The 109,827-nt window shown below is 69.7% G+C and carries 87 protein-coding genes and 9 pseudogenes; 52 read left to right on the forward strand and 44 right to left on the reverse strand.

All coding sequences use genetic code 11. The annotated features are described in order from the left end of the window. The coding region (locus tag ABT114_RS50765; RefSeq protein ID WP_502988491.1) for an EF-hand domain-containing protein at positions 1-144 on the forward strand (144 nt) is incomplete at its 5' end. Here ABT114_RS50765 and ABT114_RS41370 read toward each other — a convergent pair. After that, positions 110-958, reverse strand: a pseudogene (locus ABT114_RS41370) (helix-turn-helix transcriptional regulator); the annotation flags it as partial. The gene ABT114_RS50765 and the pseudogene ABT114_RS41370 overlap by 35 nt on opposite strands. A gap of 201 nt (positions 959-1,159) precedes the next feature. Between ABT114_RS41370 and ABT114_RS41375 the strand changes: the two are divergent. Next, positions 1,160-1,942, forward strand: coding sequence for an SDR family oxidoreductase (locus ABT114_RS41375; protein ID WP_351149757.1), 783 nt, complete (start codon positions 1,160-1,162; stop codon positions 1,940-1,942). A gap of 77 nt (positions 1,943-2,019) precedes the next feature. Here ABT114_RS41375 and ABT114_RS41380 read toward each other — a convergent pair whose 3' ends face one another. From ABT114_RS41380 to ABT114_RS41390, 3 genes are all read right to left on the reverse strand, one after another. Continuing rightward, complete coding sequence (locus tag ABT114_RS41380; protein ID WP_351149760.1) at positions 2,020-2,391, reverse strand: YybH family protein; 372 nt, start codon at positions 2,389-2,391, stop codon at positions 2,020-2,022. Between the two features lie 52 nt (positions 2,392-2,443). Next, positions 2,444-3,157, reverse strand: a complete 714-nt coding sequence (locus tag ABT114_RS41385; RefSeq protein ID WP_351149763.1) for an SDR family NAD(P)-dependent oxidoreductase — start codon at positions 3,155-3,157, stop codon at positions 2,444-2,446. A gap of 224 nt (positions 3,158-3,381) precedes the next feature. After that, positions 3,382-4,305: a LysR family transcriptional regulator gene (locus tag ABT114_RS41390; protein ID WP_351149765.1), complete on the reverse strand. Its 924-nt coding sequence runs from the start codon at positions 4,303-4,305 to the stop codon at positions 3,382-3,384. Between the two features lie 217 nt (positions 4,306-4,522). On the opposite strand from ABT114_RS41390, the gene ABT114_RS41395 reads away from it, so the two are divergent. Next, the gene (locus tag ABT114_RS41395) at positions 4,523-4,825 is read left to right on the forward strand and encodes a muconolactone Delta-isomerase family protein (RefSeq protein ID WP_351149768.1); all 303 of its coding nucleotides are present in this window, start codon (positions 4,523-4,525) and stop codon (positions 4,823-4,825) included. A gap of 141 nt (positions 4,826-4,966) precedes the next feature. Here the strand turns inward: ABT114_RS41395 and ABT114_RS41400 are convergent. Next, a pseudogene (locus ABT114_RS41400) lies at positions 4,967-5,596 on the reverse strand (transposase family protein); the annotation flags it as partial. On the opposite strand from ABT114_RS41400, the pseudogene ABT114_RS41405 reads away from it, so the two are divergent. Beyond that, positions 5,581-6,075 (forward strand): annotated as a pseudogene (locus tag ABT114_RS41405) (YbfB/YjiJ family MFS transporter); the annotation flags it as partial. The pseudogenes ABT114_RS41400 and ABT114_RS41405 sit on opposite strands and share 16 nt — an antisense overlap. Positions 6,076-6,238: 163 nt before the next feature. Further along, the gene (locus ABT114_RS41410) at positions 6,239-6,844 is read left to right on the forward strand and encodes a GOLPH3/VPS74 family protein (RefSeq protein ID WP_351149771.1); all 606 of its coding nucleotides are present in this window, start codon (positions 6,239-6,241) and stop codon (positions 6,842-6,844) included. 161 nt (positions 6,845-7,005) lie between these two features. On the opposite strand, the gene ABT114_RS41420 is transcribed toward ABT114_RS41410, so the two are convergent. Then, positions 7,006-7,308, reverse strand: a complete 303-nt coding sequence (locus tag ABT114_RS41420; RefSeq protein WP_502988486.1) for a DUF6980 family protein — start codon at positions 7,306-7,308, stop codon at positions 7,006-7,008. Positions 7,309-7,416: 108 nt separating this feature from the next. Here ABT114_RS41420 and ABT114_RS41425 point away from each other — a divergent pair, with 108 nt between their 5' ends. From ABT114_RS41425 to ABT114_RS41435, 3 genes are all read left to right on the forward strand, one after another. Then, on the forward strand, positions 7,417-8,160 hold the full coding sequence (locus ABT114_RS41425) for a TetR/AcrR family transcriptional regulator (protein WP_351149776.1): 744 nt from the start codon (positions 7,417-7,419) through the stop codon (positions 8,158-8,160). 93 nt (positions 8,161-8,253) lie between these two features. Next, a complete protein-coding gene (locus ABT114_RS41430) occupies positions 8,254-8,571 on the forward strand; it encodes a hypothetical protein (RefSeq protein ID WP_351149777.1) in 318 nt (105 codons plus the stop codon). A 10-nt stretch (positions 8,572-8,581) separates the two neighbouring features. Beyond that, a complete protein-coding gene (locus tag ABT114_RS41435; protein ID WP_351149779.1) occupies positions 8,582-9,652 on the forward strand; it encodes a M14 family metallopeptidase in 1,071 nt (356 codons plus the stop codon). Between the two features lie 51 nt (positions 9,653-9,703). On the opposite strand, the gene ABT114_RS41440 is transcribed toward ABT114_RS41435, so the two are convergent. Then, positions 9,704-12,619, reverse strand: a complete 2,916-nt coding sequence (locus tag ABT114_RS41440) for a glycosyl hydrolase 115 family protein (protein ID WP_351149781.1) — start codon at positions 12,617-12,619, stop codon at positions 9,704-9,706. 327 nt (positions 12,620-12,946) lie between these two features. Here ABT114_RS41440 and ABT114_RS41445 point away from each other — a divergent pair, with 327 nt between their 5' ends. The 6 genes from ABT114_RS41445 to ABT114_RS41470 all read left to right on the forward strand — a co-directional run bounded on the left by ABT114_RS41445 (position 12,947) and on the right by ABT114_RS41470 (position 22,823). After that, on the forward strand, positions 12,947-14,608 hold the full coding sequence (locus tag ABT114_RS41445) for a cellulase family glycosylhydrolase (protein ID WP_351149783.1): 1,662 nt from the start codon (positions 12,947-12,949) through the stop codon (positions 14,606-14,608). A 161-nt stretch (positions 14,609-14,769) separates the two neighbouring features. Then, positions 14,770-15,495 carry a response regulator transcription factor gene (locus ABT114_RS41450; RefSeq protein ID WP_351149786.1) on the forward strand — a complete coding sequence of 242 codons (726 nt, stop codon included), beginning with the start codon at positions 14,770-14,772 and terminating at the stop codon, positions 15,493-15,495. Then, entirely contained in the window at positions 15,492-17,027 is a 1,536-nt protein-coding gene (locus ABT114_RS41455; protein WP_351149789.1) for a sensor histidine kinase, read from the forward strand. The genes ABT114_RS41450 and ABT114_RS41455 overlap by 4 nt, the downstream gene beginning before the upstream one ends. 167 nt (positions 17,028-17,194) lie before the next feature. Further along, entirely contained in the window at positions 17,195-18,532 is a 1,338-nt protein-coding gene (locus ABT114_RS41460) for a DUF3500 domain-containing protein (protein WP_351149792.1), read from the forward strand. A 598-nt stretch (positions 18,533-19,130) separates the two neighbouring features. Continuing rightward, positions 19,131-22,505: a pyruvate carboxylase gene (locus ABT114_RS41465; RefSeq protein ID WP_351149976.1), complete on the forward strand. Its 3,375-nt coding sequence runs from the start codon at positions 19,131-19,133 to the stop codon at positions 22,503-22,505. A 102-nt stretch (positions 22,506-22,607) separates the two neighbouring features. After that, positions 22,608-22,823 carry a hypothetical protein gene (locus ABT114_RS41470; RefSeq protein WP_351149794.1) on the forward strand — a complete coding sequence of 72 codons (216 nt, stop codon included), beginning with the start codon at positions 22,608-22,610 and terminating at the stop codon, positions 22,821-22,823. A 21-nt stretch (positions 22,824-22,844) separates the two neighbouring features. Here the strand turns inward: ABT114_RS41470 and ABT114_RS41475 are convergent. Next, a pseudogene (locus ABT114_RS41475) lies at positions 22,845-23,102 on the reverse strand (transcriptional regulator); the annotation flags it as partial. 241 nt (positions 23,103-23,343) lie between these two features. Here ABT114_RS41475 and ABT114_RS41480 point away from each other — a divergent pair. From ABT114_RS41480 to ABT114_RS41490, 3 genes are all read left to right on the forward strand, one after another. Further along, the gene (locus ABT114_RS41480; RefSeq protein WP_351149797.1) at positions 23,344-25,203 is read left to right on the forward strand and encodes a M1 family aminopeptidase; all 1,860 of its coding nucleotides are present in this window, start codon (positions 23,344-23,346) and stop codon (positions 25,201-25,203) included. A 286-nt stretch (positions 25,204-25,489) separates the two neighbouring features. Further along, on the forward strand, positions 25,490-26,875 hold the full coding sequence (locus tag ABT114_RS41485; protein ID WP_351149800.1) for a condensation domain-containing protein: 1,386 nt from the start codon (positions 25,490-25,492) through the stop codon (positions 26,873-26,875). An 803-nt stretch (positions 26,876-27,678) separates the two neighbouring features. Further along, complete coding sequence (locus ABT114_RS41490) at positions 27,679-27,972, forward strand: DUF1905 domain-containing protein (protein ID WP_351149803.1); 294 nt, start codon at positions 27,679-27,681, stop codon at positions 27,970-27,972. A 703-nt stretch (positions 27,973-28,675) separates the two neighbouring features. Here ABT114_RS41490 and ABT114_RS41495 read toward each other — a convergent pair. Then, complete coding sequence (locus tag ABT114_RS41495; protein ID WP_351149806.1) at positions 28,676-29,326, reverse strand: hypothetical protein; 651 nt, start codon at positions 29,324-29,326, stop codon at positions 28,676-28,678. Positions 29,327-29,626: 300 nt separating this feature from the next. Between ABT114_RS41495 and ABT114_RS41500 the strand changes: the two genes are divergently transcribed. After that, on the forward strand, positions 29,627-30,955 hold the full coding sequence (locus ABT114_RS41500; protein WP_351149809.1) for a vanadium-dependent haloperoxidase: 1,329 nt from the start codon (positions 29,627-29,629) through the stop codon (positions 30,953-30,955). On the opposite strand, the gene ABT114_RS41505 is transcribed toward ABT114_RS41500, so the two are convergent. Next, positions 30,887-31,792: a transposase family protein gene (locus ABT114_RS41505; RefSeq protein ID WP_351149812.1), complete on the reverse strand. Its 906-nt coding sequence runs from the start codon at positions 31,790-31,792 to the stop codon at positions 30,887-30,889. The two genes, ABT114_RS41500 and ABT114_RS41505, sit on opposite strands and share 69 nt — an antisense overlap. Positions 31,793-31,794: 2 nt before the next feature. On the opposite strand from ABT114_RS41505, the pseudogene ABT114_RS41510 reads away from it, so the two are divergent. Continuing rightward, positions 31,795-31,991, forward strand: a pseudogene (locus tag ABT114_RS41510) (helix-turn-helix domain-containing protein); the annotation flags it as partial. A 40-nt stretch (positions 31,992-32,031) separates the two neighbouring features. Here the strand turns inward: ABT114_RS41510 and ABT114_RS41515 are convergent. Together ABT114_RS41515 and ABT114_RS41520 are read right to left on the reverse strand one after the other, a co-directional pair. Next, the gene (locus ABT114_RS41515; RefSeq protein WP_351149815.1) at positions 32,032-33,300 is read right to left on the reverse strand and encodes an MFS transporter; all 1,269 of its coding nucleotides are present in this window, start codon (positions 33,298-33,300) and stop codon (positions 32,032-32,034) included. Then, on the reverse strand, positions 33,297-33,545 hold the full coding sequence (locus tag ABT114_RS41520) for a hypothetical protein (RefSeq protein WP_351149818.1): 249 nt from the start codon (positions 33,543-33,545) through the stop codon (positions 33,297-33,299). Before ABT114_RS41520 ends, ABT114_RS41515 begins: the two co-directional genes overlap by 4 nt. A gap of 392 nt (positions 33,546-33,937) precedes the next feature. On the opposite strand from ABT114_RS41520, the gene ABT114_RS41525 reads away from it, so the two are divergent. From ABT114_RS41525 to ABT114_RS41535, 3 genes are all read left to right on the forward strand, one after another. Then, on the forward strand, positions 33,938-35,353 hold the full coding sequence (locus ABT114_RS41525) for a hypothetical protein (protein ID WP_351149821.1): 1,416 nt from the start codon (positions 33,938-33,940) through the stop codon (positions 35,351-35,353). 89 nt (positions 35,354-35,442) lie between these two features. Continuing rightward, positions 35,443-36,705, forward strand: a complete 1,263-nt coding sequence (locus ABT114_RS41530) for an AAA family ATPase (protein ID WP_351149824.1) — start codon at positions 35,443-35,445, stop codon at positions 36,703-36,705. Then, positions 36,702-37,943, forward strand: coding sequence for a vWA domain-containing protein (locus ABT114_RS41535; protein WP_351149827.1), 1,242 nt, complete (start codon positions 36,702-36,704; stop codon positions 37,941-37,943). Before ABT114_RS41530 ends, ABT114_RS41535 begins: the two co-directional genes overlap by 4 nt. Positions 37,944-38,125: 182 nt before the next feature. Here the strand turns inward: ABT114_RS41535 and ABT114_RS41540 are convergent. The 5 genes and pseudogenes from ABT114_RS41540 to ABT114_RS41560 form a co-directional block, all read right to left on the reverse strand. Then, positions 38,126-38,737: pseudogene (locus tag ABT114_RS41540) on the reverse strand (FAD-dependent oxidoreductase); the annotation flags it as partial. Continuing rightward, positions 38,710-40,389: an IS200/IS605 family accessory protein TnpB-related protein gene (locus ABT114_RS41545; protein WP_351149830.1), complete on the reverse strand. Its 1,680-nt coding sequence runs from the start codon at positions 40,387-40,389 to the stop codon at positions 38,710-38,712. The gene ABT114_RS41545 and the pseudogene ABT114_RS41540, both read right to left, overlap by 28 nt. 174 nt (positions 40,390-40,563) lie before the next feature. Then, positions 40,564-40,692, reverse strand: a complete 129-nt coding sequence (locus ABT114_RS41550; protein WP_351149986.1) for a hypothetical protein — start codon at positions 40,690-40,692, stop codon at positions 40,564-40,566. Beyond that, the gene (locus ABT114_RS41555; protein ID WP_351149833.1) at positions 40,682-40,933 is read right to left on the reverse strand and encodes a ferredoxin; all 252 of its coding nucleotides are present in this window, start codon (positions 40,931-40,933) and stop codon (positions 40,682-40,684) included. The genes ABT114_RS41550 and ABT114_RS41555 overlap by 11 nt, the downstream gene beginning before the upstream one ends. A gap of 104 nt (positions 40,934-41,037) precedes the next feature. Then, complete coding sequence (locus ABT114_RS41560) at positions 41,038-41,667, reverse strand: hypothetical protein (RefSeq protein ID WP_351149836.1); 630 nt, start codon at positions 41,665-41,667, stop codon at positions 41,038-41,040. 358 nt (positions 41,668-42,025) lie between these two features. Here ABT114_RS41560 and ABT114_RS41565 point away from each other — a divergent pair, with 358 nt between their 5' ends. After that, positions 42,026-42,229 (forward strand): cold-shock protein, encoded by a 204-nt coding sequence (locus ABT114_RS41565; RefSeq protein WP_059190954.1) that lies wholly within the window; start codon positions 42,026-42,028, stop codon positions 42,227-42,229. On the opposite strand, the gene ligA is transcribed toward ABT114_RS41565, so the two are convergent. The 3 genes and pseudogenes from ligA to ABT114_RS41580 form a co-directional block, all read right to left on the reverse strand. Next, positions 42,216-44,405 carry an NAD-dependent DNA ligase LigA gene (gene ligA / locus ABT114_RS41570; RefSeq protein WP_351149840.1) on the reverse strand — a complete coding sequence of 730 codons (2,190 nt, stop codon included), beginning with the start codon at positions 44,403-44,405 and terminating at the stop codon, positions 42,216-42,218. The two genes, ABT114_RS41565 and ligA, sit on opposite strands and share 14 nt — an antisense overlap. Positions 44,406-44,534: 129 nt before the next feature. Beyond that, a pseudogene (locus ABT114_RS41575) lies at positions 44,535-44,833 on the reverse strand (hypothetical protein). Between the two features lie 238 nt (positions 44,834-45,071). Then, complete coding sequence (locus ABT114_RS41580) at positions 45,072-46,673, reverse strand: multicopper oxidase family protein (protein WP_351149843.1); 1,602 nt, start codon at positions 46,671-46,673, stop codon at positions 45,072-45,074. 190 nt (positions 46,674-46,863) lie between these two features. Here ABT114_RS41580 and ABT114_RS41585 point away from each other — a divergent pair, with 190 nt between their 5' ends. Continuing rightward, on the forward strand, positions 46,864-47,091 hold the full coding sequence (locus ABT114_RS41585) for a hypothetical protein (protein ID WP_351149846.1): 228 nt from the start codon (positions 46,864-46,866) through the stop codon (positions 47,089-47,091). Positions 47,092-47,160: 69 nt separating this feature from the next. On the opposite strand, the gene ABT114_RS41590 is transcribed toward ABT114_RS41585, so the two are convergent. The 3 genes from ABT114_RS41590 to ABT114_RS41600 all read right to left on the reverse strand — a co-directional run bounded on the left by ABT114_RS41590 (position 47,161) and on the right by ABT114_RS41600 (position 52,559). After that, positions 47,161-48,255, reverse strand: coding sequence for an NAD(P)/FAD-dependent oxidoreductase (locus ABT114_RS41590; protein ID WP_351149849.1), 1,095 nt, complete (start codon positions 48,253-48,255; stop codon positions 47,161-47,163). A 32-nt stretch (positions 48,256-48,287) separates the two neighbouring features. Next, the gene (locus ABT114_RS41595; protein WP_351149852.1) at positions 48,288-51,701 is read right to left on the reverse strand and encodes a LodA/GoxA family CTQ-dependent oxidase; all 3,414 of its coding nucleotides are present in this window, start codon (positions 51,699-51,701) and stop codon (positions 48,288-48,290) included. A 75-nt stretch (positions 51,702-51,776) separates the two neighbouring features. Continuing rightward, on the reverse strand, positions 51,777-52,559 hold the full coding sequence (locus ABT114_RS41600; protein ID WP_502988487.1) for an AraC family transcriptional regulator: 783 nt from the start codon (positions 52,557-52,559) through the stop codon (positions 51,777-51,779). Positions 52,560-52,811: 252 nt separating this feature from the next. Between ABT114_RS41600 and ABT114_RS41605 the strand changes: the two genes are divergently transcribed. The 3 genes from ABT114_RS41605 (at position 52,812) to ABT114_RS41615 (ending at position 58,712) form a co-directional block, all read left to right on the forward strand. Then, positions 52,812-53,522, forward strand: a complete 711-nt coding sequence (locus ABT114_RS41605; RefSeq protein WP_351149858.1) for an alpha/beta fold hydrolase — start codon at positions 52,812-52,814, stop codon at positions 53,520-53,522. 229 nt (positions 53,523-53,751) lie between these two features. Beyond that, complete coding sequence (locus ABT114_RS41610) at positions 53,752-57,471, forward strand: WD40 repeat domain-containing serine/threonine protein kinase (protein WP_351149860.1); 3,720 nt, start codon at positions 53,752-53,754, stop codon at positions 57,469-57,471. Then, entirely contained in the window at positions 57,468-58,712 is a 1,245-nt protein-coding gene (locus ABT114_RS41615; RefSeq protein WP_351149863.1) for a protein kinase domain-containing protein, read from the forward strand. The genes ABT114_RS41610 and ABT114_RS41615 overlap by 4 nt, the downstream gene beginning before the upstream one ends. 151 nt (positions 58,713-58,863) lie before the next feature. Here ABT114_RS41615 and ABT114_RS41620 read toward each other — a convergent pair whose 3' ends face one another. From ABT114_RS41620 to ABT114_RS41635, 4 genes are all read right to left on the reverse strand, one after another. Next, positions 58,864-59,574 carry a hypothetical protein gene (locus ABT114_RS41620; protein ID WP_351149866.1) on the reverse strand — a complete coding sequence of 237 codons (711 nt, stop codon included), beginning with the start codon at positions 59,572-59,574 and terminating at the stop codon, positions 58,864-58,866. Between the two features lie 5 nt (positions 59,575-59,579). Then, complete coding sequence (locus ABT114_RS41625) at positions 59,580-60,224, reverse strand: DUF7019 family protein (RefSeq protein WP_351149869.1); 645 nt, start codon at positions 60,222-60,224, stop codon at positions 59,580-59,582. Positions 60,225-60,401: 177 nt separating this feature from the next. After that, complete coding sequence (locus ABT114_RS41630) at positions 60,402-60,707, reverse strand: hypothetical protein (protein WP_351149871.1); 306 nt, start codon at positions 60,705-60,707, stop codon at positions 60,402-60,404. Between the two features lie 9 nt (positions 60,708-60,716). Next, positions 60,717-62,345, reverse strand: coding sequence for a M6 family metalloprotease domain-containing protein (locus tag ABT114_RS41635; protein ID WP_351149873.1), 1,629 nt, complete (start codon positions 62,343-62,345; stop codon positions 60,717-60,719). Between the two features lie 407 nt (positions 62,346-62,752). Here ABT114_RS41635 and ABT114_RS41640 point away from each other — a divergent pair, with 407 nt between their 5' ends. The 7 genes from ABT114_RS41640 (at position 62,753) to sbnA (ending at position 73,283) form a co-directional block, all read left to right on the forward strand. Further along, the gene (locus ABT114_RS41640; RefSeq protein ID WP_502988488.1) at positions 62,753-63,073 is read left to right on the forward strand and encodes a hypothetical protein; all 321 of its coding nucleotides are present in this window, start codon (positions 62,753-62,755) and stop codon (positions 63,071-63,073) included. 221 nt (positions 63,074-63,294) lie between these two features. Further along, the gene (locus ABT114_RS41645; RefSeq protein ID WP_351149875.1) at positions 63,295-63,624 is read left to right on the forward strand and encodes an antibiotic biosynthesis monooxygenase family protein; all 330 of its coding nucleotides are present in this window, start codon (positions 63,295-63,297) and stop codon (positions 63,622-63,624) included. A 604-nt stretch (positions 63,625-64,228) separates the two neighbouring features. Then, a complete protein-coding gene (locus ABT114_RS41650; RefSeq protein WP_351149878.1) occupies positions 64,229-66,832 on the forward strand; it encodes a Pls/PosA family non-ribosomal peptide synthetase in 2,604 nt (867 codons plus the stop codon). Positions 66,833-66,846: 14 nt separating this feature from the next. Continuing rightward, on the forward strand, positions 66,847-70,110 hold the full coding sequence (locus tag ABT114_RS41655; protein WP_351149981.1) for an amino acid adenylation domain-containing protein: 3,264 nt from the start codon (positions 66,847-66,849) through the stop codon (positions 70,108-70,110). A gap of 29 nt (positions 70,111-70,139) precedes the next feature. Continuing rightward, complete coding sequence (locus tag ABT114_RS41660) at positions 70,140-71,144, forward strand: TauD/TfdA family dioxygenase (protein ID WP_351149880.1); 1,005 nt, start codon at positions 70,140-70,142, stop codon at positions 71,142-71,144. Continuing rightward, positions 71,141-72,220, forward strand: a complete 1,080-nt coding sequence (gene sbnB / locus ABT114_RS41665) for a 2,3-diaminopropionate biosynthesis protein SbnB (protein ID WP_351149883.1) — start codon at positions 71,141-71,143, stop codon at positions 72,218-72,220. The genes ABT114_RS41660 and sbnB overlap by 4 nt, the downstream gene beginning before the upstream one ends. Positions 72,221-72,257: 37 nt before the next feature. After that, on the forward strand, positions 72,258-73,283 hold the full coding sequence (gene sbnA, locus ABT114_RS41670; protein WP_351149886.1) for a 2,3-diaminopropionate biosynthesis protein SbnA: 1,026 nt from the start codon (positions 72,258-72,260) through the stop codon (positions 73,281-73,283). A gap of 33 nt (positions 73,284-73,316) precedes the next feature. On the opposite strand, the gene ABT114_RS41675 is transcribed toward sbnA, so the two are convergent. Next, positions 73,317-74,450 carry a glutathione-independent formaldehyde dehydrogenase gene (locus tag ABT114_RS41675; protein WP_351149889.1) on the reverse strand — a complete coding sequence of 378 codons (1,134 nt, stop codon included), beginning with the start codon at positions 74,448-74,450 and terminating at the stop codon, positions 73,317-73,319. Between the two features lie 160 nt (positions 74,451-74,610). On the opposite strand from ABT114_RS41675, the gene ABT114_RS41680 reads away from it, so the two are divergent. From ABT114_RS41680 to ABT114_RS41695, 4 genes are all read left to right on the forward strand, one after another. Further along, on the forward strand, positions 74,611-74,802 hold the full coding sequence (locus tag ABT114_RS41680; protein ID WP_351149892.1) for a hypothetical protein: 192 nt from the start codon (positions 74,611-74,613) through the stop codon (positions 74,800-74,802). A gap of 292 nt (positions 74,803-75,094) precedes the next feature. Beyond that, a complete protein-coding gene (argG, locus tag ABT114_RS41685; protein WP_351149895.1) occupies positions 75,095-76,543 on the forward strand; it encodes an argininosuccinate synthase in 1,449 nt (482 codons plus the stop codon). A 353-nt stretch (positions 76,544-76,896) separates the two neighbouring features. Further along, a complete protein-coding gene (locus ABT114_RS41690; RefSeq protein ID WP_351149898.1) occupies positions 76,897-78,291 on the forward strand; it encodes a phosphoribosyltransferase family protein in 1,395 nt (464 codons plus the stop codon). A gap of 105 nt (positions 78,292-78,396) precedes the next feature. Continuing rightward, the gene (locus tag ABT114_RS41695) at positions 78,397-79,518 is read left to right on the forward strand and encodes a CapA family protein (protein ID WP_351149900.1); all 1,122 of its coding nucleotides are present in this window, start codon (positions 78,397-78,399) and stop codon (positions 79,516-79,518) included. 97 nt (positions 79,519-79,615) lie between these two features. Here ABT114_RS41695 and polX read toward each other — a convergent pair whose 3' ends face one another. From polX to ABT114_RS41740, 9 genes are all read right to left on the reverse strand, one after another. After that, the gene (gene polX / locus ABT114_RS41700) at positions 79,616-81,358 is read right to left on the reverse strand and encodes a DNA polymerase/3'-5' exonuclease PolX (RefSeq protein ID WP_351149903.1); all 1,743 of its coding nucleotides are present in this window, start codon (positions 81,356-81,358) and stop codon (positions 79,616-79,618) included. A 105-nt stretch (positions 81,359-81,463) separates the two neighbouring features. After that, entirely contained in the window at positions 81,464-82,486 is a 1,023-nt protein-coding gene (locus ABT114_RS41705; RefSeq protein ID WP_351149906.1) for an alcohol dehydrogenase, read from the reverse strand. Positions 82,487-82,574: 88 nt separating this feature from the next. Further along, a complete protein-coding gene (locus tag ABT114_RS41710) occupies positions 82,575-83,294 on the reverse strand; it encodes a potassium channel family protein (RefSeq protein ID WP_351149909.1) in 720 nt (239 codons plus the stop codon). Further along, a complete protein-coding gene (locus tag ABT114_RS41715) occupies positions 83,287-84,651 on the reverse strand; it encodes a TrkH family potassium uptake protein (RefSeq protein WP_351149912.1) in 1,365 nt (454 codons plus the stop codon). Before ABT114_RS41715 ends, ABT114_RS41710 begins: the two co-directional genes overlap by 8 nt. Positions 84,652-84,896: 245 nt before the next feature. Then, positions 84,897-85,430 (reverse strand): GNAT family N-acetyltransferase, encoded by a 534-nt coding sequence (locus ABT114_RS41720; RefSeq protein ID WP_351149915.1) that lies wholly within the window; start codon positions 85,428-85,430, stop codon positions 84,897-84,899. After that, a complete protein-coding gene (locus tag ABT114_RS41725; protein WP_351149917.1) occupies positions 85,427-85,972 on the reverse strand; it encodes an HpcH/HpaI aldolase/citrate lyase family protein in 546 nt (181 codons plus the stop codon). Before ABT114_RS41725 ends, ABT114_RS41720 begins: the two co-directional genes overlap by 4 nt. Beyond that, positions 85,969-86,832: an HTD2 family dehydratase gene (locus tag ABT114_RS41730; RefSeq protein WP_351149920.1), complete on the reverse strand. Its 864-nt coding sequence runs from the start codon at positions 86,830-86,832 to the stop codon at positions 85,969-85,971. The genes ABT114_RS41725 and ABT114_RS41730 overlap by 4 nt, the downstream gene beginning before the upstream one ends. 217 nt (positions 86,833-87,049) lie before the next feature. Further along, positions 87,050-87,868, reverse strand: coding sequence for an alpha/beta fold hydrolase (locus ABT114_RS41735; RefSeq protein ID WP_351149923.1), 819 nt, complete (start codon positions 87,866-87,868; stop codon positions 87,050-87,052). Positions 87,869-87,909: 41 nt separating this feature from the next. Continuing rightward, positions 87,910-88,872, reverse strand: a complete 963-nt coding sequence (locus tag ABT114_RS41740; RefSeq protein WP_351149925.1) for a LysR family transcriptional regulator — start codon at positions 88,870-88,872, stop codon at positions 87,910-87,912. A 121-nt stretch (positions 88,873-88,993) separates the two neighbouring features. Between ABT114_RS41740 and ABT114_RS41745 the strand changes: the two genes are divergently transcribed. The 5 genes from ABT114_RS41745 (at position 88,994) to ABT114_RS41765 (ending at position 94,765) form a co-directional block, all read left to right on the forward strand. Continuing rightward, entirely contained in the window at positions 88,994-90,193 is a 1,200-nt protein-coding gene (locus ABT114_RS41745; protein WP_351149927.1) for a CaiB/BaiF CoA transferase family protein, read from the forward strand. Positions 90,194-90,255: 62 nt separating this feature from the next. Further along, the gene (locus tag ABT114_RS41750; RefSeq protein WP_351149930.1) at positions 90,256-91,422 is read left to right on the forward strand and encodes an acyl-CoA dehydrogenase family protein; all 1,167 of its coding nucleotides are present in this window, start codon (positions 90,256-90,258) and stop codon (positions 91,420-91,422) included. Between the two features lie 226 nt (positions 91,423-91,648). After that, positions 91,649-93,295 (forward strand): MFS transporter, encoded by a 1,647-nt coding sequence (locus ABT114_RS41755; RefSeq protein WP_502988489.1) that lies wholly within the window; start codon positions 91,649-91,651, stop codon positions 93,293-93,295. 220 nt (positions 93,296-93,515) lie between these two features. After that, the gene (locus tag ABT114_RS41760) at positions 93,516-94,490 is read left to right on the forward strand and encodes an Lrp/AsnC family transcriptional regulator (protein WP_351149933.1); all 975 of its coding nucleotides are present in this window, start codon (positions 93,516-93,518) and stop codon (positions 94,488-94,490) included. Positions 94,491-94,585: 95 nt separating this feature from the next. After that, a complete protein-coding gene (locus ABT114_RS41765; protein ID WP_502988490.1) occupies positions 94,586-94,765 on the forward strand; it encodes a hypothetical protein in 180 nt (59 codons plus the stop codon). A gap of 192 nt (positions 94,766-94,957) precedes the next feature. Here ABT114_RS41765 and ABT114_RS41770 read toward each other — a convergent pair whose 3' ends face one another. From ABT114_RS41770 to ABT114_RS41780, 3 genes and pseudogenes are all read right to left on the reverse strand, one after another. Beyond that, on the reverse strand, positions 94,958-96,571 hold the full coding sequence (locus ABT114_RS41770) for a CocE/NonD family hydrolase (RefSeq protein WP_351149936.1): 1,614 nt from the start codon (positions 96,569-96,571) through the stop codon (positions 94,958-94,960). Continuing rightward, complete coding sequence (locus ABT114_RS41775) at positions 96,568-96,975, reverse strand: TetR-like C-terminal domain-containing protein (protein WP_351149988.1); 408 nt, start codon at positions 96,973-96,975, stop codon at positions 96,568-96,570. The genes ABT114_RS41770 and ABT114_RS41775 overlap by 4 nt, the downstream gene beginning before the upstream one ends. Continuing rightward, positions 96,975-97,286 (reverse strand): annotated as a pseudogene (locus ABT114_RS41780) (SOS response-associated peptidase family protein); the annotation flags it as partial. The pseudogene ABT114_RS41780 and the gene ABT114_RS41775, both read right to left, overlap by 1 nt. Before the next feature lie 196 nt (positions 97,287-97,482). On the opposite strand from ABT114_RS41780, the gene dnaK reads away from it, so the two are divergent. Further along, on the forward strand, positions 97,483-99,366 hold the full coding sequence (gene dnaK / locus ABT114_RS41785) for a molecular chaperone DnaK (protein ID WP_351149939.1): 1,884 nt from the start codon (positions 97,483-97,485) through the stop codon (positions 99,364-99,366). Beyond that, on the forward strand, positions 99,366-99,944 hold the full coding sequence (grpE, locus tag ABT114_RS41790) for a nucleotide exchange factor GrpE (RefSeq protein WP_351149942.1): 579 nt from the start codon (positions 99,366-99,368) through the stop codon (positions 99,942-99,944). Before dnaK ends, grpE begins: the two co-directional genes overlap by 1 nt. Positions 99,945-100,413: 469 nt before the next feature. Here grpE and ABT114_RS41795 read toward each other — a convergent pair whose 3' ends face one another. Continuing rightward, entirely contained in the window at positions 100,414-100,737 is a 324-nt protein-coding gene (locus tag ABT114_RS41795) for a hypothetical protein (RefSeq protein ID WP_351149945.1), read from the reverse strand. A 472-nt stretch (positions 100,738-101,209) separates the two neighbouring features. On the opposite strand from ABT114_RS41795, the gene ABT114_RS41800 reads away from it, so the two are divergent. From ABT114_RS41800 to ABT114_RS41810, 3 genes are all read left to right on the forward strand, one after another. Continuing rightward, on the forward strand, positions 101,210-101,587 hold the full coding sequence (locus tag ABT114_RS41800; RefSeq protein ID WP_351149948.1) for a hypothetical protein: 378 nt from the start codon (positions 101,210-101,212) through the stop codon (positions 101,585-101,587). A gap of 360 nt (positions 101,588-101,947) precedes the next feature. Beyond that, a complete protein-coding gene (locus ABT114_RS41805) occupies positions 101,948-102,385 on the forward strand; it encodes a BlaI/MecI/CopY family transcriptional regulator (RefSeq protein WP_351149951.1) in 438 nt (145 codons plus the stop codon). Positions 102,386-102,388: 3 nt separating this feature from the next. After that, positions 102,389-103,327, forward strand: a complete 939-nt coding sequence (locus ABT114_RS41810) for a M56 family metallopeptidase (protein ID WP_351149954.1) — start codon at positions 102,389-102,391, stop codon at positions 103,325-103,327. A 43-nt stretch (positions 103,328-103,370) separates the two neighbouring features. Here the strand turns inward: ABT114_RS41810 and ABT114_RS41815 are convergent, their stop codons facing one another. Beyond that, the gene (locus ABT114_RS41815; protein WP_351149957.1) at positions 103,371-103,826 is read right to left on the reverse strand and encodes a tellurite resistance TerB family protein; all 456 of its coding nucleotides are present in this window, start codon (positions 103,824-103,826) and stop codon (positions 103,371-103,373) included. A 576-nt stretch (positions 103,827-104,402) separates the two neighbouring features. Here ABT114_RS41815 and ABT114_RS41820 point away from each other — a divergent pair. Then, positions 104,403-104,558, forward strand: coding sequence for a DUF6131 family protein (locus ABT114_RS41820; RefSeq protein ID WP_351149960.1), 156 nt, complete (start codon positions 104,403-104,405; stop codon positions 104,556-104,558). 513 nt (positions 104,559-105,071) lie between these two features. On the opposite strand, the gene ABT114_RS41825 is transcribed toward ABT114_RS41820, so the two are convergent. After that, positions 105,072-105,545, reverse strand: coding sequence for a carboxymuconolactone decarboxylase family protein (locus ABT114_RS41825; protein ID WP_351149962.1), 474 nt, complete (start codon positions 105,543-105,545; stop codon positions 105,072-105,074). Positions 105,546-106,211: 666 nt separating this feature from the next. Here ABT114_RS41825 and ABT114_RS41835 point away from each other — a divergent pair. The 3 genes from ABT114_RS41835 to ABT114_RS41845 all read left to right on the forward strand — a co-directional run bounded on the left by ABT114_RS41835 (position 106,212) and on the right by ABT114_RS41845 (position 108,059). Next, positions 106,212-107,111 carry an expansin EXLX1 family cellulose-binding protein gene (locus ABT114_RS41835; protein ID WP_351149965.1) on the forward strand — a complete coding sequence of 300 codons (900 nt, stop codon included), beginning with the start codon at positions 106,212-106,214 and terminating at the stop codon, positions 107,109-107,111. 223 nt (positions 107,112-107,334) lie between these two features. Then, entirely contained in the window at positions 107,335-107,649 is a 315-nt protein-coding gene (locus tag ABT114_RS41840) for an ArsR/SmtB family transcription factor (RefSeq protein WP_351149968.1), read from the forward strand. Next, a complete protein-coding gene (locus tag ABT114_RS41845; RefSeq protein WP_351149971.1) occupies positions 107,646-108,059 on the forward strand; it encodes an SRPBCC family protein in 414 nt (137 codons plus the stop codon). The genes ABT114_RS41840 and ABT114_RS41845 overlap by 4 nt, the downstream gene beginning before the upstream one ends. 487 nt (positions 108,060-108,546) lie before the next feature. Here ABT114_RS41845 and ABT114_RS41850 read toward each other — a convergent pair. Next, positions 108,547-109,272: pseudogene (locus tag ABT114_RS41850) on the reverse strand (DUF899 domain-containing protein). Positions 109,273-109,827 lie beyond the last annotated feature (555 nt).

Here is a 109,827-nt window from a genome sequence, read left to right on the forward strand (position 1 = left end):
GCTCAGGAGGGCGACTGGAACGTCACGGAGTCGGTCGCGGAGGCCATCATCAAGACCCGTGACCTCAACGGCGACAAGGTCCTGTCGTTCGACGAATTCCGTCGACCGCGCTCGTGCCGCTCGTCATGTCCTGTGTCCCGATGACGGACAGCAGTTCCAGCTGGGCGGCGCCTTCGGTGCCGGGCGGAGCGGTGAACCACAGCAGGCGCTGGCGCCCGTCCTCGCTGAACAGGCTGTGGCAGTCCAGTTCGATGGTGCCCAGCGCCGGGTGGACGATGCGCTTGTGATCGGTGCGCCGCAGGGCGACGTCGTGGGTGTCCCAGAGGGCGGCGAACTCCTTGTTGCGCCTGCGCAACCCGGCCACCATCTCCGCCACCTCGGTGTCGCCGCCGCGCCGGGCGGCGACCGCCTGGAGATCGGCCACGAAGACCCGGGAGTGATGAGGATGGTCCTCGGCCGGGTAGAGCGCACGGGCGGCGGGGTCGGTGAACCAGCGGTAGACGAAGCTCGCCTCACGGCCGCGCACTGCCCGGGGCCGGCCGACGAGCGCGGCGGCCAGATCGTTCTGGACGAGGATTTCGTGCAGGTCGGTGATGACCTGGGCCGGGGTGGTGGCCAGCCGGTCCAGCAGACCGAGCAGGGCCGGCTGGACATGCGCAGTGGGACCGCGGTGCGCCGGGGGGACCGGGCGGTCGGCGAGATGGAACAGGTGGTCACGTTCGTCGCCGTTCAACCGCAGGGCCCTGGCGAGAGCGGCCAGCACCTGAGCCGAAGGCTGGGCGCCACGGCCACGTTCCAGCTCGGTGTAGTAGTCCGCGGACAGCCCCGCCAGTTGGGCGACCTCCTCGCGCCGCAGACCGGCGACCCGGCGCCTGGGCCCGGTCGGCAGCCCGACGTCGGACGGGCGGATCCGGTCGCGCCGGGACTTCAGGAATGCGGCGAGCTCCGAGTGATTCACCCCTCCATCCTCACGCGCGCCGGCGGGCTGAGCCAGGGGACGGCGACCCCAGGGTAGAGACAGCCGTGGCTGTCATCACGACATCGGCGCACGCTGGAGGAGCAAGCGGGGCGCCGTCGGCCACAGCGCCGAGGGTCTGCCCCGACGCCGCGAACCACTTGTCGTGGCGTTCCCGAACCGCACCTTTGTACAGGAGTCTCCATGGCTGCCCAGGAACCCGCGAACAGTCACGCCGCCCCCGACCACGGCACTGATCACCCCCGCGTAGCCATCGTCACGGGCGGCTCCCGCGGCATCGGCCGCGAGACCGTCAGCCGGCTCGCCGCCGACGGACTCGCCGTGGTGGTCGGGTACGCGGGCAACCGCGAGCTGGCCGAAGCCGCCGTGAAGGACGTCACCGCCGTCGGCGGCCGGGCCATCGCCGTCCAGGCCGACATTGCCGACGAACAGCAGGTGGCCGCCTTGTTCGACGCCGCCGAGGCGGAGTTCGGCGGCGTCGATGTCGTCGCCCACGCGGCAGGGCGCATGTACCTGGCACCGGTCGCCGAAATGGACCTGGCGGAGCTGGACAAGCTGCACCGCACCAACATCCGCGGCACCTTCGTGGTGGCTCAGCAGGCCGCGCGCAGGATCCGCGCCGGCGGCGCGTTCGTCACGTTCTCCACCTCCGTGGTCGGCCTGGCCTTCCCCGGCTACGGCGCCTACAGCGCCAGCAAGGGCGCCGTCGAGGCGCTCACCCTGATCCTCGCCCGTGAGCTGCGCGGCCGGGACGTTACCGTCAACACCGTCGCCCCCGGCCCGACCGCCACCGATCTCTTCCTCGAGGGCAAGGACGAACAGACTGTCGCCCGACTGGCCGCGCAGCCTCCGCTGGAGCGCCTCGGTACCCCCGCCGACATCGCCGAAGTCGTCGCCTTCCTGGCCTCACCGGCCGGCCACTGGGTCAACGGCCAGGTCGTGCGCGCCAACGGCGGCATCGTCTGAGCGGGGCCCCATCGCCCCCGCTCTCCAGACTGCCAAGGCACCGTCGCTTTCCTGCGACTTGATCGGCCGGGCAAGCCCTAGTCGAGGCGCGAGACCTGGTAGTGGCTGATGTACCAGCCGTCCTCCACGTGCTGTACCAGGACGCTGAGATTGAGGCCCAGTGTGGGCCGGTCGGTGAACGAGAAGTCGACCCTCAGATACCCGAGCACGAGGTGGTCGGCGGGCCGCCTCGTCTCGAGAATCCGATAGGCGGCCGTCATCCCGAGGGGTTGGGAATCGTAGTAGTCGGCGACGCCCTTCCGTCCGACGCTGTAGGGGTGCAGTCCCTGAAAGATCGCGTCCTCGGTGAAGGCGGCGGCGACCCGCTGCGGCTCGTGCCTGTCAACGCCTTCCTTCCACTGGTCGAGGACGTCGCGCAGGATCGCTTCAGGATCTGTCGTGCTGTTCATCAGGTTCTCTCCTGCCGAGCGGAATCGGTGCCTGCCTGCGGTTCTCGGGAGGTCAGTGGCCGGCGCTCATGCCGCCGTCCACGTGGAGGATCTCGCCGGTGACGAACGGGGCGTTCTCCAGGTAGATCACCGCGTCGACGATGTCGCTCTGCTCGCCCATGCGGCCGACCGGGTGCAGGCCGGCGAGGGTCTCATGGGTCTCTTCGGGGTGCATGGGGGTCTTGATGGTGCCCGGCGAGACGGCGTTGGCGCGGATGCCGCGGGTGGCGTACTCGATGGCGAGGGATTTGGTGGCGGACTGCAGGCCGCCCTTGGTCAGGGAGGCGAGCACGGAGGGGACGCGCGAGTCGGCGTTGTCGACGAGGCTGGTGGTGATGTTGATGATGTGGCCGCCGCCCTGGGTGAGCATGTGCTCGATGGCCAGCTGGGTGATGCGGAAGAAGCCGGTGAGGTTCACGCCGGTCACGGTGGCGTAGTCGTCCTGGGTGTAGTCGGTGAAGGGCTTGGCGACGAAGAGGCCCGCGTTGTTGACCAGAGTGTCGATCCGGCCGAACCGTTCGATGCCGGCGGTGATGACGCGTTCGGCGGTGGTGGGGTCGGCGATGTCGCCCTGGACGGTCAGGGTGCCCGCATCGCTGGAGGGGGCGATGGTGCGCGAGGTGGCGACGACGGCGTAGCCGAGCTTGCGGTAGGCGTCGCCGATGCCGGCGCCGATGCCCTGCGAGGCGCCGGTGATGACTGCGACCTTCTGGTTCTGAGAGCTCATGGTGGCCTTCTCGAGTGGGGTTGAGGTGCTGCGACCGGTCCCTTCTAGTCGACCGGTCGACTATTCAGACCGTAGGTAGCGGATCGAGAAGAAGTCAAAGGTCAGCGGGGCGTTTTTGGGACCGGCTGCCTCCTGGTTGGTAGGACCAGCCTCCCAGGACAGGTCAGCGCGACAGCGTCGGATCGCAGATCTCGCGCTCGCCATCGCTCGAGCGGCGGAGCTGCCTACTGCCGGTACGGGTCATCGTCGGGTACCCAGGCGCCCGGCGCGTTGATGCCCAGGTCGCCGACGCCGTCGCAGAGGGCATCGACGACGGCAAGGACTGCGGCGCGGTCCTCGCTGTGGCGCCGGACCAGGGACCAGGTCCAGTGGATTTCCGGCGCGACCACGGGGCGTCGGACCAGGTCGGGCGGCAGCGGAGTGGTCTGGCCCTTGGGTGAGTTGATGACCGGGCGGCTGCTGCGGCGGACGTGGTCGAAGAAGGCGGGTCCGGTGATACCGCCGTCGGAGATGTGTACCGCGTGGGCCCCCGTGTCCCGGGCGAGTTCTTCGGCGTAGGCGTTCCAGGACGCCCAGGAGGTGGTGTCGTCGTCGAGGAGGACGACGGTGTCCCGGGCGGGTATGTCGCTGGTGTCGGTACCGGTGGTGATGGCGTAGAGGCGGTCGGCGCCCAGGAGTCGGGCGTGCAGGCCGTGCCGCTCCAGGTCTTCGCTCCGTACCCAGCACACCGCGAGGTCGAGGCTGCCGTCGGCGACCCGGGCGGCCTGGGTGTGGGAGGGCGCGATCCACGCGTCGACATGGAGCTGGGCCACCGCGGAGGTGATGGCGGTCAGATCCGTGGGAAGCCAGTTGACGTAGCCGAGCCGGACAGGCTCCGATCCGGCCAGCCGGCCGGCGCGGCGCTGGAGGTCGGCGGCCCGCTCCAGCAGGGCACGGGTGTGCGGGAGCAGCGCGGCACCGGCCGGGGTGAGGGACACCGAGCGCCGATCGCGATCGAACAGGCGTACGCCCAGGTCGCGTTCCAGTGCCTTGATCTGCTGGGACAAGGAGGGCCCGGCGATCAGGAGCCGCTCGGCGGCCCGTCCGAAGTTCAGTTCCTCGGCGACGGCGACGAAGTACCGCAGTTGGCGCAGCTCCACGCCCACCATGCTACGTCGGTGGGAGGTTGCGCCTACCAGTAGCGAGGACGCCGGTCGTGGCGTCCTCCGGGCCGCCGGCACACGATAGGGGGATGGACCCTGCCGACGTCAGGGGGGGGCGGCCACCGTCCGACCACAACGGCCGCTCGGCATCCGAGAACAACACCACCTTCCCCCCCATGGTGTGGCGGCCCGAGCCGGACGCCCCACCGAACGGAGCAGGACCATGCGTGAATTCCTGGTCGAGATCACCACGACCATCCCTGCGGGCACCAGCCAGGACGAGGTCGACCGGCGGCGCGCCGCGGAAGCCGTCCGCGCCAAGGAACTGGCTGCCACCGGCAACCTGGCGCGCCTGTGGCGCCCGGTCGGCGAACTCCGCAGCATCGGCATCTGGTGCGCCGCCGACGAGGAGGAACTCCAGGAGAAGGTGCTCGGCACACTGCCGTTGCGCCCATGGATGACTCTCACCGTCACCGCGCTCGAATCCCACCCCAACGACCCGGGACGATCCGCCCCCTCCGCGTGACGACCCACGCACCCGTTCAGTCGGCTCTCCGCCGCCCGGCCGCGGTTCGACGCTGAGCCGCGCGCCTCGACCGTGAGCCGCGCCTCACCTTGCCTTCGTATCCCCGTTGCTGAGGAACAGGTCATGAGCGCAGTACCGTTCCTAGGGACTCCAGGACTCGTGCTCAGTCGCGTGCTCCGAACGGTGTTGGGCACGCTGGTCGCCCGCTTTCGCTCCGCTGCCGGGCGGCACGCATCTGGTGCGTGGTCCGGGGATGCGGGGGCGGGGTTCCTCACGCCTGCGGGTTCCCGGTTGGGCCTGGGCGGTCCGATGCCCCTGTTCATCGCTCTGGTGAGCAGGGGGCGGTGTCGTCCGTCGCCGGATCGGGTGTCCGAGGGCGCGTCGCCCGATCGCGATGCTGGCGGCATCGTGCCGGGAAACCTGTCGGTTGCTGGTGGTGAGGGGTTGCTGCCAGTGCTGGGCGCCCCACCGGGAGGTGTAGGCGGGGTCGACCGCGACGATGGCGATGTCCTGTTCGGCGGCCATCGCCACCAGCCGCGATTTCAGTTTCGCGGTGGGGAAGCGGGAGATCAGTCGCCGGAAGCGTTTGTTGCGGCCGTGCTTCTCCCGGCACCGGCCGTCGGTGAAGTCCAGGTCCTCGATCGCGATCGCTGCCGCGCCGGTGGTACGGGTGTGGTGCAGCAGCCTCGTGAGGGCGTGGCGGATCTGCGCATCGCGGTGCGCGGTGGAGCCGGTCAGGTCGTAGAAGTAGCGGCGGGGCTCGCCCAGCGGGGGGCGTGGCGGCCGTGCCGTCCTCGGCGCTGTGGGCCCGGCTCGGGCGTCGCTGGTCCCGCCCGGATCTCCTGCTGGCGGCGCTCGTCCTCCAGGCGATCGGCATCGCCCTGCCCGCCCTCGTCGCCGGCGTGGCGGCCGCCCTGATCTCCGCGGTCCTGTTCGGCGCGACGTTCATCGGCGTGAGCACCATCGCCCTGGCCACGGGTGCCCACCTGCGGTTCCCCCGCTCCGTCGCCCTGCTGACCGCCGGATACTCCGTCGGCCAGATCCTCGGCCCCCTGCTTGTCGCCCCACTGCTTCATGACGGCTACCGGCAGGCCCTGATCCTGGCCGCCCTGGTGGTCCTCGCCGCCGCTGCCGCTGCCGCCGTCCTGCGCATCGGCTTCCCCCACCACATGGCCGCCGTACGGCGCGCCGTTCCCGTACCGCGGTCGGCACCGGCGGACACTGTCGCGATGCGTGCCGACCGCCCCTGACGAAGCAGGGCTGCAGCCGAGCGGCGGGAAGCCCCCATTCCGGACGCCCACCGCGGCGTGCGACCGGACCGAAACCCGCCGCGTTCGGCCGCGCGCCCGGCACCGTCTGGGCGGCTCAGCGACCTACAGTAACGTCGCCAATGCCTCTGATCTGGAGTCATTCATGACCACACCCACGGATCTGATGATCGTCGCCATGGACGTGAGGCCCGCCCGTCCGGTGGAGCCGGGCGACCTGTCGCTGGCGCTCGCGGGAGCCGAGGTGATCGACCTCATCGGCGCGGAGGCCCTCACCCTGCAGGGCGACCACATCGTGCCCAGCCTGCACCCGGCAATGGGTGACGACCTGTTGGACGAGGCAGCGTCCTCGCTCGTCCGACAGGAACCCTACGAGCCGGTCGAGGACTGGCTGTGGCGCCGGGGCCGCGGCCTGTCCCGGGCCTACCTCGCCGCCCTGGAGAGAGACGGAGACATCACCTGGCAGCGGCGCCGCTGGAATCCGCTTCGGACCACCCGGACGGCACCGGCCGACTCACCGGCCCGCCGCCACGCGGCCGACCGCTGGGCATCGGGCGAGCCGGTCCTCGCCGCCCTCGCCGCTGCCGTCGGGATCGTCGACCAACCGACCGAAGACTCCACGGACGCAGTGAACGAGGCGGTCGTGACCGTGCTGGCCGCCGTCAACGACGCGGTGATGGAACTGGAAGCCGTACGGCAACGGCGGGCCATCGAAGACGCGGCCTTCGACAACGTCTGGCGCGGCGAATGACCGGGACACCGCGAATGTCCAGCCGCGTGGGCTGAACGAGGTGGTCGCCACAAGGACCCCGACCGCGAGCCCAGACACAGGATGCGCGCCACCTGCGATCGCAACGACGGCGTCCGGCACCTGTTCGCCACCGCGCCATGGCATCAGCTGATGCGTTCCGGCTACTTCAAGAGCCGGAAGCCGGGCTGTTCCGACCATGCTCTGAGGAACTCCGCGGAGCCGTACGCGGAGGGCCATGGCCCGGTCGTCGTGGCGACGATGCCCGGGAGCCCGGAGACGATTGCCCACTGGTCTTCGCGCAGTTCGGCATGGGCGACGCCACCGCCGTCATGAATGATCAGCCCGTACTCCTGGAACTTGGCGGTGAATGCGATCAATGCGTCCGGGCAGGCGAAAGGGTCGGCATGCTGGTCGCAGCGGCGCCTGTGATGATCAACGGGTGCACGTGGGTGTGCGCTCTCCATCCCTCCGGTGAGCCCATTTCCGGACGGATATTCAGTACAATTATGAATGATATGTACCTTGTATCCCTGTCGACCGAGGGCCCCGGCCCCCGCGATGGGAGTGCGGACATGGTTGAGCGGGACGGTCCGGAGAAGCGGCGGCGCCTGAGTCGCCCGCTGGTCCTCGCCGCGGCCGTCGCCCTGGTCGACCGGGAGGGGCTCGCGGCGCTGACCATGCGGCGCCTGGCGACTGATCTGGGCGTCGAGCCGATGGCCATCTACCGCTACACGGCCGGCAAGGAAGCACTGGTCGACGGCCTGGTCGAGGCCCTCTTCGCCGAGGTCAACGACCGGCTGCGAACCTCGGCAGAGGAGATCCACTCCGAGCGGGGCACGGAATCCGCCGACGTGCCCTGGCGCATCGAACTGCGCCGCATCGCACGTGCCTTCGCCTCCGTGGCGCACGCCCACCCCGAGATCCTGCCCGTGGTGGCCACGCGCCCGCTCGGCGTGCCGGTGGCCCGGCGCCCGGCGCCGCTGCTCCAGCTCACCGAGCACATCCTCGCGGTACTCGGCCGGGCCGGTTTCGACGACGCCACCGCGCTGACGATCTACCGCACCTTTGTGGCCTGGAACCTCGGCTGTCTCCTGGTGGACAAGCGACAGGTGGTCGACAACCCCGACGAGCCGGACCTGATGCTGCGTCTGGGCCTGCACCGGCTGCCCGCCGCCGAGTACCCGCGCCTGCGTGCGCTCGTCCCTCAACTCGCCGAGTACGACGACGAGCAAGAGCTGATTTCGGGCCTCGACTGCCTGCTGAGCGTGATGCCCGAGCCACCCCTTGACTCGTTCTACGGCGGAAGCGCACCCTGAGGATACGAGGTACACATCGGACATATGTATACGTCAGCACCCGCGTCGTCGGCATCGCTGATGTGAAGCCGTCGGCGCCCGAAAGAGGCCGCCATGTCCACCGCTCCGTACCAGACTCTCCGGGTCCGCGTCACCGCCAAAGACGCCGAAACCCTGCGCGCGCTCCTGCGTGAGGCACACCCTGACGTCGGCGGGCGCCCACGCCAGGGAGACGACGGAAGCTTCAGCATCGAGGCCTACGTCTCCCCCGAGCAGGCCGAGGCCCTCGAACGCGAGGGCGTGACGGTGAGGGCGCTCGAGGACGTCACAGCCACAGGCCGTGCCCGCCAGGCCGAGGTCGGTGAGGGAGACCGGTTCGCCCCCGAGGACGCCATTCCGCACGGGCTGGCCCTCAAGGTGAAGGACACCTAGGAGGGACACCATGTCGTACCTGAACACCACCGAGGTCGAGTCCGCGGTGACCAGCCTGGCCACCGCGTTCCCGTCCGCATGCGACATCATCGAACTGCCCGAGTCCTCGGTCGAAGGCCGTGTCTGCCACGCCTTGCGGATCGGCGCGGCCCCCGCCGGCACGAACGACTGCGCCGTACTGATCGGCGGTGTGCACGCCCGCGAATGGGGCAGCTGCGAGGTCCTCATCCACCTCGCCGCCGACCTGCTGGAGGCACACAGCGGCGGTACGGGTCTCATCTACGGCGGTACGAGCTTCACCTCCGACCAGGTGCGCAGGATCCTGGAGGGCCTGGATGTCGTGATCTTCCCGCTCGTCAACCCGGACGGCCGGCACTACAGCCAGAGCGTCGAACCGATGTGGCGAAAGAACCGCAACCCGGCGAACTCCGGCGGCGACCCCGCCCGCATCGGCGTCGACATCAATCGCAACTTCGAATTCCTCTTCGACTTCGCCACCGCCTTCGACCCGACCGCCGGGCCCCGGGTCTCCGCCGACCCGGGTGATCTCCAGGTGTACCAGGGCCCCAGCCCCTTCTCGGAGCCCGAGACCCGCAACGTGCGCCGGCTGCTCGACGAGTTCCCGCGGACCCGCTGGTTCATCGACGTGCACAGCTACTCCGAGGACATGCTCTTCGTCTGGGGAGACGACGAGAACCAGTCCGTCGACCAGGCCATGAACTTCCTCAACCCCGCCTTCGACGGCACGCGAGGAGTGGCCGACGACCCGGCCTACGCGGAGTTCATCCCGAACGGCGACGCTGCCGACGCCGTCGTGCTCGCCGAGCAGTTCTGCCAGGGACTGAAGGGCGTGCGCGGCAGTGCCTACACCCCGATGTCCGCCTTCCACCTGTACCCGACCTGCGGAACCAGCGACGACTACGCCTACTCCCGTCACATCGTCGACCCCGACAAGGGCAAGATCCTCTCTTTCACGATCGAGTGGGGCACGAGCTTCCAACCGCCGTGGCCGGAGATGGAGCGGATCATCCTGGATACCGACGCCGGTCTGGTGCAGTTCTGCGTGGCAGCTCTCCGCTGAGACCTGCCGGCGCAGCTCCCCTCCTGATCGAGTGCAGCCGCTTCCGACGCACTACTCGTTGGTCGTGTCCAGGCCCGCTCCGAAAGCGGGGTCGGGATTGAAGGAGGGGTGGTAACTCTCCGGCGGCGCGAGGTAGCTGGCGGGCAACCCGCCGGTGTCGATGACGATCTGGTCGACGGCGATCGCGGGGTCGACCATGAACAGCCTCAGGACATGTTCGCCGGGATCGGCCACGGTCACCGTCGCGGTCAGTTTCTCGATGCCCTCTTCCACGTTGCGGGCCCAGGCGTCGCCCCGGTTCCCGGTGGCGATGGTCTGCCCCACCAGGACCGTGACCGGCTGGTCGTCGAGGGCGACGGCCACCCGGCGCTGTCCGCGCTCGTCGAGGGAGGGCAGGCGGAAGACGGTCACCGGGAAGGTGCCGGTGCCGGTGAAACGCACCCGGTAGCGCAGCTCCGGAGCCCGGGCGGTGAAGTCGTCGGTGATCGGTGGTGCGGTCGACGGTACGGCCTCGACGGCCCCAGTGCGGCGCCCGAGTCCGCGTACGACCCGCCAGCGGGCTCCGCCGCGTGCCACCTGACCGTCGAAATGTGCGGCGTCGATCGAGACGTACCCATGGGACTCGACGAACCCACGGGCCCGTTGGCGTTCACGTGCGCTGTCGTTGAGCACGTGCAGGGGTACGTCGATGCTCTGCCCGCCGCCGGTGACGGTGACGGTTGCGTCGTGTGTGCCCTCGGGGACTCGGTCCCAGTCGATCTCCACCCAGGTGCGTGTCTGGTCGGTCATGATGCCGCCCGACGCGCTCAGCCGGACCCAGGGGTGGCTCGCTTCGGCACTCCACTCCAGTTCGAGGAAGCCGGTGTTGAACACGTCGACGAAGCGCCGGTCGCGGGTGTAGGAGGAGAAGGACAGGGGCCGGTCCGTGCCGGTCTCGTTGCCCTCGATCGCCACTCCCAGTCCCGACGTCTCCTGCCGGGCAACCCTGGTGACGCTCGGGCGGCCCGGCGCCTTCGGTATCTGGGAGGGGTAGGGGTTGATGAACCCGTCCCATTTCCCGCCCGCGATCTCGGTGTTGTAGCGCTTGGTGATCGCCAGCTCGTCGGCGTGGGCGGCCTCGGCCAGGTCCGCGAAGCGGTTCACTCCGGCCCCGCGTCCCTGGCGGACGGCGAGCGTGTTGCGATCCGCCCAGTAGTACTTGAGATTCATCAAGTACGCGCCGTGGATCGGATACTCGACGAGTTCGTAGAAGGCGTCCCGGTAGGCGTCGGGGAGCTTGGCGCCGAGCGTCTGGGCGCGGGCCAGTACCTTCCGGTAGGCGGCCAGCCGGAGGTCCGCCTCGTCACCGTGATGCACGGTCGAGAAGATGCCGCGGTCGATGAACTCCGGACGCCGCTGCGCCGCGAGGCGGTAGTACTCCGTGCGGATGGCGGCGATCTCCGGGCCGTGGCGCCGCCCGAACTGGCGTCCGGCCCACTCCACCAGGAACTCCTCGACGTTCTCCGGACCCCAGCGGTCCACCTCCCAGGCCATGTCCATACAGAACGACAGCCCGTTCTCGATCGACTTGAGGTCTCCGACGTTGAAGATCCACATTCGGTCGACCTGGTGGTCGTAGATCCGGCGCAGTTCCTGCCAGATCTTGCTCAGCTGGGTGGTGTCCAGCCACAGGTAGCTCCTGGGGCGGCCCCAGTAGGAGAGGTGGTAGTAGATCCCGTTGCCGCCCGCTCGTTGTCGTTCCGTCTCGTTCGGCAGCTGGCGTATGTTTCCGTGATTGTCGTCCGGCCAGATCAGCGTGACGTCGTCGGGGACCTGGACGCCGGCGTTGTACAGGTCCAGGACCTCCTTGTACGGGATGAAGATCTGCGGCTCGGCGGCCGCGCCGACCTCCTCGGCCAGGGTTCTGCGCTGGTCGGCGATGATGTCGTTCATCACCGCGACCTTCTCCGGGATCGTGGTGGCGTTCCGCGTCTCGAGCGCGGTGTCGTGCAGGCCGCGCATGCCGAGCGTCCAGCTGCTCTCGTAGGCGGCGTTCTGCCGTGCCCGAGCTCGCCAGTAGTCGGAGATGACCTCGGGGTTCACCGTGTAGTCGTACACCGGCAGGCTTCCGTCCGCACCCAGGTGCTCCTGTGCCCACGGGTCCCATTCATGGACGCCGTTGCGCAGTATGGCCTCCGGGTGGCTGGAGCCGACCACGATGCCGTACTGGTCGGCCAATGCCGGGTTCTCCCGATACTTGTTGAAGAAGTCGGAGTACGGGTGCATGGCGGGCCACAGGTAGTTGGCCTTGAGGCGGAGGAGCAGCTCGAAGATCAGCTCGTAGGTCCTGGGCCCGATGTTCTTGTCGGGCTCCTGGTTCCGGTTCGACCAAGTGGTCAGGTTCTGCTCGTCGTTGATGAAGACGCCCCGGTAACGGACGGACGGCTCGTACCGTTTGAAGGGGCCGGCCGGGACCGTCACGCTGTCACGGTGCTCGACCGGTACGTCGGCCCACCAGTACCAGGGCGAGACGCCGATGCGTTCCGAGGTGTCGTAGATGCCGTAGACGGTGCCGCGCCGGTCGCTCCCGGCGATCACCAGGGCGCGTTCCACCCCGGGCAACGGACGGTCGACGACCTGGGTCACGGACGCCTCCCAGCGGCCCGTCACCCGGGAGGTGTCCAGGCTCCGCTGCGCTATGAGCCGGTCGATGACCGGGCTCGCGCCGATGGTGCCCACCAGGATCACGTGCTCGGCCTTTTCCGGCACGTCGTGCAGGAGCCGTGGCCGTATCCCGGAGACCCGCTCCACGTCCGCCTGGAGATCGGCGCAGGCGCGGACCACGGCGGGGTCGTCCGCCAGGTCCACGAATAGGTCGACGGCGGCGCCGCCCTGTACCAGGGGGAAGTCCGGTCGATCCGACGCCGCGGCCCGGGCGGCGGCCGGAAGCACGGCGGGGAGGAAGGGGGCCGCGCCTGCGGCCGCCATTCCCCGCAGGAACGATTTGCGGGTCCATGAACGCGACGGATGGTGCGGCTCGTTGTGCGGCACGAGGCACTGCCTTTCCGCGCCGGCCCGGCGTCGGGCTCGTCGTCCGGGCCGTGGCAGGGCTGGGCGCGCGCATTGGCATGGGCAGGACAGTAAGCGCTTACCGATCACCCTAGGGGAGTGCCGAAGGATGCGTCCAGATCCCGGCAGCGCCTTCCTTCGGTGCGTGCGCGATGCCTTGACGTGTACTTGGCATAGTGGCTTTATGGGAGCGCTCCCACACTATTCCGATGCCTGATTTCTTGGCGCTCACTCCCTGGAGTCGCAGTGAGAAAAACGAGAAGCACCGCACGAAAGAGGCCCTTAGCCGACCTGCTGACCGGATGGGCCGCCGTCTTCGGCCTCGTCGTCCTCGGTGTCCTCTGCCCGGCCACCGCGCAGGCCCAGTCGTCCAGCGTCCTCGCCACCGGTCTCCACGTCAGCGACGGCCGCGTGCTGGAGGGCAACGGCAACGACTTCGTCATGCGTGGCGTCAACCACGCCCACACCTGGTATCCGGGCGAGACGCAGTCGCTGGCCGACATCAAGGCGCTGGGTGCCAACACCGTCCGTGTCGTCCTCGCCGACGGCCACCGCTGGAGCGCGAACAGCGCCGCGGACGTGGCCGACGTCATCGCCCAGTGCAAGGCCAACCGGCTCATCTGCGTGCTGGAGGTGCACGACACCACCGGCTACGGCGAGGACAGCGCGGCCGGCACGCTCGACGAGGCGGCCGACTACTGGATCGGCCTGAAGGACGTGCTGGCCGGGCAAGAGAACTACATCATGATCAACATCGGCAACGAGCCCTGGGGCAACACCAACCCCGACGGCTGGACCGCGCCCACGATCGCCGCCATCCAGAAGCTGCGCGACGCCGGGTTCCAGCACACGATCATGGTGGACGCGCCGAACTGGGGCCAGGACTGGCAAGGGGTCATGCGTGCCAACGCGCAGTCCGTCTACGACGCCGACACCACCGGTAACCTGCTCTTCTCGATCCACATGTACAGCGTCTTCGACACGGCCCAGGAGATCACCGACTACCTGAACGCCTTCGTGGACGCCGGACTGCCCATCGTCATCGGCGAGTTCGGAGGCCCGGCAGACCAGTACGGCGACCCGGACGAGGACACCATGATGGCCACCGCCGAGCAGCTCAAGCTCGGCTATCTGGCCTGGTCCTGGAGCGGCAACACCGACCCCATCCTCGACCTGGCGATCAACTTCGATCCCACCCAGCTCAGTTCCTGGGGCCAGCGCATCTTCAACGGCGCCAACGGCATCGCCCAGACGTCCAAGGAAGCCACCATCTACGCCGGCGGCGACCCCGACGACACCCAGGCCCCCACCACGCCCGGCACCCCGACCGCCTCCTCCGTGACGGCCACCTCCGCCGCCCTCACCTGGACCGCCGCCACCGACAACGTCGGCGTCACCGGCTACGAGATCGTCCGCGTCAGCGGCGGCTCCGAGACGACGATCGCCGCCTCCACCACCAACACCGTCACCGTGACCGGCCTCACCGCCGAAACGGCGTACACCTTCGCCGTCTACGCCCACGACGCCGCAGGCAACCGCTCGGCCCGCTCGGCGACGGTGAACGTCACCACCGGCAGCACCCCCGCCGGGACCTGCTCGGTCGGCTACCGCGTGGTGGGCGAGTGGCCGGGCGGCTTCCAGGGCGAGATCAGCATCGGCAACACCGGCACCACCGCCGTCAGCGGCTGGAAGCTCGCCTTCACCTTCGCCGACGGCCAGACCGTCAGCAACATGTGGGGAGGGACTCCCAGCCAGAGCGGCGGCACGGTGAGCGTCACCCCCGCCTCCTACACCTCCACCATCCCGGCCGGCGGCTCGGTCACCGTCGGCTTCATCGGCAGCAAGGGCGCCACCAACACCGCCCCGACCGCGTTCACCCTCAACGGCAGTACCTGCGCCACCACCTGACCCAGCCGTCCCCGCCGGCCGGCGGGGGTCAGATTGTCCCCGCCGGTCGGCACGCCGTACACGAAGAGGAAGCAACTCACCGGACCGACCGACTCAAGTCCATTGCCCAGACTCAGGCCGCGCACAGCGTTCGCCCAGTGCGCGGAGGCAGAGTGCGAGGCATGTATGGCGCTGCTGGTACCCACAAGGGCGTGGTCCGTGTGCTGATCGTCGACGATGAGCCCGAACTCACCGAGTTGTTGTCCGTGGCCGTCACCGAGGCGGGGTGGCAGCCGTTCTTGGCCGAGGACGGCCACAGCGCGCTGCGCATCGCGCGTGGCTGTGCGCCGCACGCCGTCGTCCTGGACTGGATGCTGCCCGACGTGGACGGCCTTCAGGTGCTGCGTCGGCTGAGGCGCGAGAACACGAAACTGCCTGTGCTCATGCTCACCGCCCGCGACACCGTGGACCACCGGATCGACGGGCTGTCGGCGGGCGCCGACGACTACGTGACCAAGCCGTTCTCGCTGCAGGAGGTCATGCTGCGGCTGCGCGGGCTGCTGCGCCGCGCCGGCACCGAGGAAGCGTCCGAGGACGAATCCGTGCGGGTGCTGGGTGACCTCGTACTGGCCGAGAAGACCCGCCAGGTGCAGCGGGGTGGGACGCCGATCCCGCTCACCGCCAAGGAGTTCGACCTGCTCAGCTTTCTCATGAGCCACCCGCGCCAGGTGCTCAGCAAGACACAGATCCTCGACCACGTCTGGAACAGCTCGTTCGACGGCGAGGGCAACCTCGTCGAGGTGTACATCTACAGCCTGCGATCGAAGGTCGACAAAGGACGAGCGCCGATGATCCACACCGTGCGCGGCGCCGGATACGTGATCAGGGCCGCGGAAGACAGAACATGACGACGCGCCAGGACCGTCATCGGGCAGCGGCGGCCGTCCGGTGGCGGGGGCGTTCGCTGCGCGCCCGCCTGTTGCTCTTCACCTCCGCGACGTTGATCGTCGTCTGCGCGGCGATGGCGCTCACCACGGTGTTCGTTCAGCGGGCCTATCTGCTCGGGAACCTGGACCAGCGCGTCACCGACGCCGCCGAACGCAGCCAGGGCGGGCTCCAGCGCCGGACGGGTGACGCGACGGACCTCGGCTTCCTCACCGAGCGCGGGCAACCGGCCGGCACCGTGGCAGCCCGACTCGCCGACGGGAAGGTCATCGCTGCCGAAATGGTGACCGAGGACAGCCACCTTCAGGTCCTCACCGCCGCCCAGCGCACCGCACTGGGCGGCATCCCCACGGACGGATCACGGCACACCCGCACCATCCCCGGCCTCGGCACGTACCGCGTGACCGCCATCAGCGGCGACGGCGTCCCCGTGCTGGCCGGGCTCCCCATGGACGACGTACAGGACATGATCAACGGACTGGTCCTGGGCGAGGCCGTGATCGCCGCCGTCGGCCTCGCCGCCGCGGGCTGTGTCACCGCGGTGGTCATACGACGCCAGCTGCGCCCGCTGGACAGAGTCGCGGCCACCGCCGTCGAGGTCTCCCACGCGCCGCTGGACCGCGGCGAGGTCACCGCGCTCACCCGTGTCTCCGCCCGCGACACCGACCCCGCCACCGAGGCGGGCCAGGTGGGCGCCGCGCTCAACCGCATGATCGACCATGTCGAGACCTCGCTCACCGAACGTCAGCGCACCGAGGAACGCATGCGTCGCTTCCTCGCCGACGCCAGCCACGAACTCCGCACCCCGCTCGCCTCCATCGCCGGCTACGCCGAACTCATGAACCACGGCACCGAGAAGATCGAGCCGCAGCTGGCCTGGCGCCGCGTGTCCGCCCAGTCCGAGCGCATGACCGGGCTCGTCGAGGACCTGCTGCTGCTCGCCCGGCTCGACGAGGGACGCCCGCTGGAGGCGGCCGAGCTGAACCTGGCGACCCTGGTCGCCGAGGCGGTCTGGGACGCGCAAGCCGCGGGCGGCGACCATGCCTGGCAGCTCGCCCTGCGCCTGGACGCTCCCGCGCAGGTCGTCGGCGACCAGGCGAGGCTCCACCAGGTGGTGGCCAACCTGCTGGCCAACGCCCGCGTGCACACACCATCCGGTACGCGGATCACCGTCGTCGTGGAGGCCACTGACACGCACTGTGTGATCCGCGTACGCGACAACGGCCCCGGCATTCCGCCCGGCCTCCTCCCGTCCGTCTTCGAGCGCTTCACCCGCGCCGACGCCTCCCGCTCCCGCCTCCCCGGCAAGGAGAGCGGTTCGGGTCTGGGACTGGCCATCGCCGCAGCGATCACGGAGGCGCACGGCGGTCGTATCGACGTGGAGAGCGAGCCGGGGCAAACGGAGTTCGCGATCGAGCTCCCGCTGGCCGCCGGTCGCCGTACAGAGCCCTGGGCGGCTTCCACGCCGACTTCCCTCATGGGCCACAAACCCTGAGCGTTTCCACAGACACACAGGTCAAGCGTGCTCGTGCGGCCGTCGGCGCGGCGGTTCCGGCTGCCTTCCCGCCCCCGTTTCAGCCCTGCCTCAGGTTGCTGCCCCAGAGTTGGCATCCCCGAGGCCGACCACAGTGGTTGCGCCCGCAACGAAGGGAGCCACAGCTCATGACCGAGCCCGTGGAGTCCGTGGAGTCCGTGGTGACGAAGCCGGAGCAGGAGACCGGACGTCGCGCGCACGCGAGCCGCCGCAACTTCATGCGGAAGGTCTTCTTCGCCAGCGGCGCCACGGCGGTCGCGACCATGGGCGGCGCCGGTGCCTGGGCCGCCCTCGCGGATGACACCACCGGCACGGCCGACGCCTCGGCCAGCCCCAGCGGTGCTCCCAGTGGTGGTCCGGGCGGCGGCGCCGGAGGTCCCGGCAACCAGTCGATCACCGAGGAGTTCTTCGGCCTGACCACCGACGGCAAGCGGATCGACGACCTGTTCACGATCCACTCCACGGCCGTCGCCACCGCTCCCGTCATCACCGCGGCGAACGCCTTCCTCGACGGGCTCACCGACGATCAGAAGACCTCGACGCAGTTCACCGTCCACTCCACCGAGTGGCGGCTGTGGAGCAACGTCGACTCCTACGAGCGCCAGGGCGTCTCCCTCGCTGACCTGACCGACGATCAGAAGGCCCTCGGCACCGCCCTGTTGAAGGCCGCGCTCAGCGTCGAAGGCCTGGAGACCACCGAGAAGATCCGCAAGATCAACCAGGCCGCCGGCGAGGCGATCAACAACACCAACTCCTTCAACGAGGACGCCTACTACTGGACCGTGATGGGCACCCCCTCGGACACCGAGCCCTGGGGCTTCCAGTTCGACGGCCACCACCTGGTCATCAACTACTTCGTCCTCGGCAACCAGGTCGTCATGAGCCCCTGCTTCTGGGGATCCGAACCCACCTCCATGGAGATCGACGGCGAGACCGTCACGGTCTGCCACGAGGAGGTCGTCGCCGGCCTCGCCTTCATCAACTCCCTCACCGAGGCACAGCAGAAGGTGGCGATCGCCTCCGCCACCAAGTCGAACGAGTCGATGAAGGCGGGCGCCTTCTCCGACAACACCGTCCAGGCGTACGAGGGCATCCGCGGCAACGCGCTCACCGGCGCACAGAAGAAGAAGCTCCTGGGCATCGTCGAAGCCTTCGTCGGCCGCGCCAAGGCCGACGCCGCCAAGGTCAAGCTGGCCGAGGTCCGGGCGCACCTCGACGACACCTACGTCACCTGGGCCGGCGGCACCGGCGACGACGACGCTTTCTACGTCCGGGTGCACAGCCCCGTCGTGTGGGTCGAGGTCGACTGCCAGGCACCCGGCCCCCTCGCCGGCGCGTACGGCGCGACGCAGGGCAGCGGCGCGACCCAGAAGCACGTCCACTCCATCATCCGCACCCCCAACGGCAACGACTACGGAAAGGAGCTCCTCAGGCAGCACTACCTGACGTCGCCGCATCACCAGTGACTCGGCGAGCGTGATCACGGACCGATCGTTTTCCTGTCATCACCGGTGCCGCACCTTCCCAGGTGCGGCACCGGCGCGTTCCCAGGCGTGGCACCGGCGCGTAACGATGCGGGTTCCGGGCGCTCGCTGCGTCTGCTGCGAAGCTGGGTGGCGCGGCCGTCCGCACACGCCTCGCGGTACTGCTCGGCGAGGCCGCCGCCGACGCCGTGCCGCAACCTCCGGCCGGAGCCGAACTGTCAGGCTCGGCAGATTCGATGGCGGCGAGGCCGGCTCACGACGCCGTTGGACGCCGAACGCGGGAGTTCGCCGGTTCGGCCACCCAGGTGGTAGGCATGCTCCGACACCGCTGATGTCAGCGCGCGGACTGCCGCGCTTCTACGGTGGGAGGGCGGCAGCTCCTGCACACGCAGCGACGCTGGCCGTTCCCGGCCGGGCCGACTTCACCCACCACCCGGTCCGGCCGGGAGCCACCCGGCTCCCCACGGGCCGCACGGTACCCGCTGGACTCACACAGCGGTGGGTGGCCCGGCTCACATGGCACAACAGCCCTGTGGTCGACACCATGGTCCTCGTCACCGGCAGGCTGAAGGGATCCAGGATGTTCCGCAAGGTACTGGTCGCCAACCGTGGTGAGATCGCGATTCGCGCGTTCCGCGCGGGCTACGAGCTGGGCGCGCGAACCGTCGCCGTCTTCCCGCACGAGGACCGCAACTCGCTGCACCGGCTGAAGGCGGACGAGGCCTATGAGATCGGAGAGCCTGGGCATCCTGTTCGGGCCTATCTCTCTGTTGACGAGATCGTCCGGGCAGCGCGCCGCGCGGGAGCGGACGCGGTCTACCCCGGCTACGGATTCCTCTCCGAGAACCCCGACCTGGCGCGCGCCTGCGAGGAGGCGGGCATCACGTTCGTCGGGCCGAGTGCCCGGACCCTGGAGCTGACGGGCAACAAGGCCCGAGCGGTGGCCGCCGCCCGCGAGGCCGGTGTGCCGGTGCTCGGCTCCAGCGCGCCCTCGACCGACGTCGACGAACTCGTGCGTGCCGCTGGGGACATCGGCTTTCCTGTCTTCGTCAAGGCGGTCGCCGGCGGCGGCGGACGTGGTATGCGCCGGGTCGAGGAGCCCGCCCTGCTGCGTGAGGCCATCGAGGCGGCGTCCCGCGAAGCGGCCTCGGCGTTCGGTGACTCCACCGTCTTCCTGGAGAAGGCCGTCGTCGACCCCCGCCACATCGAGGTGCAGATCCTCGCCGACGGGGACGGCAACGTCATCCACCTGTTCGAGCGCGACTGTTCGTTGCAGCGCCGCCACCAGAAGGTGATCGAGCTGGCGCCCGCGCCGAACCTCGACCCGGCGTTGCGCGACCGCATCTGCGCCGACGCCGTGCGGTTCGCCCGGCAGATCGGCTACCGCAACGCGGGCACCGTGGAGTTCCTGCTCGACCCCGACGGCAACCACGTCTTCATCGAGATGAACCCGCGCATCCAGGTCGAGCACACGGTGACCGAGGAGGTCACCGACGTCGACCTGGTCCAGGCCCAGTTGCGCATCGCGGCCGGTGAGAGCCTGGCCGACCTCGGGCTGGCGCAGGAGACCGTCACCCTGCGCGGTGCCGCCCTGCAGTGCCGTATCACCACCGAGGACCCGGCCAACGGCTTCCGTCCGGACACCGGCAGGATCACCGCCTACCGCTCGCCGGGAGGCTCGGGTATCCGCCTCGACGGCGGGACCACGCACGCGGGTACGGAGATCAGCGCGCACTTCGACTCGATGCTCGTCAAACTCACCTGCCGCGGCCGGGACTTCAAGTCCGCGATCGGCCGGGCCCGGCGTGCCGTGGCCGAGTTCCGCATCCGCGGCGTCGCCACGAACATCCCCTTCCTGCAGGCTGTGCTGGACGACCCGGACTTCCAGGCCGGGCGGGTCACGACGTCGTTCATCGAACAGCGGCCGCACCTGCTCACCGCACGGCACTCCGCCGACCGCGGCACCAAGCTGCTCACCTACCTCGCCGACGTCACGGTGAACAAGCCGCACGGAGAGCGGCCCTCGCTGATCGATCCGGTCACCAAGCTGCGGCCGCTGTCCGCCACCGAGCCGCCTGCGGGGTCCCGGCAGCGACTCGTCGACCTCGGCCCGCAGGGCTTCGCCCGGTGGCTGCGCGAGTCGCCGACCATCGGCGTCACCGACACCACCTTCCGCGACGCGCACCAGTCGCTGCTCGCCACCCGGGTGCGCACCAAGGACCTGCTGGCCGTCGCCCCCACCGTCGCGCGGACCCTGCCGCAGCTGCTGTCCCTGGAGTGCTGGGGCGGCGCCACCTACGACGTCGCCCTGCGCTTCCTCGCCGAGGACCCCTGGGAGCGCCTGGCGGCACTGCGCGAGGCGGTGCCCAACATCTGCCTGCAGATGCTGCTGCGCGGCCGCAACACCGTGGGCTACACCCCCTACCCGACCGAGGTGACCGACGCCTTCGTACAGGAGGCCGCGGCCACCGGCATCGACATCTTCCGCATCTTCGACGCCCTCAACGACGTCTCCCAGATGCGGCCCGCGATCGACGCCGTACGGGAGACGGGGACGGCCGTCGCCGAGGTGGCCCTGTGCTACACCTCCGACCTGTCCGACCCGGCGGAGCAGTTGTACACGCTGGACTACTACCTCCGCCTGGCCGAGCAGATCGTGGCCGCCGGCGCCCACGTCCTGGCCGTCAAGGACATGGCAGGACTGCTGCGCGCCCCCGCCGCTGCGAAGCTCGTCTCGGCGCTGCGCCGCGAGTTCGACCTGCCGGTGCACCTCCACACCCACGACACCGCGGGCGGCCAGCTCGCCACCTACCTCGCCGCGATCCAGGCCGGTGCCGACGCCGTGGACGGAGCGGTGGCATCGATGGCGGGCACCACCTCGCAGCCGTCGCTGTCGGCGATCGTGGCCGCGACCGACCACTCCGAGCGGCCCACCGGCCTCGATCTGCAGGCCGTCGGCGACCTGGAGCCGTACTGGGAGAGCGTCCGCCGGATCTACGCGCCGTTCGAGGCCGGTCTGGCCTCGCCGACCGGACGCGTGTACCACCACGAGATCCCCGGCGGGCAGTTGTCCAACCTGCGCACCCAGGCGGTCGCGCTGGGGCTCGGCGACCGTTTCGAGGAGATCGAGGCGATGTACGCGGCTGCCGACCGGATCCTGGGCCGCTTGGTGAAGGTCACCCCGTCGTCCAAGGTGGTCGGGGACCTCGCACTGCACCTGGTGGGTGCCGGGGTGGCACCGGAGGAGTTCGAGGAGGCACCGGACAGGTTCGACATCCCCGACTCCGTCATCGGCTTCCTGCGCGGTGAACTGGGCACCCCGCCCGGCGGATGGCCGGAGCCCTTCCGCAGCAAGGCGCTGCGTGGCCGCGCCGAGGCCAAGCCCGTACAGGAACTGACCGAGGAGGACCGTACAGGACTGGAGAAAGTCCGACGCGCGACCCTCAACCGCCTGCTGTTCCCCGGACCGACGCGCGACTTCGAGACACACCGTCAGACCTACGGCGACACGAGCGTGCTGGACAGCAAGGACTACTTCTACGGGCTGCGTCCCGGCACGGAGTACGCCGTCGACCTCGAACCCGGCGTACGCCTCCTCATCGAGCTGGAGGCCGTCGGCGAGGCCGACGAGCGCGGCATGCGCACCGTGATGTCCACGCTCAACGGCCAACTGCGGCCGATCCAGGTACGCGACACCGCGGCGGCCTCCGACGTACCGGCGACCGAGAAGGCCGACCGGACCGACCCCGGCCATGTGGCGGCGCCGTTCGCGGGTGTGGTGACGCTCGTCGTCGCCGAGGGCGACGAGGTGGCGGCCGGCGCCACGGTGGCCACCATCGAGGCGATGAAGATGGAGGCCACGATCACCGCCTCGAAGGGCGGGACGGTGACGAGGCTGGCGATCAACCGTATCCAGCAGGTGGAGGGCGGCGATCTGCTCGTCCAGATCGCGTAGGGCGCTTCCCCGAACCGGCGGACGGCGTTTCGGGGGAGCATCACGCCACCGGACCGCGTCCTCCTCCGCCCGGGTGCCGAGGCGGAGGAGGACCACGTCGTCATGGGCGCCGGTCTGGATCTGGACATCCGTCTGAAGATCATTCGGGAGATCTACGAGTCGTGCGACTCCACGACCGTGCGCATGAAGGACAGGGCCTCCGGGCCGGAGGGCTGCCTGCCCTTCATCCAGGCGGTGCTCGGCGGACTCGCGGACCAGCAGTGGGAGCTGGGCGCAGCAGGGCGACCCGCGGTCGCGTCGCCATGCCTGGACGCATGACGGGGCAGGATGGGGTGTTCGTCGCCGGGAGACCGCCGCGGGCCCTGGCGGAGGGCCTGGCGGTGCGCCGACGAGGTGGTGGAGGTGGTCGCGCTCGGCGTCCGACAGGCGCAGGACCCGGGCCGGTCCGCCCAGGACCTCGTGCGAGGGGCGTGGGGCGCGGGCCTGCTCCAGCCGTGTGGAGTACTCGGTCGAGCTGAACTCCCGCTGCACCGCCTTCACGTGGCCCAGCTCAGGGGTACGGCGGTGCGGCGCGGCGGGCAGACACACGTCGGCAGGTCACGGGCGGAGCCGGCACATGTCCGGAGCACGAACACTTTTACCCGCCCCTGATGGCATGCTCCGGTCAAATCTGTCAGGCTTCCGGCAGCCGTCGCCCTGACCCAGGGGACACGGCAGGAATCTCACCTCAGCCATCGCGCGAGCGATGCGCGCAGCCCCGGCAGCCCTCCGGCGCACCCAAGCCGGCCGGGCGGCCACCGAGCAGGCCGGAATCCCGGCCGCCTCAAAGGAGTTTCGTGTGAGACCGACCCCCCACAAGGCCCTCGCCGCGAGCGTACTGGCCGTCGCCGCGCTGGCCGCCGCGCTGCTCCCCACCACCCCGGCGGCAGCCGCGCCGCCCACGGCCCCTCTGGCAGCCGCCTGCACACCGGCGCAGGTGGTCACCAACGGCGGCTTCGAGAGCGGCACTTCGCCCTGGAGCCAGTCGTCGACCTCCGTGATCACCAACCGCACCGGTCAGACCGCTCACGGCGGCACCAGCCTCGCCTGGCTGAACGGTGTCGGCAGTACCCACACCGACACGCTCTCCCAGAGCGTCACGATTCCGGCCGGATGCGGCACCGCCACCCTCACCTTCTGGCTGCACATCGATACCGCCGAGACGACTTCGTCCACCGCGTACGACAAGCTGACGGCGAAGATCGGCACCACGACACTGGCGACGTACTCCAACCTCAACAAGAACACCGGCTACGTGCAGAAGGCCTTCGACGTCTCGGCGTTCGCGGGCCAGACCGTGAGCGTCGCCTTCACCGGCACCGAGGACTCCAGCCTCCAGACAAGCTTCGTCATCGATGACGTCGCCCTGGACACCTCCGGCGACACAACCCCGCCCGCGGACTCCACGCGCACCCCGGCCGCACCCTCGTACACCGTCAGTCTGAGCAGCAACACGAGCGGCACCGTCTGGACCGGCCACGAGAGCGCGACCTTCACCAACGCCTCCTCCACCGCGCTCAGCGAGGTGTACCTGAGGCTGTGGGACAACTACCACGGCACCTGCTCCGCCACGCCGATCACGGTCACCAACGTCACCGGTGGCACCGCGGGGGCCCTCTCGGTCGGCTGCACAGCCCTCCAGGTCGCCCTTCCGACGCCGCTGACGCAGGGCCAGACCGCCACGATCGGCTTCGACCTGGGCATCACCGTCCCCAGTGGCGCCGACCGCTTCGGCTACGACGGGGCCTTCAGCTTCATCGGCAACGCCCTGCCCGTACTGGCGGTCAAGGACGCGGCGGGCTGGCACCTGGACCCGTACACGAACAACGGCGAGTCGTTCTACTCCCTGGCCGCCGACTTCCAGGTGACCCTGGACCACCCGAGCACCCTCCTGGTACCGGCCACCGGTGCTTCCGTCGACACCCCCGGCTCCAGCGGCCGCACGGTCACCACCGCCACCGCCGCCAAGGTCCGCGACTTCGCCTGGGCCGCCGGCCCCTTCACCAAGATCTCCGGAACCTCCACCGCCGGCACCCCGATCAACATCTACTCCGTCTCGGGCATCAGCTCGGCCAACGCCCAGTCGATGCTCACCACCGCCAAGACCGCCGTCGACGCCCACGCGTCGCGGTTCGGCGCCTACCCGTACGGCGAGCTGGACGCCGTGATCGACAACAACTTCTGGTTCGGCGGCATGGAATACCCCGGGTTCGTCCTCGACCTGGTCAGCACCACGGCGCTCACCCACGAGATCGGCCACCAGTGGTGGTACGGCATCGTCGGCGACGACGAGTACAACAACCCTTGGCTCGATGAGGCGTTCACCGACTACGCCACCGACCTGGCACTGAACAAGACCGGCACCAACTGCTGGAACAGCGTCTCCTGGTCCTCGACGGCGGAGAAGATCACCAACTCGATGGCCTACTGGGACGCCCACTCGTCCCGGTACTCCACCGTCGTCTACGGCTATGGCAAGTGCGCCCTGCACGACCTGCGGCGCGTCCTCGGCGACACCGTCATGGCCAAGCTCCTGAAGGACTACGCCACTTCGCACTGGTACGGCGTCTCGACCACGTCCGAGTTCAAGGCAGCCGCCCAGGCCGCCACGACCACGGACCTGACCTCCTTCTGGACCCAGCACCGCATCGACGGCTGACAGGGCATCGGTTCGCCGCGGTGGGCGCTTGCCGGTGTCCCCCGGCGAACCGATGGTGGGTTCCGAGCCGCGAGGTGTGTGAGGGGGCGGCGAACTGATCGAAGCGCACGAGGACTTCTCTCCGGGGCGAAATGGATCAGCTCTGACGAGGGGCCGGCCCACCAGGGATGGCACCGCTGTTCGAGATGCCACCCGATCCATTGAAAAACGCAACTTCGCTGCGTGGCTCTCGCAGTCGGGGCATTGCCTTGATCGAATATGTCCCATCTGCGAACGGAGACGCCCGGTGCGAATCACCGACATCCAGCGTTGCGAGGTCCGGCCCGGCCGGCTCGTCGAGTGGACACTCAGTCCGACGACCGTCGAGGCGGCGGCGGACCTGCCAGAGGACTCCCGGCCGCCGGCGTACATCCAGGAGTCGCACATCAGGACGGCCCGGTCCGTGCGGGAGGACGGTCTGTTCGTGCCGACCTGGCTGGGCACGGCGTTCGAAGTCCCGGGGCGGGTCGACCTCGACGTGCTGCAGGAGGCGCTGCGGAACTGGACAGTGCGGCACGAGACGCTGCGCAGCGGGTTTCGCTGCGACGGCGACGAGATGCGCCGGTTCACGCTCGACGCCGACGCCGTGTCACTTCGGCGCGAGGCGATCGGTGACTTCCCCGACGCGGCGGAACTCGTCCAGCACCTGCAGAGCCGTTTCGACGTCGCGGCGGACGCACTTTGCTGGCCGAACTTCCTTTACGCGGCGGTCGTTCGGGACGACGGCGTCATGGTGTACATGATTTTCGACCACAGCAACGTCGATGCCTACTCCCTCCACCGCATCCCAGCCGAGATCCACGAGCTGTACGCGGCGGGGCTGGAAGGCCGTGCCGCGGAGGAGACGCCGGTCAGCAGCTATGTCGACTTCTGCGAGATCGAGCGGGCGGACGCGGACCGGATCGACAATACCCACGCGACCGTCCTGCGCTGGCGGGAGTTCATCCAACGGTGTGACGGGAAGCTGCCGGACTTCCCCATCGACCTCGGCCTCGAACCCGGCGGCAGGCTGCCCGCCCAGAAGCTGATGCGCGAGATGCTCGTGGACGCGGATGACGCCGCCGCGTTCGAGGCGCACTGCCGTCCTTACGGCGGGAGTCTGGTCGGCATCCTGGCCGCGACGAGCCTCCTCGTCCACGAGATCGGCGGACAGCCCGTCTACCGCACAGTCGTGCCGTTCCACACCCGGGTGAAGTCCCAGTGGTCCGACTCCGTCGGCTGGTACGTCGGCGGCGCGCCGATCGAGGTCCCCGTGACGCAGGCCCCCGATTTCTCCGCCGCTCTGAAGACCGTGCGCGCCGAGCTGCAGGCCAACAGGTCACTGGCACGCATTCCCCTCGCCCGCGTACTTCGCCTGCTCGGCGCGGACTTCCGCCCGACATCGCCCGACCTGTACTCGATCGTCTCGTACCTCGACGCCCGGGGCATTGCCGGATCCGAGCGGTGGGCAGAGCAGCAGGCGTACGCGTTGCTCAGGGTGTCGTACGGCGACCAGGTGTGCGTCTGGGTCAACAGGCTGCACGAAGGCCTGTGGTTGGCGAGCCGCTACCCGGACACCGACATCGCGTCCAAGAACATGCGGCTGTACGTCGAGCGGCTGCGGGACGTCATCGTCTCGGTCGCCCGAGGCTGACCACTGTCGGAGCAGGAGAACCATCTCGACCGGGGACCGGCTCCCCGACTCATGGGCACAGGTCGGCCAGGAATCCTTCGTCCACGGTGTAGGGGCGTTCTGGGGGAAGGAGCTGCCGGGCGGCGTCCAGGTCTGCGGCCTGTACGTGGGCGCGGATCGTATGGGAGCGTGGAAGAAGACCACCCGCCGCCTGCGCCGCCAACGCCGGGCCGAGCAGGCCCCGCCCCGCCCCAACGGCCCGAAAACCACCCCGGGCAAGGGGCGTCCCACCCCCAGCAGACCCACCCGCCCTCGGCACCAAGACGCCCCGGGGCAGTTCCCGGGCCACAAGACTTCCCGCCGTATGCCCGATGTGCGTACGGTCCCCGCCACCACCCCCACCGGGGGGGCCAGCGTCCGGCGGGGCATGACACCCAGGCGCCAGCCCCCACCGGGCCGGTGTCAGGTCATGGAGTACCCGCACCCCACCGGCCAAAGGATCATCTTCCGGGCAGCCGGGTGCGGCTCTGACGCAGAACCTGTCGACGGCGCACCCGCGCCGCCGAGCGGACCGGCTTCCACCACCTGCACGCCACCCCGGCCCACCCCCTCACCCCGAGGATCGGACCACCGGACGGCAACCGCACACGGCCACGCCGCGCCCGAAAAGCCCGTAAACCATGGGCACACACAGAGTTCTAGAGACGCCTCCAGAGCTGCGTCGTGACGTCCAGCGGCATCCAGTTCGGCTGGCTGCCGTGACCGGAAACCTTCGCCGGGGCGATTGCGCAACCTGGCCGTCCTCGAGGGAGGAGACTGGCCTCATGGAGTTTGTCTTTTCCGGTCGAGTGATCGAATGGCGCGGACCGTCGCCGTACTACTTTGTTCCTGTGCCGGACGAGGAGTCCGCCGACATCCGCGAGGTGGCCGCAATGGCCACCTACGGCTGGGGCGTGATCCCGGTCAAGGCTCTGATCGGCGAGGTCGCCTTCCAGACGTCGCTCTTCCCCAAGGACAGCGGCTACCTGCTGCCGCTCAAGGTCGCGGTGCGCAAGCCGAGTGGCCTCTCGGCAGGGGACGACGTGACGGTGAAGATGACCGTCCGTCTCCAGCTCTAAAGGGCTGCAGAAGACCAAACCAGCGTGTTGATCTTCCTGATCCACGACCACCAACCCCGCGAGGGTTAATAGCAGTGACCGGCGTGGGGTCTGTGAACGCGGCCTGATGATCCACGTCAAGCCTTGCTCACAGACCTTTTGGCGGTGGTCCTCCGGCTGAAGTGCGCCGGAAGTTGCTCGTCTGACTGCGACTGCCGGACGGCCGGTCTCATGCGTCACGGCGCATAGCGGGCGGCGTACTGAGCGGAGTGTGTTTCGGCAGAGTAGTTCTCGAAGTCGCTGGCGGCTTCGCACTGGAGCAGTCGTTGCAGTGCCGCATCCGCTTCGGGTAGACGTTTGCACGACAGGTACGCCTTGGTCCTGGCTGGTCCGCTGCCGCACCAAATGGATGTCGATCGAGCAGTCGGAGTCCATGCCGACGGACTTGGCCTGCCAGATAAGCAGTGCGTTGTCGAGAGAGCCGGCGGCGTTGAACAGTTGCACGCAGCACAGCTTCATCAGCCCCGTGTCGCCGTTCCCCTGAGCTTCCTGCTCCAGCCGGACTTTGGCGGTGAGCAGGCCTCGTACTTCGTCGAGGGTCGGGCTGACGGGGCGAGGCCGTAGCGGTGCAGACTCTCGTCTTCGTCCATCTCCATGCCTTCTCCGTGACAGCAGACACAGATCGTTCTCCATCACGCCATGTCGGTGGGGCGGAACCCTTCGGTCAGGCCCCTGCGCTTTCGGCGCGGCTGTGGTCGGTTCCGCGTGACCACAGGGATACATCACTGCTGGTCGCGACGGCGATGGTCCGCCCAGAGGGCGAGAAGCCGGCTGCTCGGAGTTCGGAATAGTTGGAGTGGAAGATGTGCCACCACCGCTCTCCGTGCGGGCCGCGGTGCGGCAGTCCGCCGCCGCGGGAAAGCAGGACGCGCTCGTGGGGCCAGGCAGGGAGGACGACCTCCAGTCTCCATCCGTCCCGGGTGGTGGTGTGCAGTCCTCCCCCGAAGAGCCCGGCGATGTGCACCCTGCTTGCCGCGATCGGTCCCAGCCCAGGGCACGACAGATCGACAACCGCGTCGGGAGTGCTGTCCTCGGGATCGCGATCGCGGGCGATCTTCTCTCCCGTGACGGCGTCGAAGAGGCCGTGACCGTCGTGTGAGACGACCATCACCAGGTCGTGGCCGTTCTCGGGATGCGAAGAGAAGCCGATCCCGAGGAGCCCGCCGACCGGGACGAAGGCAACGGGCTGCCAGGGTTCGGGCGCAGGCACCACGGGAGCCGCGAGGAGCTGTTTGCGCATGGCCTGTTGATACGCGGACAGCTCCGGCTCGAGATCCGGCTCCTCGACCGGAGCTGCATTCTTCGTCCACTTCATCACGGCTCCATGATCCACACTCCGGCAGGCTTGCCCAACGGAGTTGATGCAGCCCCTTGCAGTGCGGTTCGCCGGGGCCCGGGTCGGGTGCAGGGTTCGTCCGGCGGTGATCTTCTTGTAGCGGGCGGTGAGGCGTTCGAGGGCGCCCTAGGCCTGCCCGGTTCGCGGCGAGTTGTCTTGCTCAGGCAGTGGGCCATTGCTATGCCTTGGGCACTCAACTCTATGGAGGACGCTGTGTATCAAGAGCCCCCTCTTCCCGTTCCTCCGCGTTCACATGTCCGGGGAATCATCTGCGCCGTCGTGGCCATCGCCCTCGTGACGCTCACCGCCGCGACAAATCCGCCCGACGCGGACACCCGGACCGCGGCGGACCCGGCAGCTCTGGTCCGCGAGTGGAACGCCGTCGCGACCGACACGATCAAGACGAGTCTCGGCCCACGCCCCTCCGGGCAGGCAGCGATCTGGGAGGGGTTCGTCTCCGTCGCCGTGTACAACGCCGTGGTGGGGATCGAAGGTGGCTACGCCCTGTACAAATGGCGCGAGCGCGGTCCGGCCAAGGCATCCTCCGCGGCGGCCGCCGCCACTGCGGCCCACGACGTGCTGCGCACCTACTTCCCCGCCTTCAAGGAGCGGCTCGACACCGCCTACGCGGACTCGCTCGCCGCTCTTCCGGCCGGTCAGGCCAGAGACCGGGGCGTTGACTACGGAAAGCGCGCCGCCGCCCGCATCATCGAACTCCGGGAAGGGGACGGAAGGTTCGCGGACGTTCCTTTCACCGCTTCCCCGGCACCGGGGGTCTGGCGGCCCACCCCGCCCGCGTTCCAGCCCTTCACCGACACCTGGCTCGCGAGGCTCCGCCCCCTCCTGCTCGCCTCCCCGCAGCAGTTCCGCCCGGGCGGACCACCCGCCATCTCCTCGGCCGCCTACGCCGAGGATGTCCAGGAGTTGAAGGCCATGGGCGCGAAGACCGGCTCGGGCAGGAGCGCGCAGCAGACCGAGACCGCCCTCTTCTTCAGCGGCAACCTGGTCGAACAGGTCCAGACAGCCGTACGAGACCACGCCACCCGGCACCGGCTCGGCATCGCCGAGACGGCCCGGCTGTTCGCCGCGGTGAACGCGTCGGCGACCGACGCCGTCGTCACGGCATGGGACGCCAAGCTCCACTACGGCACCTGGCGGCCGATCACCGCCATCCGCCTCGCCGACACCGACGGCAACCCCGCGACGACGGCAGACCCGGCCTGGGAGCCGCTGCTCCTCACCCCACCACACCCGGACTACATCGCCGGCCATACGACCGTCGCCGCTGCCGTAGCACGCGCCCTGACCGGCGTCCTCGGCACCTCGCGCATCGACCTCTACGTCCCCTCCGAGGTCACCGGCACCACGCGGTTCTACGGGTCCGCCGACGACCTCAACCGGGACGTCGTCGACGCCCGTGTGTGGGGCGGCGTCCACTCCCGCACGGCGGACGTAGCCGGCTGCCGGTCCGGCACCCACGTGGCCGCCTGGGCCCTGGACCACTACTTCCAGCCGGTCGCCAAGGACGGCACCCAGCCGTCACCGCTGACACGACCGGCTCGGCAGGACAGGCTTGCCGAGCCGAAGTGCGGCGACGACACCGACTGAACCACAGAGCCGAAGGGGGCCCGGCGTCGAGCCGGGCTTCCGATCCCGCCTTGAGCACTGGATCAGCGGGTAGACCTTTCCCTTGCAGGGGTCGGCCACTTCTGACAGAGACCGAGCGGGAACTGGGTGTGCGTTCTCCGCGGCAAGTGCGACTCGGGCGGCCCGGAGTGGCTGCTTGGGGACTACGACTCGAACTGGAGCAGCGCGCCCGGCAGCCCAGCGGGGGACGTGCAGCCGGGCGGCGGTGATGTCCGGGGTGGAGCCTGGATCGGCATCGGAGACCCACAACGGGGTTCCGTCAGGGGCCGCGAGGAACTGGACGTTACCGCCGAAGCTCTTATGTTTCTGGCTGAACCACAGGTCGTTGCCGTTGTCCCGGGTTCCGGTGAGACGGTCGCTCTCGATGAGCATGCCGTCGAGGATCACGTGACTCATCCCCTCTTCGCGGCAGCGGTTCAACACCTCGTGCAGGTCTGGGGGCTTGAGCGGCGAGGACGTCGATGGCCTCGTGCAGGTAGCGGTAGCCGGTGGCCTGCGAGACTCCGGCGTCCCTGGCCAGGCAGTGCACGCAGCCGCGGTCACGGAACCAGCGCAGCACCATGACCGCCTGCCGGAATGTGCCCAGGACCCGCGACCCACGGGGCGTGTTGAGGCGCCGGCGATGCGCGGCGAGCAACCGGGAGAGGTGCACCACGATGTGACGCGGGACATCGAGCGTGGCAGCATAGGTGACCAACGTGAAGCCTCTGGTTCAGCGGACGATCTTGTGGTGAGAACCGTCCTACCAGGGGCTTCACGCGCATCCACCACCGGGCTCGTCGCGACCGATCCGACCATGGATGTGCGAATCAACCCGCTTTCGTGAAGATCATCGCGGAGCGGTACTGGAAGCCGCCCTGCTCGAAGCCGCCTGGCAGGAACTGGTGGAGCACGGCTTCGCCACGTTCACCATGGACGCTGTCGTACGGCGGCCGGAACCAGCCGCCCAGTGCTCTACCGGCGCTGGTCCGACCGCCATGACCTTATCCGCGCCGCGCCTCTGCCATCGGGCAGGGCGTTGCTCGAGATGGTCTGTTTCAGGATGCCTTTTGGTCGGCGGGCTTCTCGATCTCGGTGGTCACCCGTGCCCCTCGGAAGAGCACCGGGAGCCACAGGAGACATGCCAGCAGGGGGACCGCGGCGTAGGTGGCCATGCCCACACTGGAGCCCAGCCCGTCCATGAGCGCGCCGAGGACGAGATAGCCGATGCCGATGAGCGCCGACTCCACGAATGCGATCATCGACAGCAGGCTCGCCCGGTGGCGCGACGGCACGGCCTCGTTGAACACGTTGTCCACGATCACGGCGGTGATCTCGGGAATCCCGACCAGGGCCAGGAACGCGGCGATGGTGACCCAGACAAGGCCGAGGCCGCTCAGGCCGAGTGCCGCGGCGAGCGTCAGGAGGGACACCGGGACTATGACCCGATACCCGATGCGCCGGTCCGTGCGGTCCGACAGCAGCGGAGTGAGCCCGCCAGCGAAGAATCCCGCCGATATGACCACGCTGACCAATGCGGTGCCCGCTCCCTGATCGGAGAGGGTCTTTTGCGTAAAGATGATGTACGGCGTCAAAGTCGCATGCATCAATCCGGACACCACGACAAGCGTCACGAGCGCCGGCGTGGCGACCCGAAGCATCGCCCGCCATGCTGTGGCGTCGCCGTGCTCCTCGGCTCCGTCCTGCTCGTCCACCGCGTCCGCGCCGCGGATCTCGGGCACCCGTGACATCAGCACCACCACGGCTAGGGCGAGGCACGCCGCCGAACCGACGTAGACGACTCCCCAGGAGATCTGCTGCAGTTGGCCGCCGAGGACGATGGCGGCTCCCGAGGTGACCGTCCCGAGCATGGAAAACCGGGACTTGATCCTGACGTAGTTGGCCGTTGCACCACGACGCACGAGCAGGTCGTACAGCAGGGCGGTGTCCGAGCCGGACACACATGCCATGCCCACGCCCTGCCCGATGAACAGCGTCAGGAACACCCAGTAGTTGGAGAACGTCCCCTGGCCGAGCAGACATCCAGCTATCAGCATCTGGCCGATCACGATGCTGGCACGCCTGCCGATTCGGTCGGCGATGACTCCCGTCGGCAACTCCGCAAGTCCGCTGACCAGGTAGAGCAGTGTCTGCAGTAGGGCCACTTGCGCGGCGGAGAAGCCTCGCTGCTGAAGGAAGAGGACGAATACGCCGCGCTGGAACAGCGTGTTGGCGAGCACGGCGTATACGTAGAACGGGCGCGTGACACTTCGTGCTGCATTGTCGACTGCAGCCGACCCGCTAAGGGCCTCCGTGGTGCCGGTCACGCTGCGGGCTCCCTGGTGACTCCGGTGATCATTAGTGTTGGGCCTCCGCCGCCGCCCGGAACCTCCAGTCCATACTTCGCGCAGGATATTGGGCCGGCCATCCGCTCGTCGAGGACGAACCGGGCATCGCCGAGGCGCGCTTCGGCCGCCTTGCCCAGCTGGTCCTTGGGGATCTCAACGGGATTCTCGACCCGTCCGCCCGGAAACTCCACGGCGGTCTCAAAGCCCTCGCTCTCAACTGCCACTGGAAGTGATCTTCAGTGAGAGAACCTCAGTCACTCCGGGGAAAAGGCCGTGAACGCGCCTTGATGACCCATGTCATCCGGTCCCGCTGCCAGGCTCCTGGAAAGCTGCCGTCCTGGGTCGCCGGCAGACCGATCTGCGGTGCGTACGCCTGCTAGGCGGTGAGGGTGGAGGCCGTTTGAAGGGCACGGATCTGGTGTCTGGGTTCTGCCACGGGGACCAGCGTGGACGCGGCGCCATCGAATTACGGGGGGGGAGGCGGCGGCAGCCGGACCGCAGCGGAGCCGACGGCCGGAATTGCCTGGCAGATCGGGGCGCGGGGCGATAGCATCCCCGCGATGACGACTCATTCTGTTGGCAGATTGGGGGTCCCGTCCGCGCAAGGTGAGTGCTGATGCTCACTCAGACCGCGTATGGGGATTCCCGCCTTTCCCTCTGGCTGCGCGTGCGCGAGTTCGCCGTGCCGCCCTCCATGATCGAGACTGCGACCACTCGCCGTTGTGCCGGCGACTGGTCAGGGGCGTGCGCCGCCGCGGGCATCGACGTCGACCTCAACCTGCGTTCCGTGGCGCGCACTCACGGGCAGGAACTCGCGGCCCAGGTCCGGGCCGATCTCCGACATCTGGCTCCCGACCTGTTGCGCTGGCACATGCCGAGGATCGCTCCTGACGGGCTGCTGCGCCCAGGCCTGACCGTCGCTCTGGCTCGGTACGACGCGGCGGGGCGTGACGGCGTATGTCCAGTGCACCTTGTGGCCCGCACTCCACCGGCATGGGCGGACGCCGGTCAGCGAATCAGCCTCGCGCTGTGGGACGGATCCCACTCCGAGCCCGGCGCCCACCGCCATCCACATCCCCATCCCAGCCGGCGGTTCCGCCTCGACCTGCACCGCCACCTGTGGGACGCGCGTAGGACCGATGAGCTGCGGATCCGGTCCGGGAACGGTCAACTTCCCCTCGACGGACCTCCTTTGACGGACCCCGATCCGCTGGGGACCGTGCCGCAGTGGCACCGCTGTGCCGTTGACCGGTGGGCGGCAGAGGCGGCGATCCTGCTCCACGCCGAGGGGCGGCCGCCCACCGGCACCGTCACCGTGCGGCTCGGGGCCCGACATCGGCTGGTGTTGAACCTTCTCGCGAACAGGGACGGCGTCGGGCCGCCCGCATTGCGGATCGCGACGGCCTCGACGGAGGACGGCGCCGCCGCGCTGCCGGTCCTGCCCGACGCGGCGACCTGGGTGCTGCCCGACCTGGAACTGATCCGCACCGGTTCGATCGAGGTCGATCGGCTGCACCCGCTGGTCGCCTCGGCACTGGTACCCGGTCATTCGCCGGTCCGTTCGTCCCGGATTCCGGACCGGGCAGGACAACCACGTCTCGTGGAGTGCCGGGGAGCGCAGCACCGGATCGGCCTGGTCGACGGGGTATTGGCCCCGCTGGACCACGACCCGGCCGAGATCCGGCGGGAGGAGCTGCTGGTCGCGCTGACCGGTACTCCGCTTCCCTGCCTGCAGGCGATCGACGAGGCGCACCGTCGACCGGACTGCCTCACGGGTGTCCGCGAACGACTGGACCACGGCGACATCGTCGGCGCACTGGCCGTCGTCGAGGGTCTGCTGGGCCCCGACGCACTGCTGCGCGACGGGCCGTTGCGGGACGAGCTGGAGGCGGCCGCGCAGCGGCGGATCACCTACGGGCTGTTCAGGGCGGGCCTGACCGGACCCGGCTGCGGACCTGCCCGCATCCGCCCCGGGGACCGTCCCCGCCCCCGAGACCGCCACGCACACCCGCGCCACGCGACCTTCCGCTGACCTGGAGACCTTCTCCTCCCCCTGACCCGGGGACCTTCTTTCCTCACACCCACTCACTCGGCTCACCACGAACCCAAAGGTGATCAAACATGCCTGCACACGCCCCGTTCGCTGCCCCCGACACCCCCTCCGCTGCGGCCACTGCCTCCCAACTCGACGTCGCCGGCGAGTTGCTGGCCCTGCTGCGCGACGCAACCACCGAACCCCGCCCCGACACCCAACTCGAGGCCCTGACGCTGGCCGTGGCCGCAGACCTGCCCGTGCTCCTGTGGGGTGAACCGGGGATCGGCAAGACCGCGGCCCTGACCCAGCTCGCCGCGGCCCTGGACCTCCCTCTGACCACAGTGATCGCCAGCGTGCACGAGCCGTCCGACTTCTCTGGGCTGCCCATCGTCGGAGACGATCCCGCGGAGCAGGGTGTCCCGATGGCCCCGCCGGACTGGGCGGTTCGCCTGGTGCGGGCCGGCCGGGGCCTGCTGTTCCTGGACGAGCTGTCCACCGCACCGCCGGCCGTTCAAGCCGCTCTGCTCCGGCTCGTGCTCGAGCGGCGGATCGGCGCCCTGCAACTGCCGCCCGGGGTGCGGATCGTGGCCGCCGCCAATCCGCGGTCCTCGGCGGCCGACGGCTGGGAGCTGAGCCCGCCGCTGGCCAACCGGTTCGTTCACCTTCAGTGGACCCACGACCACGAGGTCGTCGTACGCGGCCTCGGTGGGACCTGGCCCCGGGCCACCCTGCCGCGGCTCTCCCCTCAGAAGCTGTCGGAGGCGGTGGACTTCGCCCGCCGCACGGTGTGCGGGCTCCTCACCGCGCGTCCCAAACTCGTGCACCAACTGCCCAGCAACGAAACGCGCCGGGGCGGCCCCTGGCCGTCACCCCGAAGCTGGGAGATGACCCTGTGCCTGATCGCCTTCGCGACCGCGGCCGGCTCGTCCCGGGATGTGCTCTCCCTGCTGGTCCGGGGGACCGTGGGAGACGGTCCGGGGCTGGAACTGCTGGCCAGTCTGGACCGGATGGACCTCCCGGACCCCGAGGTACTGCTCGCCGACCCGGCGGGTGCCGACCTGCCCGAGCGGGGGGATCTGCGCCAGGCCGTGCTCGACGGCGTGGTGGCGGCGGTCCGCAACCGTCCGGAGAAGTCCCGCTGGGACGCGGCGTGGGCGCTCCTGGTGCGTGCGTTGGAGACGGGAGCGCCGGACCTGGTGGTCGTCCCCGCGACCACCCTCGCCACACTGCGCCGCGAGGACTGGGACGTACCGGCGTCGATCGAGAAGCTCGCCGGAGCGGTGTCCCTGTCCCGGCGGGCGGACCAGGCGGCGGCCCGGGCCGCGGTCGCTGTGAAGGCCGGCCGATGAGCCCGGACGCACCAGGGGCACTGGACCTCGACAAGCTCTTCGCCGCCCGACTGCACGCCGTCCGGGCCCGGCCCTACCTGGCGACCGCGCTGTTCGCCCTGCACACCGTCGAGTCGCGGCAGGTACCGACGATGGGCGTCGACCGGTACTGGCGGTGTTACGTCTCGCCCACGTTCGTGGACCGGATGACCGTGGAGGACCTGGCGGGCGTATGGGTGCACGAGGTGTCGCATCTGCTGCGCGACCACCACGGACGGAGCGACCGGGTTGCCCGGGAGCGCGGGCTGACCGGTCCCGGGGAGCGGCTGCGGATGAACATCGCCGCGGACTGCGAGATCAACGACGACGTCTACGGCGATGGGTTGGTCCGGCCCGAAGGCGCTGTGCGGCCGACGACCTTGGGGCTGCCCGAAGGGGAGCTCATGGAGGACTACCTGCGCCAGTTCCGGCTTGGGCTGCGCACACAGAACCTGGTCTGGCTGGACTGCGGCAGTGGCGCCGACGGACTGGAACGGGAATGGGAACTGGGACCGGACGGCGCGCACGGCCTCAGCGATCAGGAACGGGACGCGGTGCGGTTCCGGGTGGCGCAGGGCATCACCGCCCGTCCGGGGAACACCTCGAAAGGGTGGCAGCGGTGGGCGGACGAGGCGTTCCATCCGCCGCAGCCGTGGCGGGAGTTGCTGGGAGCGGCCGTCCGCTCGGCGACCTCCGGGCCGGGCGCGGGCGAGGACTACAGCTACGGCCGCCCGTCGCGGCGCTCGGCCGGGGTGCCCGGCATTGTTCTGCCGAGCCTCCGGCGCAGGCCGCCCCGGGTCTCCGTGATCATCGACACATCCGGGTCGGTCAGTGACGCCGAACTGGGCAGCGCGCTCCTCGAGGTTGCCGCGATCTCCCGAGCCGTGGGCGGACGTCGCGACCTGGTCACCGTGGTGCCGTGCGACGCGGCGGCCCGGATCGCTCACCCGCTGTGCCGTGCCGAGGGGATACCGCTGCTGGGCGGCGGCGGTACGGATCTGCGTACCGGCTTCGCCAAGGCGCTCCGAACACGGCCGCGCCCCGATGCCATCGTGGTTCTGACCGACGGGCAGACGCCCTGGCCGGCCACGCGACCACCGTGCCGGACGGTGGTGGGCCTGTTCCCTCGGCAGCAGGCAGCCGGGTCGTGGGACGAGGACGATCCCGACTACGTGCCGGACGCTCCGCCCGCTTGGGCACGTGTGGTCGACATCGGATGAGCTCTCGCTGTTCGGTGAGCCCCCGCAGGTGGCGTGACGTCTGCCGATCATCGGCTGGGGACGCCGCGACGACATCCGCCACCGACAGTTCCGTCGGCTACGGGCGGATGGTGTCGCAAGCGATCGGCAGATGGCGCGGGCCGCGAAGGACCGCGTTCTGCCGGTAGGGGGCGGGTCCTGTTCCCGTCGGAGAGACGGGCGACGCGTACGTGTCCCGCGGAGTCGCCCTCCAGAGCGGTCACCATGACGCCGCAGCGCAGATCGACGCCGTGTGCGCGGTGCAGCTCGGCCGCGACCTCGCCGACGACTCCGCCGAGCGCTCCCACCAGCGGCGCGGCGGCCCGTTCGGCCACGGTGACCGCGATGCCGCGTTCACGGCAGGCGGAGGCGATCTCCGAGCCGGTGAACCCGGCGCCGATGACGAGCACGCGGCGCGGGCCCTGCGCGAGCGAGCGCTCCAACGCGGCGGCGTCGTCACGGGTACGCAGGACGAACACCCCGTCGAGCCCCGCCTCGCTCTCCTGAGGCCACGGCCTGGCCCGTACACCGGTGGCGATGAGCAGCCGGTCGTACTCCACCTCGTCGCCGTCCGCCAGCCGAACCCGCCTGGCCGCCATGTCCAGGCCTGCGGCCGGGACCCCGAGGCGCCACTGCGCGTCGATCGCCCGGCGCCGGGGGAGGGCGGTGTGGTCGGCCGTCGCCTTGCCCAGCAAGACCTGCTTGGACAGCGGGGGCCGGTCGTAGGGCTCGTACGGCTCGTCGCCGATCATCGTGAGCGAGCCGGTGAACCGTTCCTAGGGACTGAGTGGGAGTGAGTCCTGTTGCCAGGACTCGTGCTCAGTCGCGTGCTCCGAACGGTGTTGGGCACGCTGGTCGCCCGCGTTCGCTCCGCTGCCGGGCGGCACGCATCTGGTGCGTGGTGCGTGGTGCGTGGTCCGGGGATGCGGGGGCGGGGTTCCTCACGCCTGCGGGTTCCCGGTTCGGCCTGGGCGGTCCGATGCCCCTGTTCATCGCTCTGGTGAGCAGGGGGCGGTGTCGTCCGTCGCCGGATCGGGTGTCCGAGGGCGCGTCGCCCGATCGCGATGCTGGCCGCATCGTGCCGGGAAACCTGTCGGTTGCTGGTGGTGAGGGGTTGCTGCCAGTGCTGGGCGCCCCACCGGGAGGTGTAGGCGGGGTCGACCGCGACGATGGTGATGTTCTGTTCGGCGGCCATCGCCACCAGCCGCGCCCTCAGCCGGGCGGTGGGGAAGCGGGAGATCAGACGCCGGAAGCGTTTGTTGCGGCCGTGCTTCTCCCGACACCGTCCGTCGGTGAAGTCCAGGTCCTCGATCGCGATCGCGGCCGCGCCGGTGGCGCGGGTGTGGTGCAGCAGCCGGGTCAGCGCGTGCCGGATCTGCGCATCCCGGTGCGTGGTGGAGCCGGTCAGGTCGTAGAAGTAGCGGCGGGGCTCGCCAACGGGGTTGCCGTGCGGGTCGAGCCGCCAGGCGGCGAGGTGGTCGTCGTTCATGTCGACGGCGACCACGCCCCGGGCCAGCGCCGCCTCCAAAGGCAGGACCGGGGCGGCGGGGGTGCGTTGCCAGGAGGCGGTCACGTACCAGCGGCCGCGCACCGGGTCGTGGTGGATGCGGTAGGCCACCGCCCGGTTGTTCGTGATCCGGTCCAGCCACTCCTCGCTCCGGTGCGTGAACTGCACGGTCGCGTCGAGCACGTACCGGCCGTGCGGGGCGTTGGCCAGATGCGCCAGGGCGGCGGGGAGTCTGATCGAGAGCTGTCCGGTGTCGGTGATACGGATCGTCTCGTTACCGAAGCGTTTGCCGGACTCCCCGTCCGCGGCCAGGAACATCCGCGCCGCCCGCCACCGCTCCCGCCAGCCCTGCTCGTCCAGCCCGGCCTGGTCGAGGTGGTGGCGCAGACGGGCGAGCTTCTTCCCGCCACGCACCACATGGACCCGGCCCGCCGCCCAGTCCGCCTCCACGCCCGCCAGCCGGGACTGGAGCGCGTGCAGGCGGCGGGACTTGGCATGCCACTCCGCCCGCGACCCGTACCCCCGCACCAGCCCCGCCCGCTTGTCCGCCTTCGCGCCCAGCGGACGCGCCAGCCGCGCCTCGATCGACGCGATCTGCCCCCGCAGCCACGCCAACTCCGCCGCCTGCCCCCGCCGGGCCAGCGCCCACTGGTCATGCGTGGCCTTGGTGATACTGCCCGCCCACCTGGCCGAACAGACCCCGGTCAGCTCCCGCTTCCGTACCGCCCACGCGGCGGCATCGTGCTCCAGGCCCTGCTGGGACCGCACCGCGAGATCACCCGCGGCCAGCGAGCCGAGGAACACTCCCACCTCGGCCAGCACCGCCGCATCCGACCCCGACACCCGCAGCCGGGCCCGGACCGCCACCCCCGCCGGGCCGGGCACCACGAACGACGCCGCCACCTCCCGCAGTCCACCCATCCCGTCACCCCCACCCAGCGCCGCACCATCCCGTCACCCCGCCCAACGAGCCCCGCCCGTAAAGGTCACGCATTCGACGGACACACTCCCGTTCCCACCGACCGGAAACCCGCCCGCATGCTCCGCCGCGGTACCAGTGCTCACCCATGCTCGCGAAAGCGCACTCCTGCATGGTCAAGCGGCAACAGTTCCGCACCCCTCCTCGCGCAGGGTCTCCGCGACCCGCAGCCCTGCCGGCGAGGCGCCGACCACGACGATGCGTCCTTCGCGTTTGAGCCACTCCAGCGATCCGTCACCGCTCACCGGTCGCCTCCTGGTCAGATCCGGGGGTGCCGTCCACGCCGTCCACGCCGTCCGCGCCTTCGAGGAGGATGGCCTGGACGGGGCAGGCGGCGACGGCTCGCGCCACTTCGTCGCGTCGCGCCTCCTCGGCCCGCGGGTTGTAGAGCAGGGACTCCTCGCCACGCATGGTGAAAACGTCCGGAGCGAGGAATGCGCACTGCGCGTATCCCTGGCAGCGGTTGAGATCGACGACACGCCTCACCGAGGATCAGCCTTTCCGCGGCCCCTGCTCGCCCCCGTCCCTTCAGCATGTGAGAGAGGGCGCGGAGCCGCCCGTCGAGGCGCCCGAGGGAATGACCGGCGAACTCACTCCGCGCCCCCGGCACGGGGCGGCTCCCGAAGACCGAGGCGGAGCAGGTGGACGCTGACGACCAGGGCCCAGACCGGGAAGACCAGTTCGGACCAGGGCACGCCGGAACCCAGGACGAGCAGGACCAGCCCCACCAGGTATCCGAAGAGGGCGAGCCCGCGTGGAAAGATACGGAGGCGGTGCCCGATGGTCGAGGCGGTGAAGGCGAACACGGCCGCCATCCGGAGCGCGTACGTCGTCATCATCGAGTACGCGAAGTAACGGCCGAACGTCGAGGGCCCCTCGTTCAGTACGGTGCCGGCCGCAGCCGCGGCTCCGAACAGGGTGGCGACGAACACCAGCCCGCTGCCCAGGAACACGGTGGCGACGAATCTGTCCTCGGCCTCCCCGATCTGGGCACGCACGGCACCCATGAACCACAAAAAGAAGATTCCCGCGAACGGGACGATCTCCAGGGCCACACGCACGGCCCACCCCTGGCCCGGGTTCACGGCAGCGCCGGCGGGGTTCCCCGAGGGGATGGCGATCCGGATCAGCACGATCGCCGTCGCGAGGAGTACCGCGAACACGGTCCCTGCCAGACCGGCGGCCCGCGGCGTCTGCAGCCGTTCGTTCTCCGGCTCCATGGACGCTCGCCTTCTTTCCGGTTCCCCTCTCGGTCCAGCAAGCAGGTCCTGGTACGCCCGCGCCACCGGGGACACCCGCGAGGGTGACAGGGTGGGCGGGCCGAGGCGTCCACGAGGGCACCCGCGCACCGGCCATCCGTGACAAATCGACGAGCCCGTACGCAACACCGTTGCACCTGACGGGCCTTACCCACTGGTGAGGGGCGCATTCGCCGTGTAGCGTCGTCGGCAGATGTCGTGGTTCGCCGTACGCGCCCGCACTGTCGTGCGGGCGTTTTGCTGTGCAGTGCCCGAGGACCAGGACGACCACCTCCGGGTCCGCGCGGTGCGGATCCGTCATCGAATGAGAGGCACCGGCATGGCCAGCGGAACCGTCAAGTGGTTCAACTCCGAAAAGGGCTTCGGCTTCATCGCTCAGGACGGGGGCGGTCCCGACGTCTTCGCGCACTACTCCAACATCAACGCCAGCGGCTTCCGCGAGCTCCAGGAAGGCCAGGCGGTGACCTTCGACATCACCCAGGGTCAGAAGGGCCCGCAGGCGGAGAACATCACCCCCGCCTGATCTGGCGACATGGCCGGCACGGTGTCCGCGCAGCGCTCGCTGCGCAGACACCGTGCCGGTTCGTCTCCGCCGCACGAGCGGAGTGTACGGAGTCGAACCAGCCGATGAAGTCGGCGACGAGGCCGGCGAACTCGTCCGGTGTGGACAGGCGGATGCCGAGATCTTCGGCCTTGGCGCGCTTGGATCCGGCGCCGTCTCCGGCGACGACCAGCGTGGTCTTCTTCGAGACGCCGGAAGAGGAGCGGCCGCCGGCGCGTTCGATGAGCTCGTTCATCTGGTTGCGGCTGAGCTTTTCCAACGGCCCTGTCATGGCGCCGGTGACCACCACGGTCATCCCTGTAAGCGGCCCGTCGTGCGGCGCTCCACCCATGCCGCTGTCGATGCCGGGGGCCGGAGGAGGCGTCGCGCCGGGCTCGGTCATGTTCACCCCGGCCGCCACGAGCTTGTCGATGAGCGCGGCCAGTTCGGCGAGCTCGGCGACGATGGCCGGGGCCTTCTCGGTACCGATGCCCTCGACCTGCTGCATCGCCGCGGCGTCGGCGGCCCGGATGCCGTCCATGGTGGCGAAGTGCCTGGCGATCCGCCGCGACATGGAGCGGCCCGTCCCGCGTACCCCGAGCGCGCACAGCACCCTGGACAGCGGTCGGCCCTTGGCGGCGCTGATCGCGGCGAGCAGGTTGTCGGTGCTGGTGGCACCCATCCGGTCCAGCCCGAGGAGCTGCTCGCGGGTGAGGGTGAACAGGTCGGCAAGATCGGTGACCAGACCCGCGTCGACGAGCTGGACGACGCGGGTGGAGCCGAGGCCTTCGATGTCGAGCTGGTCGCGGCCGGCGGCGTACGACAGGGAGGCGACCAGGTGGCAGTTGCGGCCCTGCTCACAGCGCCAGCGTTCCTGGCCGGCGTCGATGCCGGAACCGCAGCGCGGGCACACCTCGGGGAACACGATCGGTTGCTCGTCGCCGGTGCGCAGGTGGGCCACCGGGGCCTCGATGCGGGGTATGACGTCGCCGGCCCGGTGGACCATGACGTGGTCGCCCAGGCGCAGGTCGCGGCGGGTGATGTCGGCCGGGTTGTGCAGGGTGGCGTAGGTGATGGTGGACCCCTCGATCTCCACCGGCTCGAGCACGCCGCGCGGGGCGATGATGCCGGTCCGGCCGACGTTCCACTCCACCTCCAGCAGCCGGGTCATCTTCTCCACGGCGGGCAGCTTGTAGGCGATCGCCCACCGTGGCGCCCGCGAACCGGATCCGGCGGCCTGCTGATCGGCGGCCAGGTCCGCCTTGATGACGATTCCGTCGATCCCGAACGGCAACTGAGCTCGCAGCGCCGCGATCTCCTTCACCCGGGCCAGCACCTGCTCAGCAGCGTCGACGACCACACCGGGCACCAGGGTCGCAGCGGTGGTGTGCACCCCGAGTTCGGCCGTCCGGGCCATCAGATCGCTGTGCGAGAGCTCGCCCAGCGGTCCGGCGAGAGCGGGGGCGGTGTCGGGCCGGGCCAGCAGTCCGTAGCCGAAGAACGTCATCGGCACCGTGTAGGCGCGCTCCTTCGCCCGTAGCGTGCCCGCCGCCGCGTTGCGGGGGTTGGCGAACGGTTGCCCGCCGTGCGCGGTACGCACCTCGTTGGCGTGCTCGAACTGGGTGCCCGTCATGAGGACTTCGCCGCGCACCTCGACCGTGACCGGCTCGGCCAGCACTGCCGGCAGGCCCTCGATGGTGCCGATCGCGTGCGAGACGTCCTCCCCGGCCGTCCCGTCCCCACGGGTGATCAGTCGTGTGAGGCGCCCGGCGGTGTAGCGGGCGGCGATGGCGAGACCGTCCAGTTTCGGCTCCACGCTGAACCGGGTGACCTCGTGGCCGAGGCGTCGGCCCAGGGACGCCGCCCAGGCCGTGAACTCCTCGGCGGAGAACACGTTGTCCAGGCTGAGCATCGCGACCGTGTGCGGGACATCGCCCTCGACCGCGCCGCCGGCGACCTTCCCCGTCGGCGAGTCGGGCAGCACCTGATCCGGGTGCCCGGCCTCCCACTCGGCGATCCCGCGCACCAGCCGGTCGTAGGCGTCGTCGTCCAACGACGAGGTGCCGCCCGCGTAGTACGCGGCCGCAGCCTCTACGGCGTCCTCGACCGCCTGCTCATAGGCGCCGGCATCCATGATCACTGCAGCAGGTGTTGTCATGACCGGCATCTTGCCGCCACCCACTGACAACGGGCCTTCGCGCGCGCCCGCTGGTTCGCGGTGTGCCGGGGCCCAGCGAAGTGCGCGGCGACATCCGCGGACTGTGCTTCCCGGAGGCCGGCCCCCGGTTCACGTACCGGCGGATGCCGCGTCATGGCGCTGGTCGGCGCGGCGGATCTCGCCCATGTGTTCCTCCACCCACGCGGCGGACCGCGGCGAGGGGGCCGTCGAGCGGGAGCCCCGGCGGGGTGAGCCGGCCGTGCACCCGCGGCGGCACGGCGGGTTCCACCCGGCCTGGCCGCCTCCGCCAGCACCTTGATCGCCGTCGAAGTCCACTTGGTCCCGATGCGGTCGAGCCGGCTACGACACCAGGGTTCTCGCCGTCGACGCCGTCGGCTCGCGGTCCCCGCCCGGCGATCGGCGCCCACCCGGTCGGCCGGGCGCTGCAGAACCAACGCATGCCCCTGACTGACGGCTTGGAGGGCCACGTAGTCGAAGACTGCGGCCACATCATCCCCCCTGCACCGCCTACGAGCTCTGCTCGCGCTGCCGAGTCCCTACCTGGACCGGGACGGCGCCTGAGTCCGGTGGGGCGGGGCCGGGGCACACCGCCCCGGCCCCGCCCTATGCGGTAGTCCACTGCTCCGCAGAGCGCCGGCGCTGCCGTCATGTGCGGTAGCCGAGGACGGTCATCATCCCGGACTCGGAGTGGTACTGATTGTGGCAGTGGAGCATCCACAGGCCCGGATTGTCGGCGTAGAAGTCCACCACCAGTTTGTGGTGCGGCAGCACGTACGCGGTGTCCTTACGGGCCCCGGCCGCGTCGAGGCCGGTCATGGCGAAGGTGTGGCCGTGCAGGTGCATCGGGTGCCACATATCGGTGGAGTTGATGAGGGTCAGCCGGACCCGTTCGCCCTGGCGGATCGGATGGCGCTGCTCCAGGGAATAGGACCGGTGGTCGAAGCCCCAGTCGAAGTTCTTCATGCCGCCGGTCATTCTGATGCGGATCTCGCGGTCCGGATCGAGGTCGGCCAGGGCCACCGAATCATGCGGCTGGAGCCGTCTGGCCGGCACGAGCCGCCCGTCGAGCTCCTTGGGGTGGACGGAGGGCTTGGGCAGGGTCTTGCCCTTGTCGGTGCGCAGCACTGCCAGCGCCCTGGCCTTCTTGCCCTCGGCCAGCGCGACCAGCGGGAACACGCCGTCCTTGGCGGTGACAAGCACGTCGTACCGTTCGGCCATGCCCAGCAGCAGCGCGTCCGTCTGCTCGTGCTGCACGGGATAGCCGTCGGTGTGCGTCACCGTCATTTCGTGGCCGCCCAGCGCCACCCGGAAGGCCGTGTCGCCGCCGGCGTTGATGATCCGCAGCCGGATACGGTCCCCGGGGCGGGCCCGGAAAACCGATGGGGCCTGCGGAAGACGGCCGTTGACCAGGAAGTACGGGTAGGCGACGTTGCCGCCCTCGCTGCGCAGCAGGCTGCTGTGGGAGCCGTGCAGCACGCGGGAGGGCCCGGCGGGCTTGGCGTGGTCGGCCTGGCTGTGCGCAGTGCCCTCGCCCATGTCCATGTCCATCGCCGCGCTCTTGCCCTTGTGCAGCTGTGCGAGCACATCGTCCGGGGTGGAGCCGTCCACCCCGTCCACCCAGTCGTCCAGGATGACGACCCACTCCTTGTCGTAGGACAACGGCTCCTTGGGGTCCTCCACGATGAATGGGGCGTACAGACCGCGGTCGAGCTGCATGCCCGAGTGTGAGTGCAGCCAGTACGTGCCCGGGTGCGTCACGGCGAAGCGGTAGTTGAAGTCCGCGCCGGGGGCGATGGAGTTCTGGGTCAGGCTGGGCACGCCGTCCATGTCGCAGCGCATGCGCACACCGTGCGAGTGCAGCGTCGTCGTCACGGCCAGGTGGTTGGCGAGGGTGAGGTCGAGGATGTCGCCCGCGGTGATGCGGACCTCCTTACCGGGCAGCGAGTCGCCGTACGCCCATGACCTGACGGTACGCCCGCCCAGGTCCAGGGACGTCTCGGTGGCGGTGAGCTTGAACCGGCGGACGGGCCCGGACCCGCGTCTCTTCTCGACGGCGACGACCTCGGGCCCGGACGGGTCCACATAACCCTTCGGTCCCTTGGGGACGAAACCTCTGCCTCCGTGGCCGGCTCCCGAGTGGGGACCGGATGCCGAGGGTGAGTCGGACCCGGAACAGGCGGCCAGGATTCCCGAGCCTGCCGCTACGGCCGAGACACCGAGCAGGGCGCGCCGCGTATAAGTCTGCATGAACGTATAACACACGTTTTGTAGTGATTTACGCGAGAACTGGGAGCGGCGCGTCCGATGAATCGCGCGTCCGGCGCCTCGTGTACGTCGGACGGGTAAGGTGACGAACCGTTGCCGAACCCGTTGGGACGCCGCTTGCGCGCATGCTGACGGAGCCGTTTCGATCGTGCAGGCAAGAAGGGGGCGCCGGATGCCGCAGCCAGAGGACAAGCTCCTGGAGGAAGCCCTCGGTCGCATCGCTGGGCAAGGCCGTCTCGGTGCGAAGTTCGCCTCCAGGTTCCTCAAGGACGACATCTGCGAGTTCGACCATGAACTGCCGCTGGCTCTCGACCATGCCCTTGAACGCGTCCGGGCGGTGCTCGCCGAGCTGACCCACGGCGCGAACCCGGAGCTGCTCGGAGCCGGCCCGAGCCGGTAACCAGCACGATGCCGATGCCCGGTCTCGGCGATGGGGCCGGGGGCGGGGTCGGCATGGGGCTGGGCCAACTCATGCCCCGGCGTCGCGGGAAGGTGATCCGGGTTCCGGGTGGCGCCGTGTCCAGAAGGGAGTGTCCCAGCGTTGTTCGATTCCGTAGCAGACGGTTCGCGCCTGAAGGTACTCGCTGTGGACTGCTGCGACCCGTTCGGCGTATCGCTGGAGTGACAGGGCAGCGCCGTCCGCGTCCGCGCGGACGGCGTCGGCCGCTGAGATGCCGGTGGCCAGGGCCGTGGTGATGCCCCGCGCTGCGATGGGGTCGGTGGCCAGGGCCGCGTCGCCGACCGCGGCCCATCCCGGCCCGGCCGCGGGGCAGGCACGGGAGGTCGAGGCCCGCGCGATCCGCAGGTCGAAGGAACGGGGCGCCGCACGAAGGCGCAGGCGGGCTTTGACATGCGTGGTCGCCATGAGCTCCCGCCACCAGGTCTCCGGTCGGTGCAGTGCGTACCCCGCGGCTACGTCGGCATCGGTCACCGCCATGACCAGGGTCGTTCCGCCGGGCAGCGGTGCGGTGTACCACCAGCCCAGTGGCACGGACTCGACGAGCGATGTCCGCGGTACGTCCCCGTGTGCGGCGCCCGGCGGCAGGCGCGCCGCGAGTGCGACCAGCCGGTCGTCGCGCCGGACCTGCGCGCCGACGCGCCTGGCGACGCCCGCACTCGCGCCGGTGGCGTCGATGACGTAGCGGGCGAGGACGGTCTCGCCGCCGAGCGTGATTCGCCAGTGTCCGGTACGACGCTCCACCGAGCGGATCCGGCCACGTCGTTGCCGGGCCCCCGCTTCGCGGGCCGCATCGAGCAGCTCGCTGTCGAAGCGGAGACGGTCGAGATGCCATCCGGGGCCGAGAGGGTCGAGGAGGACGTCGGTGCCGGTGAGCACGCTTCCGCCCCAGGCCGACTCGTTCCCGAAACACGGAGTGTGCGGCCCGGCGGTCACCCGGTTCAGCACGCCGAGGCCTTCGAGCAGGGACCCGGCCTGCGCCGAGAGGCTCTCGCCGGGCTTCCACTTCTGGCTGCGACCGGGGTCGGCGACAACGACCGTGGCGCCCTGGCGCCGAAGGGCGAGGGCGGCCGACGCTCCCGCCGGTCCGCCTCCCGCGATCAGCACGTCGCAGGTCTGCGACCGGGCGCAAGGGAGCATCAGTGGACTGCGCCCATTCCGTGGACCGTCGGCAGGCTGACGCCTCCGGCTCCCGCCATGGCGCCGTCGGGCGGCACCAGCGCGGAGAGCAGGACCCGGCTCTGTGGCGGCGTGAGGTCCGGTAGTGGGCAGCCGGCGCCGATCCACTCGACGGTGATCTCACGGCCGGTTCGGGTCGTACCGGGCACCACCGCGTCGAAGGCCCTGCCCATGGCGTTCGTGGGAGCGATCAGGTCGGTGACGAAGGGGCTTTCCTCGGGGCGGCCGGGCTGCACGAGCCGGTTGTCCGGGTGCGCGATCGCCGCGAGCAGCGAGCCGGTCGGCTGGGTGAACCACCAGGCCACCGCCCCCGTCCGGGTACGGCTGGGATCGGCGGGCTCGGGGCCGGTGATGACGGCGTTGGTGTGAGCGGGATTGCCCGCCTGGCGCGCACGGAGGAAGTCGACCAACCGGGTCATCGCCTCCAGTGGGGTCAACTCCGGTTGCGCGGGAGGCGCGGTGAGTGACCGTGTCCACTGCCGCCACAGCTCCAGTTCGGGGTCGGTGAAGACCTTGTACATGGGGCCGGTGAAGGTGGTCAACTCGAAGAAGGGGCTGTTTTCCGGATCGCCGGGCTTGATGAGTCCGGAGTCCTGGAGTTCCTGGAGCAGACCGGAGGGGTCGAGGAACCAGTCGTTCACTCTGGTCCCGCCGAGCATCTTCGCTCCGTGGTTGCGCGAGGCGAACGGCGCCTTGCGGGCGATCAGGTCGGTCAGCCGCGCCTCTGGGGTGGGCGGGTTGAAGAGGAGCTCTGCCAGGTCGTTGCCGAGCGTTCCGGTGTTGGCGAAGGCCACGTAGCCGTTCCAGATCCGTTGCCACTGCTGCTGTACGGCTGTGTCGCCGCCCTCGTTGTAGATCTCCTCCAGGTACTGGACGATCGCGTCGCGTGCCTTGGCTCCGTGCCCTTCCGCCGCGTTGTCGATGCCGATGTGCATCGTGAAGAACTGCGGATCGATGCCGTGGTACTCCATCAGCTTCACCGTCGGCTTCAGCGCCAGCACTTCCCATTCCAGGTTCAGCGTCATACCGAGCAGCTCGGGGAGGAACTCCTGGGAGTGCTGGGAGATGGCCAGTTCGAACGCGGCGACGGTGTAGGCCGAGTCGAGCATCTCGGGCAGCATGGCGAACGCGTAGGAGTCGACCGGCGGCAGGTACACGCCCACGCTGTGCAACAGGTCCGAGTAGAGGTTGGCGTGGTTCAACGCCGGGTTTCCGTTGCCCATCTCGTCGATCCAGATGGCGAACAGCAACGCGTGGACCTCGTTGGTCGGCCCGGCCTGGGTGACGTTCCGCAGCCAGGCACCGTCGAGCAGATTGAACGGCGCGAGCTGACGGAGCCGCTCGATGACGCTCTTCCGGCTGAACCGGGCCAGGCCGTCGTCGGGTTGTTCCGCGTCCATCGCGAGACCGGCGTAGATGAGTTCCAGACGTGACTCGAGCGCCTCACGCGAATACCGGAACGGGCGCAGCGTCAGGGGGAACATCGCATTGTTGAGCTGCTCGGACCGAGCACGGTCCAGCACGGCCTGTGCATAGGTCTTGGCGGCTTTGGCCTGTTCGGGGAAACGCTCCGGGTGCTGGAGCACGTAGAACCACTCGCGGTCGCTGAGCCCTACCTGTTCGGCCCGCTCCGTTTCGACCAGCACCGTCTCGCCCGCCGTGCCGGCGCGCGCGACCACGAAGCCCAGGGTGCTCCACTTGTCGACCAGGTCGTTGTCGCCGGAGTGGTCGCGGGCCCTCTGCCAGAGGCGGTGGACCCGCGCGTCGTACTCGTCGTCGCTTTCGCCCGGCAGTCGGTCCAGCTCCGGCTTGTACACCACCTGGAGGCCGACGCCGCGTGCCCAGGGCTGCCGCTGCACATCATGCTCCGGCAGTTCCCCGGCGGCCGTTGCCGCCGACTGGATCAGACGCTGGTACTCCTTCTCGGGCAGGACGTCGTCGGGGCGCTGGGCCGGCCACCAGTGCGTGTTGCACTCGTAGAAGTCGGCCTGCCACGGCAGGGCCATGTACTTGGTGACGTCTCCGGGCGCCAGCCCCTCGCGCAGCCGGAAGGGGCCCGACCACGTCGTGGGCTCGTCGGCGATGAACGTCATCTCGATTCCGGGGAAGAACGGTCCCCCGACACACGCCTCCAGCGCGGCCCGGACCAGCGCGTGCGGCTGCTCGGCCAAGGGCAGATCGGCCAGCTGTACGGGTGCGGGACCGCTCGTTCCGTCGGCGGCGAAGTCCCCCGCGGCCCAGCGGCGCATCCGGTCGTACTGCCTTGGAAGAAGCGTCATCCACCTGCGCGGATTGCCCTCGATCGGGTCGCCGCCATCGCCCGCGAGCTGGGGCATGAACGTGTAGTTGGCCTGGGTCACGTCCTGGGCCTCAGGGGTGCGCAGCCGGGTGAACACGTCGTTGCGCAACGACGCGTCCTCGGGGGCGTTCGAGGCGAGGCGCGCCAGGCGGTCCTCGTCGAGGAAGTCGCCCCGAGCGCCTTTGCCATGTCCCCGCAGGGCGTTGCCGTTCACCCACCGGTAGCCGCAGATGCGTTCGAGCAGCGGTTGGATGTCGCGGCTGAAGGACACCTCTTCCGCCGCCGGGAGCCAGTTGGCCCCTTCGGCGACCTCACGGGCGACGTCATAGAGCGTCACCAGGTTGGTGACGTCAGGGGCGAAGTCCGGCGGCGCGACGATCACCCACGCGGGCGTGACGGGGATGGCGCGTCCACCACCGACGGTCACGGTCGCCGTGACCGGCCCGTCCGAGGTGTCGTCGAACCAGTAGTCGTTGTTCGCGTAGTGCACGAGGGGGTTGTGCCGCTTCACGGACTCCGAGCGGCCGAATCCGCCCAGTACGAGGAGCCGTCCCGCCTCGTCCGTCCGCAGCTCGCCCAGTGTGACGGGCGTCCCGAGGAACGTCCCGGTGTCGAACCGGGGGCCGGAGCCGTCCGTGCTCGGCCCGCCGACACTGCGGGGCCCGGGACTGATGACCAGACCGGCGCGTGCCTGCGGGTCGGCCGGGTCGATCTTCACGTTGCGCCGGTTGGCGGGCAGGTCGGACTGGTTGAAACGGCCGTTGAACTTGAACCAGTCCGCCTTCGCGTTCGCGAGCTCGACCGTCCACCGGACCTCCGCCTCCGCCGCGGTCACCTCGCCGAGCACGTTGTGGTCCTTGTCGTACGCGTAGAGGCGAAAGCGCGCCGCCTGGCGCTTGACGCGTCCTTCGGAGTCCTTGAATCCGCTTGCCGGGTGAACGGCGACGCCCGGAGCCTCGGGTCCCACGAAGAATTTGTCAGGGCTGTTCCCGACACGCGCGACACCGAGCGTCGGATGGATTTCGCAGTACGCGATGTCATCGATGTTCACGTTCAGAGCAGGTACCACGCACACCGGAATCCGACACCCGCATGGGACAGCGGCAGCGGGCTTTCACGCCGATGGAAGGGCAATCGGGTTAGTTGCGCGTCATGGAGAGGCACATTCCTCGACGTCGTCGTGGGGCAACGCTTTGAGCCTGATCGTGCGGTCCTGGCTTGTCGCGTGGGCGGTGGTCTGGCGACTGGTTCGGTAGCGGCCCGGGGTCGTTCCGATGATGTCGGTGAAGGCTGCGATGAAGCTGCTGGGGTTGGCCCATCCGCAGGCGTAGGCGGTTTGGGTGGTGTCGTGGCCGTCGGCGAGGAGCACGAGCGCGTGGTGGATGCGTAGCTGCGTGCGCCACTCATAGAAGGTCATGCCGAGTTCGTTGCGGAACAGTCGGCTGAGGGTGCGGGTGCTGGCTCCGATCGTCTTCCCGAGTTCGGCCAGCGTGGCGTTGTCTGCCGGCTTCTCGTACAGCATCCGGGCAATGGCTTGCAGTCGGTCGTCCCGTGGCTCCGGCAGGTGCAGTGGCTGTTCGTGTGCTTCGCGGAGTTCATCGACGAGGACTCGAAGGAGGCGAGAGCGCGCGGAGCGGCTGTAGTCGGGCGCGGCGTCGTCGTAGTTGCGGGGGCCGGTCAGGGCGAGCAGGACCTCGCGGGCGAGGTCGGAGGCCAGGAACACGGCGGGATGGTCTGGTATGAGCCGGGCGAGGGATGGCGCGAGAAAGACGATCCGCATATCGGTGTCGCCGTGGGCGCGGTGGTAGTGCGTGAACCCGGCGGGGGTCCAGGCGACCCGGTTGGCGGGAACGATCGACGTGCCGCGCTCGGTGTGAACTGCCAAGACGCCGCTGGCTGCGTATACCAGGTGTCCCCGTGCGTGCGACTGCACTGCGCTTGTTTCGCCGGATGGCCAGAGGTGGCGCCCGCCAGAGGGCCACACATGTGACGTCACACCGGCGATTCGGCGAGGTTGGCGGTGAACAGGCATCAGTTGGCATCGTAGCGGTAGCAAGCCACACCTTGATTTGGTGACACTTCCTCCATGCGGAGTGGTCTTCAGTCGCGCAGAGCGCCCGACCGAACCACATGTCATCGAGGCAGCGTGCTTCGACGCCGCGGCTTGAGGGAGAAGGGGAAACGCATGGCGACGTTCGTTCTTGTGCCCGGCGGCTGGAAGGGCTCCTGGTCGTTCGAGGCGGTGGTTCCGCTGTTGGAGCGTGCTGGTCATACCGTTCACGCCCTGACCCTGACCGGTCTGCGGGCGGACGACGACAATGCGACCGTCGCGACCGCCAACCTCGACACGCACGCCGACGACGTATTGCGGCTCCTCGACCGCGCCCACATCACCGGCGCGACACTGGTCGGCCACAGCTACGGCGGAATGGTGATCGCCGCCGCTGCCGATCGCGCTGACGGCCGGATCTCACGACTGGTGCATCTCGACGCCTGTGTACCGCGCGATGGCGAGTCGTGGTGGTCGTCAATGAACGAGCACTTCCGGGAAGTGTGCGCCGCCGGCGCCGCGACCACCGGCTACGCCGTCCGACCGCCGGACGGCGGCGATCCCCGCCGCCGCCCCCATCCCCTCGCCTCGTTCCTGCAAACGATCCGGCTCGCAGGCACGCTCGCCCAGGTCCCCCGTCGGGAGTTCGTCTACTGCTCGGGATGGGAAGACCGGACGCCGTTCGCTGAACTCCGCACCCGACTCCAAGCCGATCCCGAGTGGCAGGTCCACGACCTCCCAACCGGCCACGACGCAATGCATGAGGCCCCGGAGGCGGTCGCTGCACTACTGCTCGGCGAATGCATCGCGGATGCGTCGGCGCACAGACGACAGGCTTGCCATTGAGGGCCGCACAAGCCCAGTTCATCCGGCCTCCGATCATTCATGCCGTCGTCTGGGGCCACGGCGTCCCCGGGGGCCACTTACTCCGCGCGCATGGCTGAGATCGGGAGGCCGCGTAGGGGTGTAGAGGACCCATCGGGAAGACCTCGACGTGCTTGACGCTACCTACGACCGTCCCGAGCGCGGCGCGGCGTGGTTGCCAACTTGCTTTGCGGTACGCAAGGTTGGCGACATGGCGATGGGGCAGTGGCGGCGCGGGGACGTCGTCCTCGGGCTGTACGAAGTGCTCGACGTCCTGGAGGGCGGCGGAATGGGGCTGGTGTACCGGGTCCGCCACCGTTCCTGGAGTACGGACCTCGCGGTGAAGGTGCCGCGCCCTGAACTGGTGGCCACGTCTGCGGGTGGCAGCGGGTTCGAGCGTGAGGCGGGCACGTGGGTCGGCCTGGGCCCGCATCCGAACGTCGTCGCGTGCCTGTACGTACGCCGGGTCGAGGACGTGCCCTGCGTGTTCGCCGAGTGGGTGGGCGGGGGCTCGCTGGCGGAGCTGGTCCGGGACAAGCGGCTGTACGTCCGCAACGACGGGGACCGCAACGACGGGGACCGCAACGACGGGGACCGCAACAACGGGCACCGCGATGACGGGCACCGCGACGGCGAAGACCGCGACGGTCGCACTGCCCGGGTACTGGACCTCGCGGTGCAGATCGCCTGGGGTATCGACCACGCGCACCGGCAGGGACTGATTCACCAGGACGTCAAACCGGCGAACATCATGGTGGACGTCGACGCGGACTGGACGGCGAAGGTCACCGACTTCGGGCTGGCCGGTGCGCGCGCGGCTGCGGGGGAGAGTTCGGTCGCGCCGCCGGAGGGGAGTCTGCTGGCCAGCTACGGCGGCATGACCCCGGCGTACTGCTCGCCGGAGCAGGCGGACGCGGTGTCCGGCGCGCGCGTCGCGCTCACACGCGCCACCGATGTCTGGTCGTGGGCGCTGTGCGTGCTGGAGATGTTCGTCGGCGGGCCGCCGTGCCGGTTCGGGCAGTCGGCACCCGAGGTCTTCGACGTCTTCCTGAAGTGGGGGCAGCCGGCGCCGGGCGCCCCCGAGGTGCCGCCGGCGCTGGCCGACCTGCTGTGGCGGTGCTTCGAGGTCGACCCGGTCCGGCGCCCGCAGCGACTGGACGAGGTGGCCGCGGCCGTGGCGCAGATCTACACCGACGTCGTCGGGACGCCGTATCCGCGTGTGGCTCCGCAGGCCGCGGGCCTGCTCGCCGACGGCCTGTCCAACCAGGCGCTGTCGCTGCTCGACCTGGACCGAGTGGAGGAGGCGGAGGCCCTGTGGCGCGATGCCAGGGACATCGACCCGCATCACCTGCCCACCGTCTACAACCAGGCCCTGCACCGCTGGCGGCAGGCCTCGCTCTCGGACGAGGACATCGTCTCGGAGCTGCGGACGGCGAAGGCTCTGCAGGGCGGGCCCACCCTGGATGCGGATCGTCTGCTCGGTCTGGTGCAGGTCGAGCGGGGGTACGACGATGCGGCCCGCGCCCTGCTCGCGGACGCGACGGACGGCCCGGAAGTGCGGTCCGCACGGGAGGAGTTGGCCCGCCGCGGCCCCTTCCGTGAACCGCAGCGGCTTGAGGGCCACGGGGGTGCGGTCCGGGCCGTCGCCGTCAGCGCCGACGGCGAGGTGGCGCTGACCGGCGGTGCGGACGGTCGCGTCCGGGTGTGGGAACCGGCTGCGCACCGCTGCCGGTACGAGCTGCCGCGCGAGGCGCCCGAAGCGCCCGAGGCACGTGGAGCCTTGGACGCCGAAGCGCCGGGTACCGACCATGCCCCCGTCCCGGTGGTCGCCGTCGCGATCTCCCCCGACGGGCGTACGGGGCTTGCGGGGCACAGGTACGGACCCGTCGAACTGTGGGACCTGACGAGCGGCACGCTGCTGGGCAGGCTCGGCGATCACGGGCCGGAAGTGACCTCGGTCGCGTTGAACGGTTCCGGCGGCGCCGCCGTGGCGTACGCGACCGGCCGGGTGGATGTATGGGACGCGCGGGGCGGCCGGTTGCTGCGGACGCTGGAGCACCCGCCGTCGTCGTACCAGAAGCTGGACCCCGCGACCAGGCGGGTGCTGCCCGAGATCCACCACCGGCCCGCCAAGGTGCCCGTCCTCGCCCTCAGCGAGGACGGGGGAGTGGCGGTCTCGGCGGCACCGGACGACGGCAGCGTGGTCGCCTGGGACGTGGCCGGCGCCCGGCCGCTGCACCGGCTGGTCAAGTCCGCGGACATGCACAACACGGGCATCGACCGGGTGGCGCTGAGCCCCGACGGCCGGTACGCCCTGCTGACCGGCTTCCAGACGGACGCGGCGCGCATCTGGGAGTGCGCGACCGACCGGATCCGTGCCACCGTGCCCGACCAGATCGGCAACTACGTCCGGGTGGCGCTGAATGGCGACGCCACGGTCGCCGCCTCGATCCCCAAGGACGGCAGCGAGCAGCCGCTGCGCATCTGGGAGCTGCGTTCCGGCCGCTGCCTGCGCACGATCGGCACCCGGCTCCTGCCCGACCCCATGCCGGGCTTCACCGCGCCGCTGCCCCTGACCTGTGTGGCCCTCAGCGGCGACGCGCGGGTCGCCGTCCTCGGTGACCAGTACGGCGGCATCCAGATCCATCACCTGCCTCCAGGCGGGTTTCGTGCCGCATGGCACTACGCACAGCCCCGCACCGCGGCCGCCCTCGCCCAGCGCGAGACGGAGGTCGAGCGCATCGTCGAGCGGGCCGAGGCGCTGGCGGACCAGGGCAACGCCGTGGCGGCCGCCGAGCAACTACGGGCGGCACGCGCCGTCCCCGGCTTCGAGCGCCATCCCGGACTGCGCCGACTGTGGGAGGAGGTGGGCCGAGCGGCCGGCAGACGCACCGATCTGCTGAGCATCTGGCAGCGCTACGACCTCAGCGGCCGCCAGGCCCTCGGCCAGCAGGCCACTCTCGCCCTCACCCCCGACGGTGAACTGGCCGTGATCCCAGGTGCCTTCGGCCGCGTCCGGGTGTGGGAACTGCAGACGGGGCAGCACCTGCACACCTTTCCGGAACGGGTGGCCAACACCCACACCGTGCTGGTCGCCGAGGACGGTCGCCTCGCCGTCACCGCGGACTGGGAGGGGACCGCACACCTGTGGGACCTCGAAAGCGGCACCAGACGCTGCCAGTTGTACGGCGACAACGGCTCGGTGAAGGCGATCGCCATGGACCGGGCCGGCCGGCACGCGCTGGTGGGGGACGAGGACGGGGCCCTGTGCCTGTGGCGCCTGCGCCCGGCCGACCGCGGCCGCACGATGGTGGCGCACGAGGGCCCGGTAGCCCTCGTACGGCTGACTCACGACGCACGGTACGCCGTGTCAGCCGGTCTGCAGGACCGCACCGGCCGGCTGTGGGACACACGCAACGGGCGCCCGCTGCTCACGATCCCCCTCGAACTCGGCAATCCGGAGCTGCGGTTCGCCCCGGACGGCGGACGGCTGTTCGTCAGCACCGGCCTGCGGCTGTCCGCGTGGGACGTACGCTCCCGCCGACTGCTGTACGAGCGCGAGGTGTACCCCGAAGGGTTCGCCCTGAGTGCCGATGGGCGTGTCGCCGCGACGTGCGGCATCGGCACGGTGGAGGTGTGGGAGACGCAGACCGGCCGGACCGTGTGCGAACTGCCCGCGAGGGCCTCCGTGTTCGACGTGAGCGCGGACGGGCGCCACGTCGTCACGGCCGCCGACCGCGCGCTGCATGTGTGGGACGTGCGGACGGGGCAGCGCGCGCATACCCTGGAGGGCCATCCCGCCTCCGTCTGTCTGCTGATGTTCGGCACCGACGGCCGCAACCTGGTGTCGGCCGACTACCGGCCGGGCATCCGGCTGTGGGAACTCGACTACGACTACGACTTCACGCCCGAGGGGGCCGACGACCGGTGACAACGCGGGTGACCGTCTCGGTGCACACCGGCACAGGAGTTCAGGACTACGTCTTCGCCGAGCCGACGACCTGCGAGGTGGGCCGGTCCGACGCCTGCGCCATCCGCGTCCCCGACCGGCACCGCAGCGTGTCCCGGCGGCACTGCCGACTGGACGTCGACCCGCCGCGGCTGCTGGTGCGGGACCTGGGCAGCAGCTACGGCACGCACGTCAACGACGACCGGCTGGGCCGGCTCACCGAGCGGCCCCTGGCAGACGGCGACGAGATCCGCATCGGTGACGTACGGCTGCGGATCACCGTGACGCAGGCGCCGCGGCCCGAACCTCACGCGGACCCTGACGCACAGGCCTCCTCCGTGCCGTCGGACATCCCCGGCTACGAACTCGTTCGCGAACTGGGCCGCGGCTCTCAGGGAGTCGTCCACCTGGCACGCCGGCTGGAGACGGGCGAGCTGGTCGCGGTCAAAGAGGTGCCGGCCACCCGGCGGGCCGATGACAACGCCCGCTTCGCCTTCCGGCGCGAGCTCGAGAACGTCCGGGCACTGCGCCACCCGAACATCGTCGAGTTCCGTGGCAGCGGCGACGACCACGGCACCTTCTACTTCGCCGCCGAGTACTGTCCCGGCGGCAACCTCGAACGGCTGGCCGAGCAGCACGGCGGGAGGGTGCCCGTGGCCGGGGCACTGTCCGTCGTCCGGCAGGTCCTGGCGGGTCTCGCGCACGCCCACCGGGCCGTGCTGCCCGCCCCGCGACAGCCCGACGACGCGATGACCCCGGCGCGTGGGCTGGTGCACCGCGACGTGAAGCCGGCCAACATCCTGCTGGCGGGGACGGGGTCCGACGGCCACCCCGTGGTCAAGCTCGCCGACTTCGGGCTGGCCAAGGCGTTCGAGCGCGCGGGTCTGTCCGGCCACACCCGGACCGGAGCGCTGGGCGGGACGATCCCGTTCACGGCGCGGACGCAGCTGGTCGGCTACAAGTACGCCGGGCCCGAGGTGGACGTGTGGGCGACCGCGGCCTGCTTGTACTGGATGCTCACCGGAGCCACACCGCGCGACTTCCCGCCGAACAAGGACCCGATCGCGGTCACGCTCCGCGAACCCGTGACACGGATCAGGGACCGCGAGCCGTCGATCCCGTCGCGGCTGGCGAACGTGATCGACGAGGCGCTGGTCGACACCCCCGACATCACGATCCGCACGGCGGACGAACTGGCCCTGGCGCTGCGGGACGTCACCTGAGCTGGCGGTAGCGGCCGACGGCGGGGCAACCGGGGCGCCCGCACTGGCCGGTCGGCCCTGTCTGTACGCCGGGGCGACCGTATCTGCAGGGTGGGTCGGCCGCTGCGGCTGCGGGTCCCGTGTGTGCAGTCCGCCTCGACGCTGGCTCGGCTCAGGTCCCGCCGTCGCGCAGGCAGGCGAAGCCGAGGCGGGTGGTGAATCCTGTATCGCCCAGCCGCTCCACCCGCTGGTCCGAGTACGTCACCTCGCGCAGGGCTTCGTCGTGCGCGGCCCGCTGCTCGCGGGAGCACCTGCTGCGGTCCACGTCGACGGTGGCGATGACCGGCGGGAAGGCGTCCCGGAAGTCCTCGTGGGCAGACGCCACGTGCCTCTCGTGGTCCGGATCGTCGGGATAGCTCAGTGACAGCGTGACGGGCGGCTCCCCGCCGAGGTGCCGGCCGGCGGCACGCAGCGAGTCCGCCAGTTGCTTGAGTGCCATGCGGAGGTCGCCGCTGAGCGTCACGTTGCCGGGGTCGGGCACGTAAAGCTCCGGTGGCACGGCCTCCGGCACCACGTATCGTACGAACACCTGCGCGGAGGGGAACCGCACCGCCAGAGTCGGCCACGTCCCGCCGCCCTCGATGGTGAACTCGGGCCGCTGCGGCTGCGGCTTCAAGGACCAGCGGAGCATCACCCAGTCAGCCGTGTCCAGCGCCTCGGGCGGCAGGTTGTCCGGACTGTACGGTCCCCGGCTGCGCGTGAGCAGCGCGTACTCATCCATCATGGCCAGGAGCCGGGTACCGTCGGCGTCGACGTCGAGGGTGAGCGGGTGCATCGCCAACTCCAGCATGACGCCCGTCGCCGCGTCGATCAGTGACGACATCGGCTTCATTCGGCCAGCGCCACGAAGAGGGGACTGCCGAGCAGTACCGCCATGTCCTGCCCCGGGTACAACTCGGGGTAGGGGCAGGGCCCGTAGAGCATCCGCTTCGCCACGAACTCGACCCTCTGTGCGGGGCCGCGGAGCGCGGAGTTGGCCCTTATGGCCGTGGTCAGCGCGTCGTCGACATCGGTCGTGACGGTGTCCCCGGCGGCCAGGGCGGCCAGTTGGTCCAGCATCATCGGCATGACGGAGCCGCTCAGCCGGTGCTGTGACAGGCCCTCGGCCGGCTGAGTGCTCACTACGTGCGCCGTCGAGCCGCCCAGCCCGACGATCGTCCGCTCGCCGCGCCCGCCGAAGTACACGGTGCCGCCATCGCCGATGGCGCCCCACTGCATCGGCAGCACGCCGTGCACGTACTGCCCGGGCTCGTCCACGTCGCCCAGGTCGCCGTGGTCCTCCAGATGCCGCATCACCCGTTCCAGTCGGGCGAAGCGGTCCGCTCCCGCGGCCTCGACGGTGCGTTTGGCACCCACCATCTTCAGGTCGAAGTTGACCTCGGTGACACGCTTGCGCGCCCATCCCGGGGCGATCTGCGACAGCAGCATGTCGACCTTCGCGTCGCTGACGTACAGGTAATAGCGAAACGACACCCCGACCCCCTCCCCGCCACACCGGCCACCGATGTTACTCCCTGTCGCGCTGCGTGTACGCAGCATGTGATTCGCCAGGGGTATTGCCCAACGCCAAAGTGCATGCAAAAGTGTGTTCATTTTCGGGGGTAGGAAGGAGGGGCCGAACAGGGTTCGGCCCCTCCTTCACGCGCGTCCTCACGGCGGCGGTTCGACGGCGAAGGTGCCCGGGGTCGGCCTGCTCTCGGCCATCGCCTCACCCGTCGCCAGTCTGGCCCGCACACGGATGACGGACCCCGGCACCGCGTCCGCCAGGAGCCTGCTGGGCACGGCGAGCAGCAGGCGCTGCCCGACGTTCCTCGACAGCAGGTCGGCGTAGCCGGGCACCGGCTCCGCGTCGAGCACTTCCACTTCCGCCTGGTCCCAGCCCGTCAACCGCGGATGCGGCTCCGTCCCGACCAGCCGTGCGGTCAGATCAGTGCGGTTGTCGATTGCCTGCACCATGGTCGACGGTCACCGGTGAGGCGGGCCTTCGTGCCGGTACCCGCCCTTCATATTGCCCGACTTGGCAAGGGGCTTCGGGCCGTTCGTCGTACCCCTGAACTCGGATGTCAGGCTCTCCTGGAGGAAGGCCTCGGCACCCTCCCAGGGGTAGTTCGCCACCGCGCGCTCGAGTGAGGCGAGCCGCTTGTGGAGCTCGTGGATGGTCTCGACCAGCCCCGGTACCGGCTCTGCCTCGGGCCGGCCCGCGGCACGGAGTGGAGCGCGCACGGCGCCCGCTGCCGAGACCGACACCGTCGCGGTCATCGTGGCGGCCGGCGCCGAGATGTCCGTGATGGAGACACCGGTCGGGGCCCCGGCGTACGAATGGGAACTGGGCTTGCTGGACGGGCTGAACGTGGTGTTGCCGGTGCTCCCGGGGTAGGGATCGCCGTCGTCACCACGGTTCGCCGCCCACTCCATGTCGCGCCGGTCGTCGGCCTGGACCAGGCCCACCATGTAGTGGGTCTCGTCCGTGTTGTCCTGTTGGCTTTCGTCGATGTGCCAGAGCATCAGGCCGGCGGCGGGCAACGAGGCGTCGTACCCGGTGCGTTGGCGGTTCTCCATCAGGAAGTATTCGTTCCCCGGCAGGCCGTCCGTCCACAGTCGGTGGACCTCGAAGCTGTTCTTGACGTCGGGAATGGACAGTGTCCCGTCGCTCGTGACGTTGACGGGCTTGGCCCAGTCCTGCTGGATCTTGCACCACGCCGACGGGTGCGTCGGAATGTCACCGCCCCCTCCCCACGAACCGGCTCCCATCAGGCACCAGTTGCCGACCCCCTCCGACGAGCCGTCGACGTCGTACAGGTCGGGGAAGCCGAACAGCAGGTGCCCCAACTCGTGTGCGCAGACCCCGATTTTGGCGTCCTCGGGGATGGTGAGGTAGCCGTAGATCCGGGCGCCGTCGGCGTTGTACGCGCTCGGCAGGACCCACTTGTGCGACCAGATGTCCCCCGGGTTGCCGGTGGCTTCGCCACCCGCGCCGGCGTGCACGACCATGAAGGCGTCGACGAATCCGTTGCCGTCGTTGTCGTACGGCGCGTAGTTGACGAGGGGGTCGGCGGTGACGGCGGCATCCCGGGCCATGATCTGCGCACGCGCCTGCCCCGTCGGGCGGCCGATGCCGAAGTTGTTGTTGGCGTACCAGGAGAGCTTCTGAGGCATCCGGACGGGACCGATGACCTCGCCGACGATGTCCACCAGACCGTGCGTCACTTCGCGGTAGTAGTCCCGGACACTGCCGTGCGGGAGCTCGCCGAGGGAGAAGAAGAGCTTCTCGAAGTGTTCCTTGTCCGCGGTCATCGGCTTGTCCTGGAAGTCCGCCAGGACGACGACGACCCGTACCGCGCCGGTCAGCGGCGAGCGGGCGGCGGCCGTGGAGCGGATGGCCTCGTACGGTGTGCCAGGAGGGAACTCGTTGGGCGGGATGATGGTGCCGTCGTTGAAGCCGAGAGCGCGGGGAGCGCCACCGAGGCGGAACGTACTCGCCAGGTCCGACTCGCTTCGGACCCGCTCCAGTTCCTGCCGCATCCTCTCGCGCAGTTCCGGGCTGGGGGCGATGGCGCAGAACTCCGACCACACGGCCACCGCGGAATTCCGCATTGTACGAGGATCAACCATGCTTGTTCCTCCCAAAAAGGGTTTTCTGGTTGTTTCTCCGGCCAGTGACGCATGTCTGTACGACACCCGCAACGCGGATCAAGCGGCCGAGCAGATGCGGACGGGCTCCCCCCGGGGTTTCATGGAAGACGGGGCCGACCCATGCCCTCCCCGCCCTCCCCGCCCGCTCCGCAGTCACCGTAAATACGGTGTTGCGCATGAGCAGTTGGCCGGCAACTCGACCGGCGCTCACGCGGACCGGCCGCTGACATTCGGCTGGAGGTTTGTCTGACTGGCGGATGAGCTGGCGATGGCTCCATTGGCGTGGTGCGCGGCTCATACTGCAACCAGCCCTGGCGCGACGTCTCTCCTGTCCTGCAGAACCGCAACCCCCGGATGAGGAGGCCACGTTGAGAGCTGCTGACTTCGAGCGTGGAATCGCCCAGACCTTCGTCGACCCCTACGCCTGCGACGAGATGGGATCCTGCGCGTGGGAGACGACCGGCTCACAGGAGAGCGAGGGGGACTATCTGCTGCCTCCGCCCCATCCTGCCCAGCGTCTCAACCTCTTGATCGGTCCGCGTGACCAGCGGCGGCTGGACCTGCACGCGGTCCTGACCGCGGCCGGCATCCCGCCGCATCCCGAAGACCGCGAAGCCATCGAGCAGCTCAGCGCCCTGCCCGACAGCGTCAATGCCTCCCTCCAGCGCTGGCTCCACCACGCGATGTGACTCCCAGGGGCCAACCCGGGCACCGCCCGTGGCTCACCGGGCCCTGGTGGGCCGCGTGCGGCGGAGTGGGCGTCGACCTCTGCCTCGGCCTGACGCAACTGGCCGCGTTTGTCGGCGAGGCGTTCGCGTAGCCGCGGGCGCGGAGCGCACTGAGAGCGGCCGGGACGGTGACGGTGCGAGCCGCTCCCCGTCTGCCGGCTGCCGTGCGGCAGGATGGGGCCATGAGTGTAGTGAAGATCAACGTACTGACCGTTCCCGCCGAGCAGCGGGAGACGCTGGAGAAGCGCTTCGCCTCTCGCGCCCATGCCGTGGAGAACTCTGACGGGTTCGAGTGGTTCGAACTCCTCCGGCCGGTGGAAGGCACCGACGACTACCTCGTCTACACGCGCTGGCGTGACGAGGAGTCTTTCCAGGCCTGGATGGAGGGCCCGATGAAGGCGGCCCACCAGGGCGGTGGTGTGGAGGGCGGGGAGCGCCCCAAGCCGGCAGCGAGCGGCTCCACGCTGTGGTCCTTCGAGGTCGTGCAGCAGGCCGCGCCGAAGAGCGCGTAGACAGGTCGTCGCGGACGACAGAGCGCAGGCGGGCGAGTGTCTTCGGCGCTGACGTCGTGGAGGCTGCCGTCGACGTTGCCGATGCGGCCGTAGCGCTCTGGCCCCCGCGGATGACAGCCGCCCGGGTGCGCCGGCCGATCACCCGGGCGGGAAGCCGCGCTTGCAGTGATCGCCCCGGACTGGAACCCGGTCGGAACCTGGTCCGGCCCGCGGACTGCTATGGAAGAGGCCGAAATGGGGGCCGCCGTCGGGGTTGCGCCGACGGCCGGCCCCCGCGCCACGATGGGCCCTGCTTCCCGCGCCCTGCTTCCCGCGCCCTGCCTTGCCGGATGGACCGCCATCCGGGTGATCTGTGGCTTACGCCGGCGGTGCGGGGAACCAAGGAATACCGGCCCCTCGAGCACTATTGTCGTTTCGTTGCTGTCGATTCGGAGTGGCAGCCTGACGGTGATCGGCCGAAACTGAAGCTCACGGTTTCGTGATCAGTAAGAGCGCACGGCCTCGCGGCATTCGAGAAGGCCCGGAGGGTCAATCTCCGGAGCGCGAGGACACCGGACCGGCCACCCATGGCCAGTGGTCATCGAAATGTCCTCCAGGAGGACAAATGGTAGAGCAGTCCTCCGACGTATTTATGTCCGGGACGGACAAAGCAGCTGCCGTCAGGCGTAGCGGCGCCGGCCCGACGACGACAGACACCGAGAAGAAACTCGCGGAAGTACTGGCTGACGTCGTGTCCGTCGAATACGTTCCGGCCGACAGCCACTTCTTCGACGACCTCGGTGCCAACTCCTTGGTCATGGCTCAATTCTGTGCACGGGTCAGGAAACGGTCGGATCTGCCGTCTGCGTCCATGAAGGACATCTATCGGCATCCCACGATCAGAAGTCTGGCGGCAGCTCTCGCGGACGTCCCTCCCGCTCCTGCCGACTCGTCGCTCCCGACGTCGCCGTCAGCGGCGAATCCGGCGCAGGATCCGGTGATCCCGGCGAGCACGCAGCACTATGTTCTCTGCGGAACAATCCAGTTGCTGATCTTCCTGGGATACTCCTTTGTCACCGGACTTGTCACCGCCCGCGGCTACGAGTGGATCGCCACCGGCTCAGGTCTGGCGGACATCTATCTGCGATCGCTCCTCTTCGGCGGCATCGGCTTCGTCGTCCTGTGCATGTTCCCGGTCATGGCCAAATGGATTCTCATCGGCCGCTGGAGACCCCGCGAGTTCCCCGTCTGGGGTCTGACCTATCTGCGTTTCTGGCTCGTCAAGGTACTGCTCCACGCCAATCCGATGATCTTCTTCGTCGGCAATCCGCTGTACGTGCTGTACCTGCGGGCGCTCGGCGCGCGCATCGGCAAGGGGGTCACGATCCTCTCCCACTCCGTCCCGGTCTGCACCGACCTGCTGACGATCGGTGCCGGTACGGTGATCCGCAAGGACTCGTTCTTCCTCTGCTACCGGGCGCACTCAGGGCGTATCCAGGCAGGCCGGATCACGCTCGGCCGGGATGTGTTCATCGGTGAGAAGACCGTCCTCGACATCGACACGTCGATGGGCGACGGAGCTCAACTCGGCCACGCATCCGCCCTGTACCGCGGCCAGATGATCCCGGACGGCGAGCAACGGCACGGGTGCCCGGCAGAGCCCACGAAGATCGACTATGTGAGGGTCGCGCCGGCGAGGTGCGGCACCCCGCGCCGGGCCTGGTTCGGACTCGTCACCCTGCTTCAGCTGTTCCTGGTGTACATACCCCTGACGGTCGGCGGCGTGTACATGCTGTTCACCGAGGTTCCGGCGCTCGGCAGGCGACTGGGCCCGGACGCGCCCGAAATCACTTCGTGGGAACTCCCCATCGACGCACTGGCCGTATCTCTCACGCTCTTCTTCGGATTCGTCGTCGTGGGCCTCGCCGTGCTCTTCACCGTTCCGCGCCTGATGAATCTGGCGATCAAGCCCGACAAGGTATATCCGCTCTACGGCTTCCACTACGCCACGCAGCGGGCCGTAGCCCGCATCACGAACATCAAGTTCTTCGCCTGGCTCTTCGGCGACAGCTCCTACATCGTCCATTACTTGCGCGGCCTCGGCTACGATCTTTCCCACGTCGAGCAGACCGGGTCCAACTTCGGTACGGAAGTGCAGCACGAGACCCCGTATCTGGTTTCTGTCGGCAGCGGCACGATGGTGGCGGACGGACTCTCCATCGTCAATGCGGACTTCTCGAGCACATCCTTCCGGGCGTCTCGAACGACGATCGGACCGCGAAACTTTCTCGGCAACAACATCGCCTATCCCGCGGGGGGCAGGACGGGTGAGAACTGCCTGCTTGCGACGAAGGTAATGATTCCCCTCGACGGTGAGATCCGTGAAGATGTCGGGCTGCTCGGCTCGCCGTGCTTCGAGATTCCCCGGTCGGTGGAGCGCGACTCCCGCTTCGACCATCTCAGGACCGGCGACGAACTAAGCCGCAGCCTCGCGGCCAAGAACCGCTACAACATGCGCACGATGGCCCTCTTTCTGTTCGTGCGGTGGCTGCACACCTTTGTGCTCACGGCGCTCGGTCTCGTCTCCGCCGGCCTGTACGGGGTGCTCGGACACGTGGTGATTGCCGCGTATCTGGCACTCAGCCTCGCGTTCACGGCTCTCTATTTCGTCCTGGTGGAGCGCTGTGTCATGTCGTTCCGCACGCTGCAACCCCAGCTGCGCTCCATCTACGACCCGTACTTCTGGCGACACGAACGCCTGTGGAAGGTGCCCGACCACTACCTCGACGCCTTCAACGGAACCCCCTTCAAGAACGTGATCTGGCGGTTGCTGGGTGTCCGCATGGGCAGCAGGGTCTTCGACGACGGCTGCTATATGACGGAGCGGACACTCACGACGGTCGGGGACGACTGCACGCTCAATGCCGGCAGCAAGATCCAGTGCCACTCGCAGGAGGACGGCACCTTCAAGTCCGACCGGACCACGCTCGGTGTCGGCTGCACCCTTGGAGTCGGCGCGCACGTGCACTACGGCGTGACGATGAGTGACGGCGCGATGCTGGCACCCGATTCCTTCCTCATGAAAGGCGAGGAAGTCCCCCCGAACGCATGGTGGGGAGGAAACCCCGCCGCTGAAATGCCCGATGCCCCCGATCAGGCCGGTGGCGTCCGTTCGGCATGGGCACCAGGAACAGCTTCGGCAAGCGACGCCGCGGCGACGGCGAGTTGAGGAAGGCCATGCGAATGGGAGCGCACGTGGAGGCGGACCGGGAGTTCTGGAGCCGGGTGCTGACCACTGGTGGATTCACCTCCGTTCCACGGTGGGTGCCGGAACCGGTGGCGGGAGTGGCCGAGTACGAAGCCGAGGCGCCGGCCGACGTCGTGGGCAAAGTGCGGGGCCTGGCCGGGGAGTTGGGGGTACCGGTGAGCGCGGTGCTGCTGGCCGCCCACGCCAAAGTGCTGGCCGCGTTGTCGGGTGAGCAGGAGGTGGTGACGGGGTACGCCGACGGGGCTGGAGGCGGTCCCCTGCCTTGCCTGCTGACCGTTGCATCCGAGTCGTGGCGCGAACTGGTGATGAGCGCTCATCGCGCGGAGGCGGAGGTGCTGGCGCACCGGGAGTTTCCGGTCGGCGCGCTCCGGCGGGAGCTGGGGGTGACCGGGCCGTCGTACGAGGTGGTGTTCGACCCTACAGGGACCGGGAGCGGGCTGGTTGAGGACGTGGTGCTGGGGGTGGGCTGGTCCGACCGGGGCGGGCGGCTGGTGGTCCGGTTGCGGTATCGCACCGAGACGCTGGACGCCGAGTGCACGGCCCGGATCGCCGGCTACCACCTCGCCGCGCTGGGACTGATGGCGGCTGATGCGGATGCCGGGCACGCGCGGCAGAGCCTGCTGTCGGCCGAGGAGGTGCGTCATCAGCTCGACGGTCTGGCCGGGCCGCGCCGGGCGCTCCCGGAAGGACGGGTGCACGAGCTGTTCGAGCAGCGGGTGCGCGCGCATCCGGAGACCGTGGCAGCCGTCCACGGCGAGCGCGAGTGGACGTACGGGGAACTCAATGCGCGCGCGAACCGGCTGGCACGGGCCCTGCTGGCGCGAGGGCTCGGCTCAGAAGACGTGGTCGGGGTGGTCACCGAACGTCATCTCGACTGGCTCGCCGCGGTATTGGCGGTGTTCAAGGCCGGGGGCGTGTACCTGCCGATCGAGCCTCACCTGCCGGCGGGACGTGTCGCGGCGACCTTGTCACGTGCGGGATGCCGACTCGTGCTGACCGAATCCGGCAGCACCGACACCCTCGATCAGGCACTGGACACGCTTCCGCAGGTCGAGAAACTGCTGGTCGAGGCGGCGTACGCGGAACAGCACGACGAAGCCGACGTCGGAGTGACGGTCGCGGCCGACCAGCTGGCCTACATCTACTTCACCTCGGGCTCCACCGGCGAGCCGAAGGGGGCGATGTGCGAGCACGCGGGCATGCTCAACCACCTCTACGCCAAGATCGACGACTTGGGAATCGGCCAGGGCCAGGTGGTGGCGCAGACAGCCCCGCAGTGCTTCGACATCTCGCTGTGGCAGCTGCTGGCCGCGCTGCTGGTGGGCGGACGCACGCTGCTGGTCGAGCAGGAAGCGATCGTCGACGTGGAGCGGTTCGTCGACACACTTGTCCGTGGCCGGGCGGCTGTGGCGCAGGTCGTGCCCTCCTACCTGGAGGTGGTGGTGTCGTACCTCGAGCAGCACCCCCGCGAACTGCCCGACCTCACCCGTGTGTCGGTGACCGGTGAGGCGTTGAAGCGGGAGCTGGTCCAGCGCTGGTTCACGATCCAGCCGGGGATCGAGCTCGTCAACGCCTATGGGCTGACCGAGACCTCGGACGACACCAACCACGAGGTCATGGACAGAGTGCCGGAACGGGTGCTGCTGGGGCGCGCGATCAACAACGTGCGTGTCCACGTCGTCGATGAACACCTGTCACTGGTGCCGCTGGGTGCCCCGGGAGTGATCGCGTTCTCCGGGGTGTGCGTGGGCCGGGGGTACGTCAACGATCCCGAACGTACCCGCGAGGCCTACCGGGACGATCCGTTCCGGCCGGGGGAGCGGCTCTACCTGGGAGGCGACTGGGGGCGCTGGCATCCCGGCGGCAAGCTGGAGTTCCTCGGCCGCCGGGACAACCAGGTCAAGATCCGCGGCTTCCGCATCGAGATCGGTGAGATCGAGAACACCCTGTTGCGGGTCCCCGGCGTGCGGGACGGCGCGGTGGTGATCGCCGAGCAGGCCGCCTGCAGCACGCACCTGATCGCCTTCTACACCGGACGGTGCCTGCAGGCAGACGCGCTGCGCGAGGCGCTGGGCGCCGTGCTGCCCGCCTACATGGTGCCCTCCGCCTTTCACTGGCAGCAGAGCCTCCCGCTGACCGCCAACGGCAAGATCGACAGGAAGGCCCTGACCACGCTGGCCGAACAGACCGCACCGACCGCGGACCGCGACGTCGCCGGGCAGCACGACCACACCCCGCGCACGCCGACCGAGCGGAAACTCGCGGCCGCGTGGGCCGAGCTGCTGGGCGTTCCCGAGCACCGCATCGGCCGCCAGGACCACTTCTTCGACTCCGGCGCCACCTCACTGACGGCCGTGAAACTCACCCTCGCCCTGGACCGCATGCTGTCCCTGAAGGACATCACCCGCCATCCGGTGCTCGCCGACCTCGCCGCACTCCTCGACGGCACCACCCACCGGCGCCCAGAGCTGCTCCAGCCACTGTCGGAACCGGCCCGCGCGCCGCGGTGCGCTCTGGTGTGCTTCCCCTACTCCGGCGGCAACGCGGTCAACTACCAGCCGATGGCCGGCGCCCTGGCGGGCAGCGGCCTGTCGGTGTATGCCGTCGACCTGCCCGGCCACGACCTGGCCGCCCAGGAGGAGCCGTTCGCGCCGATGGCTCAGGTGGCGGAGCAGGTCGTCGCCGAGATCACCGGGCGCGGCCTGACCAGGGTCATGCTCTGGGGCCACTCCTCGGGCACCGCGCTGGCCGTGGAGACGGCGAGGAAGCTGCTGGAACGCGGGGTGGACGTCCCGCGGGTGTTCCTGGGTGCCCAGCTGCTGGGCACCGCCACCGACCGACGCGCGGCCATCACCGAGCTGACGGGGCAGACCAACGCCGAGATCGCCGCGAAACTGAGCGCGGACGGCGGCTACACGGAGCTCGGTGAGCTGAATGCGCAGCACGTCGAACACATCGGTGCCGCCTACCGGAACGACTGCGTGGCCGCACACCGCTATTTCGCCGACGCGATGGAAAGCCCGCCCGCGGTGAAGCTGTCCGCGCCGGTCACCGTGGTCGTCGCCGGCGACGACCCGAACACGACGGAGTTCCCCGACCGCCACCGGGACTGGCGGCTCCTGGCCGAACACGTGGACCTGCACGAACTCCCCGACGGCGGCCACTACTTCCTGCGCACCCGCCCGGCCGCAGCAGCACAAGCCGTTCTGGGTGCCGCCGAACTGCCGGCCTCCCCCTGAGCCCCGAGCGGCAACCGAAAGGAATCCACATGTCGTCCTCATCCCTGGCAGCCCTGCCCGAGGTGCAGCTCGAACCGGGCAGGCCTCCGATCCTGCAGGTCGAGGCTCACGGTGACGCGCCGGGTTGGGCGGCCGAGAACCGCGATGCGCTACGAGCCCGAGTCACCGAGCACGGCGTGCTCGTCGTCCGCGGCTTGGCACTGCGGGAGGCCGGTCAGGTCCGTACCGTCTTCGCGCAACTGGCCGGCGAGCCGATGATGGAGCGGGAGGCCTTCGCCCCCCGGCAGACCTACGGCCCCGGCCTGTATTCCTCCTCGACCTGGCCGGCCAACCAGCCGATGTGCATGCACCATGAACTGAGCTACCGGCTGGAGATCCCCGGCCTGATGCTGTTCGCCTGCCTGACCGCCCCCGGCCAGGGCGGAGCGACCGCGGTGGCCGACTCGGAACGCGTGCTCCAGGCACTGCCCGCCGCGCTGACCGAACGGTTCGAGCATGCGGGCTGGCTGCTCACCCGCAGCTACAACGACGAGATCGGGGCGTCCCTGGCGGAGTCCTTCGGCACCGACGACCGTACTGCCATCGAACGCTACTGCCGCGCCCACGCCATCGACTTCGCCTGGCAGCCCGACGGCTCCCTGCGCACGCAGCAACGCCGCAGCGCAGTGGTACGACACCCGCTCACCGGCAGGCGCTGCTGGTTCAACCAGATCGCCTTCCTCAACGAGTGGACGCTGGCTCCCGAGGTGCGCGAGTACCTGGTGGACGTCTACGGCGAGGACGGGCTGCCGTTCAACACCCGTTTCGGAGACGGCTCTCCGATCGGCGAGGACATCGTCCAGCTCCTCAACGCCACCTACGAGGACCACACCCGACGCGAGCCCTGGCAGGCCGGCGACGTGATGCTGGTCGACAACGTACGCACGGCACACAGCAGAGAACCCTTCACCGGAGACCGCGAGGTGCTGGTCGCCATGGCCGAGCCCCAGCGCCTGCCCGACAGTTGCCCGACCCCGGAGGCGAGCCAGCGATGACTGCCCTGCCATCACCCAGCGCCCGGACTGACACGCCCCGTTCCGCCCCGATGCCGACCTTCGCGGTGATCTCCGGTGCGCAGGTGCAGCGAGCACTCGACGGGCGCGAGAAACAGGTCGTGGAACTGGTCGAGGCCACCTACCGGCTGCACGGCGCCGGGGACTCGGTCAACCCGCCGTCGTACTTCCTGCGCTTCCCCGACCGTCCCACGGCCCGGATCATCGCTCTGCCGGCCTCCATCGGTGGGTCGCTCCGCGTGGACGGCCTGAAATGGATCTCCAGCTTCCCGGCCAACGTGACCGCCGGTCTCCCCCGAGCCTCCGCAGTCCTCGTCCTCAACGACCACGACACCGGCTACCCCTTCGCGTGCCTGGAGAGCTCCATCATCAGCGCGACCCGAACGGCGGCATCCGCGGCACTGGCAGCCGACTGGCTCAGCAGGAACCGGCCCCGCCCGACCCGTATCGGATTCGTCGGCACCGGCCTGATCGCCCGCTACATCCACACATTCCTGGCCGGCACAGGCTGGACGTTCGACACTGTCGGCGTGCACGACCTGTCCGCCGACAGCACCGCCGGCTTCTGCGGCTACCTCCGGCAGGGCGGCAGCCACAAACACGCCGAACAGGTCACGGTCCACGACAGCCCCGAAAAGCTGATCCGCGCCAGCGACCTGGTGGTCTTCGCCACCGTTGCCGGCGAACCCCATGTCACCGACCCGGCCTGGTTCGCACACAACCCCTTGGTCCTGCATGTGTCCCTGCGTGACCTCGCCCCCGAGATCCTGCTCGCCTCGGCCAACATCGTCGATGACGTCGAGCACTGTCTGAAGGCCAACACGTCTCCCCACCTGGCCGAGCAGCTCACCGGCAGCCGCGACTTCCTGGACGGCACCCTCCATGACGTCATGACCGGACGAGTGACCCCGCCGACCGACCGGCCAGTGATCTTCTCGCCCTTCGGGCTCGGCGTTCTCGACCTCGCCGTCGGCAAGTACGTCCACGACGAAGTAGCCCGGACGGGTGACCTCCGCCTCATCGACGATTTCTTCCACGACCTGCGCCGGTACGGCTGAAGCCAATTCCCTCAGCTCTGGCATCAGGAGGCCCACCGTGCCCGTCATTTCCGCTCCCTACGCCTTCAACGAAAGCCAGCTCTATATCGACCTCGAGTCGATTTTGGGGCGCCCTCTCTACCTGAAGTGCGAGGGCTTCAACTTCGCCGGCTCCATCAAGTTGAAGGCCGCGAACGAGATGGTGGAGGCCGCCGAGCGTGACGGGCTCCTGACGCCGGATTCGATACTGGTCGAGTCCTCGTCCGGAAACCTGGGCGTCGCGCTCAGCATGATCGCCGCGAGCAAGGGTTACCGATTCCTGTGCGTGACGGACTCCCGTTGCAACCTCTCGACCAGATTGCTGATGGAGGCGCTGGGCAGCGAGGTCCACATCATCGCCGACCTGGACGCCAACGGAGGCTTCCTCGGCGCGCGGATCGACTACGTCCGTGCGCTGTGCGCGAACGACAACCGGTACGTGTGGCTCAGCCAGTACACCAATCCGGGCAACTGGCGGGCCCACTACCGCACGACGGCGCCGGAGATCGCGGGCCACTTTCCGCGACTCGACGTGCTGTTCGTCGGGGCGGGCACCACCGGGACCCTGATGGGCTGCGCGCGCTACTTCCGGAAGTGGCACCGGCCGGTGCGGATCGTCGCCGTGGACAGTGTGGGCTCGGTGGCCTTCGGAGGTGAGCCGGGCCGGCGGATGATTCCGGGTCTGGGCATGAGCATGCGCCCGCCGCTGCTCGACGAGTCCTATGTGGACGAGGTGATCCGGGTCGAGGAGGGGGACACCATCCGTACCTGCCACCGTCTGGCCAGACGCGGGTTCCTGTTCGGCGGCTCCACGGGGACGGTGATCAGCGGCGCGATGGACTGGTTGCACCGACATGACACGCGTGGCATCACCGCGGTCGCCATCGCTCCGGACCTCGGCGAGCGCTACCTCGACACCATCTACCAGACCAACTGGCTGCAGGATCTGTACGGCGACCAGATACTCGACTCCGAACAGGAGACAGTCGATTCAGCCGGCCGCATCGGGGACGCGAACCCTGATGCGGCCGGCGAGCGCCCGTAGCGTGTGGCGGACCCGTGGTCTTGGGCTACGGGGCTATGGGTGCAGCACCACCTTCGTGTAGCCCTCGATCCGCTTGTCGAACTTGTCGTACGCCGACGGTGCCTGGTCCAGGGGCAGTTCGTGGGAGACGACGAAGCTGGGCTTCGCCCTGCCCTCGATGATCATGTCGCGCAGGTACCGGTTGTAGCGCTTCACGTTGCACTGTCCCGTCCCCATCCGCAGGCCCTTCTCGAAGAGCTTGCCGATCGAGACGAGGAGCATGCCGTGCTTGGCCTCATCGTCCGGGCCGCCGGGGTCGGACGGGACGTACAGGCCGGGCACGCCGAGCGCTCCGGTGGCCCGGACCGTGCCGACGAGCGAGTTCAGGACGGTCGCCGGTTCCTCGCGGTCCGTGCCGTGCGCCATCGCCTGGTAGCCGACGGCGTCCACGCCCTTGTCCGTGCCGATGCCCTCGGTCTGCTCCTTGATCTGCTCAACCGGGTCGCCCTCGGCGAAGTTGATCGGAACCGCGCCTATCTCCTCGGCCTTCTGCAGCCGCTCGGGGACCCGGTCCACGACGAACACCTTCTTCGCGCCGCGCAGGAGAGCCGAGTACGCGGCCATGAGCCCGACCGGTCCTCCGCCGTACACCGCGACGCTCTCGCCGGGGCGAACCTGGGCGAGTTCACAGCCGTGGTAGCCGGTGGGGAAGATGTCCGCGAGCAGTATGAAGTCGCTCTCGTGCTCGTTTCCCGCCGGCAGCTTCAGGCAGTTGAAGTCGGCGTAGGGAACGCGTAGATATTCCGCCTGGCCGCCTGTCCAGGGGCCCATGGCGACGTATCCGTAAGCGCCACCCGCGAAACCGGGATTGACGGTCAGGCAGAATCCGGTGAATCCCTCGACGCAGTTGGTGCAGAATCCGCACGCGACATTGAAAGGCATGACCACGCGGTCGCCCTTCTTGAGCGCGGTGACACCCTGGCCGATTTCCTGGATGATTCCCATGTTCTCGTGGCCGAAGACGATGCCGGACTCCGCAGCGGTGCGGCCCTCGTACATATGCAGATCGGATCCGCATATCGCGGTGGAGGTGATCCGTACGATCACATCGTTCGGGTGCTGGATGCTGGGCTGTTCAACATCTTCGACCGCAACGGTGAACGGTTCCTTGTAAACGACGGCTTTCATGTCTGCCACCTCTACTCGGTGATGCATGTTGCTGGTTGCCGCCCCGGTATCTTCCCGTGACCCATCTCTCATGATTCTCCGCCCGGCTCAATCGGACAAGCCGGTATTGTCGGGATGAATAGCTGCCCGATGTCCCTACTGCGAAATGGAGAGGGCGAAAGTGTCAGCACAGCGACTCGGAAGCCTGCTTGTCCCCGTACCCGGTCTGTCCGGCACCGTCTACCCGCCTGGAACGACCGTGACTGTCCGCGGTCGTGGCGCGACTGTCGATGCCTTTGTCAATGGCGACTGGCTTCCTTTGTCGTGGTGGGAATTCTCCGACGGCCTCCGCGAGGACATCGCCGACAGGTGACATCCCCTGCGCCCCGGTCCGCGCCTGAAAGCGCCGTGCCGGGGCAGCGGCGCGCCATGGTCCCCCAAGGGCGCGGCACAGGCCGCTGACGCCCTGCCGGGCACGCCGGCCGGCGCCCGCCGACAGCCTTCCCGCCCACCCGCCCGGGCGCTGCTCTCTGTCTGTGCCGGCACCACGCGGCACCTGCTCGACACCTCTCCCGGCCATGCTGTGCCGGGCGCGCGCGCCAACCCCGCCCAGGGAAATCTCTCGGCAGGTTGCATAAAAATGCCGTTCAGTGAATACTCTTCCTATGTCTAAGGTTCTCACCTCCCTGCCCACCGGCGAGCGCGTCGGTATCGCCTTCTCGGGCGGCCTCGACACCTCCGTCGCGGTCGCGTGGATGCGCGACAAGGGTGCCGTGCCGTGCACCTACACCGCCGACATCGGCCAGTACGACGAGCCCGACATCGCCTCGGTGCCCGGCCGTGCGAAGTCCTACGGTGCCGAGGTCGCGCGCCTGGTCGACTGCCGGGCGGCGCTGGTCGAGGAGGGCCTGGCCGCGCTTGCCTGCGGCGCGTTCCACATCCGCTCGGGTGGTCGCGCCTACTTCAACACCACGCCGCTCGGCCGTGCCGTCACCGGCACCCTGCTGGTCCGGGCGATGCTCGAGGACGACGTCCAGATCTGGGGCGACGGCTCGACGTTCAAGGGGAACGACATCGAGCGGTTCTACCGTTACGGCCTGCTCGCCAACCCCCACCTGCGCATCTACAAGCCGTGGCTCGACGCGGACTTCGTCTCCGAGCTGGGCGGCCGCAAGGAGATGTCGGAGTGGCTGGTCGCGCACGGGCTGCCGTACCGCGACAGCACCGAGAAGGCGTACTCGACGGACGCCAACATCTGGGGTGCCACGCACGAGGCCAAGACCCTTGAGCACCTCAACACCGGCGTGGAGACCGTGGACCCGATCATGGGCGTGCGGTTCTGGGACCCGTCGGTGGAGATCGACACCGAGGACGTGACGATCGGCTTCGACCAGGGCCGCCCGGTGACGATCAACGGCAAGGAGTTCGCCTCCGCCGTCGACCTGGTGATGGAGGCCAACGCGATCGGCGGCCGCCACGGCATGGGTATGTCGGACCAGATCGAGAACCGGATCATCGAGGCGAAGAGCCGCGGCATCTACGAGGCACCCGGCATGGCGCTGCTGCACGCCGCGTACGAGCGCCTCATCAACGCGATCCACAACGAGGACACCCTCGCCCACTACCACAACGAGGGACGGCGCCTCGGACGGCTGATGTACGAGGGCCGCTGGCTGGACCCGCAGGCGCTGATGGTCCGCGAGTCGCTGCAGCGCTGGGTCGGCTCGGCGGTCACCGGCGAGGTGACCTTGCGACTGCGGCGCGGTGAGGACTACTCGATCCTGGACACCACTGGCCCGGCGTTCAGCTACCACCCGGACAAGCTGTCGATGGAGCGCACCGAGGACTCGGCGTTCGGCCCGGTGGACCGCATCGGCCAGCTCACCATGCGCAACCTTGACATCGCCGACTCCCGCGCCAGGCTCGAGCAGTACGCCGGCCTCGGCATCGTCGGCACGACCCACCCCGAGCTGATCGGCGCCGCCCAGGCGGCGGCGACCGGCCTGATCGGCACCATGCCGGAGGGCGGCGCCGAGGCCATCGCCTCCCGCGGCGAGGTCGCCGAGGACGACGAGCTGCTGGACCGCGCCGCGATGGAGTTCGGCACCGACTGACCGGTGCCCCGACTGAGTAGTGCCCCGGCTGACCGGTGCGTCGGTTTGTTCCGGGCAGGGAGCGGAGCAGCCGAGCCCGGTCGCAAGCGGGAGGCCGGGGGCTCGGGCGGTTCGACACAGTGCAGACGTGCGAACCGCCCGAGGGCCCGAGCCGCTGTGCCGGACCGGCCGGCAGCTCCGTGTTCGTCCTTCCCGACCGAGGTCCCCGGCACGGCGGGTGTGCTCGGCGTTGGACGCCGCACGGGAGATGGCCGGCTGCGGCCGCGCGCGTGCCCCCGAATTCGGAGGCACAGTGGAAGCACAGTCGTTCGACTGGCCGTTTTGATCTCCTCCTGTACGAGGAGGGCCGAATCATGCTGCTCATGGATCGCCTCGACGCGGGACGGCAGTTGGCCGCCCGTCTGGCACACCTCAGAGGTGAAGAGGCGGTGGTACTGGGACTTCCGCGCGGAGGGGTTCCGGTCGCTGCGGAGGTCGCCAAGGCGCTGGGCGCACCCCTGGACGTGTGCCTGGTCCGGAAGCTGGGGGTGCCCTATCAGCCGGAGCTCGGTATGGGAGCCATCGGTGAGGACGGCGTACGCGTGATCAACGACGACGTGGTGCGCAGCGCCCACGCCACAGCGGACGACATCTCGCGGGTCGAGGCCCGGGAGCGCCAGGAGCTGGAGCGCCGGGCCCGGCGATACCGGGGCGACCGTGAGCCGGCCGCGCTGGAGGGCCGGACGGCGGTGGTGGTCGATGACGGTCTGGCGACGGGGTCGACCGCGCGCGCGGCCTGCCGGATCGTCCGGGCCCGCGGGGCTGCGCGGATCGTGCTGGCCGTGCCCGTGGCACCGGCGGACTGGACCGCCCGGCTGGGCGGGGAGGCAGACGAACTGGTCTGCCTGCACACCCCCATGCCCTTCTACGCGATCAGCCAGTTCTACGCCGACTTCGCCCAGGTCGACGACGGGGAGGTCGTCGCCTGTCTGGAACGGGCCGCGGCTGCCCGCCGGAGCGGTCGGGCCGGCCGGCCGGCTGCCCGCCGAGCGGAGGACGCCCGCGCCACGGCTGGAGACCGGCGTGCGGCACCCGGTGACCGGGGTGACTGGACCGGTGACCAGGAGGTGGAGGTGCGGGCCGGTGCCGTGCTCCTGCGCGGCCGGCTGACGGTGCCCGACGCCGCGACCGGCGTGGTGGTGTTCGCGCACGGCAGCGGTAGCAGCCGGCACAGCCCGCGCAACCGGTCGGTCGCAGCCGGGCTGAACCGGGCGGGCCTCGGCACGCTGCTGTTCGACCTGCTCACCGAGGAGGAGGAGACCGACCGGGCCAACGTCTTCGACACCGGACTGCTGGCCCACCGGCTCGCGGACGCCACCGGCTGGCTGAGCGGACGGCCCGAGACCGAAGGGCTCGCCGTGGGGTACTTCGGCGCGAGCACCGGCGCGGCCGCCGCCCTGGGCGCCGCCGTGGAGCGGGGCGAGGAGATCGCCGCGGTCGTTTCCCGGGGCGGCAGGCCCGACCTGGCCGGGCCGTGGCTGCCCTCGGTCACGGCGCCCACGCTGCTGATCGTCGGCGGCAGCGACTCGCTCGTACTTGACCTCAACCGCCAGGCGCAGGCCCGGCTCCACTGTGAGAACCGGCTCGCCGTCGTCCCCGGCGCGACCCATCTCTTCGAGGAGCCCGGCGCCCTGGAGGCCGTCACGGACCTGGCCAGGGACTGGTTCACCGACCATCTCACCCCGGCCCCGCAGATGGCCGGCCGCTGAACGCGTGCCACGGGAACCACGCCCTTGGTACGGCAGGGACCCGTGGCCCCGGAGGAACACGCGCGAAGAGCCTGGAGGAACACGCGCGGAGAGCCTGGGAGCAACATGCGCGAAGACACCGTCACCCTGTTCCTCTGCGGCGACGTCATGCTCGGTCGCGGCGTGGACCAGATCCTTCCGCACCCCGGTGACCCCGCGTTGCGCGAGGACTGGATACGCGACGCCCGTGCCTACGTCGAGCTGGCCGAGGAGGCGAACGGCCCGATTCCCCGACCGGTCGAATTCTCCTGGCCCTGGGGCGACGCCCTGCCCCTGCTCGAAGAGGCCGCGCCGGACGTCCGCGTGGTCAATCTGGAGACCAGCGTGACGCGGGACGGTACGTTCGCCCCCGGCAAGGGCGTCCACTACCGGATGAACCCTGCCAACCTTCCCTGCCTGGTCACTGCCCGCCCCGACGTATGCGTCCTGGCCAACAACCACGTTATGGACTTCGGACGCCGCGGACTCGAAGAGACGCTCGACAGCCTGGCGGGAGCGGGCTTGAGGACGGTCGGCGCCGGTCGCGACGCGGACGAGGCCGCGCGGCCCGCGGTCGTGCCGCTCGGCGGCGGCCGCCGGGTCCTGGTCTTCTCCTTCGGGATGCCCTCGAGCGGCATCCCGCGGAACTGGGCCGCGACCGAGGACCGGCCGGGCGTGCACTTCGTGACCGAGCCGTCAACCACCGCCGCGGACGCGATCAGCGGGCGCATACGGCAGGTGAAACGCCCCGGGGACATCGCGGTCGCCTCGATCCACTGGGGCCCCAACTGGGGCTACGACGTCTCCGGCGACGAGGTGGGCTTCGCGCACGCACTCGTGGACGGCGGCGCGGACCTCGTACACGGGCATTCCTCGCACCACCCCCGTGCTCTGGAGGTGTACCGGGGGAGGCTCGTCCTCTACGGCTGCGGCGACTTCATCGACGACTACGAGGGCATCGGCGGTTTCGAGCGCTACCGCGACGATCTCCGGCCGCTCGTCCTGGTCTCGGCGGAACCCGAATCGGGCAGGACGGTGGGGGTGCGGATCGTGCCGCTGCAACCCCGGCGGATGCGGTTGCAGCGCGCATCGGCCGACGACTGCGCGTGGCTGCGGGCAGTCCTCGACCGGATCGGCCGTGACTTCGGTTCCCACGTCGAGGGCGGGGCGGACGGCACGCTCGTACTGCGGTGGTCGACCGAGCAGTGATCACCGGCACTTCGTGACTGTCGGGCTTCGTGACCGTGGGGGCCATGTGACCATCGGGATCACGAATCGGGATGGCGAAGCGGGACGACGAAGGCAGTCACGGCGTCCGGCCTCGGGCGGCCCGCCCTCCGCGCAGGAACCGGCGGAGCCGCCCCAGAGGCCAGGTGTTGACCACGTCGTCCTTGGTGAGCCATCCGCGCTGTGCCGTGCCGACTCCGTAGCGCAGATACGCGAGATGGAGGACGGAGTGGGCGTCGGTGTCGATCGCGAACTTCGTGCCGTACTGCCTGGCGCGCAGGATGTCCTCGTCGCTGAGGTCCAGGCGGTCAGGCTGGGCGTTGACCTCCAGTGCGGTGCCGGTCCGGGCGCAGGCGGCGAACACCTCGTCGAGATCAGCGTCGATGCCCGGCCTTCTGCCGATCAGGCGTGTGGTCGGGTGGCCGATGATGTTGACGTGCGGGTTCTCGCAGGCCCGCACCAGGCGCCGGGTCATCGCCGCCCGGCTCAGCCCGAAGTGCGAGTGCACCGCGGCGACACAGAGATCGAAGCCCTCGAGGAAATCGTCGGGCCAGTCCAGCTCGCCGTCCGGGCCGATGTTGAGCTCGGTGCCGTGCAACAGCCGCATCCTGTGGTGAGCGCCGTCGAGTTCCCGGACCAGCCGGCGCTGGGCCAGGATCTTCTCGTCGGTCATGCGTTGCATGTACAGGTTCGGGGCGTGGTCGGTGACCGCGTAGTACGCGTAACCGCGCTCCGCGGCGGCGTGAACCATGTCCTCCAGCGGGGCGAGGCCGTCGGTGAGGTCGGTGTGCGTGTGCAGATCACCGCGGATGTCCTTCTCCTCCACGACCTGGGGCAACTCACCGCGCATCCCGGCCTGGACCTCGCCCCGGTCTTCGCGCAGGGTGGGCGGGATCCACGGCAGGCCGAGACGCGCGTACACCTCCTCCTCGGACCGGGAAGCGGTCCGCTTGCCGCTCTCCGTGTCGAACAGCCCGTACTCCGAGAGCTTCAGCCCCCGCCGCACGGCGATCGTGCGGGTGCGGATGTTGTGCGCCTTCGAGCCGGTGAAGTACTGCAGCCCGGCGCCCCATGAGTCGGGCGGCAGCACCCTGAGATCGATCTGGAGCCCCTTCACGGTGCGGACGGACGTCTTCTTCGCGCCGTGGGCGATGACGTCGGCGGTGGACGGGAGCGCGCTGAGCGCGTCCATGAACGGCGCCGACCGCTCGGCCGCGACCAGGATGTCGATGTCACCGATGGTCTCCCGCATACGGCGCAGCGACCCCGCGTACGTGCAGCTCTCGCAGCCGGTCAGCCGGGACAGCTCGGCGACGATGTCTTCGGCCGACTTCATGGCCATGTCCAGCAGGATGCGGTCGCCCGCCTGCTGAAGCAGGGCGATGCCGTGCAGGATGTTCTGCTCGGTCTTCTCCCCGAAGCCCTTCAGATCGCGCAGCTTCTCCGCCCGGATGGCGTCGGCCAGCTCGTCGACGGACGAGATGTGCAGGTCCTCGTAGAGCGTCATGGCCTTCTTGGGACCGAGAGTGGGGATGGTGACCAGCTCCCGCACCCCGGCGGGGATCTGCGCCCGCGTCTCCTCCACGACCGTGATGCTGCCGGTGCGGAAGTACTCGACGATCTTCTCGGCGATCGACTTGCCCACGCCCGGGATCTCCCGCAGCTCCTTGGCGTCGAGGCGGGAGACATCGGCGGGGTGACCGCCGATCGCGCGGGCAGCCTTCTCATAGACGCGTGCCTTGAACGCATCGCCGTGGGTGATCGCGATGAGGTCCGCGTACTCCCGCAGGAGCGCCTCGACCTCCTCGTTGGGCCGGGCCACGTCTCCAGGTTAAGACCGCCCTGCCTTCGTGCCCGGGCCGAGCGAGCCCGGTCCCCGGTGACTGCGGGAACGCGGTCGATCCCCAACGCCGAGACAGGCAGCACGTCAACGGGTGATGAGCACCATGCGGAAGCGGGCGGCGCCGGAAAGCATCTTCTGGTACGCCTCGGTTGCCTGCTCCAGCGGCATTGTCTCGACCATCGGGCGGATTCCGTGCAGGGCACTGAACGCCATGGTGTCCTGCACATCCTGCGCCGTGCCGGACGGGTGGCCGCGGACGACCTTGCCCGCCATGAGCAACTGGACCGGGCTGATCGCGAGTGGGTCGGGCGCCGCACCGATGACCACGAGCTCACCGCGGTGCGACAGCCCGTCCGTGGTCGCCGCGATGGCATCGGAGCTCCCAGCGGTGGCCAGGACGACCTTGGCGCCGCCGAGGGATTGCAGCGCGTCTGCGACGGTCGTGGCTGTGCTGTCGACGTAGTGATGAGCCCCGAGCTGCTTGGCCAAGTCGGCCTTGTCGGCTCCGCGGGCGATTGCGACGGTCTCAAAGCCCATGGCGGCCGCGTATTTGACGCCCAGATGGCCAAGCCCGCCGATGCCGAGTACGGCAACCAGATCGCCCGGCTGGGCGGAGCTGCGGCGCAGCCCGTTGTACGTGGTCACCCCCGCGCAGCCCAAGGGTCCCGCATCAGCGGGCGCCAGCGCGTCAGGAATACGGGCCAGCGCGTCGGCCGGCGCGACCATCGACTCGGCGAAGCCCCCGTCGTACGTCCATCCAGGAACCTTCAGGTTCTCGCACACGATGAAGTCGCCCTGCCTGCAGGGCTTGCAGTGGCCGCAGCTGCCGCCGAACCAGCCCACCACCACCCGGTCTCCCACCTGCCAGCCGAGGTTCTGCGTTCCCTCGCCGAGCTCTTCGATGCGACCGGCGATCTCATGACCGGGGACCACGGGGAACTCGACGCCGGGCAGCTGGGCGTCCACGAAGAACGTGTCGCTGTGGCAGATGCCGCAGGCCTCCACGGCAATACGTACGTGGCCGGGGCCCGGCTGCGGCACCTCGCGCTCGACGATGTCGAATGGCCCGCCGGCGGCGGCCACCTGCGCGACTCGGTAGGTGTTCATCTGCTCTCCCCGGACTCGGGTCAGATGGCGCCCCTCTGCCAGCAAACCAGCTGCGGCGCAATCACGCATGCCGAAGCGACGTCGGGGCTCACTCCAGCTCCGCGAAGGTCTCCACGGCCTGCGTCCTGCCGGTGACGATGACGACGTCACCGGGCTCGACGACCGTCTCGGCGGTGGCGTGAGTGAAGTCGGCACCGGGGCGTTTGATGCCGACGACGGTCACGCCGTACGTGCTGCGGACCCGGCTCTCGCCGAGCGGCACCCCTCTGACGAACTTCGGGGCGAGCGTCTTGACCAGGGCGTAGTCGCTGTCGAACGTGATGAAGTCCAGCATCCGGCCGGTGACCAGGTGGGCCACGCGCTCGCCCATGTCGTGCTCGGGCAGGACGACATGGTGGGCGCCGACACGCTCCAGGATCTGGCCGTGCTGCCGGGTGTTGGCCCGGGCCCAGATGTTGGGGACGCCGGCGTCGACGAGGTTGGAGGTGGCCAGGATGCTGGCTTCCAGGTCGATGCCGATGCCGACTACCGCCCGGGAGAACTGACCGATGCCGAGTTGCTCGAGGGCATGGGGGTCGGTGCAGTCGGCGGCCGCGGCGTGGGTCAGCTCGTCGCCGGCCTTCTGCACCACTCCGGGGTCGGCATCGATGCCGAGTACGTCCCAGCCGCGCCGCATCAGCTCCAGTGCCAGGGAGTGGCCGAAACGGCCGAGACCGATGACGGCGACTCTGGAGTCACGGTCCGGGCGACGCTCGGCAGCGGAGCGCGGACGCCGGATTCGGCGCAAGATCTTGAAGCGGTCAGCCAATGACAGGTCGCTCCTCGGGCAGGGCGTAGCGGCGGTCACGCAGGCGCAGCGCGAGTGCGCTGGCGAGAGTGATCGAGCCGACGCGTCCGACGAACATCAGGACGATGATGGTGAGTTGGCCGGTGGCGGGAAGGCCGCCGGTGATACCGGTGCTCAGACCGACCGTGCCGAAGGCGGAGACGACCTCGAACAGGACCGCATCGGGCCGATCATCGGTGACGGTGAGCAGAAGCAGCGTGCCGGACATGACGACACCCACGCCCAGCAGTGCCACGGTGAGGGCCTGGCGCAGCGCGGCTGAGGAGATCCGGCGGTCCATGATGTCCACAGCGGTGTGTCCGCGGATCTCGGCGAGGATCGCCGCTCCCAGTACCGCGAAGGTGGTCACCTTGATGCCGCCGGCGGTCCCCGCGCTGCCGCCTCCGATGAACATCAGCATGCAGATACCCAGCAGGGTGGCCGGTTCCATGGCGCCGGTGTCGACCGTGTTGAAGCCCGCGGTACGCGCACTGGCCGCGGCGAAGAACCCGTTGAGCACCTTGTCCCCCGACCCCATGGGGCCGAGTGTCCGGGAGTTGCTCCACTCCAGCAGGCAGGTCATCAGGGTGCCGACGGCGAGCAGAACCGCGGAGGTGGCGAGGGTGAGCCGGGTGTGCAGGGACCAGCGGCGCCGGCCGCCGTCACGTACGCGCGCGCGGTGGCGCAGCAGTTCCAGCAGTACGGGGAAGCCGAGAGCGCCGAGCGTGCAGGCGGCGGCGATCGGCAGGACGATCCAGGGGTCGTGCGCATAGCTGACGAGGTTGTCGTCGCGCAGAGCGAATCCGGCATTGTTGAAGGCGGAGATCCCGTAGAAGATCCCTTGGTGGACGGCGTTTCCGGCCGCCAGACCAAGACCGAAGCGGAACCGTGCCGCCAGCACGGCGGCCGTGGCGAACTCGATGGCGAGTGTCGTGCCCGCGATGCCCAGGACCACCCGGCGGATGTCGCCGCCGCCGAGGCCTCCGGTCTCCGCCTGCGTGGTGAGCTGCGCCCGCAACCGCAGCCGACCGGAAACGACCAGGGCCAGCAGTGAGGCGAGCGTCGTGATGCCGAACCCGCCGACCTGGATCAGCGCCAGGACCACGCCCTCGCCGAAGGCGGTCCAGTGGCTGCCGGTGCCCACGATGGACAGGCCGCCGCTGACCGCTCCGGTGGAGGTGAACAGGGCAATCAGCACATCCGTGCGTCTGCCGGGCTCGGTCGCGGCCGGCACGGTCAGCAGGGCCGCGCCCACAAGGACGACGAACGCGAAGGCCAGGACGATACTGCGGGAGGGGTGGCGGGCCAGCCGGGACCACCGGGCCCGAGTCGTCCCCACGGCCACCGGCCACCTCCCGATATCCCCACGCCACATCCCGGCCGTGCCCGTCAGCCGGCGTGGCGGTGAACGAGGCCATGCTGCACAGCATCCCTGTCAGCACGGGCGTACGGCACGCGACACGGCGTTGTCCGCGTCACCGGCCGCTGGAAGGGCGATTCTGCTGCCTCGTCCCTGCGGCCTGCTCGCCGGTAGGGGGGACGGCGGGCACCGGCTGATGCCGGGTTCTGATCGGGCGGTCGGTTCTACCCCTGGTACTCGGTGAGGTCGATCCCGTACACCCCCAGGTCATACCCGTGGATCGGGTGCTGCACGGTGCCTTCCGCCTGCATGCCGAGCTTCCCGAGCACGTTCACGGATGCGGTGTCGCCGGTGCGGCACACGGCGGCAACCCGGTCGATGCCGCGGTCCTGCAGCGCGAACTCCAGTGCGGCATGGGCGGCTTCGGACGCGTATCCCTGGCCCCAGAACGCCCGCCCGAGGCGCCAGCTGATCGCCACTTGGTCGGCGATCTCGGCCGGAGCGTCCGCGACGTACAGGCCGACCGCGCCGGCCAGTTCCCCGGACCCGAGGAGTTCGACCGCGAAGATCCCGAAACCCTCTTCGTCCCACTCCTCCTCCCACGCCTCGATGTCCTCGGCGGTCTCCTCCAAGGAGCGCGGCCTACCGTCGCCGATCCATCGCATCACCGCCGGATCGGCCTGGATCTCGGACAGGGGGACGAGGTCGTCGTCCAGCCATCGGCGCAGGACAAGACGGGGGGTGCGGATCTCACTCATGGCCCTATCCTGCCGACGCCGCGCCGTGAGCGCGAATGGCGGTGCCGTTCAGAGGCGACGACGTCCTGTGCGCGTGAGTGGTCGTCGTGCGCGACGCCGAGCTGGGTGGCCAGGTCGACGTTGTCGAAGGCGGCGCGGACGACCCCGGGAACGGCGCACACCTCGTGGGCCCGCTCGATACCGAGGGCCGTTTCGACCAAGGGGACGAGGGTGCAGCAGGCGGCGATATCCGCGAGGAGGACCGGGGCCTCGGCCTTGGGCACCATGACCGGGCAGCCGTACTCGGTGACCGCCGCGAGATCGGCGTCGTACCACGGCGTTTCGGGCGGGTTGATCCGTACGACCGCGCGATTGCCGAGGGCGAGCCAGGCAGCCGCGTTGTCGCGGGCGTGATCCTTGTCGCCGGGGGCGACGGCGTCTTCCAGGTCGATGATGACGAGGTCGGCGCCTGAGGAGGCCGCCTTGGCGAAGCGGTCGGGCCGGTCGCCGGGCACGAACAGCAGAGTCCGCGCGGCGGCGATGCGGTCACTGTCCGGGTTCATGCGAGGGTCACCTCGGCGGTGGCGTGCCGGGCTTCGCGGTGGGTGGCGATGTGCAGGTCCGCGTGCCCGGCGGAGGGCGTGCCGTCGGCGAGGAGGTGCTCGCCGACGAATGCCGGCCGGTGCAGCCGGTAGGACAGCGACCGTACTTGCCGCTCCGGGGCGTTTCTGCGGACCGGTTCCAGCATGAGCAGAGCCAGCAGGGGCCCGTGGACGACGAGGCCGGGATAGCCCTCCGTGTCGCGGCAGTAGGGGGTGTCGTAGTGGATGCGGTGGGCGTTGGCGGTGAGTGCGCTGAACCGGAAGAGCAGGGTCTCGTCGGGGTGCAGACGCAGCTGCCACGGCCCCTCGGGCTCCGGGACGGCCGAGTCGTCGAGCGTGGACGGGTGCCTCGGTGCGGAGCCGTCGCCCGACCTGTAGACGATGTCCTGCTCCTCGACCAGGCAGATGCGGCCGTTCTGCCGGAACTCCTGGCGTTCGGTGACGAACAGCAGCTCGCCGCTGCGGCCCTGCTTGGGGGCGACCGCGGCCAGGCTGCTGACGCGTTCGGCCGGCTCGCCGAGGCGCAGTGGCTCGGTGATCTCGCTCCGTCCGCCGGCGAACATGCGCCGACGGCGGGGGATGGGTGGCAGGAAGCGGGCGTCGCGCAGATGTCCGTCGGGGCCGAGAGCCTGCTGGGCCGGCCAGTGCAGGAAGTAGAGCCACTGCCACAGCGGGGGCAGCGGGTCACCGGACTTGGCGGCGGCGTCGGGGAGGTCCAGCAGTGCCGACAGGGCCGCCGCCGGAGCGGGCGACAGGGCGTCCTCGTCGGTGGCCGGTGCGGGCTGCCATGACTCCACGTAGGAGGCGAGAGGTGCGGGCATGGGCTTCGTTTCCTTGTGCGGCGAAGGAGTGGTGGTCAGGTCAGCGGGGCGGTCGTCGGCGCGGTGGGAGTCGCGGAGGCCGGCCCGGTTGCCAGGAAGGCGGCGCGGGGGCGTGTGTCTCCTCCATGCCGCACATCATGGGAGCTGATGGATGGCGTTGAACAATAGAAAGATGTGATCTCGGTATGTCTCGCCCATATGACCGGACCTCCGGTGACTAGACCTCCGGTCGCAGGCCGTCGCTGAGGAATGCCGTGACCATCGCACTCGCCTCCGCACGGCATTCCTCGAAGTAGGCGTGACGGGCGCCGGGGAAGACGTGGGTGCGTGAGCCGGGGATGCGGGCGGCGAGCAGGAGGAGGTTGTCGGGCGGGGTGAGCCGGTCCTGGTCGCCGTGGAGGATCAGTGTCGGAGCGCTGATCGCGGGCAGGACGTCCCAGGCGTCGTGCCGGTTGCTGGCCAGCAGGTGGCCGCGCCGGGCGTGCGGGGGCATGCCGGGGTCGCCGAGGGTCGTGTACGGGCCGGGGTGGCCGGCGAGCCAGGTGGGGGAGTACATCAGGTCGATCAGCGCCTGCTGTACGGCCTCGGGGTCGGGTTGGGCAAGGGCCCGCCGCACCGAGACGTCCCGCTCGACGGCGTGCGAGCCGCCGGGGGAGGTGCACCCGAGGATGAGCCGCCCCACCCGCCCCGGATGGTCGGCGGCCACCCACTGGGCGACCCGTCCGCCCATGGACGTGCCGTAGACGTCGGCGCGCTCGATGCCCAACTCGTCGAGGACCGCGATCACGTCGTCGGCGAACTGCCGGGTGGAGTAGCCCTCTTGGGGCTTGTCGCTGACTCCCGTGCCCCGGTAGTCGAGGGTGATCGTGCTGTGCCTGGTGTGGAAGTCCGTGCGTATGCCCTCCCACCAGCGGTGGTTGTTCGCCTGTCCGGCGAGGAGCACGAGAGGAGGCCCGGAGCCCTCCCGTTGGTAGGCCAGTGCGGTGCCGTCGTGGGCGCGGGCGAAGCCGTTCCGGTGTCGAGTGGTGTCGCTCATGGGGGCTCCGCTCTGGGGTTGGGGTGTGGCTGGGTGCGCTGTCACTGGCCCTCTGGCTCCGTCTCCGTACGTGTGTGCGTCTGGGGCTGCAGGGAAGGCCATCTGCCCTGACTCACGGCCGTGTCGATCTGCCGTACGAGTTCCCGCGCGACGACCTCCACGGCGGGCGGCGTCCGGCGGGACCGAGCGGTGGCGAGCACGACGGAACGCCACACGTCGGGCTCGCACAGCGGCGCGGCACTCAGCGTGCCGTTCGCGACGTCCTCGGCGATGCCGATACCCGGCAGGACGGTCCAGCCGTGCCCGGCCAGGACGAGCTGTTTCTGTACCCGCATGGAGTTGGTCTGCACGGCGATGTCCATGGCGGTCCGGGCCCGCGTCGCGGCGGCGTCGATCAGGGCGCGCAGGGCATGGCCGGACGTGGGCATGACGAGCGGATGGGTCGCCGCCTCGGTGAAGGGCACGGGGCGATCGGCCCGTAGTCCGGCCGAGGGCGGAGCGACCGCCCAGAGGTGCTCCCGCAGCAGCGGACGGGCGTTGAGCGACGGCGTGCTGTCCAGGTTGTAGAGCAGGGTCAGGTCCAGGTCCCCGGCGTCCAGCCACTGCTGCAGGTGCCCGGAGTACGCCGTCATCAGGCGCAGTTCGATGCCGGGATGGTCCCTGGTCAGGGCGGAGACGAGAGGCTCGGCCAGCAGATCGGTCGTGCTCTCCAGCAGGCCGACGGTGACGATACCGGTCACCGCGCCGGGGGTGGGCTGGACCTCGGCGCGGGCCCGCTCCAACTCGTTCAGGGCGCGCCGTGCCCGGTCCACCATGATCACCCCGGCGTCGGTGGGCCGCATGCCCTGCCGGGTCCGCTCGAAGAGCGGCACGCCGAGTTCCTGTTCCAGGGTGCGGATCTGCCGGGTCACAGCCGGCTGCACCAGGTGCAGCAGTTCGGCGGCCCGGGTGACGCTGCCCGCCTCGGCTACCGTGACGAGCGCTTTGAGCTGTTTGACGTCCACGGTTCTTCCACCACCATCCGCACCGGGCATGGCGCCATCAAGAATTGCTATTTCACTCAGGTTGTCATCAGTGCCCACGATGTTACTCGAGCGGGTCGAGCCCAGTCCTGGAGGCCAACGCATGACCGAGCACCCCGAAACGCTGCCCCTGTCCGGCATCACCGTCGTGAGTGTCGAGCAGGCGGTGGCGGCCCCCTTCGCCACCCGCCAGCTGGCCGACCTCGGAGCCAGGGTGATCAAGGTGGAGCGTCCGGAAGGCGGTGACTTCGCCCGCAGGTACGACACGACCGTGCACGGCGAGTCCAGCTACTTCGTCTGGCTCAACCGGTCGAAGGAGTCCCTGACCCTCGACCTGAAGTCGGAGCGCGGTCGGCAGATCCTGGAGCAACTCCTCGCCCGCGCGGACGTGTTCGTGCAGAACCTGGCGCCGGGAGCGGCCGCGAGGATGGGCCTGGGGGCGGAGGCGCTCCGCGAGCGTTTCCCGTCGTTGATCCCCTGCTCGATCTCGGGCTACGGCTCCACCGGCCCCTGGGCCGGCCGCAAGGCGTACGACCTGCTGGTGCAGTGCCAGACCGGGCTGGTCTCGCTCACCGGGAGCCCGGACGAGCCCGCCCGCGTGGGGATCTCGATCGCCGACATCGCCGCCGGCATGTATGCCTACTCGGGCATCCTCACCGCCCTGCTCACCCGGGCCACCACGGGCATCGCCCGATCGGTCGAGGTCTCGCTGTTCGAGGCGCTCGCCGAGTGGATGGGCCAGCCCGCCTACTACACCCGCTTCGGCGGCAGCCAACCCCCGCGGGTCGGCACCCAGCACGCCACCATCGCCCCGTACGGCGCCTACCCCTGCGCCGACGGCAAGGAGGTCCTGTTCTCCATTCAGAACGACCGCGAGTGGGCCGCCCTGTGCGAGCGCTTCCTCGAAGCTGACGGCCTCGTCGCCGACCCGCGCTTCGCCACCGGCTCCGCCCGCGTGGCCCACCGCGACGAACTCAACGCGATCGTGGCCGAACGCTTCGCAGAGTCGGACAGCGACGAGGCGATGAAGGCGCTGGACGCGGCGGGCATCGCCAACGCCGGGGTCAACGACATCGAGGACTTCCTGGCCCATCCCGTGCTCAGCGCCCGGGGCCGGTGGCGGGACGTGCCGATTCCCGGAGGTGTGGACGTGCCGGCCCTGGTTCCGCCGGCGGACCTGGCAGGCGTGACACCCCGCATGGACGCCGTCCCGGCCGTGGGCGAGCACACCGAACCCGTCCTTGCCGAACTGGGCTACGGCCCGGCCGAGATCGAGGCCCTACGAGCCGACCGAGTCCTCTGACGCCGGTCTCACTGTGGTCACTTTGGTTACTTTGGTCATTTTTTTCATTTAGGGGGCAAAGCATGAGCACTCTCGACATCCTGTCCGAGGACGAGCAGTTCATCGTCAGGACCGTGCACGACTTCGTAGACAAGGAGGTCAGGCCGGTCGTCCAGGAGCTGGAGCACGCCAACACCTACCCCGAAGCGCTGATCGAGCAGATGAAGCAGCTCGGCATCTTCGGTCTCGCCGTCCCCGAAGAGTACGGCGGCACGCCCGTCTCCACCCCCTGCTACGTCCTGATCACCGAGGAGCTGGCGCGCGGCTGGATGAGCCTGGCGGGTGCGATGGGCGGGCACACGGTGGTCGCCAAGCTGCTGCTGCGGTTCGGCACGGAGGAGCAGAAGCGGCGGCACCTGCCGAGGATGGCCACCGGCGAGGTCCGGGCGACCATGGCGCTGACCGAGCCGGGCGGCGGCTCCGACCTCCAGGCCATGCGCACGGTCGCCCGCAGGGACGCCGACGGCTATGTGGTCAACGGGTCGAAGACCTGGATCACCAACTCCCGCCGGTCCGGCCTGATCGCCCTGCTGTGCAAGACCGATCCGGACGCCACCCCCGCCCACAAGGGCATCTCCATCCTGCTCGTCGAGCACGGTCCCGGACTGACGGTCTCGCGTGACCTGCCCAAGCTGGGTTACAAGGGCGTGGAGAGCTGTGAGTTGTCGTTCGAGGACCACCGGACGTCCGCCGACGCCGTACTGGGCGGTGTGGAGGGCAAGGGTTTCGCGCAGATGATGAAGGGCCTGGAGACCGGTCGCCTCCAGGTCGCCGCCCGAGCCCTCGGCGTCGGCCGGGCGGCCCTGGAGGACGCGCTCGCCTACGCCCAGGAGCGGGAGTCGTTCGGCAAGCCGATCTGGCAGCATCAGTCCATCGGTAACTACCTGGCCGACATGGCGACTTCGCTCACCGCGGCCCGCCAGCTCACTCTGTACGCCGCACATGAGGCCGACGCCGGACGCCGGGTGGACATGGAGGCCGGGATGGCGAAGCTGTTCGCCTCCGAGACCGCCATGCAGATCGCCCTCAACGCGGTCCGGATCCACGGGGGTTACGGATATTCGACCGAGTTCGACGTGGAGCGCTACTTCCGGGACGCTCCGCTGATGATCGTCGGCGAGGGCACGAACGAGATCCAGCGCAACGTCATCGCGAGCCAGCTGGTCAAGCGAGGAGGACTTGATGCGTGAACATCGTCGCCCTGCCGTCCCCGGGGTGAGCAGCGGCCTGCCGTTCCAGAGGTGAGCACGGGTCGAAGATCCCCGGAAAACCGGGCCTGGATGTCGGTTATCCAGGTTTCGGCGGGCCGTGGCTGGATTCGGAGGACGGGCGGGACCGAGGGTGGTCGCCGTCAGCCAAGCCCAGGGCCCAGCGCCCGTCCGCCCAGCGCCCCGGCGCTGCAAGGGAGAGTCTTCCGTGAACGCCACGACCACGGCGAACGCACCGCAGGAACGGCGGGCCGCCACGCTCGTCATGGCCTGCGTCGGTGTGTTCGTCGCCTATCTGCCGGTGACCACCGTCTCCGCGAGCCTGCCCGCCGTCCAACGGGCTCTCGACGCCTCGACCTCCCAACTGTCCTGGGTCTCCGATGCCTTCGTCCTGCCCATGGCGGCCCTCATCCTCACCGCCGGCGTCTTCGGCGACGTCCACGGCCGCAAGAAGGTCTACCAGGCGGGCCTCGCCCTCAGCGGCCTCGGCGCCGTCGTCGCGCTGTGCGCGCAGAACGTCCAGGTCGTCTGGGCCGGCCAGGCCCTGGCCGGGCTGGGCTCGGCCGCGCTGCTGCCCACTACCCTCGCCCTGATCAGCCACGCGGTGCCCGATCCGCGTGAGCGCGGCAAGTTCATCGGCCTGTGGGCCACCGCGCTCACCGCCGCCCTGGCTTTGGGCCCCGTCATCGCCGGCACCATCCTCGACCACTTCGCCTGGCGCTGGATCTACCTCCTGCCCGTGCCCGCGTCGCTCCTCGCGATGGCCTGCGCCGCGAAGCTGCTGACCGACTCCCGCGCGCCGGGCTCGCGTCGGCTGGACTGGCCGGGCCAGATCACCGCCGCGCTGGCGATCACCGCCCTCGTCTACGGGATCATCGAAGGCGGCGCCACGTCCTTCACCGACGCCAAGGTCGTGGTGGCGCTGTCGATCGCCGCGGTCAGCGCCGTCGCGTTCGTCCTGGTGGAACGCTCCAGTGCCGACCCCATGCTGGATCTGACCCTGTTCCGCAGCCCGGCCTTCACCGCCACCACGCTGATCGCCATGATCAGCTTCCTGGGCCTGATCGGGTTCTTCTTCGTCCTCAGTCTGTACTTCGGCATGGTCCAGCAGCTGTCCACGCTCGACGCGGCCTGGCGTCTGCTGATGGTGTCCATGGTCTGCCTCGTGCTGGGCGCCCCCGTCGGCCGCCTGGTCCACCGGGTCTCGCCACGGGTGCTCATCCCCGGCGGCCTGCTGGTCAGCACCGCCGCGCTGCTGTCCCTCACCGACATCGGCGTGCACACGTCCTTCGGGTCGCTGGCCTGGCGGCTGGCCCTGCTGGGCCTCGGCATGGCCTTCGTCATCACCCCGATGACCGCCACCGCGGTCAGCTCGGTGCCCTTCCACCAGGCGGGCATGGCCGCGGCCGGCAACAACGCCTTCCGTCAGGTCGGCGGTGCCCTCGGCCCTGCCATCCTCGGTGCCCTGCTCTCCACCAAGGCTGTCGGCGCCCTGCCCGGCCACCTCACCGACGCCGGCCTGACCGGTCAGACCATCCAGCATGTGAAGACGGTCGCCGACCACGGCGGTATCGGCGCCGTGGGCGGGCTCGACCTCGGCGCGGACACGCCCCGCGTCCTGGGCGCGCTGTCCGAGGCCTTCCTCGACGGCCTGCACCTCTGCCTGGTCGTCGCCGCCGTGCTCACCCTGCTCGCCGCCGTCGTCGGAGCGCTCCTGCTGCGCCGCCCGCACCACACGGCACCGACCAAGGTCGCCGGCCCCCGCGCGGCCGCCGCTGCCGAGGGCCCCGCCGCTGCCGCGTCCCAGGGACACGGCGAAGCCCCCTTCCTGGCGGGCAACCACACCGCAGGGTGATACCCGACGTACCGGGCCGCGAGCGTACCGAGCGAAACGCCGACCTGGTACCGGCGCCGTCCGTGGGGACGGGCACGGCGCCCCACCCGGGGCCTGGGACCACGCATGATGGACCCGGGCCCCGCCACACGGCGGGAGCGCCGATTCCCGGCGACGCCACGCGCCCCCCCCGCACCATCGACCGACGACCGCAAACCAGCCCTGAACCAGGAGGGCCGCCGTGGACTCCCAGCCCCTCGACGCACTGGACCTGAAGCTGCTTCAGGCCCTGCAACTCGACGGACGTGCGCCGTTCAGCCGCATCGGCGAGGTGCTCGGAGTGTCCGACCAGACGATCGCGCGACGCTTCCGGCGGCTGCGCACCACGGCCGGCCTGCGGGTGGTCGGCGTGGTCGACGAGAGCAGGCTCGGCCGTACCGGCTGGATCGTCCGGCTCCGCTGCACGCCCGACGTGGCCGACCAGCTGGCGAACGCCCTGGCCCGCCGCTCCGACACCTCCTACGTCAACTTGATCTCCGGCGGCACCGAGGTCCTGTGCGCCATGAAGCCCCGCAGCCGACAGGACCGCGACGAACTCCTCTTCGACCGACTGCAGCGCACCCCCCGGGTCGTCTCCGTCAGCGCCCACTGTCTGCTGCACATCTTCTACGGCGGCCCGCTCGGCGGGCTGGACAAGATCCAGGCACTCGATCCCGACGAGGCGGAGGCGCTGCGTCCGCCGAGGGTCGAGCCGGACGACGCCCTGATCCGCCTCGACGAGGACGACGAGGCCCTGGTGGCCCTGCTCCGTCGCGACGGGCGGGCCACGTTCAGCGAGCTGCAGACCGCAACCGGTCAGTCGGAGTCCGTCGTCAAGCGACGCGTGGAACGGCTGCGCGCCTCGGGGGCCCTCTACTTCGATGTGCAGCACGACAGCGCGTCCCTGGGGCTCGGCGTCGGTGCGATGCTGTGGCTCACCGTGGCGCCTTCCGCCCTCGCCGACGTCGGGCAGGCGCTCGCGGAACACCGCGAGGTCGTCTTCGCCGCGGTGATCACGGGACAGGCCAATCTGGTCGCGTCCGTCGTCACCTCCGGCACCGGCGAGCTCTACCACTACCTGAGCGAGAAGATCGGCGCCCTCCAGGGCGTCCAGACCGTCGAAACGACCCTCACTCTGCGTCAGGTCAAACAACTGACGTACGAACCCACCCGCTGACCCCTTCGGATGATGCACAGGGCGGCCACCTGCGCGATGGGCGGTGTTCCCGCACGCAGCAGCCGGGCCGCCTGCTCCGGGACTGGGTGGCCTGCGTGGTCCGCCCCGTCACCGGGCATGTGGAGGCTCTGGGAGCGCCCAGCTGGTACGGCCGGTTCATCGCCCAGGTCACGGTCGGCCCGGCCCTGCGCGCGGTCACGGCCGAGGAGTTCGAACCATCTTCCTCATCGGCGCCGCAGTCGCCGCCGTCGGCATCGTCGCGGCGGTCCTGCTGAAGCCGGTCACCCTGCGGACCAGCCTCGACAAGCCTGAACCTGCATCAGCAACTGCCGACGAAGCGGCGGACCGGGCTTCGGCCCGTGACCAGAGGGCTGCCGCGTCCGGACCGTACGAAACGGTTCCCGCATCTGACGATGTGCGACCCGATCCGCACCGGCGAAGCTCACACCGGACGTGCCCGTGTGGGCTTACCTCGTCGGCAGGATGATGGCGGAGGGGTGTTCCGGGTCGTGGAAGACCTGCTGGTCGGCGGCGCGGAGGGTGGTGGCGGTGGCGCGGGGTTCGCCGGTGCCGGGGTTGCGGTTGAAGCGGGGGAAGGCGCCGCTGGAGACCTGCACGCGGATGCGGTGGCCGCGTTTGAAGCGGTACGCGGTCGGCCAGAGCCTCACTACTGCCGTGGAGGTCTCATCGGCACCTGTGAGGCTGGTCAGGCCGTCGCACACGTTGGTGGAGCGGCCGTCGGCGTCGACGCAGAGGCGGACGAAGACGTCGGCGTGGGGCAGGCTGGAGCGGAAGAAGATCTCGGCGCGGACATCACCGATGACCTCGACGTCCTTGTCCAGTAGGGGAGTTGTGTAGGTGACGACGTCGGGCCGGGCTTCGAGCGCCGCGTTGTCGACGCGGCCGGACTTGACGCCGAAGGCCAAGCGGACGCCGCCGACGGAGGGGGTGGGGTCGGCGGGGTCGTAGCGGTAGCCGTCGGGGAGTGAGTCGGCGGGCGTCTCCGGCGAGAGGGCGCCGCCCGGCTGGAGATGGAACCGCTGGGGCTCGAATCCCGGCGGTGGCCAGAAGGGGAAGTCGCGCCACTTCTCCTCGCCCATGACGAACAGGCGTACCGGGGCGCGTTCGGCCGGTTCCTGGCCCCGCGCCAGGGTCAGGCCGAAGTCGAGGGCCTCGGTGAAGGCAGCGTGTCCGATGCCCATGGAGGTGTGGGTCCAGGGGCCGACGGTGAGGCGGAGCGGGGCGCGCCCGGCGTCCTGCAGGACGCGGTGGTCGCGGAGCTGGCCGGGCAGGAAGATGTCGTACCAACCGCCGATGCTGCTCACGGGCACATGGATGTCACCGACCCGGTGGCGGTGGTCGATGCCCTGCCAGAACGGCGCGTCGGCATCGTGGACGAGGATGTTCTGGACGTAGTCGTAACGGTGCCCGATGGCGGCGGTGTCGGCCTGGTCCAAAGGCAGTGTGTGCACGGCGCGTTGGACCTTCTTCGCGGCCAGCATCTGGCGTGGCAGTGCGAATCGGCGTTCTTGTCCTGCGACCTGGACGGCCCAGCCGAACGGGGTCTCCAGGGAGAAGCCGTCCGCGCGGAGGAATTCCAGGGTGAGGGCCGATTCGGAGACGATCGGGATCATGGCCTTGACCTGGGGTGGTACGGCGTCGGCGACCGCCCACTGGACGAAGCCGAGGTAGCTGGGGCCGTGCAGGATCATCGACTCGCCGAACCAGGGCTGCCTGATCACCCAGTCGATGGTGTCGAGGCCGTCCTCGCGTTCGCGGCGCAGGGGGTCCCAGGGACCGTCGGAGCCGAAGGTGCCGCGGGTGCTCTGGATGAGTACCTGGAAGCCTCGTTCGGCCAGCGGCCGGACCATCGGGCCCGCGGTCGCGCCTGCCCTGCCGTAGGGGACCCGGATGAGTGCGGTCGGCAGGCCGTCGCCTCCGGACCTCGGGGTCCAGCGGTCGGCCAGCAGGACTGCCCCGTCGCGCATCGGGACGCGCAGGTCGTGTTCGACCGTCAGGTTCCTGGTGGCGGGTGGGGGCAGGTGCAGCATGCGCTGGATGAGGTGGCTGCTGAGGTTCATCGGGGGTGGCCTCCGGGTGTGGGGGCGAGGGAGGTGGTGTGGCCGCGGGTGAGCACAGCCGAAAGGCGCAGCAGGCGGTCCGCCAGTTCTTCGGGGTCGAGGGGGTCGTCCGCGTCGATCAGCCAGTCGTGGACGATCGTGCCGCTTCCGCCCGTGATCAGTGCCGCCAGGTCCTGTGCGGTCGCCTCGTCGAGGTCGCCGAACACCTCCCGCAGGCCCTCCATGGTGATCAGCGATCCGAACAGCCTGTTCAGAGCCCGGGTCATGGGGAAGGCACACGATCCGGTGAGCATCGCGCGGTAGAAGGGCCGGTGCCGGGCGTGGTGCCGGGCCATCGCCAGGATGCGCGTGCGTCGCGGTGCGCCCACGTCCCCGACTTCGGGCAGGAGCTCCCGTTCGACCACCGCCGGCGTGGTGCGTGGTCGTACGGAGGACGGTCTGGCACGGTCTCCACCCGCGCGTTGATCACGCGAGCGCCGATCTTCACGTCCTTCGCCCACGACGGCACCAGACCCCAGCGCAGCGGCCGCAACTCCCGCTGCGGCGACACAGCGGCTTCCTTCTCGCGTGGGGCGCGCTCGAGGACGGCCCACACGTCGTCGGTCGGGGCGACGTTCCAGCTCGGCGCCAACGCCTCCTACGGGCGCCAGTCGGTGACCTGGAACAGCCGCACCAGATCCTCCGGGCTGCGGGTGGAGACACAACGGCCGCACATACGGCCACTGTGCCACCGGAGGAGCCGAGCTTCGCGCACCTCGTGCTCCACTCCGGGCATCGATCCGCACGGGAAAGCGGATTTCTTGACAATTCAGGGCTTTGGTTCCTATTCATATCCCTAGAGAGGTTTGCCCCATATCGCCAGGTGGGAGCTCCCTGGGGAGCGGGACAGCGCACAGCTGGAGGAGAGGACCATGGCACGGGCAGTGGGAATCGACCTCGGCACGACGAACTCGGTGGTCTGCGTGCTGGAGGGCGGCGAGCCCACGGTCGTCACCAACACGGAAGGGTCGCGGACCACCCCCTCAGTGGTCGCCTTCGCCAAGAGCGGCGAGGTGCTGGTCGGTGAGGTGGCAAAGCGCCAGGCCGTCACCAATGTGGAGCGCACCGTGCGCTCGGTCAAGCGGCACGTGGGCGAGGCGCAGTGGCGCTTCCCGGACACGGGGAGCATCGACGGCAAGCGGTACACGGCGCAGGAGATCTCCGCGCGCGTGCTGCAGAAACTCAAGCGGGACGCGGAGGCGTACCTGGGTGAGGACGTCACGGACGCGGTCATCACCGTTCCGGCGTACTTCAATGACGCGCAGCGCACCGCGACCAAGGAGGCCGGGGAGATCGCCGGGCTGAAGGTGTTGCGGATCATCAACGAGCCGACGGCCGCGGCGCTCGCGTACGGCTTGGACAAGGAGAACGACCAGACGGTTCTGGTATTCGACCTCGGTGGCGGCACCTTCGACGTGTCCCTGCTGGAGATCGGTGAGGGCGTGGTCGAGGTCAAGGCCACCAATGGCGATACGCACCTGGGCGGTGACGACTGGGACGAGCGGATCGTCGACCACCTGGCCAAGCAGTTCAAGAACAACTACGGCGTCGACCTGGGCAGGGACAAGATGGCCGTCCAGCGGCTGCGGGAGGCCGCCGAGCGGGCGAAGATCGAGCTGTCGTCGTCCTCGGAGACCACGGTCAATCTGCCCTATGTCACCGCGTCGGCCGAGGGCCCGCTGCACCTGGATGAGAAACTCACCCGGGCCCAGTTCCAGCAACTGACGGCGGACCTGCTGGAGCGCTGCAAGGGCCCGTTCCACAACGCGATCAAGGATGCCGGGATCAAGTTGTCCGACATCAGTCACGTCATCCTGGTCGGCGGATCCACACGGATGCCGGCGGTGACCGATCTGGTGCGCGAGCTGACCGGCAAGGACCCGCACAAAGGCGTGAACCCGGACGAGGTCGTGGCCGTGGGTGCCGCCCTGCAGGCCGGTGTCCTCAAGGGTGAGGTCAAGGACGTCCTGCTGCTCGACGTGACCCCGCTGTCCCTCGGTATCGAGACCAAGGGCGGCATCATGACCAAGCTCATCGAGCGGAACACGACGATCCCGACCAGGCGCTCGGAGATCTTCACCACGGCCGAGGACAATCAGCCGTCCGTGCAGATCCAGGTCTACCAGGGTGAGCGCGAGATGGCGGCCTACAACAAGCGGCTCGGGATGTTCGAGCTGACCGGTCTGCCGCCGGCCCCGCGTGGTGTCCCGCAGATCGAGGTCGCCTTCGACATCGACGCCAACGGCATCATGCACGTCGCGGCCAAGGACCTCGGCACGGGCAGGGAGCAGCGCATGACGGTCACCGGCGGCTCGGCTCTGCCGAAGCAGGACATCGACCGCATGATGCGCGAGGCGGAGCAGCACGCTGAGGAGGACCGGCGCCGCCGTGAGGCCGCCGAGGCCCGCAACCAGGCGGAGCAGGTCGCCTACCAGACCGAAAGGCTGCTCGCTGACAACGCCGACAAGATCCCCACGGATGTCAGGAGCGAGGTCGAAACCGCCCTGTCGCAGCTGAGGGAGACCCTCAAGGCAGAGCACGCCGGCAGCGACGACACGGTCGCCCTGCGCGAGGCGACCGAGAAGGTGATGGTGGCGGCTCAGAAGGTCGGCACCGCGATGTACGCGCAGGCGCAGGGCCAGGGAGGCGCCGCCACCGGCGGTGCGGGCGGTGCCACGGCAGGTGACACAGGCCAGGACGAGGATGTGGTGGACGCGGAAATCGTCGACGACGACAAGAGGCAGGAGGGTGCGTGATGCCCCGCCCCGGCGAACCCGACCGGTCTTGCGAGCGCCCGCTGGTGATCGTCGGGAGCGACTGGCGGCAACCGGGCGGAACCCTGGAGCCTCGGCGCCACGGCGACATCGAGCCTGCCCGGCAGCCCGCCGAGGCCCCCTCCGAGGCCGATGTGCTGCGGACCCGGTTGCGTGAGCGGACGGCTGACCTGCAACGGCTGCGATCGGAGTACGACAACTACCGCAAGCGGGTCCGCCGCGACCGCCGCGCCGTGGGCGAGGTCGCGGTGGCCAACGTGCTCACCGGGCTCCTCCCCGTCCTCGACGCCTTGGACGAGGCCCGCGCGCACGGTGTGGTCACCGGCGGCTTCCGGCATGTCGCCGACCTGCTGGAGACCGAACTGACGGCCCTGGGCCTCGAAGCCTTCGGTACACCGGGAGATCCCTTCGACCCCGCCCTGCACGAGGCCGTGTCCTGCGTTCGCGCCGGCCATGTCGATCGGCCCACGTGCACCACGATCCTCCGCCCCGGCTACCGAGTCGGCGACCAGATGCTACGCCCGGCACTGGCAGAGGTCACCGAACCGCCGGCCGACTAGAAGGCTGATGAAGCCTGGCATCGAGGCAGTGTTGCGACCGCGTCGGCTGCTTCCTGGGCGACGCGGGCGATGAGACGTTCCAGCGCGGCCCGGCTTTCGGCGGGGCCAGTGATGCCTGGTCGGCCAGCGAGGCCAGCCTCCCCTCCATTCGGTTGATCAGGTCGGCGACGCCGGACGGCAGCGGCACCCTTCGCGGTTCGACCTCCCGGATACGTGTCCTCCAGTCGCTGTGCGTCAGCGAGGTGCCGAGGTCGTACAGGCCGCCGGCGGTCGGCTGCGCCCAGTCGATCCACGATGGGCGGCAGCCTTCGGCCGGCGCTTGGGCGCGTTGCCGTCGGCGAGGACCGTGCCGCGAAGCCCTCGTGGGACTCTCCGAACTCCTCATGCCTCCACGCTCTTGCCCCTTCGCTCCCATGCCACGCTCCGGCACACCGGGGCCGGAACGCCGTGAGCGGTTCCCTTCGGCTCCTCACCGCTCGGGCTGGGCCACCATCGGGTCGCCGCTCGGGGGCCGGGGCGCCGCGCGGTGGCGACGGAGGCCCAGCGGGCTGAGTTCGAAGGCCAGCCGGCCCAGTGCAATGAGGGCGCCCTGCCCGAAGACGAGAATCAGCCATGCCCCGTCGCCCCAGTACCAGTTCTCGGTCCAGGGTCGCGTGATCGCCAGTGTTGCGATGACATGCGCGACGGCGACGACGATGCCAGTCCGCCGCTGCCGGGGACAAAGAAGGGGCAGCATCGCCCAGAGCGCGGAGACCAGCACCAGCCAGGGGGCGACAAAGGCCAGACCGAACATGACAGACCTCGATATCGGTAGAGAGCGCAGTGCGGCTACCGTCGCAGCGGCGGGCCCGCGGTACCAGCCCGGCGGAATATCGTCCGGATCACGATGTGGTCTGGGCGGCCTGTCACATGCGTGGGCACCGACTGGATTCGAATCGAGCGCGACGCGCGCGAGCTTGCTGAGGTCAGCGGCCTGACCGAGGTCCCGGAGGCGGCCACCTGCACCTGGCGGGCGGCATCGTACCGACCGTGGTGTGGTCGAGGGAGCCGTCGCGCTCCGCCTCCTGCTGCGCTCGCTCCGCCCTCCCGCATGGTCACCATGCCCGCTCTGGGGAGTGCCTGGGCCGTTTCAGCAGCGTGGTCTACGCGACGGCTCCGTCATGGGCGGATGCTCACCTTTGGGGTTCGTCTAGGGTGGCCCGGTGGGGACTTGGCTACGGGAACGGTGGGGCGGACAGCCGCTGTGGGCGAGATGGGTTCTCGCGGTGTACTTGATCGGCTTCCTTGAAGGAACCTGTGCTCATCTTCGCGACTTGGCCCGTGGCGGGGTTCACGCTTATGCGTCGTTTCCACAGGTTCCCTTGCGGGTGTTCTTCTTCGGCTTGGTGGTCCTCGACCCGCTGACTGCCGTGCTGGTGGGACTCCTGCGGAGGGAGGGCGTCTGGCTGGCGGGTACCGTGATGGTGATGGACGCCTGCGCGAACTGGGTCGGCAACTGGCAGTGGGTGCAGGACGATCCCGCAGGTCTGTTGCATCCCGTCGGTCTGTTGCCCATCACCCTCTTCGGCCTGTTCGTCGTCGCGTTCTCGGTTCCTTTGCATCGCACCGCTGCCGGAGCGGCGGGCAGGGCCCCAGGGCGGTGACGCCACCGCCCCCGGATCATGAACAACAAGGGGGAAGCCATACCGGAACCGGAGGCCGACGGCGTCAGTTGAGGTGGCGGCGCATCCACCAAGCGCAGAGGATTCCCAAAGCAACGGTGAGACCGAGGTGGATCCCTGTCGAGGCCCGGCGGCGGCGCAGAAGGTCGATCGCGTCGGCGTCGGTGGCTTCCTCGGCCGGCTCCGGAACAACAGGGCCGCGACGAGTAGGCCCGACGTTGAATCTACAGCAATGTAGAAGATTGTGAGGGTGAGGCGGCCCCATATCACTACGATGGGGCGGTGGTTGAGCGCTTACCGGTTGGGAGGGCGCAGAGCACGGCAGGTCAGGGAGGCGGCAGCGTGGGCAGGCAGGACAAGAGCGGCGGTCCGGGGGCGGACACACCTGCCCGTCGGCGCGGTCAGGGCGAACTGGAGGCCCAGGTGCTGTCCGCCCTGCGCGAGGCGCCGGAGCCGGTCACGGCGGGCTGGGTGCGCGAGCGCCTGGGCGGCAACCTCGCCTACACCACCGTCATCACGATCCTGACCCGTCTCCAGGCCAAGGCCGTGGTCACGCGGGAGCGGGCCGGCCGGTCCTTCACCTGGACGGCCCGCTCGGACGAAGCGGGCCTGGCCGCGCACCGCATGCGCCGTGTTCTGGACGGTGAGGCCGACCGCGAGGCCGTCCTGGCGAGCTTCGTCTCCGGTCTGCCGCCGCAGGACGAGGAACTGCTGCGCAAACTCCTCCAGGAGACGGAAGGCAGCGACCGGCCGGAGCGCGGAGAGGGCCAGGAGAGCTGACCCATGGGCGTGTTCGTCTTCCTGCCACTCGTCCTGCCGCTGACCGCATGGCCCATCGCTCGGCTGGCCGAACACCGCCTGCATCCGCGCCTGGCGACCCGTCTGCTGTCCGCCGTCGCCGCCGTCCTGGGCCTGTGCAGCAGTCTGTGCCTGGGACTACTGGCGATCGTCGGCACCGCTCAACTCCCGGGCAACCCGCTGCCGGACGCCTGGGCCGATCCGGAGGTGCGGGCGGCCGTGCCGCACGACGAGGTGGTCGGCAAGGGCGCGGTCGCCGTCCTCGCCGCCGCGGCCGCGGCCTGCACGGCCCTGCTGCTGCGCCACCGCCGGGTGCGCCGCCGTACCGCACGGGCGCTGCGCGGACTGCCCGCCACCCAGGTTGCCGTCCTCCCGGACGACATCCCGTACGCCCACACCCTCCCCGGGCGTGGGGACACGGGCCGGATCCTGGTCTCCACCGGCATGCTGGGCGGCCTCACCTCCCGCGAGCGGCGCGTCCTGTTCGCCCACGAACGCGCCCACCTCACCGGCCACCACCACCGCTACCTGCTGTTCGCCGGGCTGGCGGCCCGGGCGAACCCGTTCCTGCGCCCGCTACGCACCGCCGTCGCCTGCACCGTGGAGCGCTGGGCGGACGAGGAGGCGGCCGCAGCGGTAGGTGACCGCCGGACCACCGCCCGCGCGATCGCCAAAGCCGCCCTCATCTCCCGCCGGGCACCCGCCTCCACACTGGCCGGCCTGGCCGCCGTACCGGGACCGGTACCGCGCCGGGTGGCGGCCCTGCTGGGGCCGGCCCCGGCCGCGCGCACCTGGCCGCCGATGTTCACCTCCGTGGGCATGGCCGCCTGGACCGCTGCCGTCGGCGCAGCCCTGTCCGCGATGTCCTCGGCGAACTCCGCGGTGACGATGTTCCTGATCCTCAAGGCGGCGACGCCGCTGTAGGGCGGCTCACGCGGGCCAAGCCTCGGGGAGCCGGGTAGACCGATCAGAGGTCGAACTCGTGCGGCGGCAGGTCGAGGGTGAAGCACGCCTCCCGTACGACGGCTTGCTCGGTCTTGTCGAAGTCGCCGTCGGCGCCGCCGATGACGATGCCGATCTGGATGACGGCCCGGGCCTCGGCGGGCTTCTTCTTCGCCTTGGCGATCTCCTGCAACACGCTGACCTTGCCGAAGGCGAAGTCGGCGGTCAGCTTGTTGAGGTTGTCGTCGAAGCGCCGCTGAAGATCCGTGGCGTCGAAGTTCTGCAACACCTCGTTGGTGGCGATCAGCTGGGCCACGCGCTGCCGCTCGGCCGGATCGATGGTGCCGTCCGCCGCCGCGACCAGGGCGCACATCGCCATGCTCGCGTCGCGGAAGGCGCCGCTCTTGAGGTCGTTCTTCTTCGCCACGAGCTGGGTCTGCATCGTCGACGCGGACTCCTTGATGCGGTCCCACAGGGCCATGAGAACTCCAGACGTTCGTCATCAGAGGCCCGCCCGCCCCGGCGGCGGCCGATGCCCCATCGCTATCTACAGCACCGTAGAAACTAGCGACCCGCTGGATAAGTTCCGACCGTTTCCTGGAAGTTCATCGCTACAGAGGGGGACGGCTGGCCGGCCCCGAGGGCGCCGACCGATTCCTGCAGACGATCCGTGCCTGACAGCGCGACCCGGGTCTCTGAGGAGGCGACCGGGATCTGCGCGACGAGCTCCACGATGCAGTGGGCGGCGAGTTCGGGTTCGCTCCGGAGCGGTCGGACATGTCCCACAGCACCACGTCACGCACCACGTCACGGATGGTGAGCAGGCTGTGGCCGCCGCCTGCTCGTTCTGCGGCTGCCGATCTGGCCGCCCCGCGTCTTCTGCTCGACGACGTCGACGGTGCAGCCGAGGCCCTCGCGCCGGTCCGGGAGTTATCGGTCGGCCAGTGCAACACCGGCATCGTCGTACGGACCGCCTGCATCGGACGGCATGGTGGGCGATGAGTCACCGTTTTCGGGTACACGGTGAGAAAAGCACTATCCGCAGCGGGAGGCGGTCATGCTTGTCCTCGGCATTATCCTGCTGGTCGTCGGCTTCGTCACCGGCATATCAATCTTGTGGACCATCGGCATCATCCTTGCCGTGGTCGGCGCTGTTCTCTGGATCTTGGGCTCTACGGGGCACGCGGTTGCCGGCCATCGGCACTATTGGTGATCGATTCGGCAGTGCCTCCACAGAGGCGTCTGTGTTTCTTCAACACGAACAGGGAGCTTGGCGGGCGGTCCTGGAGCTGGTTACGGCCATACCCTGGCCGGCCGCCGCGAGGGTGTGCTCACCACCCGGGGAAATCGGGCCGCGAGGGACTGCTGGAAGAGGCCCTGCGGCCCGTCGGTGAGCGGCGGCTCCGCACGTTGCTGCTGTGCCTGGCCGCCGGGTGGCGGCGGACACGGACCTCGTCTCCTCGTCGGCGTGAGCAGCGTTCTGGAACCTCAACGTGCCGTCCGCCAGCACCTGCGCGAGCGCGGCTTCCGCAAGTGGCTCTCCCTGCCTGGCGGATCAGCGGGGCCACCACCGGCGGCGTCGGGGCAGCCGTGGCGGCAGGCCGTCTGCCTGTGGGCCAGGGAGAGCCCCCGGGCCCGAAAGCCGCAGGTCCGGGAAGCGGTGCCCGGAGCCCGGGGCTGCTGCTGGCGCGGGACAGCCTCCGGGCCGCCGGTCAGGTGCTCGTCGTCATCCGAACTGGCCGGGCTGGTAGTCGCCGGCGGGCTGCTGGAGGATGACGTTCATCCGGTTGAAGGCGTTGATGAGGGCGATCTGGGACACCAGGGCGGTGAGCTGCTCCTCGTCGTAGTGCTTGGCGGCGTTCGCCCAGGCCTCGTCCGTGACCCCACCGGCCGCGTCGGCAAGGCGGGTGCCCTGCTCCGTCAGCTCCAGCGCGGCGCGCTCGGCATCGGTGAAGACCTTGGCCTCCCGCCACGCCGCGACCAGGTTGAGGCGCACCGAGCTCTCACCGGCGGCTGCGGCGTCCTTGGTGTGCATGTCGAGGCAGAAACCGCACCCGTTGATCTGACTCGCGCGGATCTTCACCAGCTCCTGCGTCGCGGCAGGAAGCGTCGAGTCCGAGACCACCTTGCCTGCCGAGACGATGTGCTTCAGGAACTTGCCTGCGGTCGGGCTGCCGAAGACGTTCAAACGGGCATCCATGGCGCACTCCTCTGCCGTTGTTGGTGGCTACACACCCATGACGGAACGGCTCGGCGCGGTGTGACATGAACGAGTGTGACGCGCGTCTCTCCCACCCGTGCCGCAGGAGCGAGTACCCACAACGAAGTTCAGCACCGCTGCCGAGACGCCGCCCCGCCCCTCTCTGGTCCGTCCGGTGATCAATGGCCTGCCAGGCTCGGAGGAGGCGCGCCGTTGCCTGGACGGTGGTGTTGGATCATGCCTGGTGGCAGGTCGCGACCGCGCCGTCGACGGAAGAGCGCCCGAGCGCTCTCCCGCGCCCGCGGCCCCGCCGAACGTCGCGAGGCACGTCGGAAGTCCTGGCGGATCCTCCGCAGAGCACGGTGCGGCCCGAATCGAATGACGTAAGTCGCGAAAGTCGGCCTCACCTGGAAGCGGTGCTTGTCCAGTCGGGTTGGCGCCGTGTGACCACGTGGGTGCTGCTGCCGTAGGAGATGTGCCCGGCTCAACGCGCCGGGCCGTGTTCGCGCTCCCGCGGAACTCCGACAGGCCCAGGCGGGAGTGGGGCGGCAACCTTTTCGTTTCCTGCGGCCACCGAGGAGTGCAACATCGACTCGATCTTCCGAACGGATGGACATGAGGGCAACGAGGCGGACCGCGCGGAGTAGCAGGCGCAGCCTCGGGCTGATGAAGGTCACTCCTTTGGCGCTGATCGCCGCGGGCGTTCTCGCCTGCCTGGTCATGGCGTTCCTCCCCGACGGCAAGGCCCGTGCCGGGCATGCCGCGGCCGCGCCCGTCGCCGGCACCGGAGTGACCGCACCGACCGTGACGGCGTCCCCGACCGCGGACGGATCCCCGACTACGGCGACGTCCCCGACCGCGGCGGGGGCCCCGACCTCCGCGGCTGGTGCGAGCACCGCAGCGGCGCAGCCGTCGGCCACGGGGCGGACGGCGTCCGCGGTGGCATCGTTGGCGGGACGGATTCAGCCCAAGGTCACCTACCAGGGAATGGCCACCTCCTACGATGCCGGGACCGGCGACGGCGCCTGCCTGTACGGCCCGACCGATGACCTCATGGTCGCGGCGATGAACCACACCGACTACGAGTCCGCCAAGGCCTGCGGGGCGTACGTGGTCGTCCGTACGGCCGGCGGCGCTTCTGTCACAGTCCGGATCGTCAACGAATGCCCATTGCCCTGCGCACCCGGGCAACTCGACCTCAGCGCACAGGCCTTCGCCGAACTCGCCGACCCCTCGCTCGGCCGGATCCCGATCACGTGGAAGCTGCTGAGCCCCAGCACCTCCGGCACCGTCTCCATCCGGTACAAGACCGGGTCCAGTCGTTGGTGGTGCGGCATTCAGGCGATCGGCCACCGCAATCCGGTGGCGCGGATCGAGGTCCGCACCACCAACGGCTGGCGGCAGCTGCCCCGTACCGACTGCAACTACTTCATCTCCGCCGACGGCAGCGGGTGTGGCGACACGATCAGGATCACCGACATCTACGGAGAACAATTGACAGTCAACGGGATCGAGCTGCGGCCGAACGTCGTGCAGCCGACCCGGGTCCAGTTCGCCCAGCACTGACCCCGCCGCCCGTGGACACAAAACCGTGGTGGTCGGGCCGCCACGGGACCGGCCGAGAGCATGGTGCTGTGGCTCGCCGGCCCGGGGCGGTACGTCCACGGCGAGCCGGTCTGTGACGTCCAGGTGATCGCATCGAGCACCTATGCGCTCGCGGCCCGAGTGCTCGCCTCCTGTCCGTCGGAAAAAGTTGACGCGTCGGAATTTTCCGACCTATTGTTGTGGCATGCCAACGGACGTGTTCGGCGTGCTGGCCAATCCGGTGCGCCGCAAGCTGCTCGAATGCCTGCGCGAAGGTCCACGGGCCACAGGTGATCTGGCCAGCCTGTTCGAAGTAGGGCGCCCGGCGGTCTCCGAACACCTGGCGGTGCTGCGGTCCGCCGGTCTGGTGCGCGAGGAGCCCCGCGGCAGGCAGCGGTTCTATCACCTCGAGCCGGAGGGGCTCGCCGAGGTCGGCGAATGGCTGCACCCGTTCGAGCACTACTGGAAGCAGCGACTGCAAACGCTGGCCGACGTACTGGACGAGGAGAACACCCCATGACCGAGCATGCCGTGATCCGGTGCGAGCAGTACCTGACTCACCCGCCTGCTGCGGTGTGGACCGCACTGACCGACCCCGGACTTCTCGCCCGCTGGTGGGTCCCCGGCGACATCAAGCCGATCGTCGGCCACCGTTTCACCCTCGACATGGGCAACTGGGGCGTACAGCCCTGCGAGGTGACTGAGGTCGATCCCGAGCGGCTGCTGCGCTATCGGTTCGCAGAAGGATCGCTGGACACCACGATCACCTGGCGGCTGGAGCCGGACGGCCAGGGCACCCGCTTGCTGCTCGAACACGCCGGCTTCGACCTCGACTCTCCGCTGGGTCAACACGCCTACCAGGGCATGGGTGAGGGCTGGCCGCACGTCGTCGCTCGTATCGACACGGCCCTGGCCAACCCCGCTGCCTGACCTTGGACATCCAGGAGATCGTCGAGCTGTGTCGGCGGGGTGACCGCTCGGTCGGCCAGGTCGCCAAGGGCTTCGACCCGACCGAGACCGCGGTACGCCACTGGGCAAGCGGGCTGCAGACCGAGGTCGATGCCGGCGCCGCGAACGGGCCATGCCCAGGAAGTAGCCGACCGCCGCCGACACCTGCGCGAGACCGGCACGTCGTCGGCCGCTACGTGGCCCAGTTCCGCGACGGCACCGGCGCGCCCGCCGCCGCAGTGATCTCCGCTCCACGGGCAATCACATCCTGGACCATGCGCCCCGTGAGACCTCAGCGAAGGCGGGCATGATCAGCGGTGTTTGGCCTGTCATCCGCAATCGTCAAGTTGACCTGCGTAGACGCCGGCGGCGTCGCGGATTCCGGGACCTGAGAGGCGGACTGCCGTTGAACGGGTTGGCCACATGTCTGGGGCCGAGCGTCTCATCGCTCAACCGCCACATGAAGGGCTCAGTCGGGCTGGCTTTGGGTGCCTCGGCGGGTTTGAGCCATCCACTCCGGTGCCGGCTCGGCGTCGCCGTATCCGTCGTGCCAGTTCCACCATTCGTACGGCGGGGTCTGGGGATAGCCCTCGGGTGAGTCCTCCCATGTCTCCTGCCGCCCGAGCGCAGTGATGTCGAGGTAGCTCCAGGTGCTCCCCAATGCCTCGTCACCGCGGGCGTTGATGAAGTAGGTCCGGAACACTCTGTCGCCATCGCGGATGAACGCGTTCGTGCCGTGCCACTCGTCCACACCGAAGTCGGTGTCGAAATCGTCGTTGATCGTGTACCAAGGCATCGTCCAGCCCATCCGCGCTTTCACACGCTCGATCTCCGGCTGCGGCGCGCGCGAGACGAAGACGAGAGTGGTGTCGCGGGCGTTCAAATGAGCAAGGTGGCCAACATGGTCAGCCACCATGGAGCAGCCGCGGCAAGCGTGGTCAGGCCAGCCGAAGACGTCGGGATCGAAGAAGGCGCGGTAGACGATCAGCTGGCGACGGCCCTCGAAGAGGTCAAGCAGACTCGCCTTGCCCTCGGGTCCGTCGAACTCATACTCCTTCTCCACTGCCAGCCACGGCATCCGCCGGCGTTTGGCGGCCAGTGCGTCACGAGCGCGGGTCAACTACTTCTCCTCCACGAGAAGTTGCCGGCGTGCAGCTTCCCACTCTTGCGGCGAAACGATCGGGGGTGTCTTCATTGCTACGTTCACCTTCCAGTTCAGTCCGAGCCCACTCGTGGGGGCAGGGGGGTGAGCCTGGCGCTGCTCGGCAGGCCCCCTACATCCAGGGTCGGCGGCCACCGGCATGGGCGCATGCCGATACCCAAGAAATCAAACACGTAATCGATATCTGGTGTTGGTGAGCCCCGCCGGGCGTGGCGCTCGGTCGCAGTGCCGTTGGGGCGCCGGTTCGCGACCTGGGGTTCCTGGGCGCCGGCCCGAGCGACACACCCGCATTCCCCGTGCCCGTGGTATTCATTCGGTGGTGCTCTTGAGGTGCCAAATGTCTGCGAGTGCCGAGGTGGTGAACATCAGTCGCTGCATCAGGTGCTCGGCGGCCGTCATGCAGACGGTCGGCGGCCATGTGTCAGCCCGTGCTCCTCGGCGGGGGCGGACGCGCCAGGTTTCGTGCGGCTCCCGCATCCGGGGACGACCAGTGTGTCGGCAACGGCTGAATTTGGGGCCAGTTCGAACGGTTCAATCGTGAGCCACCGTGCGGCCTCGGTGGTTCGTGTCAGTTGTTGTCGGTGGCCG

The sequence above is a fragment of the Streptomyces sp. NPDC002088 genome (assembly GCF_040296605.1).
Taxonomy (GTDB): domain Bacteria; phylum Actinomycetota; class Actinomycetes; order Streptomycetales; family Streptomycetaceae; genus Streptomyces.

Excerpts from the sequence above, each read along its gene's own strand:
- ABT114_RS41375 (WP_351149757.1), top strand. The coding sequence starts at position 1,160 with ATGGCTGCCCAGGAACCCGCGAACAGTCACGCCGCCCCCGACCACGGC.
- ABT114_RS41380 (WP_351149760.1), bottom strand. The coding sequence starts at position 2,391 with ATGAACAGCACGACAGATCCTGAAGCGATCCTGCGCGACGTCCTCGAC.
- ABT114_RS41385 (WP_351149763.1), bottom strand. The coding sequence starts at position 3,157 with ATGAGCTCTCAGAACCAGAAGGTCGCAGTCATCACCGGCGCCTCGCAG.
- ABT114_RS41390 (WP_351149765.1), bottom strand. The coding sequence starts at position 4,305 with ATGGTGGGCGTGGAGCTGCGCCAACTGCGGTACTTCGTCGCCGTCGCC.
- ABT114_RS41395 (WP_351149768.1), top strand. The coding sequence starts at position 4,523 with ATGCGTGAATTCCTGGTCGAGATCACCACGACCATCCCTGCGGGCACC.
- ABT114_RS41410 (WP_351149771.1), top strand. The coding sequence starts at position 6,239 with ATGACCACACCCACGGATCTGATGATCGTCGCCATGGACGTGAGGCCC.
- ABT114_RS41420 (WP_502988486.1), bottom strand. The coding sequence starts at position 7,308 with ATGGAGAGCGCACACCCACGTGCACCCGTTGATCATCACAGGCGCCGC.
- ABT114_RS41425 (WP_351149776.1), top strand. The coding sequence starts at position 7,417 with ATGGTTGAGCGGGACGGTCCGGAGAAGCGGCGGCGCCTGAGTCGCCCG.
- ABT114_RS41430 (WP_351149777.1), top strand. The coding sequence starts at position 8,254 with ATGTCCACCGCTCCGTACCAGACTCTCCGGGTCCGCGTCACCGCCAAA.
- ABT114_RS41435 (WP_351149779.1), top strand. The coding sequence starts at position 8,582 with ATGTCGTACCTGAACACCACCGAGGTCGAGTCCGCGGTGACCAGCCTG.
- ABT114_RS41440 (WP_351149781.1), bottom strand. The coding sequence starts at position 12,619 with ATGGCGGCCGCAGGCGCGGCCCCCTTCCTCCCCGCCGTGCTTCCGGCC.
- ABT114_RS41450 (WP_351149786.1), top strand. The coding sequence starts at position 14,770 with ATGTATGGCGCTGCTGGTACCCACAAGGGCGTGGTCCGTGTGCTGATC.
- ABT114_RS41455 (WP_351149789.1), top strand. The coding sequence starts at position 15,492 with ATGACGACGCGCCAGGACCGTCATCGGGCAGCGGCGGCCGTCCGGTGG.
- ABT114_RS41460 (WP_351149792.1), top strand. The coding sequence starts at position 17,195 with ATGACCGAGCCCGTGGAGTCCGTGGAGTCCGTGGTGACGAAGCCGGAG.
- ABT114_RS41465 (WP_351149976.1), top strand. The coding sequence starts at position 19,131 with ATGTTCCGCAAGGTACTGGTCGCCAACCGTGGTGAGATCGCGATTCGC.
- ABT114_RS41470 (WP_351149794.1), top strand. The coding sequence starts at position 22,608 with ATGGGCGCCGGTCTGGATCTGGACATCCGTCTGAAGATCATTCGGGAG.
- ABT114_RS41490 (WP_351149803.1), top strand. The coding sequence starts at position 27,679 with ATGGAGTTTGTCTTTTCCGGTCGAGTGATCGAATGGCGCGGACCGTCG.
- ABT114_RS41495 (WP_351149806.1), bottom strand. The coding sequence starts at position 29,326 with ATGAAGTGGACGAAGAATGCAGCTCCGGTCGAGGAGCCGGATCTCGAG.
- ABT114_RS41505 (WP_351149812.1), bottom strand. The coding sequence starts at position 31,792 with ATGGTCGGATCGGTCGCGACGAGCCCGGTGGTGGATGCGCGTGAAGCC.
- ABT114_RS41525 (WP_351149821.1), top strand. The coding sequence starts at position 33,938 with ATGCTCACTCAGACCGCGTATGGGGATTCCCGCCTTTCCCTCTGGCTG.
- ABT114_RS41530 (WP_351149824.1), top strand. The coding sequence starts at position 35,443 with ATGCCTGCACACGCCCCGTTCGCTGCCCCCGACACCCCCTCCGCTGCG.
- ABT114_RS41535 (WP_351149827.1), top strand. The coding sequence starts at position 36,702 with ATGAGCCCGGACGCACCAGGGGCACTGGACCTCGACAAGCTCTTCGCC.
- ABT114_RS41545 (WP_351149830.1), bottom strand. The coding sequence starts at position 40,389 with ATGGGTGGACTGCGGGAGGTGGCGGCGTCGTTCGTGGTGCCCGGCCCG.
- ABT114_RS41560 (WP_351149836.1), bottom strand. The coding sequence starts at position 41,667 with ATGGAGCCGGAGAACGAACGGCTGCAGACGCCGCGGGCCGCCGGTCTG.
- ABT114_RS41565 (WP_059190954.1), top strand. The coding sequence starts at position 42,026 with ATGGCCAGCGGAACCGTCAAGTGGTTCAACTCCGAAAAGGGCTTCGGC.
- ligA (WP_351149840.1), bottom strand. The coding sequence starts at position 44,405 with ATGACAACACCTGCTGCAGTGATCATGGATGCCGGCGCCTATGAGCAG.
- ABT114_RS41580 (WP_351149843.1), bottom strand. The coding sequence starts at position 46,673 with ATGCAGACTTATACGCGGCGCGCCCTGCTCGGTGTCTCGGCCGTAGCG.
- ABT114_RS41585 (WP_351149846.1), top strand. The coding sequence starts at position 46,864 with ATGCCGCAGCCAGAGGACAAGCTCCTGGAGGAAGCCCTCGGTCGCATC.
- ABT114_RS41605 (WP_351149858.1), top strand. The coding sequence starts at position 52,812 with ATGGCGACGTTCGTTCTTGTGCCCGGCGGCTGGAAGGGCTCCTGGTCG.
- ABT114_RS41610 (WP_351149860.1), top strand. The coding sequence starts at position 53,752 with ATGGCGATGGGGCAGTGGCGGCGCGGGGACGTCGTCCTCGGGCTGTAC.
- ABT114_RS41620 (WP_351149866.1), bottom strand. The coding sequence starts at position 59,574 with ATGTCGTCACTGATCGACGCGGCGACGGGCGTCATGCTGGAGTTGGCG.
- ABT114_RS41630 (WP_351149871.1), bottom strand. The coding sequence starts at position 60,707 with ATGGTGCAGGCAATCGACAACCGCACTGATCTGACCGCACGGCTGGTC.
- ABT114_RS41635 (WP_351149873.1), bottom strand. The coding sequence starts at position 62,345 with ATGCGGAATTCCGCGGTGGCCGTGTGGTCGGAGTTCTGCGCCATCGCC.
- ABT114_RS41645 (WP_351149875.1), top strand. The coding sequence starts at position 63,295 with ATGAGTGTAGTGAAGATCAACGTACTGACCGTTCCCGCCGAGCAGCGG.
- ABT114_RS41650 (WP_351149878.1), top strand. The coding sequence starts at position 64,229 with ATGGTAGAGCAGTCCTCCGACGTATTTATGTCCGGGACGGACAAAGCA.
- ABT114_RS41655 (WP_351149981.1), top strand. The coding sequence starts at position 66,847 with ATGGGAGCGCACGTGGAGGCGGACCGGGAGTTCTGGAGCCGGGTGCTG.
- ABT114_RS41660 (WP_351149880.1), top strand. The coding sequence starts at position 70,140 with ATGTCGTCCTCATCCCTGGCAGCCCTGCCCGAGGTGCAGCTCGAACCG.
- sbnB (WP_351149883.1), top strand. The coding sequence starts at position 71,141 with ATGACTGCCCTGCCATCACCCAGCGCCCGGACTGACACGCCCCGTTCC.
- ABT114_RS41675 (WP_351149889.1), bottom strand. The coding sequence starts at position 74,450 with ATGAAAGCCGTCGTTTACAAGGAACCGTTCACCGTTGCGGTCGAAGAT.
- argG (WP_351149895.1), top strand. The coding sequence starts at position 75,095 with ATGTCTAAGGTTCTCACCTCCCTGCCCACCGGCGAGCGCGTCGGTATC.
- ABT114_RS41690 (WP_351149898.1), top strand. The coding sequence starts at position 76,897 with ATGCTGCTCATGGATCGCCTCGACGCGGGACGGCAGTTGGCCGCCCGT.
- ABT114_RS41695 (WP_351149900.1), top strand. The coding sequence starts at position 78,397 with ATGCGCGAAGACACCGTCACCCTGTTCCTCTGCGGCGACGTCATGCTC.
- ABT114_RS41705 (WP_351149906.1), bottom strand. The coding sequence starts at position 82,486 with ATGAACACCTACCGAGTCGCGCAGGTGGCCGCCGCCGGCGGGCCATTC.
- ABT114_RS41720 (WP_351149915.1), bottom strand. The coding sequence starts at position 85,430 with ATGAGTGAGATCCGCACCCCCCGTCTTGTCCTGCGCCGATGGCTGGAC.
- ABT114_RS41725 (WP_351149917.1), bottom strand. The coding sequence starts at position 85,972 with ATGAACCCGGACAGTGACCGCATCGCCGCCGCGCGGACTCTGCTGTTC.
- ABT114_RS41730 (WP_351149920.1), bottom strand. The coding sequence starts at position 86,832 with ATGCCCGCACCTCTCGCCTCCTACGTGGAGTCATGGCAGCCCGCACCG.
- ABT114_RS41735 (WP_351149923.1), bottom strand. The coding sequence starts at position 87,868 with ATGAGCGACACCACTCGACACCGGAACGGCTTCGCCCGCGCCCACGAC.
- ABT114_RS41745 (WP_351149927.1), top strand. The coding sequence starts at position 88,994 with ATGACCGAGCACCCCGAAACGCTGCCCCTGTCCGGCATCACCGTCGTG.
- ABT114_RS41750 (WP_351149930.1), top strand. The coding sequence starts at position 90,256 with ATGAGCACTCTCGACATCCTGTCCGAGGACGAGCAGTTCATCGTCAGG.
- ABT114_RS41770 (WP_351149936.1), bottom strand. The coding sequence starts at position 96,571 with ATGAACCTCAGCAGCCACCTCATCCAGCGCATGCTGCACCTGCCCCCA.
- dnaK (WP_351149939.1), top strand. The coding sequence starts at position 97,483 with ATGGCACGGGCAGTGGGAATCGACCTCGGCACGACGAACTCGGTGGTC.
- grpE (WP_351149942.1), top strand. The coding sequence starts at position 99,366 with ATGCCCCGCCCCGGCGAACCCGACCGGTCTTGCGAGCGCCCGCTGGTG.
- ABT114_RS41795 (WP_351149945.1), bottom strand. The coding sequence starts at position 100,737 with ATGTTCGGTCTGGCCTTTGTCGCCCCCTGGCTGGTGCTGGTCTCCGCG.
- ABT114_RS41810 (WP_351149954.1), top strand. The coding sequence starts at position 102,389 with ATGGGCGTGTTCGTCTTCCTGCCACTCGTCCTGCCGCTGACCGCATGG.
- ABT114_RS41815 (WP_351149957.1), bottom strand. The coding sequence starts at position 103,826 with ATGGCCCTGTGGGACCGCATCAAGGAGTCCGCGTCGACGATGCAGACC.
- ABT114_RS41820 (WP_351149960.1), top strand. The coding sequence starts at position 104,403 with ATGCTTGTCCTCGGCATTATCCTGCTGGTCGTCGGCTTCGTCACCGGC.
- ABT114_RS41825 (WP_351149962.1), bottom strand. The coding sequence starts at position 105,545 with ATGGATGCCCGTTTGAACGTCTTCGGCAGCCCGACCGCAGGCAAGTTC.
- ABT114_RS41835 (WP_351149965.1), top strand. The coding sequence starts at position 106,212 with ATGAAGGTCACTCCTTTGGCGCTGATCGCCGCGGGCGTTCTCGCCTGC.
- ABT114_RS41840 (WP_351149968.1), top strand. The coding sequence starts at position 107,335 with ATGCCAACGGACGTGTTCGGCGTGCTGGCCAATCCGGTGCGCCGCAAG.
- ABT114_RS41845 (WP_351149971.1), top strand. The coding sequence starts at position 107,646 with ATGACCGAGCATGCCGTGATCCGGTGCGAGCAGTACCTGACTCACCCG.